The organism is Moraxella porci DSM 25326, from assembly GCF_002014855.1.
Classification (GTDB): Bacteria; Pseudomonadota; Gammaproteobacteria; order Pseudomonadales; family Moraxellaceae; genus Moraxella; species Moraxella porci.
Genome location: NZ_MUYV01000010.1, coordinates 1 through 115,343, shown reverse-complemented (window position 1 = coordinate 115,343; position 115,343 = coordinate 1). Strand labels below are relative to the sequence as shown.

Genomic DNA, 115,343 nt, shown 5'->3' with positions numbered 1-115,343 from the left:
GCAGCAGTACGATCAGTCAGCTGAAGGTTATTCAGATTACCCTCAGCAGACTTGGTCCATGTAACGCCGTTTACTGGGGCGGTGGCTGCTGCCGCAGAGGCTGCAAAGGTGGTTGCAGCGATCGCTGTTGCTAGCGAGAGTTGTTTTATAGATAACATAAAGTACCTTAGAACCAAAGGGTGGCACTCATCATTCCATCGTGCAAACACCCAGACTTAATAAAAAATATCAGAATAGCTCTAACATTCACCACAAGGCAAGTTGACAAACACTGCCGCCAGCTTAACTTTTCTTAGTTGAGCCAAAACCCACCCATACCTAGGATATGGATGAGAGCAGCAATAATTATTGACGCGCTTTATGCCTATGATAACTCACTGATAAAGCCTACGACAAGAATACGATAGATATGATGATAAAAAATTGATTAAATTTTCTTCATTATCTATCATCATAATGCTGCTAAAGCCAAGCTAAATACAGCAATTTGTCAAATTTCTTGCTTTGTGTATTATACTACATTACCCCCTCCCTGTTAAAATGTATAGTAATATTATGATTACAAATAATTACATAATATAAGTCATTGAATATCAATGAAAAATTATCAATATTGTTTATTTTTTAATCAATTTTTTGGATTGTGTTTACAAAACTCATATAAAAATACATCTCAATGGTATGTATTAACATTAGCATAAATTGATAATTTATTGATGGATTGAGTCGTCTTTTTTATGAACATTCTATGAAAATATAACTGATTTTTTTGCGGCTTTCTCTAAGCCTGCCTAAATCTACAAAGCACAAAAAACCGCCCGAAGGCGGTCTGATCTCATCAGCCTAAGGATTAGGCGCTGATCACTGTCGCACCACCCATATACGGCTGTAGCACAGCAGGGATAGTCACTGAGCCATCGGCGTTTTGATGATTTTCAAGAATGGCAAGCAGCGTGCGACCGACCGCCAAGCCTGAGCCATTTAGCGTATGCACCAGCTCAGTTTGTTTACCGTCTTTTAGGCGCGCTGCCATACGGCGTGCCTGAAAATCACCACAGTTTGAGCAGCTTGAGATTTCACGGTAGGTATCCTGCGACGGTAGCCACACTTCGATATCATAGGTCTTGACCGCACTAAAGCCCATATCGCCTGTACATAACTGTACCACACGGTACGGCAGCTCAAGCGATTGCAGGATGTATTCAGCTTGAGCAGTCATGTCCTCAAGTGCTTGCATCGATGTATCCGCTTTGACGATTTGTACCATCTCGACTTTTTCGAATTGATGCTGACGGATCAGACCACGGGTATCACGGCCTGCCGAGCCTGCTTCAGAGCGAAAACATGGTGTATGTGCGGTCAGCTTAATCGGCAAATCGCTTGGTGATAAGATGGTGTCACGCACGCTGTTGGTCAATGGCACTTCTGATGTCGGGATTAGATAATATTCTTTGTCGCCACGCAGTTTGAATAAATCTTCTTCAAACTTCGGTAGCTGACCTGTGCCTTGTAAGCTGTCGGCATTGACCATGTACGGCACATACATCTCAGTGTAGCCATACTTTGTAGTGTGTGTATCTAGCATAAACTGAATCAATGCACGATTTAGGCGAGCGACCGCTCCTTTTAGCACGCTAAAGCGAGCACCTGTCAATTTGGCGGCCATCTCAAAATCCAGCATACCAAGCTGTTCGGCGACATCGGTATGATCTTTGATCTCAAAATCAAAGGCTCTTGGCACGCCCCAGCGACGCACTTCGACATTGTCATTTTCATCATTGCCCACAGGCACGCCATCGGCAGGGATGTTTGGGATTTGTAGGCTTGCATTGGTGATGGTTGCTTGTAGATCACGCAGTTCGTTTTCGGCGGTTTTCATCGCTTCAGAGACTGCTTGCATCTGATTCATCAGCTCAGTGGCATCTTCTCCGTTACGCTTGAGCTCACCGACTTTTTTGGCACCTGCGTTCTTTTGGGCTTGCAGCTCTTCGGTTTTTACTTGAATGGATTTTCGCTGCTCTTCCACTGACTGCCAAAAAGCGATGTCGAGCTCATAGCCACGAGTTGCCAATTTTGCCTTAAGTTCGTCTAAATTACCACGCAAAAATTTTGGGTCTAGCATATCAAAAATCCTATCAAAGCATTTTGGGTGATTGACAAAGCTAGCAGCCCAAAATGTTTTTGTAAAGTTTATACTGTTTTTACTAAGTTTAAAAATTTATGTATGACACATAAATACTTGCCAATGATAGCAAATTTTCCCCAAAATTTCAGCCAATTTCATCATTTCATGCCAATTTGCCCAAAAATTTTTGCAAATTTTAAGTTTTGGTTTATTTTTTGGGGAAAAATGGGTAATATAGTCAGATTGACAATTTGGAAGGATTACGATGACCAAAGCCCTTTATCCATATACGCTAAAGCCTGTAGCATTAAACATGAGCGAGGCAGAGTTTCGCGCAGCACAGTTATCACTATTTGAAAAAAGCGCCAACACCTTTACCCTAAAGTCCATCAAGCCGACCGAGTGGATTGTGATGGCATTGGTGGTAGCAGCGGCGATCGCTGGCCTCGTCTTTGTCAGCGGTTATTCGACCATCATTTTTTGGGTGATGCTTGTGCTGGTGGTGGTGTATCTTTTGGCACGCACCTTGGGCATGAAATGGTACATGCGCCGCGAATACGAAAAACAAGTCGCCAGTACCGAGATGCCCGAGCAGATGCAGACGCTGCAACTGGGCGTGCAGTCACACGGTTTGGTGATGGCGATGCCTGCGCCTCGCGATATGCTACAGTCACCTCAGATGCGCGGTATGCAGATGCGCACCGGTGCCACTCAGTCAGCGAGCATTCCTTGGTCGGCGGTGAGTAGCTGGGATGAGACCGATGAGTTTTTGTTTATGATGTTTGAAATAAAAGGTCAAAAAGGCAGCCAAATCATTCCAAAACGCCTAGACTCTCAAGGTCTGCCAATTGCCACCATCAAAAAACACCTAAGCGAGATTAAGCCGCAGGGACTTGAATCCATGGTAGAGCATCCCTCGACCAAATAACTCAAGCTAATCAGCAGTTTATCATCAGCAGTCAATCGGCTGCTGATTTTTTGTCGATGATGTTGTCAATAATCAATGTCGGCGTAGATCTTGCTTATCATGGACAATCAGCTTAAGGCTTAAAACTCTGCGCGCTTTGGATGCTGGTTTGATCCTTTTGGAGCATGGCGATCAGACTTGTCGCTTCGTGGGATTTGGCCAATTGCTCTGCCTGAGCCAGCGACTGCAATGCGCCTGTATATTGGCCGCGCCACAGCTCGATCTGGCTGCGACTGCGAAGCGCGTATATGGTGGCGATGTCTTTGGCGCGCTGATCATCTGCCTGCTGCGCCATCTGTTCATAAGCCTGATAAGCAATCTGCCAAGCCATCAGATCGTGTGAGCCATCTTTGGTATGCTCGGTGATCAATGCTAATGCACGCGTTGGCTCTTGTAGATGGCCATAAGCCTGCGCCAATGCCAAACGCAGATCGCGCCGCTCAGGATAGATCGCCTGACAACTGGATAATATGCGCTGCGCCTCTTGATAGCGTTTGGCTTTGGTATGGATGTGTGCAGCGGTCAAACACACAGCAGGGTCGTGGCGGTCGCTTTGTATTTGGGTCATCACACGCATCGCCTCTGTGTCGCGTCCACGATCTGCCAAGTGCATCATCAGCGCCAATCGCGCGCCCTCACTGTGCTTGGCATTGGCGACTAGCTCGGTTTCGCTGGTCTGTTTGCTTAAGTATTTGACACGCCAATACAGCTGATCAAACAGCGTCGCCTGCGATTGTAGAGCGGCTTGGGTCGGTCTGGGATGACTACGCGCACGGGCAGCAGCCTCGCTCATGCGTTCGGCAGTGAAGGGATGCGACTGCATAAAGCTGGGCATAAAGGCATTTTTGGCTTGGTTGATGTTGATCTGGCGCTGCAATTTACCAAAAAACCGTGGCATCGCATGCGCATCATAGCCTGATTGCGCCAAAATCTGCATCCCTACTCGATCCGCCTCACGCTCATGCTCACGGCTGTGGCTGGCAGCCGATTCGGCGCTGGCTGTCTGCGCGCCTGCCATCATCGCCACGGCAGCATCACCACCCCCTGCCGCCGATGCTGCAATGGTCGCAAGCAAGCCGCCAAGCTGTAGTGCACGCAGTCGCTTATTATTCTCCATGCGATGCTCATAATGTCGCTGACTGATGTGAGCGATCTCATGCGCCAATACGCTTGCCACCTCATCCATCCCCTCTGCTGATAAGATGGTGCCAGTATGGATGCCGATCAGCCCACCTGGCACGGCAAAGGCATTGATGTTATGATCCAAAATCACAGGCAGCGCATACAGTGGCGTGGTACGCACACTAGCATTCATTTGAGCGGCCATCTGGCTTATCACCTGCACCACCCAAGGATCATCAATCAAAGGCAGACTTTGATGAATCTGGCGCAGCGACCAAGCAGCGATCTGTGTGTTTCTGTGCGTCTCATAAAAGCCTGTCGCACTCGGCGCCTGTGAGAAGTGATAAAAAGCACTGCTTGTGCCGTCATTGGCTTGCGCAGCATGGGCGTCATCAGCGTGAGCATGTACAGAGGCGATGATCCCCAAGCAGGCCAAGCTGACTGCATGCATCGAATGTTTGGCTGTGTTTTTCAAAGTCGTCGGCTCATCAAATTTTCATCAAAAAGTGATTTATGATACCTGATTTATGTTAATTTCACTTGACATCATCGTTACGATTTGTCAATATGCAGTGTCATTATGATGCTTTTAGCAACAATCAAGCAGGATGCTGCCGATTTTCAATGATTTTTATCAGTTTGGATCGATGCCATCAACAGTCGTGGAGACTCATGCTGCTGGTTGGTGCGGTCAGATGATCTTTGTTCATTAATTAAGGATAATTTATGAAAAATTTATTAACACCAGCTCGTTTAGCAGCCACGCTTGGCTTTGGCACTTTATTGGTTGCTTGTGGCGGTGACAATCCCCAAAATACAAACACTCAAAACCCAACCACCCAAACGGCTACAGCCGACACCAGTAATACTGAGCTTGCCGATACCCAAGAAATCACCATCAATAACGGCGCCGAGCCTGAGTCACTGGACTTGCACAAAGTCTCAGGCGTCCCTGAGTCGAATATCCTACGCCAAATGTTCGTGGGTCTAACCAGCACCGATGCCGATGGCAAGACCATCCCAGGCATGGCCGAAAGCTGGGAGACTGCGGATAATAAAGTCTGGACATTTAAGCTGCGTGATGCCAACTGGTCAAATGGTGAGCCGGTTACTGCACAGGATTTCGTGTTTTCACTGCGCCGTCTGGGGGATCCTGCGACCGCATCGCCCTATGCCACTTATTTGGCGGATGCCAAAGTGGTCAATGCCCAAGCCGTCGTCGATGGCAAGGTCAAACCTGAAGAGCTGGGCGTACGCGCCATCGATGATAAGACGCTTGAGATCACCTTATCTGAGCCTGTGCCTTATTTCCCTGACATGCTGATTCATACCTCAGTCAAGCCAGTAAACCAAAAAGCCGTCGAAACCCATGGCGACAGATGGACAGACCCTGCCAATATCGTCGTCAATGGCCCATATAAGCTATCAAACTGGCAGGTCAATGAGCGTATCATCCTTGAGCGCAACCCACAATACTATGACGATGCCAATACCACGATCAATAAAGTCACCCTACTGGCCGTCCCATCAGCCACGACCGATGTGCAACGCTATAAGGCAGGTGAGATTGACATCACTTATGATGTGCCATCTGAGCAGTCGGCGCAGCTCAAAAAAGAGCTGGGCAGCCAAGTCATCGAGCCGCCAAGACTTTGTACTTATTATTATGAATTTAACCACACCAAAGCACCATTTAATGATGTGCGTGTGCGCAAGGCATTGTCATTGACACTTGATCGCGACATCATCGTCGATGGCATCTTAAAACAAGGCCAAAAGGTCGCCTATCAATACACCCCAGAGGCCACCCAAGGCATCAACAATTACACACCTGAATGGAAGTCATGGGACAAAGCCCGCCGCATCGAAGAAGCCAAAAAGCTCTTAACCGAAGCAGGCTATAGCGCGTCAAATCCGCTGAAGTTTGAGCTACTGTACAACACCAATGAGCAGCACAAGACCTTGGCAGTCGCGGCCGCATCGTTCTGGAAAGAGTCGCTGGGCTTTGTGGATGTGACGCTCAATAACCAAGAATGGAAGACTTATCTGGAAACGCGTCGCAACCAAAGACATGAGATGGCGCGCGGCGGCTGGTGTGCCGATTATAATGAAGCATCCACTTTCTTAAATACCCTAAAATCAGACAACTCGAATAACAACGGCAAATACAACAGCCCAGAGTTCGACCGTCTGATGAACGCCAGCCTCGGCGCTGATATCACCCCAGAGGCGCGTGCCGATCTGTATACACAGGCCGAAGCGGTATTGGATAAAGACTCTGCCACCATCTTTGTGTATCAATACACCTCACCGCGTCTGATTCAGCCTTATGTCTCAGGGTTTTCTGTGGTCGATCCGTTGGGTCAGTGGCATGTCAAAAACCTAAAAATTAACAAGCACTGATCCGATCATCACCCGCGCTATTGAGATTTCGTGCAGCGGGTGATGATTTTTTATCAAGGCAAAAGCCCATACCCTTTTGCTTTGATGCCAAGCTTTATCTTATTATGAATCACAAGGAATCGAATATGCAATTTTTTAAGCCCACCGCGCTGGCTCTTAGCCTCATCTTTGCCTTGAGCGCTTGCTCAACCGACCAAAGCACAACCACAGTCGCCGCCAACCCCACCGGCATCACCATCAATAATGCCAGTGAGCCTGAAACACTGGATCCGCATCTGGCTCAAGGCGTCCAAGAAGCCAATATCATCCGCCAATTCTCCGAAGGTCTAGTCAGTACGGACAATGATGGTAATCTAATCCCAGGCATCGCTACCGAATGGACGACGAGCGATAATAAAGTCTGGACATTTAAGCTGCGTGATGCCAACTGGTCAAATGGCGATCCTGTGACAGCCGATGACTTTGTGTATAGCTTTCGCCGTCTGGTCGATCCTGCCACAGGTTCATACTACGCCAGCTACCTAGAAGACGCTAAGCTTGTCAATGCCCAAGCCGTCATCGATGGCAAGGTCAAGCCTGAAGAACTTGGCATCAAGGCAATCGATGACAAGACACTTGAGATTACCCTGTCTGAGCCAGTACCGTATTTTGTGGATATGATGATCCATTCATCGGTGCAGCCTGTACATCGTGCGACGGTTGAGCAATTTGGCGAGAAATGGACTGACCCTGCCAATATCGTCGTCAATGGCGCCTATAAGCCAAGCCAATGGGTCATCAACGAAAAAATCGTCCTAGAAAAGAACCCAAGCTACTACGATGCTGATAAAGTCACGCTTGAGAGCCTAACGGTGCTGCCAATCCCACAAGCCACCACCGATGTACTACGCTATCAAGCCGGTGAGATTGACATTACTGCCAGTGAGCTGCCACCTGAGCAGTTTGAACAGCTCAAAAAAGACCATGGCGATGAGCTAAAAACCGCGCCGACGCTATGTACTTATTATTATGATCTCAACCACGAAAAACCACCGTTCAATGATCCAAAAGTCCGCCAAGCTCTGGCATTGGCACTCGATCGTGAGCAGATCGCCGATAAGGTGATGGGTCAAGGTCAAGTGGTAGCCTATCAATTCACCCCAACGGCCATCAAAGGCAATCTAAAATACACGCCACAGTGGCAAGCATGGGATACGGCTCGCCGCATCGAAACCGCCAAACAGCTACTGGCTGAAGCTGGCTACAGTGAGTCAAATCCGCTGAATTTTGATCTGCTTTATGACACCAATGAGAGCCACAAGAAAATCGCCGTGGCCGCCAGCAGTCTATGGAAACAGTCGCTTGGCTTTGTCAATGTCAATCTCACCAATCAAGAATGGAAATCATATCTGGACAGCCGCCGCAATGGCAACTATCAGATGGCGCGCGCTCGCTGGTGTGGCGACTACAACGAAGCATCAACTTTCCTAAATCTGCGTAAGTCGAACAACACCAACAACTGGACGCGCTACAAGTCAGCTGAATTTGATCAAGTGATGGCACAGACGCTGGCGGCAGGCTTAAGCGATGCCGATCGCATCAAGCTGTACGAACAAGCCGAACGCATCATGGATCAAGACCACAGCCAAATCAACATCTTTTACTATGCCAATGTGCGTTTGGTCAAGCCACGCGTCGGCAACTATGCCAATACCGATCCATTGGATCAATGGCAAGCCAAAAATTGGGTCATCAACCCGTGATGATTTATCAAAGCAGCCTGCGATCGTGCAGGCTGTTTTTTTATACATGATCGGCATACAAATCCTCAAATTTTGCAATATCAGGCATTTTTCGCCAATTTTATACAATTTTTATGATAATACCATCGCAAAATATCTCAAATAAAACATAATCATTTTGCAAACTTTTGATATAATAGCGAAACATTTGTCTTTTTTAGAATTAACATTCATTTGTTTATACAAATTTTGTTATTTGTAACATTTGTGCCACTTGTCTTGTACACAGCTTACTGTGTGGGCAAGCTAGCGCCACCATCACAAGGAAAAGCTCCCATGTGGCAGCCCACAGGTGATGGATATCTGTAGGAGAATTTGCCCAACGGCAAAACAGAGGTTTTTTCATGTTAAAACTCATTATCAGACGCACCTTAGAAGCGATTCCGACGCTACTTTTTCTCATCACCATCTCGTTTTTTATGATGCGGCTGGCACCAGGCAGTCCTTTTACTGGTGAGCGCAACTTGCCGCCAGCTGTCCTTGCCAACATCGAAGCCAAATATAATCTGAATGACCCGCTTTGGCTACAATACTTGAACTATCTTAAGCAGTTATTGCAAGGGGATTTTGGTCCATCTTTTAAATACAAAGATCACACCATCAATGGACTGCTGGCCGATGCGCTGCCTGTATCGATTGAGCTTGGCGTTTATGCCTTTATCATCGCTGTGGTCATCGGAGTGACGATGGGCATCATCGCAGCTTTGAAACAAAACAGTGTTTTTGACTATGGTTTGATGACCTTAGCGATGGCAGGCGTGGCAATTCCAAGCTTTGTCAAAGCACCTTTGATGGTCTTGATTTTTGCGGTGATCCTAAAATGGTTCCCTGCTGGCGGCTGGAATGATGGTGCATTTATGAACCTTGTGCTGCCTGTGACAGCACTGTCATTGAGTTATATCGCCAGTATCGCGCGTATCACTCGTGGCTCAATGATTGAGACGATGAACTCACAGTTTATCCGTACGGCTCGCGCCAAAGGTCTGCCACTTAGACACATCGTCATCAAGCACGCCCTGCGCCCTGCATCACTACCTGTCATCTCGTATCTTGGCCCTGCATTTGTCGGCATCATTACAGGCTCTATCATCATCGAAACCATCTTTGGCTTACCAGGGATTGGTCAGCTATTTGTCAATGGTGCATTGAACCGTGATTATAGTTTGGTACTGTCTTTGACCATTTTGGTTGGCGTATTGACCATTGTATTTAATGCCATCGTGGACATTTTGTACGCCATCATCGACCCAAAAATCAAATACTAAGTGATTGCGATATTTTTATAAGGATTGTTTATGTCTAACATTGCAACGACCACACCAACCGCGACCCAAGCCAAAGAAATCAAAGGTCGTAGCCTGTGGCAAGATGCTTGGCGCCGCTTTTCACGCAACAAAGCCGCCTTGGTCAGTGGCTTGGTATTATTACTCATTGCGTTATTTGTGACATTTGTACCGATGTTTGCACCATTTGGCTATGCCGATACCGACTGGGCGAATATGGCATCAGCACCATCGATGGAGACCAAGCATTATTTTGGTACAGATAACCTAGGCCGTGACCTGCTCGTGCGTACCGCTGTCGGTGGTCGTATCTCATTGATGGTCGGTATCGCCGGTGCTTTTGTCGCGGTATTATTCGGTACCATCTACGGGGCGATTTCAGGTTATCTGGGCGGCAAAGTTGATATGCTGATGATGCGTTTTGTTGAAGTATTAAACGCATTCCCATTCATGTTCTTCGTGATTTTGCTGGTGACTTTATTTGGCCGTAACATCATCTTTATCTTTGTCGCCATTGGCCTAGTGTCATGGCTGGATATCGCGCGTATTGTGCGTGGTCAAACGCTTAGCCTAAAAAACAAAGAATTTATCGAAGCGGCACACGTCGGCGGTGTCTCTGGCTGGAAAATCGTGACTCGCCATATCGTACCGAATGTCTTGGGTGTGGTTGTGGTCTATGCATCACTACTTGTCCCGAATATGATTATGTTCGAATCATTCCTAAGCTTTCTAGGTCTGGGTGTCCAAGAGCCGATGACCAGCTGGGGCGCACTACTTCAAGAAGGCGCACAAACCATGCAGGTATCGCCATGGCAGCTGCTTATACCGTCGATTTTCTTGACCATCACCCTGTTTTGTTTCAACTTCTTAGGCGATGGCCTGCGTGATGCACTGGATCCAAAAGACCGCTAAGAAAACGATGACACAGATTTAAGGATATTAACAAGGTATGGTTCGCCATACCTTAGGAGAATTACATGGCTTTATTAGAAGTATCAGACCTAAAAGTCAAATTTGCCACCGAAGATGGCTTGGTCACTGCCGTCAATGGACTTAATTTCAAACTCAATCAAGGTGAAACGCTCGGCATCGTCGGCGAATCAGGCTCAGGCAAATCCCAAACCGCCTTTTCGATTCTAGGCTTGCTTGCCAAAAATGGTCGCACCGAAGGCTCAATCAAATTCCGTGATAAAGAGCTGGTCGGACTACCAGAGCATGAGCTCAACAAAATCCGCGCCAACGAAATCGCCATCATCTTCCAAGATCCGATGACCAGTCTAAACCCATTTATGAAAGTGGGCGATCAGCTGTCTGAAGTCTTGGTATTGCATAAAGGCATGAGTAAGGCTGAAGCGTGGGAAGAGTCTATCCGTATGCTTGATGCGGTCAAGATCCCCGAAGCTCGCAAGCGTATCGGTATGTATCCGCACGAGTTTTCGGGCGGTATGCGTCAGCGTGTGATGATCGCCATGGCACTGCTATGTCGCCCCAAGCTACTGATTGCCGATGAACCAACCACCGCGCTGGATGTCACCGTACAAGCACAGATCATGGCACTGCTGAACGATCTTAAGCGTGACTTTGACACCACCATCATCATGATTACCCATGACCTAGGTGTCGTCGCAGGGACTTGTGATCGTATCCTTGTGATGTATGCTGGTCGTACGATGGCGTATGGTAAGACCGAAGAGATTTTTTATAATCCAACTCATCCATACACCATCGGTCTGCTTGGTGCCGTGCCACGCTTAGATAATGACAATGAGCGACTCACCACCATTCCAGGCAATCCGCCAAACCTACTGAACCTACCAGTCGGCTGTCCATTTGTTGAGCGTTGCCAATACGCCATGGATATCTGCCACAGCACACCGCCTGAGCTACAATTTTTGCCAAATGAGCGTCAGCGTGCCTGCCACTGGAAGCACCCAAATCTACCTGTAGGAGAATAATGCATGAGTACCCCACTATTACAAGTTCGCGATGTACAAACGCATTTTGATATCCATCAAAAAGGTGCGTTCTTTTGGCAAAAACCTGCAACACTCAAAGCCGTCAACGGCGTGTCATTTGATCTAAAAGCTGGTGAAACCTTGGGTGTCGTTGGTGAGTCAGGCTGTGGCAAATCAACATTGGCTCGCACCATCATCGGCTTGGTCAAAGCCAAATCAGGCAGCATCCTATTTGATGGTGAAGAGCTTGTTGGTTTATCTGAAAAAGGCTGGAAGAAAAAACGCCAAGAAATTCAGATGATTTTCCAAGATCCATTGGCATCCCTAAACCCACGTATGACCGTCGGCGACATCATCGCAGAGCCGCTACGCACTTACCACCCTGAGCTTGGCAAAGAAGAAATCGGCAAGCGCGTGCGTGAGATCATGAAAAAGGTCGGTCTATTGCCCAATGTCATCAACCGCTATCCGCATGAGTTCTCAGGCGGTCAGTGTCAGCGTATCGGCATCGCTCGCGCTTTGATCCTACGCCCAAAGCTGATCATCTGTGATGAGCCAGTGTCGGCACTGGATGTCTCGATTCAAGCACAGGTAATCAACCTACTTCAAGAAGTCCAAGAAGAGATGGGCTTGGCGCTGATTTTCATCGCTCATGACCTATCTGTCGTCAAGCACATCTCAGATCGTGTACTGGTGATGTATCTGGGTAATGCTGTCGAAGTCGGCACGGATGCAGCGGTCTATGACAAGCCAACTCATCCATACACTCAAGCACTGATGTCGGCTGTACCTTTGCCTGATCCAGATCTTGAACGGAGCAAATCAGTACAACTGCTTGAAGGCGATCTACCAAGCCCGATCAATCCACCATCAGGCTGTGTGTTTCGCACTCGCTGCCCAAAAGCCACCGACGCTTGCGCTCAAACCAAGCCAAGCCTAGCCGGCAATGAGTCTCATCAGGTGGCGTGCTTGCATGCACAGGTGTGATTATCCAAATCATCCAAATCCGCTCAGAAATGGGCGGATTTTTTTACTTGCAAAAAACTGTCATCAACCCCATATCTTGTGCAATTTTGTTGGTAATTTGGTGATTTTATTCATGCCACACACCCTATTTGACAGCGTCGATACCGCCGAACAGTCGCTACTTGAGCAAGCACTTACACAAGCTGTTGCCACACATGGTCTGGATATGGCGACGGTGAGTCATTTTTTTGATGCACGCCATCTACCCTGCCCGATGCCACTACTCAAAGCCAAGCTGACGCTGCGTTTAGTTGCTGATGGTCATGCACTGTATCTGATCGCCACGGACAAAAATTCTCAGCATGATTTGGTGGCGTTTTGCCAAAAAAATGGCCATAGCGTCCATGCATGGCAAAGTGGTCAAGACGATGCCATGCTATATCATTTCTTGATCTTCAAGTCTTCATCGAACCAATCCCAACCAAAACATTTCTATAAATTTTATCAAGCGTAAAATTTGGTAGATTTCGCTTGATGGCACTAGCCACAATCAACAATTTGCCGTACAATAAGATCAAGATTTTATAATGATAAGTGGATGATATGGCACCAAAACGCACACCCGATGATTACGATGGTCACTATGATGACTACGATGAGTTTTCAAACGATGATGACAGCTATGACATGGAAGATGTGCTGATTGATGAGCTAGACGGCTTTGAAGCCTTTGATCCTGATGAGATCGAAGAGTTGGACGAGTTTGACGAAGATTTCAAAGCTGCACCGACCTCGCCACGCACCATCATCGATCACGACAAATCAGATCATGAAGTACCGACGCGTGACTTAGTCCCCACGATGCCGACACACCTTACTGCACCTGGTGTCAATCTCGGTGCTTATATCAATACTGTGCATCAGATTCCGATTCTTACCCCCGAACAAGAACAAGAGCTTGCTAAGCGTTACTATAATGATGGTGATGTCGAAGCGGCGCGCCTGCTGGTGATGAGCCATCTACGCTTTGTGATTCATATCGCACGCAGTTACTCAGGCTATGGGCTATCTCAAGCCGATCTCATCCAAGAGGGCAACCTTGGCCTGATGAAAGCCGTCAAGCGATTTGACCCCAATAAAGGCGTGCGACTGGTCAGCTTTGCAGTGCATTGGATCAAAGCAGAGATTCACGAATTTGTCATCAAAAACTGGCGTATCGTCAAAGTCGCCACGACCAAAGCGCATCGCAAGCTGTTTTTTAATTTAAGAAGTCTTAAAAAATCCAGCAATCAGCTGACACTCGAAGAAGCTGAAGCCATCGCCAATGATCTGAATGTCACCGTCAAACAAGTGCTTGAGATGGAATCACGGCTAACCAGCTACGATGCCTCTTTTGAAGCACAAGATTCGGATGATGAAGATGGTCGCTACGCACCGCAGCTATTCTTGGAAGATGCTGCCGACCCTGCTGATATGGTCGAAGAAGCGGACTGGGAAGAAAACACCACCAACGCCCTAAAAGATGCAATGGATAGCCTAGATGATCGTTCACGAGACATCATCACCCAAAGATGGCTTGCCGACCAAAAATCCACCTTGCATGAGCTGGCGGCTGTGTACAATATCTCCGCCGAACGCGTTCGCCAAATCGAAAAAAATGCGATGGATAAAATCAAAGAAGCCATTACGCTTGATCGCATGATTTTGGAGAATGACTAAATAATAACCACCATCCACTGATGACAAGCTATGGCAAGCTATGACAAAATAGCCAAGCCATGAGTGGATAATCACAGATGATATGATGATGAACTGGCTAAAAGTCGCAGCAATCAATTTGGCGATTGGCGTAGGACTGGGTGCATTTGGCGCACATGGACTCAAAAAAATTGCCGACAGCTATGCCATCGACATTTGGCAGACTGCTACCCTATATTTATTTGTGCACGCCTTGGGATTGCTTGCCATTGGTGTATTGCACACAGCCAGCCAATACCGTGCTGATCGCTCAGCATACCTCATGCAAGGCGGGATTCTGATTTTTAGCGGCAGTCTGTATGCGATGGCATTGGGCGCACCCAAGTGGCTAGGTGCGATCACACCGATTGGTGGTACGATGTTTATCATCGCTTGGCTATTGATTGCCTTTGCTCGCAAAACTGTTAAAAATTAATTAACGATAGTTTCTTATCAATTCACCTGATAACAAAACGGATATTTTTATGACACAGTTAATGTTAAATGGACAAGCGGTTGAAACGAGTGCAAGCACAGTGCTTGAACTATTGACAGATCAGGGGTTAACCCAAGGGCGATTTGCTGTTGAGATTGATGGGGGATTAGTGCCAAAATCTCGCCTAGCAAATACCGAGCTCTTTGACGGTATGAGCATCGAAGTCGTGCAAGCGGTGGGCGGTGGCTGATTAAGGTGATAAAATAGCCATAAAAAATACCCAATGATCATCATAGCCTGTTAGTAAAAATGACAATCACTGGGTATGCTTGTACTATCGCATATCATCGGCGGTTTTGCAAGGTATTTTTCATATTCTATCATCCACAAGGACGATCCATGACCACCATCACCATCGCAAGCATTCAGCTCAACAGCCAAACGGATATTGATGCCAATTTACACATCATCAGCACTGCCATCACCGATGCCACCACTCAGGGTGCTCGACTCATCGTACTGCCTGAGAATGCCTGCGTCATGGGTCGGCAAAGCCAGCTTACTGATAGATTTGATGAAATTTGCGAATTTTATCAATCACTTGCAAAAACTCATGGCGTACACATTCTAGCAGGTACACTGCCCTGTCCCACCAGACCTAATGGCACAGCCATCGCCCATGATAAGGTGCGACAGGTCAGCCTACTTATCGATGATACAGGCACCATCAAGGCACGCTATGACAAGATTCATCTGTTTCGTGCGACCGTCGATGACGCCACGGGCAGTTATGATGAAGGCAAGACCTTTGAAGCTGGTGACAGACTCATCGTCGCCGACTGCGTGATCGATGGTATTCATGTCGGTATTGGTATGATGATCTGCTTTGATGTCAGATTCCCTGCTCTGTCTCAGCGACTTCGCCAAATGGGTGCAGACATCATCACCGTCCCTGCGGCATTTACCTATCAGACGGGTAAGGCACATTGGCAACTACTGCTACAGGCTCGTGCCTTGGATTCGCAGTGTATGATCATTGGCTCAGCCCAAGGTGGCAGTCATCAAATCGGCTCTAGCACCCGCGAGACTTGGGGGCATTCAATGATGGTGGATGCCAGTGGCAAAGTCGTGGCAGATAGTGACACAACCGACATCGGCACTGATGGCTATACTGTGGTGTATGGCAAATTTGACCCTGACAAGCAAGCCAAAATCCGCCAAGCGATGCCGATTTTTGACTGTCATCGCTTGGGTGCGTGATGGCAATCAGCCTTTAATGATTGAAGTTTGTTCATGAAAGCTTATCCATTTTATCTGGTCAATGTCTTTGCCGAAAGTCATTTTGGCGGCAACCCTTTGGCAGTCTTTGCCCATGCCGATGGGCTTGATGACGAGCAAATGCAAGCCATCGCCAAGCAGTTCAATCTATCCGAGACGGTGTTTATTTTCCCACCATCAGATCAGCATGGTGTGTCAGCAGTGGCCGATTTACGCATTTTTACGCCCAATTATGAATTGCCACTGGCAGGTCATCCGACACTTGGCAGTGCGTTTATTCTAAGACAACTGACTGATTTACCAAATCATTTTGTCTTAAATACCTTGGCAAAACCTGTTGAAGTCTTTAGTCAAGATGACCGTGTTGAAATAAAAATCAAAGGCCATCATGTCAAGCAAAGTAGTGCTTCAAAAGACGCTATCGCTAGGGCCAGCGGCATTCATGCAGATGATATTGCCGATTGTGGTTATTTTATCAATAGTGGTACACAGCAGTTTTTGATTGAATTAACCAATCGTCAAGCACTACAAAATCTGCAACTTGACATGACAAGCTTGCGTGAATTGAATGCGGATAATCCATTTAAGACCACCGATGAGCCGTCGGTGTATTATTGGTTCGATGATGGTGACATCATCCATTCTCGGATGTTCTTTGAACAAAATCGGATGATGGTCGAAGATAGTGGTACAGGCTCAGCGTGTGCCAATTTGGGCACATATTTTATTTTTCAAAATCAATACCCTATCGCCAAAATCATCCATCAAGGTGATGACATGGGGCGACCCAACCGCCTAACGCTCAACGTCGATGGCGAGCAGACGATTTTTGTCGGTGGGCGTGTGGTGCAAGTGGCCAAAGGTGAGTTTTGGGTGTAAAAGCTGCATGGATTGATAAATGAGCAAGTCTTTTGCTAAGTCAATCACCACTAATTATATGGCACTTCACCTACCAAATTCAGCCATCAATCCGACCATGCCATCTTAAGCACGCTTGCCACCACCCACGGTGTCACCAAGATAGCAATGATACTGCCTGCTGCCATCAGTGCCAGTGTCGGCAAACCGTTAAGCCCTGTGGCGTGCAAATCCACCGCACCGGTGGCAAAAATCAGCACCGGCAGCTGCATCGGTAGTGCAATCAGTGGCACTAAGATAGCGCCATTTTTGAGTGTCAAAGTCAAGCTACTAGCAATCGCCGACAACGCAAGTAATAGCGGTGAGCCGACGATGATGGATAAAGCAAGCACAAGTGCATCACCAGTCGCCATACCAAATAGCACAATCACAAGCAGGGATAACAACGCCACCACACCTGCACTAAACAGCCAATGCACCATCAGCCGAGCCAGTACCCACAGCGTCAGCGGTGCTTTGGCGACGACCATCTGCACAAGCGTGCCATTATCAAACTCACCACGGAACAAATCATCCACCCCAATCACAAGCGCAATCAACGCAGCAATCCACACCGCCGATGGTGCAAGGCGAAGTAGCAAATTTGGCTCACTGCCGATGGCAAGCGGAAACAAAGTAATGATGAGCAAAAACAGCACCAAAGGAAATAGCCACTGCACCGCCCCTTGGCGTTTGATTTGCCATTCACGCTGTAGCATGGTCATAAACGCTTGGTTCATCATAGGGCAAACTCCGCCAAATCCAAAGTGCAGTTGGTTGCGCGCGTCGCCTGATGGCTGGTCATCAGCACCGCACCGCCATCACGAGCAAACTGCCCGATACGAGCCTCAAGCCGTGCAACCATCGCCACATCCAGTGCTGTCAATGGCTCATCAAGTAGCCAAAACGGTGCATCCGACGCATCCAGCACAAACAGCCGAGCCAAGCCCACACGACGCATCTGCCCTGCTGATAGCTGTACGCTTGAGACATCCGCCAAGCCCTGCAAGCCCACTTGCTCAAGTGCGTCTTCAAGCACCTTATCATCCGCCTCTACACCATAGAGCGATAACAAAAACCGCAGATTTTGTCCCACGGTCAAGGCAGGACTAATCCCCAGCTGATGCGACACATACACGCACGCGCCATTGATGGTCGCAGATCCCGTCATCATCGGCAATAAGCCTGCAATCTGTGACATCAAGGTCGTCTTACCCAAACCATTTTCGCCGATCAGATGGCAAATATCCCCTGCAAAAAGCTGCACATCCACCCCTTGGCACAGCAAAAAATCTCCTCGCTGCACATCTACTTGCATCAAGGATAATATCGGTTCGCTTAAGTTTTGCGGATTGGGATGGGCTTGATTTGACGATGATAAAGTCGCTGATGATAAAGTCGCAATAGTCATGAAAATCACCACAAAATTTATCCTGCTATCATACCAAAAAACCACCATAAAAACCGAAAAATCCACATCATCAGCACAGTTTTTGCAAAAATTTTGGCAAATCCACTCATGAATAAGATGTGGATGGCGGTTTGATTGGCACTTTGGCGTAAATTTTGGTATGCTAAGCATCCAAAACACAGTATGATGATGACGATGAAATTATTAAAAAAACTAAAACAGCTGCTTAATATAGATACACCACAGGACGATACAGCCAAACCAATCAGCGAGCCTACACTGACTGATACGGGCAGCCCAATGGCGAATGTCAAGCCAAGCCGAGACACGCTTGAACATCTGCCCATCACATCTGCGATCGCCCACTGGCTGGACTCACACGACTGGCAGTACGAGCACCGTCCATCAGATGCCTATGGTATGATGCCAAGTGGCGTCGCTCAGGTGCATCATCTGATTGTGCCTTTTGGGGATGGTGATGAAGATTGGACCTGCGTGTTTCGGATTAATGAACGCACGCATCTGGTCTCGGTGTTTGGCGTATTAACCGATGTTGTGCCAGTGACCCACTATGCACCGATGATGATGTCACTTGCGATGGCAAATCTTGGCATTCCGTTTGGCAATCTTGAGCTAGACCCCACCGATGGTGAAGTGCGCGCCAAAGCAAGCTTTGATGCAGAATTTACCACCATCAATGATCATACGCTCGACTGTTATTTACAAGGTGTTGCCAGCCTCACCGAACTTGCCCAAAAACTGTATCGGGATGTGATGAGCGAACAAGAGCCTAGCCCGATTGTGCTTGATTATCTCAATCTGCATCACAGTCCTGATGATGAGCAGGATAAGTCGCCATCTGGGTCATTCTTTGAGCCGACACAGCAGTATCAATAAGTTATTCTAAATTATAAAACTCTCACCCATGTTTAAAATCGCCCATTCGCCCATCTTTTGTCATGCTGTGCCCGAAGGTCATCGCTTCCCAATGGCAAAGTATGAGCAACTACCCCTCAAACTGATTACTGATGGCATCGCGACACCCAGTCAGTTTTTTGAGCCACCGATGGCAACAATAGATGAGATTTTGACCACACACACGCCTGACTATTGGCACACCCTAGACACACTGACACTACCTGCCAAAGAATGCCGTAAAATCGGCCTGCCCATGAGCCAAGCACTCATCGACCGTGAACGCTATATCGTCGGTGCAACCATCGCCTGCGCCAACTATGCGCTGACAGACGGCTTTGCTCTATCCACCTCTGGCGGCACACACCATGCCTTTGCCGATAGCGGAGAAGGATTTTGTATCCTCAATGATGTCTGTGTGGCGAGCAATGTCCTACTGAGAGATGGACTTGCCAAGCGCATCCTAATCCTAGACCTAGATGTCCATCAAGGCAATGGTAATGCAGCCATCATGGCGGATAATCCTGATGTCTTTGTCTTTAGTATGCATGGCGAGAAAAATTATCCCTATCACAAGCCAAAATCCGACCTAGACATCGCTCTGGCTGATGGTACAGGTGATGATGAATATTTAGCATTATTAGCCAATCATCTACCAAGGGTGCTGGATGAGTTTTGTCCTGATTTTGTCTTTTATCAAGCGGGGGTAGATGTACTGGCTGATGACAGGCTTGGACGAATTAACCTGTCTATGGACGGACTTATCCAAAGAGAACAATTTGTCATCGAAACGCTCCACAACCACAAGCTACCAACCGTAGTCACAATGGGTGGTGGCTATGCCCCTGATATTGATGTGATTGTACAGGGGCATAGTGTGGTGTTTGGGGTGGCTGCGTACTTATTTAACTAACCCGTTATTCTTACTATAAATTCCTGAGATAGGACAAACTAGGATTGATATTGGTATATTAAATTGATTATTTTTTTTAAAAAACTATAATATCCAATGCCTCCCAACCTAAGTCACCATTGTTATTATAAGACTCTACTGCCAAACATTGCACATTATATGTTTGTCCCTCATTAAAATATTTTGCCCAGCTTGATGGAACATAAATACTGGCATTATTATCTTTAATAAAAGCAAAATTTTTACCAAATCCACGCTCCAGCTTACCCTCAAATTGTTCAAACGAAATGCCCAATTCCTTGCTAGAACATTCTTCGAATGATTCAATATGATAAACTTGATCATTCTCATTAATTTTACAACGTGATTTAATTACCGTTCCCACAGGCAGTTCTTTTATTTCGGGAAATATGTCATGCGGAATTCTAAAAACATCTTTTCTATCGACTGATGTTCTTATATAAGCAAATCCATAATGATGGTTATGAATATAACCAATTTTTTCTACAATTGGATCATCCGTATATTCGCTGCAACTATCAACTGTCATAGTCAACTTTGTTTGAACAACGCCTTGTACATCTTGATTTTTATTTTGTGGCAAGCTACTTTCTTTCAACTGATGGCATTTATTATTATTTTTTCGACTGTACGCAAAATCAAAAAATTCTTTTACATCAAAATAAATAAAATACGCTAAATCAACACCAGCTAATTTAATGGCTGTAATTTTTCTACCTGTACTTGGGCAAATATCATTACACAATCTTTCATCTAGCGTAATACAAACTTTTTTCTTAAAAGATACACCATTGGCATCTTTTGTAATATCTGCCAAGAAGTTAAGGTAAAATTCAGGAAAAACACTCTGCTTTCTATGCTTGTGATCAAAATCCACAAATGACAAATGTTTATCAAAGCCAATGATTTCATAGTCATCAGTTTTGATAATTTGCTCAATGATGTGACTGGCGACGGTGTCGACAAAGTCCTGATAGCACCTTCCCTGCAAACCGAATACAAATTCACTTTGAAAATTCTCAGCCATTTAAATAAATCTCTTGAATTATATTGAAATTCATTTTTACCAAATCAATATTGCAGTCCAAATGACTAATGCTGGCTACAACATTGTGCGTATTATTATCATAATAAGGTACACAAAATTGATTGAAAGTGGGCTTATCCACGACTTTAGATAAGCAAAATTCGTACGCTAAGGACTTAATAATGCTTGCATTTACCCTGTTATTACTTCTATAGTTTTGATTTTCAAGAATGTTATGAGAATAATACTTCCAGTCAATAATATATACAATTTCTTGTTGCTGATCTCCTTTCCATATGCCCAAAATTTCTTTATAAACCTCATCATAAGAATCCTTTGGGATATTTCTTAAGCTAAATGCGTATTTGCCATTTGGTACATATTGATAGCCCTTTAGCGAACTCTGAATAACACCTTTTGCACGATAAAGGTTATAAAATTTTTCTGCGAATGCCCTAAATATCACATCCGAAACCTCAACATTAATTGAGCTATTTAATTTTTGCATATCTTTATTTAAAGAAATATCTACATTTACTCGATTTAGACCAAAAGAAATAGGCGATTTAACAGGCGCTTCTTTTATTGATAAAATCTTCCTAGCGATTACTACATTTAATGGATTTTCTTCAAATTTATTATTAGAAATTGACTTTACGATAATATCAGGTCTGACCCAACGCTTAAATCCGTTGAAATCGATATAAAAAGGATTGTTGGGTAGAGCGCCTTTGTCTATCCATACATAATCTTTGGTTAAATTTGGTTTGTACTGATTTAGAGGCAATTCGCTATCACAATATATGATCTTATATTCTTTTTGTTTAGCAATCATCATATAGTTGCACATCTCTTCCCAAATATAGCTAAAATTATTAATTCCCCAAAATCCCTGCTGGCTATCTTCATCAAAAATTAGACTACCATACAAAAAATGCTCTACCGCCTCATAGATGTCCCAATATTGGTAATTTTTATAAGCAGTCGTTTTGTGAATATTATCCAAACAATCTTTTAGAATGCTGATTGTTGATTCAAAAGAATGTTGAGAAAATAAACTTTGTTCTGGGCTTAGGTATTTATAAGAAAAATTAAAGGAAATTTCTTTGATTTGTTCAGATAATTCTTTCTCTAGCTCACTTGCTAATTCTTTATAGATATAGCAAAATAATTCAATCAATTCGGACGGCACGCCACGCACAATATTACGATAGCCAACCATATTTTCAATAAAAATGGCGTGATTACTTAGAAAAATTCCCTTATCCAAATAATTTTCAATTTTGGAATAATCCACCTCTTCAACCAAGCCTAATTCTTGAATTAAAGATTCAATTTCCAACTCTTGATAAGTTTGGAAAATTTTATCAATCAAATCAATTTTGCTATACAAAACAGTTTCGTTATTGTCTTCATCGGTAAAAATATATGCCCCATTATTATTTTCAATTTGGGCATTATCTTTATTTTGTTCATCTTTATCCAAATACCGTTCTTTGTTTTGACGGAATTTTTCAAAAGTACGATACATTGCAAAAAACAAATTTTTGACATTATCATAATTAACTTTAAAATTTTCAAACCCTTTAGGTAAAGTAAAAGCCATTTTGCCCAAATATTTATCTTTGCGAATGCCAACAAATGAACCACGATAACAATCTGGCTCATTTGGTTGAACAATGGCTAACTCATTAAAATTAAACATTATCTTTCCTGTATGGCTTTAACAAATTCCTTGACCTTTATGGCAAAATCACCGAAAGTAACTAATTCATCTTTATCCATATCCAAAAGTTCATACAAAGGTTTTTTGTCTCGATTAAAGACACTGTCCCAAATAAAAAACATTAATTTACTTTGAATGATGGAATATTCAATTTGATTTTGAGAATTAGCTTTAATGAAATATCTACCAATTTGTTTATCTTCAATACCACGAATATAGCTATGATTGGATTTGATAAATTGATTTAATTTTTCAATAAAATCAATCCATTCACTTTCAGATTTAAAGGCAATACCATCTGTTTTAACCAAATCAGAATTAACATCAATAAATTGCCATTCCCAACGGCGTTTAAAGGCAGTATCCATATGATAAATAGAATTATCCGAAGTGTTCATTGTAGCAATAATATGGAGATTTGGTGGGATTTTGATTGTTTTATTAACTAAATCAAAATTTAAATATGCCAATTTAGGTTGAAAGGTTTCTAGCTTTTTAGCGTTTTCAAAGCCTTTTAATTTATATTCATCAACATTGCCATTGCCATCATAACCAAAACCAAATCCTATTAGTTCTAATAATCTTAGAAAAGCTACACCATTAATACTTGTGTCATAACTTGACCAACCATCATTATCTCTATCCAATAATTGAAATACGGAGCCAAAAATTGCCGATGAATTACCACGGTTAATTTCATCAATTACCAATACGACATTATTTGGTTCTGATAATTTTTGTCCATTTTTATCGTGAACAAGGATCATATTTTTATAGGCTTGTGCTAAGGCTTTTAAAAAATGACCTTCATAAAAGTTGTACTCTACCTTTCCTGCCCTTGTAATGGGTAATAATTTCCCCATAAAATCCCCATAAGTATATTCGGGGTGAAATACGGCTTTAATTACATTTTCAGGGTTTGCTTTTTCATCAATTCCTAATTCATAGGGAATGATTTCTGATTTAATCAAATGGCTTTTACCAGTTCCCGGACTACCAAAAATAATTCTTTGAATGGGTTGTGTCATGTTAAATTCCTATATTTAAATGAATGGTATAATTGAGCAGAATGACCCAATTATACCCAATTGCTTTAATAATTTACAACGCCCTCAACTGCTCCACCTGCTTGGCAATCTCGGCAAGCTGAGTGTTTAGCTCATCAAGTTTGGCTTTTTCGGCGGCGACCACTGCTTCAGGTGCTTTGGCGACAAAGCCTTCGTTTGATAGCTTACGAGCGATGCCATCAGCTTGTGCTTGTAGCTTCTCAGAGACTTTGGCTAGGCGGTTTAGCTCCGCTGTCGGGTCGATGAGTCCTTTCATTGGTACCAGCACCTTGACCTGCCCCACCATACTCGATGATGATAGCGGCACTTCATCACTGTCAGCGACAATGGTCAGCGTCTCAACTTTTGCCAATGCCTTGAACTGATTGGCGATACGGCTTAGCGATGCTTGCTCAGCATCATTCACGCCTTGTAGTAGTACAGGCAGACGCACAGCATTACCCAGCTTCATCTCACCACGGATGTTACGCACTGCACCGATGAGCGCCTGTAGCCATGCCATATCCTGCTCAGTCTCACGACTGATATCATCGGCATTTGCCACAGGGAAATCAGCAATAACGATGCTGTCAGTCGTCTTACGGTCAATCAGCGGCGCAACCGTCTGCCATAGGCTCTCGGTCAAGTACGGCATGATTGGATGGCTAAATCGCATCGCAACCTCAAGCACATGAATCAGCACATAGCGAATCTGTGCTTTTCGATCATCGCTGACACTGTCGTCATTGAGTGCTGATTTGGCAAGTTCGACATACCAGTCGCAGTACTCATTCCAAATAAACTCATAAATCGCTTGGCTCATCAAGTCAAAACGATAAGTCGCCATCGCCTCATGGATGCTTGCAATGGTTGAGCTTAGGCGGCTCATGATCCATTTTTCGGGCAGCTCCCACAGCTGTTTGTTGGCGGCTTTATCAATTGGTAGCTCATTGCCTGCTTTGTCCACGCAGTTCATCAGTACAAAGCGAGTGGCGTTCCAGATCTTGTTACAGAAGTTGCGGTTGCCCTCGATACGCTTGATATCAAAGTTAATATCGCGACCAGTGCTGGCAAGGCTTGTGAAAGTAAAACGCAGTGCATCAGTACCAAATGCTTCGATACCATCAGCAAATTCTTTACGCGTCGCTTTTTCGATTTTGGCAGCATCTTTTGGATTCATCAGACCCGTGGTGCGCTTCGCCACCAAACTCTCTAGGTCGATACCATCGATCAAATCAATCGGATCTAGCACATTGCCTTTAGACTTACTCATCTTTTGACCTTGACCATCACGTACTAGGCCATGCACATAGACGGTCTTGAACGGTACTTGTGGCGTGCCATCAGCATTTTTGACAAAATGCATGGTCAGCATAATCATGCGAGCCACCCAGAAGAAGATGATATCAAAGCCAGTCACCAGTACACTGGTCGGATGGAAAGTCGCCAGTGCCTTGCCATCATCGGCATCATTACCCCAATCCAGCGTGCTAAATGTCCACAGACCTGAGCTAAACCAAGTATCCAGCACATCTTCATCTTGACGCAAGGCGACATCGGCAGACAGATTGTACTTACTGCGTACTTCAGCTTCATCATGTGCCACATAAATACCACCCTTATCGTCATACCACGCAGGGATGCGATGACCCCACCACAGCTGACGGCTGATGCACCAATCTTGGATATCACGCATCCACGCCATGTACATATTCTTGTACTGTGCAGGCACAAACTCGATGCGACCATCTTCGACCGCTTCAATGGCAGGCTTGGCTAGCGCATCGATGGCGACATACCATTGGTCGGTCAAATACGGCTCAACAATCTCGCCACTGCGATCGCCTCGTGGTGCTTTGAGTGCGTGCGGTTCGATTTTTTCAAGCCAGCCTTGAGCTTCGGCATCTGCCACCAGTTTTTTGCGAGCATCAAAACGAGCCAGACCTGCATAGTCAGATGGTGTCACCTCAAGCGTTGGTTCACGCTGAGTTAGGCTCTCATACACCTGCATATCTGCTAGGATATTGGCGTTTTTGTCAAAGATATTAATCAGTGGTAGATTGTGGCGTTTGCCGACTTCATAGTCATTAAAATCATGCGCAGGGGTGATCTTGACACAGCCTGTACCAAAGTCTTTTTCGACATAAGTATCCGCCACGATTGGTACGATACGGCCAGTGATCGGCAGGACGATATTTTGTCCGATCAAGTGTGCATAGCGTTCATCTTCAGGATGCACCGCCACCGCTGCATCACCAAGCAAAGTCTCAGGACGCGTGGTCGCTACGACGAGATAATTTTGACCATCTTTGGTGGTAAGAGATTGATTTTCAAAGAAATATTTAAAGTGCCACAATGAGCCTTGTTCGTCATGGTTTTCAACTTCTAGATCAGACAACGCTGTCTCAAGCTTGATATCCCAGTTCACTAGACGCTTACCACGATAAATCAGCCCATCATCATACAGCTTGACAAATACATCTTGGACAGCTTTTGATAGACCTTCATCCATTGTAAATCGCTCACGGCTCCAGTCCACCGATGAGCCTAGGCGACGGATTTGGCGAGTGATGTTGCCGCCCGATTCGTTTTTCCACTCCCACACTTTGTCTAGGAATTTTTCACGGCCAAGATCATGACGCTTGATACCCTGTAGGCCAAGCTGACGCTCAACGACCATCTGTGTCGCGATGCCTGCATGGTCAGTACCTGCTTGCCATAGCGTGTTGTAGCCCATCATACGATGATAGCGAGTCAGTGTATCCATGATGGCATTATTAAAACCATGTCCCATGTGCAGTGAGCCTGTGACATTCGGTGGTGGCAAGGCGATAGAGAAGGCTTTTGACTTACTATAATCAGGCTTAAAATAACCTGCATCCTCCCAACCTTGATACATCCCTGCTTCGATTTCGGCAGGATTATAGGCGGAAGATAAGCGATCTAGGGCAGTTTGGATGGTGTTATTGGTCATAATCAGCTCTCAAATTTATACATAAAAATAGTACTATTTTAACAAGTTTTGGGGGATTTGTGGGGGATTTTTCTGCTGAAATTTTCAGACTAAATTGGTTGGTATTTTTCATAAAAATACTTTTTGCTGGATGATTTTAAATCCTTACTTTTTTTATGAATTTATTTGGCGTATAATACAGTCACGATCACAATAACATCATTTTAATCCATAGGGACATCGGTTGCGGTGTCCTTTTTTGCTTTTTAGTTATAAAAATGGGTGTATCATGAACAATCCCAAAATCGGCTTTAAGCCCATTCCGATGGCCATTGCTCTGGCTTTGGCTGCCATCATCTATTTCATTCCGACACCTGATGGCGTGACCGATCAAGCATGGAGCTTGTTGGCACTGTTTGTCGGCGTCATCGCTGCCATCATCGGCAAAGCCATGCCCATCGGTGCGATCTCTATCATCGCCATCATGCTCGTGGCGATCACTGGCATCACCACCGAAGATGGCAATGCCAAGCAAGCGATGGAAGATGCGCTGTCGAATTTCTCAAGTTCGCTGATCTGGCTGATCGGTATCTCCATCATGATCTCACGCGGTCTGCTCAAGACTGGTCTGGGGCGACGCATCGGCTATCTGTTCATCGCCGTCTGGGGCAAAAAAACCATCGGCATCGGCTACAGCTTAGCCTTGTCCGAGCTGATCTTGGCACCTGTCACCCCAAGTAACACCGCTCGTGGTGGTGCCATCATGCACCCGATCATGCGTTCGATCGCTGACAGCTATGACTCAACGCCTGACAAAAATACCGAAGGCTTGATGGGTAAATATCTGTCTTTGGTCAATTATCACAGTAATCCGATCAGCTCAGCGATGTTCATCACCGCCACAGCGCCAAACCCATTGGTAGTCAATCTGATCGCCGAAAGTCTGGGCAGTGAATTTCGCTTAAGCTGGAGCCAGTGGGCGATCGCCATGCTGGTACCGGGACTTGTCGCGTTTATCTTAATGCCGATCGTGTTGTATTTTTTGTATCCCCCAAAAATCAAAAACACCCCAAATGCCGTGCAATTTGCCAAAGATGAACTCGTCAAAATGGGCAAAATGAGCCGAGATGAGATCATCATGTTCTTTATCTTTGGGATCTTGCTACTGTGCTGGGCTGGCGTGCCAAATTTCTTATTTGGTTTTAGCATCGATGCCACTGCCACCGCCTTTTTGGGTCTTAGCCTGCTGCTACTAACAGGCGTGCTGACTTGGGAGGATGTCATCAATGAAAAAAGCGCTTGGGATACCATTGTCTGGTTCTCAGCACTCATCATGTTGGCGACTTTTTTGAATAAACTGGGTCTGATCGCATGGTTTAGCCAAAGCCTTGAGGTTGGCATCAGTGGTCTTGGCCTAAATGGTATGACGGCAGGCTTATTGCTGCTTGTGGCTTATATGTACGCGCATTATATGTTCGCTAGTACCACAGCGCACATCACCGCGATGTTTGGGGCGTTTTTGACCGCAGGCATTGCGCTGGGCGCACCACCGATGTTCTTTGCACTATCGATGGCGGCTGCATCTAGCCTGATGATGACCTTGACGCACTATGCCACAGGCACCTCACCTGTCATCTACGGCTCGGGCTATACCACTTTGGGCGAATGGTGGAAAGCTGGCTTTGTGATGAGCGTGGTGAATATTTTGGTATTTTTAATCATTGGCGGCGCTTGGTGGAAAGTACTGGGCTATTGGTAATACCAATTAACCTAAAATGGCTTGCCTCGTGCAGGCCATTTTTTTTGATAATTCACATCACTCATCAGATCACAAAAAGCAGGATAAAACGCGTGATAAAAATTGACAAAAACACTCGATCGCGCAACAAAACACACCAGCGCAGCAGTTATAATAGCGTTATACTAATAACCACATTCACGGATGTATCGATTATCCACAAAAAATCACCAATAACCACATGGAGAGATCATGAACACGCATTCTGACACTCACACCGCCACACGCCCCACCGATGGCCATATCGACACGCACGCACATCTGTGGAGCATGGAGTATTTGGATCAATTAAAATCACTGATGCAACAAGCAGGCGCAAGCGATGCCACTGCCGATGCGCGCGTTGATCACGCCATGGTGGATAGTCGCGATCTGTCAGCACGCATCGAAATGATGGATCAAGCAGGCGTGCAGTATCAAGTGCTGTCCGCCACACCACAAAGTCCGTCATGGGGCAGCGCCGATCAAGCGGCCGCAATGGCGCGCCAAATCAACGATCTGTATGCCGATGTCATCAAGCAATACCCCGATCGCTTCTTGGCATATGGTGCAGTGCCGCTGCCTTATGTGGATGAAGCCATCATTGAGGCGCGTCGCTGCATCGATGAGCTGGGTTTTATGGGCATCGCCATCAACACACTCATCAAAAACGAGATGTCCATCGCCGATCCCAAGTTGTTGCCATTTTATCAAGCGATGGATGAGATGGGTGCGGTGATCTACATTCATCCCACAGGCTGCGGTGCAGCATCACCGATGGTCAATGACTTTGATCTGCATTGGGTGGTGGGCGCGCCCATCGAAGATACGGTGGCGGTGCTACAGCTCTTAAAGGCTAACATCCCCCAAAAGTTTCCCAACATCCAATTTCATGTGGCGCATTTGGGCGGGTTTTTGCCGTTTGTGATGCAGCGCATCGAGGATAACTACAATGACTGGCAGGCGTTTGATCACAGTCCATGGCAAAGCTTGTCGCAGTTTTGGTTTGATACCGCCAATTTTCATCCACAGGCATTGCAGTGCAGCTGTCAGACCTTTGGCAGTGAGCGCATGATGATGGGGTCGGATTTTCCTTATTTTCAATTTGACAAATACACGCGCGCCTGCGACTACATTACGCGCAGCAATCTTGCGCCATCGGTACAGCAAGCCATCTTATCTGATAACGCCAAGCGACTATTTGCCAAGCATTTTAATTGATCGCTCCAAAGATAAAGCCATCTTGCAGATTAAGATGGCTTTGTTTTATCCACATAAAACTTGGTCATTTGTTTAAGCAGTTGATTATTCATCGGTAAATCGCCCCTATTCATCCGCCCTAATCATCAGTCATCATCCCATGCTCGGCGCGGTATTTTGCCATCACCGCCAGATAGCCTGCTCGATAATCAGCAAACTTTAGCCACGCAGGATCGATGTTGCCACAGATTCGCTTGCCGCTTGGGTGGGTCTGAATGGGCTTGGGCGGTGGGTAGCACATCTGTTTGGCGATAAAGCTTAGCACCTCAAGGCTTGTGGCAGGCATGCTGTCTGTGGCCAGATAGATCAGCTTTGGGGATGATAGCAGCATAATCTGTACCAGCACCGTCACCAGATCGCTATCCATGATGCGATTGGTATAATGATGGCTTGGCACGCCTGACTGATGTGCATCAGCTGCCTGATCGATCAGCCGCGTGCTGTCCAGATGATAGATGCCGCTTGGTCGCACGACGACTGCTTTGTCACCAAAAGTCGTTTGCAGTACTACTTCGGCTTGTCTGAGGACTTGGGCGGTCGGGCTTGATGGCACAGCAGGCGTACGCTCATCGATCCACTCGCCATCATTCTCGCCATAGACGGCCGTCGATGACACGAATAATATCTGCTGAAGATGTTGATGCCACGCATCAAAGCTGTCTGCCAGCTGTGACAGATGCTCACAGACCGCCAGATAGCTGTCTTGATAATCCTTCGCGGTCGCGCGCGCACCTGTTGGCGATCTGGGCGTCACGATGATGGCAATATGCGTCACACCTGCCACATCGTCAGCCGTCAGACTTCTGGCGTCTTTTTGTAAAAATCGGATATGATCCTCATCATACTGATGATGACTTCTGGCAACGGTCGTGACAGTGTCGCCTTGATCGACCCCTGTGATGGCTAACTGTTTGGCCAGTGGCTTGCCGATGCGTCCTTGACCGATGATCAGATAATGTGCCATTGGATTTTCCTTATGTCTGTGATTTTTGGATCAAAAATAGCGCTGTAGTGACAGCATGGCTTGAGTGTTATCACTGTCATATAATTTTTCGTGCTTGGCCGTCAAGCGCAGTGCATGCACACGGTCGATGTCCGCTTGCATACCGACACGCACAGATGGCTGCAGATAGCCCGAACGCACACCATCGGCGCGATCAGGATGATAATAATAAGGCAGTGATACCTCCGCCATCGCGCGCAGCCTTGGCGTAGCATAATGCACGCAGCCTGCCACTGCACCCAGCCCAAGTCGATAGCCTTGATTGATGCGGCCAACTTGCACGCCGCCATCAGCCAGCGCATAGCATACCGTGTCCGCGATCTCACCACTGCCCGCTCTTGCCTGACCCAGCGCCCAAGATTTGCCTTTTTGGATGCCCAGATCCATCACCAGATGATCTTCATTGGCGGTGCTTGAGGCATCAAAACTTTGGATAAAGCCCAGTCGCATGCCGGTGGCTTTGCCGATGCCTGTAGGATCGGTGGCGTTATTTTTGGCGGTGTTGGCAGGGTTTAGGCTGCGTGTGGCAAAGATGGTCAGCTCATTGATTTTTGCTTTCTCAGCATCTTTGATGACATCCAACGACAGCAGTCTGACATCGAGCAGCGCTCGCACGCCATTGGGATTATCCAGCAGATCTTGATAAGCGGCATTGATCTGCACGCCATAGACCGCGCGGTCATCGTGCCGATCATCCATCCCTGCCCCTAGCCCAATGCGATGCACGGGTGTGGCATGGATGGGATTGTTGCGACTGGGCAATATGCTATCAGGATCCATCGCTTGGCCGTGATTTAAGGCGGCTTGGCGGATGGTGGCGTTGGATGGGATGAACTTTTGGCTGCGCACAAAACCTTGGTCTGCCAAAATCGATGCGATACGCGAGGGGATGACGATTTTGCCGACATGCGCGCGCAGATTGGCCTGTGGTCGCACCACATCGATCAAACGCACGATCTCGGTGGCACAATTATCATGGGTAAAAAAGTACGGCCGCGCCATGTCCTTGACCTCCCAGATATGACGGATGATCTGCGCCACTTCCTCGCTGGTCAAATCCAGCTCAAACTGCCACAGATCTCGTTCATCTTTCACCAGATAATCTTCAGCCTTTTTGGAAAATGGCATGATCTCCATCACCCCCGGATAGCCGCCAACCAAGGATTTGAGCGTCGAGCGGATCATCGGATCAGGGCTATCAGACTGCACAGTGTAATTGATCGCCATCGCCTGCGCGTCCTGCCTTTGATCATCATCAGCGCGCATCAATACATGCGCAAAAGCCGAAGCGATATTATTAGGATGCTCTTCGGCAAAGACCAATGACAGATGCTTGGCATTTAAGGATTTGGCAAATGCTTGAAAATCTGCGCACTCATCACCTGCCACGCCGCTGTCGATGCCCATCTTCGCCAGCTCATCCTGTAGATAATGCACACGCGCCACGAAACGGCACAGCGCATCAGCATCTCCCGCCTGCATCGCCTCTAGCATCGCGATCAGCTCAGCATGCGCATCCTGATGACCTGTGGGCGCCAAAAAGAATCGTGGGTTATCTAAGCTGCTTTGATCGGCTGATTTTTGATGATCTGAAAACAGCAGCAGCCGTCGCCAGCCGACAGCGTCGCTGATTTGTCGCAGCTTTTTGGCATCAAGTCCATAAGGATAAGCTTGGGCGTGGTTTTGGGTGGGCGTCACAGTATCATCACTGGCCTTGGCAGGCATGGATAGCAGCATGCCAACCCAAGCAGGCAGCATCAGAGCATAAGCAGCGTATCGGGCTTTGGTGCGTAGCATCCTAAAATCGACAGGCATTTGAGATCCTTTTAAATGAGTACAATTTTAAATAAGTATCATAAGCGTCATTGTAGCATAAGCATGCCTAATATCCATGCCCAAATTGTCATCAAAGCTTGGCCAAATCTGTGCTACAATATCATCGCCGCAAGGCTCGTCTCACTCATCGAGCGGCAGATTCATCCGATATTGGCTTCATCAGACACATTGAGAATGCGCATGGCTACCCAATTTAGCATCAAAAACGGCATCTTAATTGGTGCAGAGTTCTTGGCATCACCGAACTTCAATGCTCGGCCCAGTGACGCCACAGGCATCATCAGCGGCATCGTCATTCATAATATCAGCCTGCCGCCTGCCAATTTTGGCCAAACCAATGTCCAAGGTCTGCATCATGTCAAAGCCTTTTTTCAAAATCAACTAAACCCAGACGATCACGCCTATTTTCAAACCATCAAAGATTTACAAGTCTCAGCACATCTGTTCATCGAGCGCGATGGCAGTGTCACACAGTTTGTCAATTTTAATGATCGCGCTTGGCATGCTGGCCGCTCAGCGTATCTGGGGCGCAAAGAATGCAATGACTTTAGCATCGGCATCGAACTTGAGGGCGCTGATCATCTGCCTTATGAGGCAGTGCAATATCAGGTGTTAAGCCAAGTGATCGCCGCCATCCATGCAGCCTATCCTGCCACGCGCCGACATTTGATGGGTCATAGCGACATTGCTCCAGGCCGCAAAACTGACCCTGGCGTGCATTTTGATTGGCAAAAACTGCGTGTCATGGTGGCAGCACTGATGAAATCACCCGACCCAAACGATGCATGAAATTTACAAAATGTATCAATCAATCTTCACAAAGCTAAGCAAAATTGTCAAAAACCTAGTAAAATAGCTCAATTTTTGGCAATTACCGATCATTATGGCAAAATCTCGGCTTTTTCGCTCGACTATGGTCGTCAGCTCCATGACCATGCTATCACGCATTTTAGGCTTGGTGCGCGATATGGTGCTGATGGGTGTTTTTGGTGCTGGCGGCTTGATGGACGCTTTTTTGGTGGCCTTTAAGATCCCAAATTTCTTGCGTCGTTTATTCGCTGAGGGCGCATTTAGCCAAGCTTTTGTGCCGATTTTGACCGAGTATAAAGAAACGCGCAGTTTTAATGAAGTGCAGCTGCTCATCAGTCGCGTCTCAGGCGTGCTGTCATCGATACTGCTCGTGCTGACGGTGGTGGTAATTTTGCTTGCGCCACAGGTGGTGTATGTGTTCGCACCAGGCTTTGCAGGCGATGCCACCAAATTTAATGCTGCAACCGAGCTGCTTCGGCTGACTTTCCCATATCTGCTGTTCATCTCGATGACGGCGTTTTTTGGCAGCATCCTACAAAGCTATGGACGCTTTGCTGCGCCAGCCTTTGCGCCTGTCTTATTGAATCTGTGCATGATTGGTGGTGCGCTGTTGGTGTCTCCGCTTCTTGACAAGCCCATCATGGCGCTAGGGTATGCAGTCGCGCTCTCAGGCCTGCTACAGCTACTACTCCAACTGCCGCAGCTGTGGCAACAAAAGCTACTGGTACCGCCCTCTTTGGGCTTTGGCGATGAAGGCGTTCGGCGCATTCTAAAGCTGATGCTACCTGCCATCTTTGGTGTGTCTGTTACCCAAATCAACTTACTGCTTAGTACCGTGTTTGCCTCCTTGATGATCGCAGGCTCGGTATCGTGGATGTACGCTGCCGAACGCCTAAGCGAGTTGCCATTAGGATTGATCGGCGTGGCCATCGGCACGGTGATTTTGCCAAGTCTGTCCTCTAGCCGCGCGAAGTCCGATCATGACACATTTAAAAAGACCATGGACTGGGCAGCGCGCTTGATCATCGTCATCGGTCTGCCAGCAAGTCTTGCGATGTTTGTGCTGTCGGATGTCTTGATGGATGCTTTATTTGTGCGTGGTCAGTTTACCCATCAAGATGCGCTGATGAGCGGTGTTGCGCTGAAAGCATTATCGGGCGGCATCTTGGGATTTATGCTAATTAAGATTTTTGCGCCTGCGTTTTTTGCAGGTCAAGACACCAAAACGCCCGTGAAGATTGGCATCGTGTCGGTGTTTGCTAATATGATTTTTAGCGTGCTGTTTATCGGGCTGTTTTATTTATTGCAACTGCCGCTGCATGGCGGTCTGGCGCTGGCAACGACCGCGGCAAGTTTTGTCAATGCAGGTCTGCTGTACGCCCTACTGCACCGCCGTGGCATTTTTAGATTTGGCGCTCATTGGAAAAAAATGTCGCTGCAGTTTGTGATCGCATGCATCGCGATGGTGGCGGCACTGTATGCCATTTTGCCATATTATCCGCTGGATGGCGCTCAATGGCTAAAAATTGCCATCTTATTAGGCATCTGCGCACTTGGTGCTGTGGTGTATGGCATTGTGCTGCTGGCCACAGGGTTTCGACCGCGGCAGTTGCGTCATGGTTAGATCTGCCAACACCTGATGGCAGCATACATTTAAGTCAGCGTCACAGTATTGACACAAGCCATACAAAGCGCACACAAAACTCACTTGTAAGTTTCGGTAATACCCGTAAAATATTAAGTAACTTAACTAGATATGGACACTGTTTGGACAGTCTGCAATGTAAACACACAGGATCGGCTTAAATGCAGTTGATGACTCAATAAGATGATTTAATCCGATCACCAAGCGCATCACAGAGCAATTTGTCCAACAGGATTCAAACATTAACAACGAAAAAGGAAATGATTATGCTAACTTCAGTCAGCCAACCCGTCGCCAAAAATATCGACCCAACCTTAAATCTAGAACAGATTCGCGCCCAGTGCCAAGCCTTAGCAAAATCACGCGCCAAGGTCTCTGCTGGCGTTGCGGTGATTCCATTGCCTTTTTTGGATGTGGCGGTCGATGTGGCGATGCTTACCAAGCTATTGCCTGAGATTACTGAGCGCTTTGGCTTGGCAGATGCTGCCGATTTGGATAAATCAACCGAAGAAGCACGCAAGCAAAGCATAAAAGAGCGCATCATGGCCATCGGTGGTCTGGTCGCAGCACGCGGCGTGGTGAATAAGACCGTACAAGGTTTTGGTGGTCGCTTTATCGGCAAGCAAGTCAGCAAATACATTCCGCTGGGTGGCTCAATGGTCGCAGCAAGCTTGGGCTATATGATTTTTAAGAAAATTGCCTTTGATCATATCGAAGAGTGCTATAAGCTTGCCAAGCAAGCACAGCGTGACAGTGTCGCTGGCTAATGACTTTTGATCACTTTGCTTAAGTTTATAGCTTAGCAGACCAACTCTTAAGCTCTAAGTAATTCTTATTTGCGATTACTTAGAGCTTTTGCCATATATTGCGGTCTTTTTTCGCTTTTGGCATAACAAATGTGACGGTTTTGTTTGAGAAAATCGCACAAACAAGCTAAAATACACTGTCTATGGGTGTATGTTGCCCAACTCGTTTATTTGCCAGTAATTACGCAACACTGGCACAATCCCTGTCCGAGCCAATAAGCCAAGGTACTATTATGACTTTTGTTGTAACTGATAACTGCATCCGCTGCAAATACACTGACTGCGTCGAAGTCTGTCCTGTTGATTGTTTTTATGAAGGTCCAAACTTTCTGGTGATCAATCCTGATGAATGTATTGACTGCGCACTGTGCGAGCCTGAATGCCCTGCCAATGCGATCTTCTCTGAAGATGAAATCCCAGCTGGCCAAGAAGAATTTCTTGCCATCAACGAAGAGCTGTCTGGCATCTGGCCGAACATCACCGAGAAAAAAGATCCTCTGCCAGAATACGAGAAATGGGATGGTGTCAGCGGTAAGATTGAGTATCTGGAGCGCTGATTTGATCACGCCATTTGATGGATGCGCCCGTGCCTTGCATGGGCGTCTTGTTTTGGTAAGCGCTACATCATGAGCAAAAAGCCATCCTTTTCGATCGCTCGCTTGATGCGAACTTTGGTCAGCTATCTGCTGATATTTATGGTGATGTACACCGCCATCAACCTCTGGCGCGCACCCTCAGCGCCCGATGCACCCACGCTCGGCCTAGCCAAGACGGGTGTGCCTGATGCACTGGCTGCCAGTCATGAAGCACCTGTTTTGGTATATTTTTGGGGAACTTGGTGCCACATCTGCAGCATCACCAGTCCCTCTGTACAGGCACTAAAAGACAGTGGCTATCAGGTGCTTGGTGTGGCTGTCTCATCAGGTGATGACGAAGTGCTGCATGCCTATATGCGCACACAGGGCTATGATTTTAACACCATTAATGATACTGATGGGCAGATCTTTCGGCAATGGCAGGGGCAAGTCACCCCTTCTTACGCCATCATCAAAGATGGCAAAATCACCCAAAGCTTTACTGGTATCGCGCCATTATGGTCGTTAAAATTAAGAATGTGGTGGTCATAATGACAACCAAAAAGCCCATCGATGGATGAGCTTTTTGAGGCGTGGTCAATTAAGTGCGCTTTAATACTGTCATTTATTGGCATCAACACTCCGATGCAGGTTTACCCACCATCAAATAAAACAGTAGGCCATTAAACCTGCTGTTTTATTTGATTAGCACATTACTTCCAAATATCTGAACGCACCTTTTGGGCAAGTTTTGGATATTTGTTGATGTCAAACACTGGCTTATCCACGCCTGCTTTGAGCTGAGCGTTATAGTCTTTGACCAGTGTAAACACATAGCGTGATAGCAGCACGATGGCGATTAGGTTGATAAATGCCATCACACCCATCGTCAAATCGCCCATATCCCACACCACAGCCACCTTGGTCACCGCACCAAAATACACAAAGCCAAGCACCGCCATGCGGAATAAAGTCAGCAAAAATGCATTATTCTTCAAAAACTGCATATTCGACTCGGCATAAGCATAGTTACCGATGATGGTCGAAAACGCCAACATAAACAGGACAAACGCCAAGAAATATTGACCCCACCAGCCCACATGGCTTTCAAGTGCCATCTGCGTCAGCTGTACACCTGACAAATCAGCAGCATTCTCCGGCATCACCGCAAGCAAAATCACAAACGCCGTGCACGAGCAAACAATCAGCGTATCCACAAATACGCCCAGCATCTGAATGATGCCCTGCTCTACAGGATGCTTGACATTGGCAGCGGCAGCGGCGTTTGGTGCAGAACCTTGGCCAGCTTCGTTTGAGTACAGACCACGCTTGATACCCTGCATCATCGCCACCGATACCATTGAGCCAAACAGACCTCCGCCCGCTGCCTCAAAAGTAAACGCCTTGGTAAAAATCAATGAAATCACGCTTGGGATTTTATCAATATTCACACCGACAATATACAATGCAACCAGTAGATAAAACAGTGCCATCACAGGGACAAAAGTCTCAGCAATCTTCGCCACACGAGTAATACCACCAAAGATAATCGGCGCAGTCATCACCACAAGCACCGCACCCACGACGTGCTTATAAATTTGCCAATCAGCTTGGCAAGCATCATTTTCACTCACACAGCCTGCTGCTGATTGGATCGCAAGCGCGATTGAGTTTGACTGAATCGACTGATACACAAAGCCAAAGCAGACGATCAACGCGATGGCGAACACCAAGCCAAGCCATTTTTGACCCAAACCCTGCTCGATATAATACGCAGGACCACCGCGAAAACGCCCCGTATGCTCATCACGCACCTTGAATAGCTGAGCCAGACTGCTCTCGGCCAATGCCGAGCACATACCAATCAAGGCAATCAGCCACATCCAAAATACCGCACCAGCACCACCGATACCGATAGCAATCGCGACACCTGCGACATTACCAACACCGACACGACTCGCAAGACCCGTTACAAAGGCCTGAAAGCCTGAGATGCCATCAGCATCGTTGTCATTTTTGCGGCTGCCAAGCATCGTTTTGATACTTTGACCAAATAGGCGAAACTGTGCAAATCCTGAGAAAACAGTAAAGAAAAAGCCAATACCGACCAACATCCAAATCAACACATCCCATAAAGGTGCGCTAAAGGCATTGACTGTACAATGTAAAATCTCGACAAAGCTTGGCTTTGCCGTACAAGAAAGTGGATTTTCGTACATAAAACACTCCATCTTGATGGCAACCCATCACCATCCAAGATAAAAAAGCACAAAAAAAGATGATAGCAACTTGCCATCATCTTCCTTAATTCAACAGTTTTTATAATTGACTATACAATATAAAAAGTAATGCGTATTATAACTGATTTTTTAGTAACAATCACGTAATTTTAGAGAAATATCTTAAAATTCATTAAAATTACAAAGCCATCACCATCAGCGTTATTTATGAGCGATTAATGTGCTTGACCTGCCTTTTCTTCTCGTAGGCTTAAGAACCAATGCAGAATAATCGCTGCAAAGGTCGCCGTACCAATACCACCCAGATTAAATTCACCAATCATTAAGCCAAAATCACCAGTGCCAAGGATGATGGTGATGGCAGCAACCATCAGGTTTTTGTTGCTGGCAAAATTCACCTTATTATCAATCCAAATCTTCGCCCCAGCAATGGTAATCAGACCAAACACCACGATCGAGGCACCTGTTAGGACTGGACTTGGAATGGTCTGAATCATCGCACCAAATTTCGGTGAAAAGCCCAGTACCATCGCAAACACACCTGCCACCACAAAGATGATGGTTGAGTACACACGAGTCACCGCCATCACGCCGATATTCTCGCCATATGTGGTCATGCCTGTGCCACCCACACCTGCTGATAAGGCAGTCGCCACACCATCAGCAACGAAGGCTTTGCCAAGCTGTGGAGTTAGGTTTTCGCCAGTCATTGCACCGACCGCCTTGATATGACCCAAGTTCTCCGCCACTAGGATAAATGCCACTGGCGCAATGATCAGCATGGCGTTGGTATCAAAGGTTGGCGAGCTAAAATTCGGCAAACCAAACCAAGCAGCATCACGAATCAAGCCAAAATTAATCGGCTCGCCCAAACCCATCACATTGGTTGCAATCGCATAAATCACATACGCCATCACAAGACCAAGCAGTAGTAGCAAACGCTGCATAAAGCCGCGAGCAAATACCGCAATCATCCCCATGCATAGCACAGTAATCAGCGCCATCCACAGCTCAAATGGCTTGCCTTGTACGCCTTTGACAGTCACTGGTGCTAGGTTTAGACCGATAATCATCACCACCGCACCTGTTACCACAGGCGGCATCAGCTTCTCAATCCAGCGTGTGCCTGTCGCCATCACAATCAGACCAATCACAGCATACAAGATACCACAGGCGATGATACCGCCAAGTGCTACAGATAGATTTGGATTCGCTCCTGAGCCTGTAGCGTGTGCTGTCGCTGCCGCCACAACGCCAATAAATGCAAAGCTTGAGCCCAAATAGCTTGGCACACGCCCACCTGTCATCAAGAAAAATAAAATCGTGCAGACACCCGACATCATGATGGCAAGATTGGCATCAAAGCCCATCAAAAGCGGTGCCAACACCGTCGCACCAAACATCGCCAGCACGTGCTGCAGACCCAGCATGATACTTTGACCTACCGGTAAATATTCATTGGTGGCAACAGGTTGCGTATTGATATCGCCTTGATAAGGCTGCCATTTTGGGAACCAGCTCATAATAACTCCAACGGTATTTGATGCACCAAAAAACGGCGAATGGAATTTTCCAATCACCTTGCATCATCATTTGCTTAATAAAGTGAGATATTTTTATAAAATTTCACTATTGTACTACATTTGGGTGATGAATGTGTAGGATTTATAACTGTCATAACCAAAAAATTGGAATGATGGGTCACACTAAGTCGCTAGCCATGTACTTGTTATTTTGTTACAATGCTTAGTGCCAATTTTAAAAAATCCATTTTTAAAATGCAAATAAGGAAAGCCAGTAAACTTATCAAAAAAGGATTTGTCATGCCAAGTTATTATCAATTCTTAGACCGCCAAGAACAAGCCGATGGCAGTATCATCGCTCGCTACATAAGCACCAACCACGCCCAAGGCGCTTGGAATGAGCACGAACAGCACATGGCGCCTGCCACAGGCATCATCAGCCACGAATTACAACATTTCTCCCCACGCACCGATATGCGTATCGCTCGCATAAGCCTAGATATTTTTGGACTGATTCATGCCGGTGAATTTGAGATCACCACTCGCACCATCCGAGCAGGTCGCACCATTGAGCTGATCGAATCAGTCATGACCGCCAAAGGCAAAGTAAGCATCACCGCTCGAGCATGGCGACTGCAGATGAGTGACACAAGTGCCGTCGCAGGACTCGAAGATACACCAGTCGCCATCTCGGATAATAGATGGCCGATGGATGTGCAGTGGGCAGGTGGATTTATCCGAAGTGTAGAGGCCTGCACCGATGATCGCCGTGCAGGTCGTGGCGTGGTATGGCTGAGCAATGACCTTGAGATGGTCGAAGGCGTGCCGACGACGGACTTTGTACGGTTAATGGGTATGGTCGATGCCGCCAATGGTGTCGTACCACGCATCGAGCAGCAGACGATTGAGTGGCTATTTCCCAATCTAGACCTGCAAATTCATCTATATCGCCTACCCGTCGGCAAACGACTAGGCTTACAGAGCATACAACAAATCGGTGATGATGGTATCGGCCTCACCAGTAGTATCTTGCATGATGAGCTTGGGCCATTTGGTCGCAGTGAGCAAATTTTGACGGTGAGGCAGCTACATGGATGATACTGCCGCACAAGTCAATCACGCCAGCTTTTGGCAAAATCGCTATGACCAAGGTCAGACCAACTGGGATGCTGGTAGCATCACTACACCGCTCAAGACCTATATTGATCAGCTTGATAATCGCCATCAACGCATCTTGATCGCTGGTGCTGGCAATGCTCATGAAGGTGCTTATCTGCACCAGCAGGGTTTTGATCGTGTGTTTTTATTGGATTTTGCCACAGCACCGCTTGAGCGATTTGCCAAAGCTTATCCAGATTTTCCCCGTGATCATTTATTATGCCAAGATTTCTTTGATCTTGATGGACTAACCTTTGATTTGATTTTGGAGCAGACTTTCTTTTGTGCCATTCATCCCAATCGGCGACAGGATTATGTCAAACAAATGCATCACTTATTGGCGACAGAGGGCAAATTGGTCGGCGTGTTGTTTGATTGGCAATTTGAGACATCGCCACCTTTTTCTGGAAGTATTGATGAATATTTGACACTGTTTTCAGAATATTTTTATATTAATACGATGGCACCTTGTTATAATTCCATCCCCGCCCGCCAAGGCAAAGAACTGTTCATTCACTTAACCAAAAAATAGTCATCACCTACCCCAAGTCACCACATTCATCACCATAAGTTGCCGATTATCCTTTGTAACTTACATCATTTTGGCTTATAATAAGGAGTTTATTAAAATTTTCCAGCAGCGAGATACTCATGAGCGAGCCAATCGATTATAAAAACACCCTAAATCTTGCCGATACCGCCTTTGCCATGCGTGGTGACCTTGCCAAGCGTGAACCGCAATGGCTTGAACAATGGCAAAAAGACGATGTCTATGGACAGATTCGTAAGGCTCGTCAAGGTCGCAAAAAATACACCCTACACGATGGCCCGCCGTATGCCAACGGTCAAATCCACCTAGGCCATGTGGTCAATAAAGTCCTAAAAGACATCATCGTCAAATACAAAACTCTAGACGGCTATGATGCACCGTATGTGCCAGGCTGGGACTGTCACGGTCTGCCAATCGAACAAAAAGTCGAAGGCTTACTGGGTAAAGTTGGTCAAGAAAAAGACGGCCGCATCATCTCATCGACCGAATTTCGTGGTGCGTGCCGTGACTACGCCAAAAGCCAAATTGCCCTACAAATGGCGGATTTCAAACGCCTAGGCGTGCTAGGCGACTGGGAAAATCCATATCTGACGATGAATTTTCAAACCGAAGCCGACACTGTACGAGCACTTGCCAAAATCTATGAAAACGGTCATATCGTGCGTGGCATGAAACCTGTCAACTGGTGTCTGGACTGTGGCTCTGCTCTGGCTGAAGCCGAAGTCGAATACGAAGACAAGACTTCTGACGCCATCTATGTCGGCTTTGATATTGTCAATCGTGAAACTCTAGCACAGACTGCCAACATCACAGGCAGCCTGCAAGCAGTGATTTGGACAACGACGCCATGGACACTGCCTGCCAACCAAGCCATCAGTGCGCACAGCGAGCTTGACTATGCCATCATCTCATCGGGTGAGCGTCATTTTATCGTCGCCAAAGATCTGACCGAAGACTTTGCCAAAGCCATCGCTTTGGAAGATTTTGCCATCATCACGACCGTCAAAGGTAGCGAGCTTGACACCCTAAAAGCCCAGCACCCATTGATTGCTGAGCGTCAAGTGCCAATCATCCTAGGCGATCATGTCACAGCTGATAGCGGTACAGGTCTTGTACATACCGCTCCAGCACACGGTGTCGATGACTATAATGTCGGCCGTGCGTACAACCTACCGACCGAAAACCCAGTCGCAGGCAACGGTGTCTATCTACCTGAAGCCAAAGTATTCGTCGGTGAACACATCTATAAAGCTCAGCCAAAAATCATCGATACGCTCAGCCAAACAGGTCATCTACTGGCACACAACAAAATCCGCCACAGCTATCCGCACTGCTGGCGACATAAGACGCCGATTATTTTCCGAGCGACGCCACAGTGGTTTATCAGCATGGAAGCCAAAGGCTTGCGTGAACAAGCTTTAAAAGACATTCCTGAAGTCATCTGGACGCCAGCATGGGGTCAAAACCGCATCGAGTCGATGATGAACGGTCGCCCTGACTGGTGTATCAGCCGTCAGCGTACTTGGGGTGTGCCGATTCCATTCTTTATCCACAAGGACTCAGGCGAGCTGCATCCACGCACTTTTGAGCTGATGGAAGAAGTTGCCAAACTCATCGAACAAGGTGGCGTAGAAGCATGGTTTGACGCCAGTGCCGAAGCGTTTATCGGTGCTGATGCTCAAGAGTACAACAAATGCACCGACACGCTCGATGTGTGGTTTGACTCAGGCTCAACCAACTTTGCCGTATTGGCTTGCCGTGATGAATTATCAAACCCTGCTGATCTATACCTAGAAGGCTCTGATCAGCACCGTGGTTGGTTCCAGTCATCGCTATTGGTCAGCGAATCCATCTATGGTCGTCCGCCATACAAGCAAGTGTTGACGCACGGTTTTACCGTTGATGCCAAAGGTCATAAACTGTCCAAATCCAAAGGCAATACCAAAGGCTTTGAGCCATCTGACATCGCCAATAAGCTGGGTGTGGACATTCTGCGTCTATGGGTCGGCTCATCAGACTATCGCTATGAGATGGCGGTGAGTAAAGAAGGCTTTGACCGTACGACCGATATGTATCGCCGTATCCGTAACACCATCCGATTCTTACTTGCCAATACCGATGACTTTGATCCAGCAAGCGATTTAATCGATGCTGACAAGCTTGTCAGTTTGGATAAATTTATCCTAACTCGCGCCAAAGCTGTCCAAGATGAAATCATCAGCTCATACACCAATATGGACTTCCATCAAGTCTGCCAAGCGGTGATGGGTTTTTGTTCGCAGGATTTGGGTGGATTTTATTTGGACATCATCAAAGACCGCACCTACACCACGCGTGCAGACGGTCATCCACGCCGCTCAGCACAGACCGCTCTTTATCATATCGCACACGCGCTACTACGCTGGATTGCACCGATTTTATCATTCACCGCCCAAGAAGCATGGCAAGTGCTCAAAGGCACGGACGGCTATATCTTCACCGCTGAATGGTATGAGCTGCCAACGCCTGCAATGACTGACATCTCAAGTGATGAATGGCAAGCCATCGTCGATGCCAAAGACATCATCAATAAAGCCATCGAAGATGCACGCACCGACAAGATCATCAGCAGTAACCTGACTGCCAAAGTCGCCATCACTGCACCTGCCCAAACTGCCGAGATTTTGGCAAAATTAGGCGATGAGCTTCGCTTTGTCTTCATCACCAGTGATGCCACTGTCAATACAGGTGATGTGCTGTCTGCTGTCATCACCCCTGCTGATGGTAGCAAATGTGTCCGCTGCTGGCATATCCGCACCGATGTCGGTCAAGACAGTAGCCATCCAGAGCTATGCACCCGCTGTATCGAGAACTTAGACAATGGCGAGGTACGCCACTATGCCTAATACTAACCAAATCCCAAATGGCAGCAAGGCAATGGGATACTATCTTATTGCCATCGTCGTGCTTGTGCTTGATCAGATTAGCAAATACTATTTTAAATTTGCCTTTGAAGAAGGTGATACGGTGAGCGTCATTGAGCCTGTACTCAACTGGACTTTGGCGTACAATCGTGGTGCTGCCTTTAGCTTTTTGGCAGATCAAGCAGGTTGGCAAAAGTGGTTTTTTGCGATCTTGGGTCTTGCCGTATCAGGCTTTATCATCGCCTATCTGCGTAAAGTGCCGAAGTGTGCTGGTGTGCTAAGCCTAGGGCTTGCGATGGTGCTAGGTGGTGCGATGGGCAATGTCATCAACCGCATCATTCACGGTTATGTGATTGATTTTATTCATGTGCATTATGCTGATGTATGGCATTATCCGATTTTTAATATCGCCGATATCGGTATCTGCGTAGGGATGATGCTCGTGGTCTATGATATGCTGTTCTTAGAAAAGAAACGCACGCTTGGGCAAAACTCATAAGACAATCAAAAAGGCTTAATCAGATGGATTAAGCCTTTTTAGCATCCGATACTGCATTAATTCTGCGATGTGCTCTCATTGGATAATTGATCCACGCCCAATCGCCGAAATTCCGCTTCAAGCTTGGCAGGATCGCATTGGCTGATATCATTTGCTTTTTTGCATTCTTCACGCAAGAGTTCAACTTTCCAGGCCGTATCAACTTTGTTGGCACGATACCCCATCTCAACAGAAAAGTTCATAGGAAAATAAATCACATATTCATCTTGAGCATGGTGCGGTGTCAGCCTTGCGCGTTTTAGTGCATGAATAATTACCCGATCTGCATCTGGCGAACCAGTATTTACAAACACCCGCTTAACCCTACCATTACCATTAACAACCATTTTAGCAGTTACATTTATATAACTGCGACCAGAACTGCTACAGTGCTGAAACAGCGGTATATCAATTGCAAAACACAGCTCAGGACCGCTTGAAAAATATGATGCATCTAGCATGGACAGATTGGGCTTTTTCACCCATCGTATTTGATCATCGTCTTGGCTAGGCATTTGGGATGCTTGCACTGATTGTAAGGCGGGACTAGCATCATCCGCCATCGCCACTGTCGCCACGCTAAGTAGTCCCATTGCTATTAATTTATGAATCAATTTCATCACTTATACCCTATCATTAATCCGACACCGCAACTTTTGCACCCATCAACACAAACACCGCACCCGAGCCAATATCCATATAACGCTTAGCTTTTTGACTGGTGAGCAGCTTGGATAATACCGTGCCTGCCAACATCGCCAAAGCCACAAGCCATACCGCCGAGATTATGGCATAAACCACACCAAGTAGCAGATAGGCAGCGGCATTATCCACTTGTGTCGCCACAATAAACTGCGGAAAAAACGCCAAGAAAAACAGTGCCACTTTGGGATTGAGCACATTGGTCATCAAGCCTGAACGATAGGCTTGCCATGCACTGATGGGGATGGTGTTGCTAGAGCTATGGATGGCAAGCTTAGTCGGATTTGTGATGGCATGATAAATTATCATCATACCCAGATACACCAAATATGCCGCACCCAAATATTTAATCATGCTAAACAGCATCGCTGATTTGGCGACAATCGCTGCCAGCCCCACGGCCGCAAGCACCGTATGCACCAGCACGCCGCTTGCCACACCAAGCGCCGCCATCGAGCCGATACGCTTATCATAGCCAATGGCACGATTGAGCACAAACACCGTGTCAATCCCTGGTGTCATCGCAAAAATAATCGTCGCCGTCACAAAGGTGGCAAATTCTTTGATGCCAAAGTGCAAAAGCAGCTCGCCAAACATGGTCAGTCCTTTTTTGGAAACTGATTCAGATTTTGCAAGTTTTGGTGGTGAATGTCAATGGATATTATGCTAAACTAAGGCAATTTTTGAGACATTATTTGACTATGAATACACCAATTTTACCCAATGAAGAAGTGCGTATCGCACATGGCAGCACAGTCAGTCTGCATTTTGAAGTTAGCCTACCAAATGGTACTGTCATCGACTCCACCTTTGACCGCCCTGAGCCTGTCAGCCTAACCATCGGTGACGAAAGCTTGCTTGCCGGTTTTGAAAAGGTACTAATCAACCTAAAAGCTGGCGATACTCGCACCGCCCACTTGCCTGCCGATGAAGCCTTTGGGCAATGGAATAGCGAGAATGTACAGAGCTTTGCCCGTGCACAATTTGCTCTATCTGAGCCAAACCCTGTCGTCGGTATGATGATGGAGTTTGCCGATAAAGGTCAAAATTCACTCGTGGGCGTCATCAGCGAAGTGGGTGATGATACGGTCAAAGTGGATTTTAATCACCCATTGGCAGGCTCTGATGTGCTGTTTAAGGTACAGATTTTTAAGGTCACACCAAAAGGCGAAGTCGGCGTTCAGCTGCGATGACCTCTGCACATCAATAAGTTCGGTACAATATAAAATTGGGAGATAGCGTGCAAAGCAGCGAAACCACCTCAGCACAACTGACAAACTCCGTCGGCATCGTCACACCGCAGACCTTGGTGTTTGATGAGCCATTGACCTTAGAATGCCAACGCGTATTGCCATCGTTTGAGTTGGTCATTGAGACTTATGGCACATTAAACGCCGATAAAACAAACGCCATCTTGATCTGCCATGCCTTATCTGGCAGTCATCATGCCGCAGGCTTTCACAGCATCGACGATGCCAAGCCCGGTTGGTGGGATGCCATGATTGGCCCAAACAAAGCCATTGATACCAATGAGTTTTATGTCGTATGCCTAAATAATATCGGCTCATGCCACGGCTCAACGGGACCGACGACCATCAACCCCGAGACGGGCAAAATCTATGGCGCAGATTTTCCACTGATCACCATCAAAGACTGGGTGAAGACCCAAGTAATGCTCTCAGATCGGCTAGGCATTGACAAATGGCATGCCATCATCGGCGGCTCAATGGGCGGCATGCAAGCGCTACAATGGTCGGTCGATTATCCCGACCGCTTGGCACGAGCAGTCATCATCGCCAGCACGCCAAAGCTGTCCGCTCAGAACATCGCCTTTAACGAAGTGGCACGCCAATCAATCTTATCTGACCCTGATTTTCATGATGGCTGGTATTTGGAGCATGGCACCTATCCGCGTCGTGGCTTGATTTTGGCACGCATGGTCGGGCATATTACTTATATCACCGAAGATGCGATGAAAGCCAAATTTGGCCGCGATCTAAAATCAGGTAAATTCATGTATGGCTATGATGTCGAGTTCCAAGTTGAAAGCTATCTGCGCTATCAAGGCGAGCGATTTAGCCAAAATTTTGATGCCAATACTTATTTACTCATGACCAAGGCGCTCGACTATTTCGACCCGACGCGCGGCTATGTGCCTGATGCTCTGCCTGACGAACAGGCGCTCAAAGAGACTTTGGCACGCACCCAATGCCAATTTTTGGTGGTGTCATTCACGACCGATTGGCGGTTCTCTCCCGAGCGTTCGGTGGAGCTTGTAGATGCCTTGATCGCCAATCAAAAATCCGTCAGCTTCGTCAATATCGATGCGCCGCATGGCCATGACTCGTTCTTATTTGATATCCCTCGCTATGTCAATGCTGTCAAGGGCTTTTTGATGGCGCCAGCGATCCAGACTGCGGTGCGTGCCGATGGCATTTCGCCGACGACGATCTCAAAGCTTGCCAGACAATAGCGCAATGGTCGATCAACCCTCATCCACATCGTCCACATCAAAGGATCACTTATGAATAACATCGATCATCAACTGGCTGAAAAATGGATCAAACCCAAATCGCGCGTGCTTGATCTTGGTTGCGGTGATGGCACTTTATTGTTGCACCTACAAAAAACACTGGGTGTCACAGGTTATGGTCTTGAAATTGATGAAGCCAAAATTAATGAAGCCATCGGCAAAGGGCTGAATATCATCGAACAAGACTTAAACGATGGCTTGGCACGCTTTAGTGATAATAGCTTTGACACCGTGGTGATGGCGCGTGCGCTACAGGCGGTAAAATCCCCCGATCAGCTACTCATCGACATGCTCAGAGTTGCCAAAGAAGGCATCGTCACCTTCCCAAACTTTGCCTATTGGCAAAACCGCGTGTATCTTGGCATCAAAGGCATCATGCCAATGAGCGAGACGCTGCCACACGAATGGTATAACACGCCAAATATCCATCTGTGTACCTTTAAGGATTTTGAGCGGCTGTGCGATGACAATGACATCCGCATCATCGATGCCGTCGCCATCAGTGACAAACCCAGCCCAAAGCTACCGACAGCGCTGATGAATCGCTTGGTTAAGCGCGCACCGAATCTCTTGGCCGATGTCGCCGTCTATCGCATCGCCAAAAACTAACTGTGTGACAATAAATCACGATGACTGACATCGGTTAACTTATGGTTACGGTTTGTTTATTGAGATTGTCATAAAAAAGCGCTATACTTAGTGGTTGTGATGATCTTCATCTTAGATCAGATCGATGGACTGATCTATGGATGAGTCATAAGATAATTTGCCCATGATGGTCGCTTTGGGAGCGCGATAGCATCGTTTAATATCCCACCAAGCGCCATTTTGACTGATTTTGCCACAGGAAATGACCATGAAATTTTTAAAAACCGCCCTTTTCATCGGCGTACTTGGCAGTGCTGTGTTGGCACATGCACAATCCTCAACGAGCAGCACTCGATTTGAGTCGATGGACATCACCGGCCTAACCAACCAAGCCGCCAGTGGCAATCATCATGCGCAATTTTTCTTGGCCAAGCGCCTGCAAAAAGGTGAAGGCGTCGCCAAAAACCCTGCGCAAGCTGTCTATTGGTACACACGCGCCGCCGAAAAAAACATCGCACCAGCACAGCTGAATCTGGGCATCATGTACCTGCGCGGTGAGGGCGTAAAAGCAGACATGGCCACAGGTCGAGCATGGCTTGAGCGCGCTGCCAATTTGGGCGATAATCGCGCAAGCTACGCACTGGCGATGATCGATGAGCAGCAGCAGCGCTTGGTGGATGCTTATAAATGGTACGATCTATCCACCCGCGATGGCATGCTTGATGACAATGTACGCAATCGCGCTAAGGCAAAAGTCAGCCAACTGGCACTAAACCTATCCTCAAGCGAGATCGAATCTGCCAAACGCAGCGCCAATGCTTGGTTCCAAAACCAATAACCTTTACCAAAAACCAAACAAACAGCCAATCGCGACAGATTGGCTTTTTTTGATTTTTAACATTTGCACGCATATAAAAGATGAACGCCCAAGACAAGCTTGAGCGTTCGGTGGAGAAAGTCATCTGTATGGATTAGAAAGTATAATTCACACCCACACGGTATTCACGGCCGACGCCTGGCAAGCCAGAAGTTGCACTGTGCGGTCTGTAATATTCATCAGTGATATTATTCACTGCTAGATTAATATTTACGTTATCATTGTTTAACGGCTTCCAATTTGCATATGCATCAGTGACATTATAGCCGTATTTGACCATATTTAAATCATTGCCTCGACTACCATTAATTTGCGTCATGTATGCACTTTGACCAGTCACATCTTCAACAAGGCGGTGATTTACACCAATTTCTAAATTTGGTTCAGCAAAACGGTAAGCAAGGCCTGCTGTCCAAGTACGACCGATTGTGCTACCAAATTCCCGATTGTCAAAACGGATTGGGGTACCTGTTGCGCTCAAGCTGCTGTAATACTCAGGATCACTTTCTGCAACACCAATTCGGGCAGTTAAGCCATTCCAACGGTAACGTGCATTTAGCTCATAACCTTTGTTTTTAGCATAACCAACATTAAATATTTTGTTGCCGCTATCATTGGCGGTATGGCGAGCACCACTGGTTAAGAGGTTATCAATTTCTTGCCAAAAGTAGGTGCCATCCACTGCCAAATTACCGTTGTTATAGTTAAAGCCGATTTCGGTATTTTTGGCGCGCTCAGCTTTTGTACCTTCAGCAATGTCAGCAGCACGGTTGCCTGCTGATAGTAGCGCATCCACTAAACGCGGGCTACGAGTTGCATGATTATGTACTGCATTCAAGCTTAATGTAGGAGTTGCTTGCCAGATTATGCCAACACTTGGGCTAAGGCTATCGTCAGTAACATTAGTACCCTTGACAGAGGTATAATCAAAGCGGTCGTAACGCACACCACCTGTTAAAGTTAAGCTACCTACAGTGCCAATAACTTCAGCATAGACTCCCAAATCATCTTTTTCGGTAGTTTGCAAAGCGCCGTTATTTTCGCGGTTTGGATCTGTTTCTTGGTGACGATAGTTTACACCATATTTTAGTAGAACATCATCATTGGCATATTTATCAAAACCAATATTAGCGCCAGTCGTTTTAACAGCTGTGTTGTTTTCGCTCGCAACACCACCTGCATAACCATTACCCGTATCACCTACCGATTGGCGTTCATTTTTCATAAAGTAAACATTAGCTTCAGCATCACCCAATGAACCAGCCTTGCCTTTATATTCCAAATTCGTATTTTGCATAGACAATTCACGATACTCACCGACATTACCATCAAATACATCGAACTCTTCACGAATGTTACGCACACCTTTATTGGTGGTATTAAAATGACTTAGGACAAAACGATGGTCGCTACCCAAATTATAACCCACTTTTGCAAGGTAGCTTTCTTTATCCATTGCTTGGAATGCTACTTCATCACTTGGATGCTCTGGATTAATTGCAGTATAAGGACTAACGTATTTAGTAGCTTCAGATTCAGAACTGGTGTGGCGGGTCGCTTTTGAACCAGGCTTATAATCATCTTGATTTACTTGGTTATAACTTACCAAGAAATCAAAATCACCCGACTTACCAAAACCTGTTACACCATAATTGTGCTCAGAATTTGAACTATAGCCTGCATTAACTTTTACACCCCAGTCTTTATCGTTATTTTTTAGCAAATCCTGAGCGTCTACGGTCTTGGCAACAATCGCGCCGTTGGTCGCACCGATACCTGCTGATGCCGATCCTGCACCTTTTTGGACACTAACGATCTTAACAAGGCTAGGATCCAGCATGTGGCGACCTTGATGGTATAGGATTTGGCTATCAGAATAGGCGTTATCCACCTTCACATCAATTGAGTTTTGACCCATACCACGAATTGTTAGATATGATGAAGTACCATTACCACCACTAAAGTCAATAGATGGTTCAGACTGTAAGAACTCTCGCAAGCCAGTTGCAGTACTCTCATCTTTTTCTTGAGCAGTCACCACATTGGTTTTTACCTTGGTGCCTTGACGGTCGATATTGACATATTCTGTCGCCAAAACAACTTCAGATGCCGATTCATCAGCGTGCGCTTGAGTAACAAAAGCAGCGCCCATCGCCAAAGTTAGGGGCAATAATTGAAACTTTTTCATAACAACTCCGATTATGATAGAAATATCAGCCAGTAAAACGACCTGCCAACTCACCAAACTCAACCAAAAAAACCTGAAAATGCGACAATTAAGCAAGCATAGCAAGGTATGGGTAAGGATTGTAGCAGACTATTTTTATTTTGTAAATGATAATTGATACTATTTGATAAAATAAATGGGAATTATTTGTATTTAATTTATTGATAGGATTGTTATTGTTATTTTATTTCATTTTCAGGATGATTAAACGCTCGCCAAACAAAAAAATCGCCCACCATCCGATGAGCGATTCAAGCTTAGGCAGTATTAGTTTTGACGATAGTTCGGTGCTTCTTTGGTGATTTGAACATCGTGGACATGCGATTCTTTCATGCCTGCTGATGTCACTTTGACAAAGGTGGTATTAGCACGCATCTCTTCGATGGTACGGCAGCCTGTGTATCCCATCGATGATTTTAGACCGCCTGCCAGCTGATTGATAATACCTGCCACTGGGCCTTTGTATGGCACACGACCTTCGATACCTTCTGGGACAAGTTTTTCAACACCGTCTTTGGCATCTTGGAAATAGCGGTCTGATGAGCCGTTTTGACCACTCATCGCACCTAGCGAGCCCATGCCGCGATACGCCTTGTAGTAGCGACCTTGGAATAGCTCAACTTCACCTGGCGCTTCTTCAGTACCTGCCAATAGACTACCCACCATGATGCACGATGCACCTGCTGCGATGGCTTTTGCCATATCGCCTGAGAAGCGGATACCGCCATCAGCGATCAATGGGATGCGATCCTTGAGTGCGGTGGCGACATTGTCAATCGCACTGATTTGCGGTACACCAATGCCCGCGATGATACGCGTGGTACAGATAGAGCCAGGGCCGATACCGACTTTGACAGCGTTTGCACCTGCATCCATCAAAGCAAGTGCTGCATCGCCTGTTGCGATATTACCGCCGATGACTTGGATGTTTGGATAGTTTTTCTTGATCCATGCCACGCGGTCGATGACGCCTTTTGAGTGGCCATGTGCTGTATCGACGATGATGACATCGACATTGGCATCAATCAAGGCCTCAACACGCGCTTCGGTATCTGCACCTGTACCGACAGCAGCACCGACACGCAGACGGCCACGGCTGTCTTTGGCGGCATTTGGATTGTTTTCAGCTTTGGTGAAGTCATTGACGGTGATGAGACCTTTTAGACGAAAATCATCATCAATCACCACGACTTTTTCGATACGGTGCTTATGAAGTAGCTCTTTGATACGCTCTTGAGACTCGCCTTCTTTGACGGTCACTAGCTTATCTTTTGGCGTCATGACATTTGACACAGGCTGATTCAGATTGGTCTCAAAGCGTAAATCACGGTGGGTAACGATGCCAACGACCTTATTGCTACCTGCTTCTACGACAGGTACACCGCTGATTTTGTGCTCACGAGTGATGCGTAGCAAATCGCCCACAGTGGCATCAGGATTGACAGTGATTGGGTCAGCAACCGTACCTGCTTCGAATTTTTTGACATGGCGGACACGGCGTGCTTGATGAGCGATGTCCATGTTTTTGTGGATGATACCCAGACCGCCAAGCTGAGCCATTGCAATCGCCATCTTAGATTCGGTGACGGTATCCATTGCCGCTGAGATGATTGGCAGATTTAGGTTGATGTCGGTAGTTAGGCGAGTGCTTAGGTTGGTTTCTTTTGGTAGGACTTCTGAGTAGGCAGGTAGGAGCAAGACATCGTCAAATGTCAAGGCATCGTAGGCAATGCGTAGCATAGGTTATTTCCTTTGTAGTGTGCCAAATTATCCAAAAATCAGATAATTAGGTTGATGAAATAACGCCGTATTGTACCAAAAATTACAGGGTGTTGGCAAGGTTTTTTCAACTTATAAATCACAGCCTGCTTTTATTTGTATCGATTATCGTTAAAAACTGGCATACAACCCAAAACTTTGCCATAATACATGAAACCAATCAATGAGTTATCGTATGAAATTATCTACCAACTCCTTACTAACAAGTATGCTTGTTAGCACCCTATTACTGACCGCCTGTGGCGATAAAACACAAGCCAAAGGCGAAACAGCGACAGCGACGCCTGTAAGCGACAAGGCTGACACCGCTGTTATCAAAGCTTTGCAAGATAATCTGGATAAATCTGGCGTCACCATCAAAGTCACCAATGCCATCGCCACACAGATGCCCGATATGTACTGGGTCAGCTTTGATAACGCCCCATCGATGTTCACTGACAAATCAGGCACCTATCTGATTCAAGGTCAGATAGCCAAGCTCGGTGATGGCGAGCCTGTGGATATCGCCCAAAGCATCCAAGGCAGTATCGCCAAAGATCTACTGTCCCAAGTCCTAGAATCTGAGCAAATTATTTTCACCGCTCAAGGCGATAAAAAAGCCCACATCTATGTCTTCACCGATCCGACCTGTCATTATTGCCAAAAGCTGCACAGCGAGATCGATGCCATCACTGCAGGCGGTGTTGAAGTCCGTTACTTGGCTTGGCCACGCGCCCAAAAAGATGTCCCGCTTGCCAAGGCCATCTGGTGTAGTGGCGACCGTAAAGATGCACTGGCTCAAGCCAAACAAGGCAAAGCCATCAACGCACCTGACTGCGACAACCCTGTCGAGCAGCACATGGCATTGGGGCATACACTCGGTGTCAGTGGCACGCCAGCGATCTTTACCGCATCAGGCATGCAAATCGGCGGCTACATCCCTGCTGATGAGCTAATTCAACTGGCCATCGAGCATCAATAAAGCATGCAATAATCAAGATTAAGCATCATGATCAGATGAGCCGATAGATGAAGCAGCTCTATAAATATTGGTTTGCTACAGCTGTCGAAAAATTCATACAATTTGGTGAGAATTTAGCAAAAATCACTGGCACAAATCCATGACTTATGATAACTTAAGCAATTTACTCATTCTTTAAAAGGCACTGATACTGGCCAACCTCGCAATTGACTGCGTGATGGCTCAGCTCTTGCCTTGCCGTTTTTGCTGTTTTCCGAACTTACGGAGCTTTTTTGTGAACAAAACCATCAACATCGCCGTACTGGGTCTGGGTACTGTCGGTACAGGCGTGCTTAATCTCATCAAAGACAATGTCAATGAGCTGGCGCGCAGAAGCGGCCATCGCTTGGTCGTCACCCACGCAGGCACACGCCGTCAGCGTGATGATATCGATCCGAGCATCCACCAAACTGCTGATCTGATGTCGATCGCCGAAGCGCCAGATGTCGATATCGTCATCGAAGTCATCGGCGGCACCGATGTGGCTTATGATGTCATCACCCACGCCATCCGCCACAAAAAACATGTCGTCACCGCCAATAAAGCCCTACTTGCCAAACACGGTAACGAAATCTTTAAGCTTGCCGAAGAAAATGGCGTACAAGTCCGCTATGAAGCAGCGGTCGCAGGCGGTATCCCGATCATCAAGATCGTGCGTGAAGCCCTAGCCGCCAACAAAATCGACTGGCTAACTGGCATCATCAACGGTACTGGTAACTTTATCATGACCGAGATGCAACAAAAAAACCGCAAATTCAATGATGTCCTTGCCGAGGCTCAGGCACTGGGCTATGCCGAAGCGGATCCGACCTTTGATGTTGAGGGCATTGATGCAGCGCATAAATTATCACTACTGGCATCGATTGCCTTTGGTATTCCTGTGCAGTTTGATAAGGTATATTGCGAAGGCATCACCAAAGTCAGCCTCCAAGATGTCGTCTATGCCAAAGAGCTTGGCTATACCATCAAGCATCTGGGCTTTGCCATCCGCCGTGATAATGGCATCGAGCTGCGCGTGCATCCTGCACTGATCCCAAGCGATACCCTGCTTGCCAATGTCAATGGCGTCAAAAATGCCGTGATGATCGATGCGCACCCATTGGGACAGTCGCTGTACTATGGCGATGGCGCTGGTGCTGGTGCGACCGCATCGGCGGTGATGGCCGATGTGATGGATCTGATCTATGTCATCAAAGATGCCCTGCCAAGCGATGTGCCGCATCTGGCATTCATGCCTGATGAGCTGTCAGATACACGCATCCTACCAAGCGATGAGATGACTTCTGGCTACTATCTGCGCCTGACGGTCAAAGATGAAGTCGGTGTACTGGCTGACACCACGCGTATTCTAAGTGATAATGGCATTAATATCGATGCTATCCTACAGCGTGATGCACACAAATCAGGTCTGGTGCCGATCATCATTCTCACCCTACCTGTGGTCGAAAAACAAATGAACACCGCCATCGAGCAAATCGAAGCCTTGGGTGCGGTGGTTGAGCCTGTGGTGCGCATCCGCCTAGAAAGCTTGGAATAATCGCTTGGCTTGAACTGTCGCGAAAACCAAAAAGACGGCCTGATGGTCGTCTTTTTAATGGTGATAGATTAAATCAGTACGGCATGACACCATCAATCAATTAGTCATTGACCAAAACGCCTTGTTCATCATAAAGATCATAGTTGCCATCAGCCCGTTTGGCAGACAGATAGGTTCTGTTGTCATGATATGAAGATTTTTCGTAGTTAATATCCACAGCGTCATACCTCACAGGCACGACGATCTCACCCTTGGTATTGATCACGCCGTATTTATTGGACTGCTCTACCAGATATAACCCCTGAAAATCCAAGTTTGAGATCAGATCGTAATCATAGCCAGTTAATCGGGTTGAATGAATGTCCATCAAGGCATATCGGTCGCCATCTTTGACAGCGACAAGGTTTGGCTTTAGCAGTTCAAGATGTTGGTGCTTAAAATCGATGACTGTGTGATTATTGACATCGATGACGCCATACAGACCCTGATATTCTACTGCAGCCAAGCCATCAGAAAATCCAAAAGCATAATCATACATCAGAGGAATGACAAGCTCCCCTTTGGTATTAATAAAGCCGTATTTACCATCAACCTCGACTGCTGCCAAGCCATTGTCATAAAACTGATTGATCTTGTCATACATACCGATAGGGATAATAAAATTACCCTTGGTATCCACCAACCCCCAGCCATCACTGACCACACCCAAATTGCCAAACAAACTATCTTGGCTTAAATCTCGAGTCTCAACCAAAATCAGCGCAGCAGACATCGGTAAAGGATTGTCATACTCCCAATCGCTTGGCATATAGATCTGATGATATTGATTGGGTAAGATCGGTTTACCTGATGCATCCACCAAGCCCATCGGATAAGGAAAATCGCCAAAAACCGTTTGTAAATTATCACCGACAATGGCGACGCCTTTTTTATTTAAGCAGCCCACATGATCAAACTGTTGTTCAGTGTTTGGCTTGATGCACGCCATCTCGGTATAAGCTTCATCATCGATAGACGCATGACTGGTATTGAGCGATAAGACCAATATCATTATTAGATTTATCGCATAAGATTTTGGGCTTATCATAACCATCATCCAACCAAAAGAAAGTAAAGAGATCTATCACACCCGACGCCAAGTCGTGCCTGCTCGGCTATCTTCTAGCTCAATGCCCAGTGCTTTTAACGCTTCACGGATGGCATCAGCTTTGGCAAAGTCTTTATTGGCTTTAGCTTCGGCGCGCTCAGCGATTTTGGCGGCGATATCGCGATCACTCATGCCGTCTTTGGCATCACCATCGATTCTGGCCTGTAGAAATTGGCTTGGTGAGGTCTGAACGATATTTAGGACACTGGCCAAGGTTTTGAGGATGCGCGCCTGCGCCACCGCGGTCTGTTGATCGTCTGATTTGATGGCGCGATTCACCTCGCCTGCCACACCGAACAGCACGCTTACGGCCTTGGCAGTATTAAAATCATCATTCATCGCCGCTGCAAATGCCTGCCCTGCCTCGCTTGACCATGCCGCCTCATCGACATCAATATCGCTGTACATCTCAGCAGATTTGAGCGCCTGATACAGACGCGTCAGTGCCGTGTGGCTTTCTTTGAGCGCGGCATCTGAAAAATTGACAGGGCTGCGATAATGGCTGGATAATAAGAAAAACCGCACCGCTTCAGGGTTGAATTTCTTTAGCACATCACGGATGGTGAAGAAATTGCCCAAAGACTTACTCATCTTCTCGCCATCGATATTAATAAAGCCCATGTGCATCCAGTTATTGGCATAGGTTTTGCCACTGGCACCCTCGGATTGAGCGATTTCGTTTTCGTGGTGCGGGAATTGCAAATCATGCCCACCGCCATGAATATCAAAGGTCTCACCAAGACAGCAAGTACTCATCGCACTGCATTCGATGTGCCACCCTGGGCGACCCAAGCCCCACGGCGATGGCCAATGCGGCTCTGATGGCTTGGCAGATTTCCACAGTACAAAGTCAAATGGATGCTGTTTATCATCTGCCGCTGTCACACGCTCTGATGCGCCCGCTTGCATCTCATCAAGCTTGCGCTTAGATAGCTTGCCATAGCCATCAAAACGATCCACGGCATAATACACATCGCCGCCTGCGCCTTGATAAGCCAGATTCTTTACCATCAGTGTGTCGATCAGCTGCTGCATGTCCTCGATATGCTCGGTCGCTCTAGGCTCGCGATCAGGACTGCGGCAGCCCAGCGCCTTTTCATCTTGCCACATCGCAGTGATGAAGCGATCGGTCAACTCGGTGATGCTCTCACCATTTTCATTGGCGCGGTTGATGATCTTATCATCGATGTCGGTGATATTACGCACATAATTGACTTGATAGCCGATGGCGCGCAGCCAACGGGTGATGACATCAAAGCCCACCATGACGCGCGCATGTCCCATGTGACAATAGTCATAGACCGTCATGCCACAAACATAAATGCCCACCTGTCCTGCCTGCATCGGCGTAAATGGTCGCTTGGTGGCGCTTAGAGTGTCATATAAAACCAAATCTGCTTGGGTGCGCGTGAGTGCTGTGGCTGTCATGAAAAATCCATAGTATAGTCAATGAGTGAAATATGGGTGAATTTATGCCGCTTATCATAGCAAAATTCGCCAAACATTTCAGCAAAAACCCATCATATGGATGCAGTTTTTGGCTGATTTGATCAACGACTAGCATTAAATGATGGCGTAAATTTGACAGCGATGTGCAACTGGATGCGCCTATCTTGTTTTTTGGCTTTAAGCCAAAACCATTCACCTGTTGTGCAGATCGACTGCATTTAAGACGCTAGGCTCAAGTCGCAAAGTCAAATCACAAGTGATGCGCTGATGGCGGTTATGGGTGATTTTGCGCCAAAATTCGGCTATAATACGGATATTTTTAACATCTATTAAAATCTTGGAATGCTCGATATGACAACCAATCGCAAAATTCTTGTTACCAGTGCCTTGCCTTATGCCAATGGCCCGATTCACCTAGGGCATTTGGTCGAATACATTCAGACGGACATTTGGGTGCGTGCCATGAAAGCCATGGGGCATACGGTCACTTATGTCTGTGCTGATGATGCACACGGCACCGCCATCATGCTAAAAGCCGAAGCCAATGGCATCACGCCCGAAGAGCAAATCGCTACCGTCAAAGCCTCACACGAAAAAGACTTTGCTGGCTTTCATATCGGTTTTGATAATTATCACTCGACACACAGTCCAGAAAATGAACATTTTTCACAAGCCATCTACACCAAGCTTGAGCAAGGTGGCTATATCTTTACCAAAGATGTCGAGCAATTATTTGACACCGAAAAAGGCTTATTCCTAGCTGACCGCTTCGTCAAAGGCGAATGCCCTGAGTGTGGTGCAAAGGACCAATACGGCGACAACTGCGAAGTTTGCTCAAGCACCTATAATGCCACTGAGCTAAAAAACCCGTATTCGACATTGAGCAACACCGCACCTGTCATCAAATCTTCCAAGCATTATTTCTTTGATTTGCCAAAGTTTGAAGCATTTTTGAAGACTTGGACTAAAGGTGATAACCGCTTGCAATCAGCGATTTATAATAAGCTGTCTGAATGGTTTGAAGCAGGTCTTGCACCGTGGGACATCAGCCGTGATGCACCGTATTTTGGCTTTAAAATCCCTAATACACCCGCTGGTGAGCCAGACAAATATTTTTATGTTTGGCTAGATGCCCCAGTTGGCTATATGGCAAGCTTCAAAAATCTGTGTGATCGCACAGGCATGGATTTTGATGAATACTGGAAAAAGGACAGTACAACCGAACTGTATCATTTCATCGGTAAAGACATCGTTTATTTCCATGCGCTGTTTTGGCCTGCGATGCTCGAAGGTGCTGGACTTCGCACACCGACCGCCATCAATGCACACGGCTTTTTGACCGTCAATGGTGAGAAGATGAGTAAGTCTCGCGGCACATTCATCAAAGCTGAAACTTATCTTGAGAATCTCAACCCTGAATATCTGCGCTATTATTTTGCAAGTAAATTATCGGCAAGTGTCGAAGATCTTAACCTTGACCTTGAAGACTTTATGCAAAAAGTTAACTCAGATTTGGTCGGTAAAGTGGTCAATATCGCTTCTCGTTGCGCAGGTTTTATCCACAAAAATAACGACGGCAAATTGGCGGATACTCTATCAGAACCTGCCTTGGTACAAGAAATCATCGATGCAGGTAGCGACATCATGGCTGCCTATGAAGCGCGTGAATTTGGCCGTGCCACCCGCTTAATCATGGCGTGTGCTGATAAAGCAAACGAATATATTGATACGCATAAACCATGGGCACTAAACAAAGAAGGTAAAACCGAAGAAGTGCAAGCAGTTTGTACTGTAGCTTTGAACATTTTCCATAAGCTTGTGATTTATCTGGCGCCGATTTTGCCTATCTTATCTGAGAATGCCCGCAGCTTCTTGAATGTCGATAGCCTTGCCTTTGATACTCGCCACACGCATTTGGTCAATCACACCATCAACGCCTTTAGCCCACTGATGAGCCGTGTCGAAAAAGACAAAGTCGATGCGATGGTGAATGCATCCAAAGAAAGCCTTGAAAAACCAAACAATCAAGCGAATAACAAAGCGAACAAAGCTAAAACTGCTGAGACATCGACTGGGGCAACTGGTGAATTTATCGGTATTGATGATTTTGCCAAAGTGACAATGAAAGTTGCCCATGTCATTGAGTGTAATCATGTCGAAGGTGCTGATAAGCTTTTACAATTCACCCTAGATGTCGGTGAAGAAACCACCCGCAATGTCTTTAGCGGTATTGCTAAGTTTTATAAACCTGAAGAGCTAACCGGCAAAAAAGTCGTCTGCGTAACCAATCTAGCACCACGCAAGATGAAATTTGGCATCTCTGAAGGCATGATTTTATCCGCCGAAAAAGACGGTCAATTAACCGTCATCACCCTACCTGACACCATGCCAATCGGTGCTACTTTGGCATAATTATTTCCCCAACCTGCCCTATCATCGATGGGGCATCATTTGAGTGTTATTTATGAAAAAAATCGCAATCGCAACCGCACTACTGATCGCAAGCACTGCACAGGCTGACACCCTATACGGTCTGTATGCTGATGCCAACTATTGGCATACTTCTGCCGACATCACCGATAATGGCAGCAAGCAAAGCTTTGATGATGAAGGCAACTATATGCTATCGGCAAGCCTAGAGCACGGCGTGCCACTGATCCCGAATGTGCGCGTGCGTCATGCTGACATCAGCCACAGCCAAAACACCGCCATCGCCCGTGATGAAGTGGCATTTACCAGTACCGATGCCATTGCTTATTATGAAATTCTGGATAATGTGGTGAGCGTCGATCTGGGCCTAGGCGCCAAGCGTATCTCAGGCGATGTCAAATACACAGGCGGCGCGACGCTGGATCTGAATAAGACCTTGCCAATGGCGTATGCATCTGTCGGTGCTAAGCTGCCGTTTACCGGTCTGTCTGCCAAAGCTGAGCTTGGTGTCGGCGTTGGCAGTAATGTCAAAGCCACCGATGCGCAAGCTGAAATCAAATACGACTTTGTTAAGACCGCTGCCATCGATCTTGGCATCAAAGGTGGCTATCGTGTGCTGTCATTGGATTATGATGAGATGGATGTGAAATATCTTGGCAATGTTTTTGGCAGCCAAGTACCATATAAGGCGGACTTTAAAGGCCCTTATGTCGGTGTTGAAGTGCATTTTTAATGGTCAAACTCGATCATCCCAAGCAAAGCGCATCATTTCGGTGATGCGCTTTTTGTTTGGCTCGCTGTAAGGTATAATAAGCCATGCGAAAAATCATTCACATCGACATGGATGCCTTCTTTGCCAGTGTCGAACAACGGGACAATCCTACACTGCGTGGCAAGCCGCTCATCGTCGGTGGCGATCCCAATGGGCGCGGGGTGGTCGCCGCTGCCAGCTATGAAGCCCGTCAATACGGTATCCGCTCAGCGATGAGCTGCTCTGAGGCGCGTCGCCGCTGCCCTCATGCAATTTTTGTGCGGCCGCGTTTTGATGCGTATCGCGCGGTCAGTCAGCAGATCCAAGCACTGATGCACGCCATCACACCACTGGTTGAGCCTTTATCGCTTGATGAAGCCTATCTTGATGTCAGCGATGTCTGGCACATCCATGGTTCGGCAACCGCCATCGCCCAAAAACTGCGCCAAGACATATACACCGCCACAGGACTCACCGCATCCGCTGGCGTCTCAAGCACCAAAATGCTTGCCAAAATCGCCTCTGACATCAACAAGCCCAATGGCATCACCATCATCCCACCCGAACACGCTCAAGCACTGATCGACAGCCTGCCGATTGAACGATTTCACGGGATCGGTCGTGCCAGCAGTCAGCGATTGCATGAAATCGGGGTACACAATGGCAGGCAGCTGCGCTTGACACCGCTTGAGACTTTGGTGGCATTATTCGGTCAAAAGCGCGGCCAATTTTATCATGACATCGCGCATGGCATCGATGAACGCCAAGTTAAACCTGATCGCGTGCGAAAATCTGTCGGCTCTGAGGTGACCTTTGGGCAGAATATTCATCGAGATGAGATCTTATTACAAAAAATCCGAGAACAAGCCGAAGAAGCTTTTGATGATCTCAATAAAAGGCAACTACAAGCCCATACGGTGACGCTAAAAATCAAATACGCTGATTTTAGCCAGATCACTCGCAGCCACTCACTGCCATCGGCTTATACCAGCGCAGATTTGGCCTATCAGTGGCTGGTGCAGCTGTTTCGCGACATTCCACGCACGCAGCCGATTCGCTTGGTAGGCGTCACTTTTTCAAATCTTGATTCATCTCAGCGTGAGGTGCAGCTGGCTCTGTTTTAGTTCAGGCCAAGAGCCATCAACTGGACAGATTTTCATAATCATCGAGCGCTTTGGCGATCAGCGAGGTCAAAGACTGGATGTTTGGCAGCGTTGATTGACAAGCAGTGATACCAAAATCAATCCGATCTTGATAATTGGTGAAGCTGATGTTCAGCGCTTGGCCATCAAACAGCACCGAAACTGGATAAGCAGCTTGTAATTTGGCGCCATTTAGGTACAGCGGCGTATCATCGCCTGGCACATTGGAGATGATGAGATTAAAGGCTTGTTTTTTAGGATATAAACGCGTCGCCAAATTCACTCCTGCCCATGCATAGTGCGCGGCGGTGTAATTGATAAACTGCGACTGCGTCATGCGAGCGATGCGCGCCTTACCTGCTTGCATGCTTTGATGGATTAGCTGCAGGCGATGCTCTGGATCGGGGCTATGCGTCCCTAAGTTGGTTGGAACAAATGAGATTTGGTTGCCGATGGCGGTGTTATTTTTGCGCAGTGAGGTCGGCACAAAGGCGATCAATGGATCCTCAGGCAATGCATGTTGCGACAGCAAATATTCTCTTAACGCCTGAGCGCAGACCGCCAAAATCATGTCATTGGTCGATACCGACAATCGCCGAGCCACACGGACAAAGCGCGCCTTTTCAAGAGCGATGATCGACAGATGGCGGCTGGTGCCGATGCGCTGATTGAACATCGATTCTGGCGCGTTGAGACTGCTGATAAAATCGACAGCATCTGTATTGGATAAGGTTTGTTGAGAGGTTTGATAATCGCGCAAAAGCTCAGAGGACACAGGCCATACGCCATGCAGCTGATCTTTTAGGCGATCGCGCCATCTTCTATGCTCGATGGCAAAGCTGCTTTTTTTATTACGGATATTGCGCAGCCAAAGCGGCTGAGACAGGCGCTCATCCGGCAGATGCGACAGCGAGCGTTGAAACAGGCGCATCGCCGCCACACCATCCATCAGTGTATGATGCACTTTGATATATAAAATAAAGCGCTTAGAGCCACCCTCATATTCAGGCTCCAAATTATCAAACAAATGCAGCTCCCACAGTGGGCGGCTGCGATCAAGCCTGCGTTCGTGCAGCCTTGAGATCTGCGCCAGCGCCTCACTCATCTTGGCGGTTTTTAAATGATGATAGTGACAATGGTGATGGATATGAAATTTGCGGATATTGCGCCACATCACCCCACGGTGCAGCACTTGATTAAAAGGAAAATTAGGCAAAGCATCTGTGTCAATTTGGCTGATCAGCTCATTAAAATAATGCTCATCATGATCATCAGGCAGCTCAAACACACAAACCCCTGCGACATGCATGGGCTGCTTGGCATTTTCTAAGAATAAAAACAGTGAATCGACTATGCCAACCGCGCGCACTTGACCATCCTTAAGATCCAAAAATGCTTCATGATAGCAAAATTTGCCTCACTTGATAAGTGACTTTTTTGAGGATTTTAAAATTTTCTAAGCACCCTTAGCCAAACCAACCCTCAAGATAGATCGCACATCGCCCAAAAGATCAGGCGGTACGATCAGCATGGTGGCTCATGATGTGAAAAAATACCCCGTCTGCGGACTGCTGGCTTGTGCCATATAACGAGCTGGCATACGGCCTGCTAAGAATGCTTCACGGCCTGCAATGACGGCGTGCTTCATCGCAGATGCCATCAAGATAGGCTGCTTGGCATGAGCGATGGCGGTGTTCATCAGTACGCCATCACAGCCAAGCTCCATGGCGATGGCAGCATCTGAGGCAGTGCCGACGCCAGCATCAACAAGAACAGGTACTTGTGTCTGCTCGATGATGAGGCTTAGGGTATGGCGGTTTAGCAGACCAAGTCCTGAGCCGATCAGGCTACCAAGCGGCATGATGGCAACACAGCCCATGCTTTCAAGCTCTTTGGCGACGATCGGGTCGTCTGAGGTATAAACCATCACCTCAAAGCCATCATCAATCAGCACCTTGGCGGCTTTGACAGTTTCGATGACATTGGGGTACAGATTCTGATCATCACCCAGCACTTCTAGCTTGACCAGATTATGGCCATCAAGCAGCTCACGAGCCAGCATACAGGTACGCACAGCACTATCAGCATCAAAGCAGCCAGCGGTATTTGGCAAAATGGTATAACGCTCTGGTGAGATGACATCGAGCAGATTTGGTTCATTTTTATGCTGACCGATATTGGTGCGGCGAATGGCAACCGTGACAATCTCGGCGCCGCTGGCATCGATGGCAGCAGCAGTTTCGTTTAAATCCTTGTACTTGCCTGTACCGACAAGCAGGCGAGAGCTAAAGGTGCGTGACCCGATGGTGAGTAATTCTGCGCTCATGGCAAATCCTTATCTATCATGAATGAGTTGCTCAAATATCGTACAGTATAACGGCAATCCCAGCATTGGTAAAGTATTTTTGGTAAGATAACTAAGCCCAAAAATGGCACAAAAAAATTAAGTTTAAGACAACAAAAAACCCACCGATATCATCGATGGGCTTAGAATATGGGGCGACTAATGGGACTCGAACCCACGACAACCGAGATCACAACCCGGGGCTCTACCAACTGAGCTATAGCCGCCATAATAAACTTTCAGGCATATGGCGCGCCTGGCAGGATTCGAACCTGCGACCACCTGCTTAGAAGGCAGATGCTCTATCCAACTGAGCTACAGGCGCTCGAGTGGCTTAGTATGTCAGTTTTCACCAACAAAAAAAGCCTGTTCGGCTTTAAAAGATGGTCGGAGTGGAGGGATTCGAACCCCCGACCCTCTGGTCCCAAACCAGATGCGCTACCAAGCTGCGCTACACTCCGATCTTTTGGTGACGACCAGCTTTTTATTCATCAGCTCGTCGTTGTGGTGCGTATAATACAACTAAGACCCAAAAGTGTCAACAACTAATTTTCAAAAAATGTGATAAATTTCATAAATTATTGATTTATATATAATTTATTACTAGCATCTTAGACAGAATCATCCTCACGCACGATGGTCATCCCGATGGCGATGGCAGCGCGTGTGCCGCCAGTCAGATGGATGATGCTGCGCGTAGGGTCAAGTTCATTTAATCGCTCGGCTGCTTTTTGCGCCTTAGTACCACCGCCGCACAGCACATACACATCCCCAGTGGTGCGGTCGAGCAGTGACTTATCTAGGGTATCCAAAGGGTGATTGATGGCATGTTCGATGTGGCCTTGTTGATAGTTATCCGCATCTCTGACATCCCAGATGGTTTTGTCACTGCTTGGTTGAAATTCGCTGATGTCTAAAGTGGTAATCATACTTGCTCCTTTACATGATAAGCTTGTCGGCTGCATCGATCGGCTGGCCAAAAGCTGACTTATAATAAGACTTTATAATCATATGCACCAGTCTATCATATGTGCTATGATGATAAAACCTTTTTATATTCGCTAACGATTTTGTACGGTGGTATGCATGGTTCATCACATCCATCCAAGTTCAGCCAAACCCATCCAAAAGCCATCGCCCAATCGCCTAAAGATGCTTGGCATGCAGACAGGCTTGGGTCTATGGACAGCGTGGGGCGCGATGGCGTTGCTGATTCATAAGCCGATGGGTATGGCCACTTATCCTACGATTGCCGCCTTAACACTGATCTATGCGGCCGGTATTTACCAAACCAAAACCGCGCGCACGATGAGCCTTGTGCTGCTGCTCGCTACCATCAGCGTGTGGCTATATGCCCAAAAACCCAGCAATGATCGTGCTTGGCAGGATGAGGTCGCCATGCAGCTTGTGCATGAGATTCAAGGCGATGTGGTGACCATTCAGAATGTTCGCAATTTTGAGTGGATCAGCGAAACTGAGTATGTGCCGCGCTGGCAGACGCGCCAGTATGATTTGGCGCAGCTTGACAGCCTAGATCTTATCTTATCAATTTGGTCAAATGACAACATCGCACACACGCTCATGTCCTTTGGTTTTGCAGATGGCGAGCGCGTGGTGTTTTCCTTTGAAATCAGAAAAGAAATCGGCGAGCAGTTTTCATCCATCGGTGGGTTTTTTCGTCAATATGAAATGACACTCATCGCCGCCGACGAAAAAGACATCATCTACACCCGCAGTAATGTGCGTGGTGAGCGCGTCTATCTGTATCCATTATCAGTGCCAAAAGATGAGATGCGCGCGCTGTTTTTGGCCTATCTACAGGCTGCCGATGCGCTCAGACACACGCCAAGCTGGTATAACACCTTAAGCGATAATTGCACCACCGCGATTTTTGATTTGTGGCGATCAGTACGCGACATCCCAAAAGATTATCGCGTGCTGGCCTCAGGTCGCCTGCCAGAATTTTTGATGGACATTGGCATCATCGATGGCTCAAAAGATCCACAAGCCAACAAAAGCCGAGCTTTTATCAATCCCAAAGTCCAGCAATACCACCACCAAAACCCGATCACAAGCCATGATTTTTCCAAAAAAATCCGTGAAGATCTATGATGTTTGGACACGACACATGAATTTATTTAATTTTATAATTAAAATCAATGACTTATGGATTTTTTATCAAATTGTCATCATTTTTATCAAAAAATGCTTGCCAAAATTTAAAAACCCTATATAATACGCAACATCAAGACGACGCGCTGATGCGCTACTTGATATAACAACTTGGGGTCGTGGCGGAATTGGTAGACGCACTGGATTTAGGTTCCAGCGCCGCGAGGTGTGAGAGTTCGAGTCTCTCCGACCCCACCAAATTTAAAAAGCCAGTGAGTGATCATTGGTTTTTTTATTATCTGCATGCAGCAGTCTGTGGGCAGATTCCCCATACGGGCCTATAGCTCAGTCGGTTAGAGCAGAGGACTCATAATCCTTTGGTCGCAGGTTCGAGCCCTGCTGGGCCTACCATCTCTTCTTTGATTGACACGAAGTTTTTTTGTTGGGCAGTTTTTAGTCATCGCCCTACTTTCTTTGGTTATTTTGTCATGTGCTATAAAAAAGCACGCCCTGCCCATCATTTCATTAACTAAATGTATCCGCTTTATCTTGTCAAAGCCATGCCTTTTGAGTATGGCATTGATAGCCTTCATGACATCCGACTGCCTGTTATCGCACACACAACCAGTCTTATTACACCACCCAAACAGCCATCAAAAAAGCCAAGCAAATGCTTGGCTTTTTTGTAAATTAACGAGCTACAGGGATCGTCACCTCATGCGAGGTTTCGTTTAAGGCTGCAATGGCAGCGGCATCCGTCGGTGCAGGCAGCGCCTGTGTACCCTTTGGAGTATATACCAAGCCCAAAGTTCGGCTGGTTTCAGTGCGAACTTGATCAAGCAATGCTGGATCTTTGGCCAAATCTTTACCGTACGATGGGATGATCTGCTGGATCTTAGCTTGCCATTTGCCAGCGACTTGCTCTGGGAAGGCCTTTTCTAGCAGATTTAGCAAGATGTGCGGTGAAGTCGATGCACCAGGTGATGCGCCCAGCAGTGCTGTGACTGTACCATCTTCTGAACTGAAAATCTCAGTACCGAACTGCAATTTGGCCGCTTCGTTTGGTAGCTGCTTGATAATCTGTACGCGCTGTCCACCTTGGAATGCCTTCCAGTCTTCAAGTTTGGCCTCTGGATAGTACTTTTGCAGCTCTTTTAGACGCTCGGCATCACTAAGCATCACTTGGCTGATCAGGTATTTCACCAAATCGGTATTCTCAAGACCGATTTTCGCCATTGGAAAAGCATTGTCCTTGGTGGCTGAGTTGATCAGATCAAGCTGTGATCCATTTTTAAGAAACTTATTAGAATAAGTAGCAAATGGGCCAAATAACACATACTGCTTGCCATCGATGTAGCGTGTATCGATGTGCGGCACCGACATTGGAGGCGCACCAAGCTCAGCCTTGCCATACACTTTGGCGTTATGCGCCGCGACGATCTCAGGCTTGTCAGTCATCAAGAACAGACCACCGACTGGGAAGCCTGCATAATATTTGCTCTCAGGTAAGCCTGTGTACTGCAAAAGCTTAATCGCTGCGCCGCCTGCACCGACAAAAACAAAGCGTGTTTTGGTGTGCGTGGTTTCGCCAGTTTGCAGATTTTTAACGCTCACTGTCCAAGTCTGATCCTCATTACGACTGATGCCTGTGACTTCGCTATTTGAGGACAGCTTAAAGTTTGGCTTCTTGGTTAGGCCATCGATCAGCTGCGTGGTGATGGCGCCATAGTTGACATCAGTACCGACATCCATGCGGGTGGCAGCGACCTGTTGAGTGGCATCACGGCCTTGCATCACCAAAGGCGCCCACTTGGCGATCTCAGCTTTATCTTCGGTATAAGTCATGTCGCTAAACAGCGGTGATTGAATCATTGCTTGATGGCGGCGCTTTAGGAAGTCCACTTGATCGCCCCACACAAAGGCAATGTGCGGCACAGGGTTGATAAAGCTTGATGGCGTACCCAAGCGGCCTTCTTTGACCTGATGAGACCAAAATTGCTTGGCGACCTCAAACTGAGCGGCAATCTTCTCAGCGCGCTCGATGTCGATGCTGCCATCCTCACCCTCGACGGTGTAGTTCATCTCCATAAAGCCTGAATGGCCCGTGCCGGCATTGTGAAAGCCGTTTGAGCTTTCTTGGCCAACTTTATCCAAGCGCTCATACATATGGATCTGCCAATCTGGCTCAAGCTCATTTAAATAAGTGCCCAAAGTCGCACTCATGATGCCGCCACCGATCAGCACTGCATCGACGACTGGCTCATCACTGGCGCTTTCAACGGGCTTGGTTGCGACATTGCGAAATAAGAAAATCAACACAGCAATCAACACCAAAACGATGAGTACTGCCAAAATGCGTAAAAATTTTTTCATAATTAACAACTAATACTAAGATCTTTGGCCAAATACTGCCAAAAGACAAAAAAATATGCACCCGCCATTCGGCTAAGTGCATCCAAAACTTGGCTATTATAAAGCCATTATCCCAAAAAATCAGCAAATCTCACAATATGTAACAAAACTGTGAACGCGCATCGATTTGGCTTAGGCCACCCAAAACAAACAAACCGCCCAACAAGGACGGTAAGTCTGCTTGAAAAACCGAGAACGGCTTGGAGAAACTTTCAAATTGATTGCGAGTTATCGCGCGGATAAGAATGTGTCTAAGAATAAACCAAGCATCAGATACCGATGACAATATAAAACACTCACACCATCTGTGCTAGATCAATCAATCGCTTAGGCAGTCATCGGCAGTGGTTCAGCATTGCCTTTGGCCAGTTTTTTTAGGACAGCTGCGATCATCTCGCTTGTGATCGGCTGTTCTTTGCCTTTTGATAGGATGTTCATTTCGATGATTTGGCGTTTTGGCTGTGTCATGTGAAACTCCATAATTTTTTTATTTAATCAAGCTGATCGGCTTGAATTTGATCCGTGAGCAACTTGTGAATATCGGTTACTTGATGGATGTAGTATAACCCAAGTTAACAAATGTACACAACGACAAATTGCCATTTTGACCCGATAAAGTGTAAACACTTGTTTCATTTTTGACACACTTTGTCATATTTGGCGAAATATTGAATTTAAGTGAAAATGACTATCAATTTACTTCGGTGAGTCGCCAATCACCCATAAAAAATGCCCGAACTTGTCGAGCATTATGAAGTGATTCACCTTAGCCAATCAGTGCATTTTCCCAGCGTGGTACGACAAGCTGCATCAACGGCTTGAGCAGTTTCATATTACACGCAAATACTGAGCCTGTGGTCATCGCATTTGGTGCACCCTTGTGATCGACGACGACGCCACGCGCTTCGGTGACAATCAGCTCACCTGCCGCCACATCCCATGGCTTTAGTGACATCTCAAAATAGCCATCAAAGCGACCTGCTGCCACATAGCACAGATCAAGTGCTGCCGAACCGAAACGGCGTACCTGACCGCCATTTTCGCAGATGGCTTGCAGGCTGGCAAAATGCTGACGAGCAAAGCTCACACGCTCTTCACCGACCATACGCTCATAAGGATGACCCGTGGTGAATAGACCGCCTTCGATGGTTTTGCGTTCGCTGACTTGTAGGCGACGCTGATTCATCAATGCACCACGGCCACGACTGGCTGAAAATAGCTCATCACGCACTGGATCATAGACCACGCCATGCTCGGTGACGCCATTTTTTTGGACTGCGATTGATACACAAAAATGCGGTACGCCATGCACGAAGTTTTGGGTGCCATCCAAAGGATCAATCACCCAGCACCAATCCGCATCATTGCCCTTACCTTCTTGTAGGCCAAATTCTTCGCCCAGATAAGAGTGATTTGGGTAGCTTTCTTTGAGTGTTGCGATGGTCAGCTCTTCGGCATAACGATCGATTTGTGTCACAAGCCCATCCAGCCCCTTGGACTCAACCGCCAAATCTAGGCGGTGGCGATTTTGATGCGCTCGCAAAATTTCATGACCCACTTTTTTGGCAGCATTTGCCGCCATGACAACCATCGGTTCCATAACTCACCTTTTCAATAAGTAAATGACTAAAGTTTAAATAAAAGTTAAATAATACATTATCATTCGTCATGATAATGGGCAATTTTTTTATAGCCAATCTGCCAAAGACTGATAAATCCCATCCGCATCCAAACTGCAAGCAGCCAACTGCTGTTCATGGCTGGCGTGCTCAATAAAGCGATCGGTGATGCCAAGATTTTTAAGGGTTACTTGATGACCCTTTGCAATCACATATTCATTGACTGCACTGCCTGCACCGCCTGCGATTTGATGCTCTTCGACTGTAGCGATATGAGTTACGCCTGAGCTGATCAACTGATCAATCAGGGCAGTATCTAGCGGTTTCACCCATCGCATATCAACCACAACCACCGCCAAACCATTGTCAGCCAAACGCATGGCAGCAGTTTTGGCATCGGCCAAGCGTGTGCCAAAGCCAAGTACGGCAAGCTTACCACCGTGTGCTGTGTCAACATTATCCGACTGCCAAACGACATTCGCCCGACCAATCTGTACAGGTGCATCTGCCACATCCACCGCTCGCCCAATGCCATTACCCCGTGGATAACGCACCGCTGCCGTGCCTTGGTGCTGATAACACGCATTTAACAACTGATGGCACTCGTGTTCATCGCTTGGTGCAGCGATGATGATATTCGGTACGCATCGCAAATACGCCAAATCAAACACACCGGCGTGTGTCGCACCATCTTCGCCCACGAGTCCCGCTCGGTCGATGGCAAAGGTGACATCGAGATTTTGGAGTGCCACATCATGAATCAGCTGATCATAGCCACGCTGTAGAAATGTCGAATAAATCGCCACCACTGGCTTTAGCACACTTGTCGCCATACCCGCTGCCAGTGTCACAGCGTGCTGCTCAGCGATCGCCACATCAAAAAACCGCTCAGGATAAGCACTGGCATACTCGACCATACCTGAGCCTTCCGCCATCGCAGGGGTGATGGCGACCAGTTTATCATCGGTTTTGGCGGTGTGCATCAGCCAGTCGCCAAAGATTTGCGAGTATTTTTTGGCAGGTGTGCTTGGCTTATTTGGCTGATTTGCAGTCGATGCATCAGCAGTTTTTGGCAATTTACCAATGGCATGATAGCCAATCGGATCAGCTTCTGCCGGCAAAAAGCCTTTGCCTTTGACCGTATGCACATGAACCAGCACCGCCCCTTTGAGCTGGCTTGCTCGCTCAAGCACACTGACAAGCTTTGGCAAATCATGACCATCAAATGGCCCAAGATAAGTAAAACCAATCGCCTTAAACAAATTATCAGCAAATAGCTTATCGCCAATTTTCTCAGCAATCTTATCAGGCAGTGGCGATAATGGCGTACCACTAAACAAACCGCTGATTTTCTCGCCAATCTTACTCGGCAGACGGCTTGATACATCTTCCAAAGCTTCGTTTGCCATGTGTAGATAATGGCGAATACGACGATCATCAGATGAAATATCACGCTTAACCATCAAGATATTGCCATGCTTGTCAATATCCATCGCAAGCCCCCGCTGCCATAGGCGTGCCAAGTGGCGTGAAAATCCACCAATCGCAGCTGAGATAGACATATCGTTATCATTGAGCACGACGAGCAAATCGGCATTTTGCTGCACGGCATCATTCATCGCTTCAAACGCCATACCGCCTGTCATCGCCCCATCACCAATCACAGCTGCCACTTTGCGATTTTCGCCAAGCAGACGAGCAGCCAGACTCATGCCCAGTGCTGCTGAGATGGATGTTGATGAGTGACCCACGCCAAAGGTATCGTATTCGCTCTCATTTCGCTCAGGAAAAGCTGTCAAGCCATCTTTTGAGCGGATGCTTGGCAAGCGGTCACGGCGACCTGTCAGCACCTTGTGCGCATAGGCCTGATGACCGACATCCCAAACGAGCTGATCATAAGGGGTATTTAGCACAGTATGCAGTGCAATCGTCAGCTCAACGACGCCAAGATTGGCACCAAAATGCCCACCGCTTACGCCTGTTGAGTATAGCAAATACGCACGCAACTCATCGGCAAGCTGGATCAGTTCATCGCTGGATAAGTGCTTTAAATCGGCAGGCGACGCCACCCGATCCAAAATCGGCGTAACAGGACGCTCTGCCAAAAGCTCGGTGAACACTTTGGCTTGATACGATTTTTTAGAAGTGGCTACATCAGACATGATTCGCTAAATTCCAAGAGCTTTGATAAATTCGCTTTTCATCGTCAAAAAGAGTATGGCATAATACGGCAGATGCCAAACCATTTTTGGATGATGATACCATCCAAAATCAATCAACGATGATTAGATGGACTATTTTACAAGATAGCCTTTATTTTTGCTAGAAAAACCCCATTTATTCTAACAATTTTCATCAAAAACTGATGTTTGTGCGTTATTTACATCATAATTTTAATAATATTTGACAATTTTTATTGATAATCAGCCAATTTTGCTGATTTAAGGGCAAAATTTTGTATCAATTTATCACCCAAGCCAAACTACCAACCATTCATGGCGACTTTGATATTCATGTATTTGAAAATGAAGACGGACAAGAACACATCGCCTTAAGCTTTGGGCTACCAAGCACCGACCCGACTGCCGTGCCACTGGTGCGGATTCACTCCGAGTGCTTGACTGGGGATGCTTTTGGCTCACTCAAATGCGACTGCGGCCCACAGCTGAACGCCGCCATGCAAGCCATTCAAGCGCATGGTAGTGGCGTGATTTTATATTTACGCCAAGAAGGTCGCGGCATCGGTTTGACCAACAAAATCCGTGCCTATGCCCTACAAGATCAAGGACATGACACCCTAGAAGCCAATCTACTGCTTGGCCTACCTGCCGATGCTCGCACCTATGAGATGTGCCAAGTGATGCTCTCACACCTTGGCATCGCACAGCTTGCATTGATGACAAACAATCCAAATAAAGTCAATGACTTGGTTGAACAAGGCTTTGATGTCGTTGAGCGTCGTCCACTGATTGTCGGTGTGAATAAATACAATCAAGACTATCTGAGCACCAAAGGCGTGAAGATGAATCATTTTATTGATGCCGATGATTTGACAGATCACCAACACCGATAATCATTAAATCGAGATAATTATGGACACACAAATTGCCCGCGTACGCGAATTTTTATTAAATTTACAAGACAACATCATCAAGGCGCTTGAACATCAAGAACAGACAGGCGGTGTCGATGGTGGTAGCGAGACCAAATTTATCGCCGATATTTGGGAGCGTCCCGAAGGCGGCGGTGGCAGATCTTGTGTATTCTCAGGCGGTCAAGTCATCGAAAAAGCTGGCGTGATGTTCAGCCATATTCATATCAACCAAATGCCAGCTTCTGCCACCACTCGCCACCCACAGCTGGCTGGTGCAAAGGCGCAAGCGCTTGGTGTATCACTCGTCATCCACCCAAAGAACCCTTATGTGCCGACCAGTCATGCCAATGTCAGACTGTTTGTTGCTACCCCTACCGATGGTGGTGAGCCAATTTGGTGGTTTGGCGGCGGCTTTGACTTGACGCCATTTTATCCTTCGCTTGATGATGTCAAGCACTGGCACAAGGTGGCTTATGAGCTGTGTCAGCCCTTTGGTGACGATATCTATGACAAATACAAAACATGGTGCGATGAGTATTTTTATCTTAAGCACCGTGGCGAGTGCCGTGGCGTGGGCGGACTGTTTTATGATGATGTCAACACAGCTAGCACAGGTTGGGATTTTGAAACTTGTTTTGCATTCATGCAGGCAGTCGGTCAGGGCTATATCGATGGCATTGTGCCGATTTTTGAAAATAACAAACATCGCGCCTATGGCGAGCGTGAGCGTCATTTTCAACTGTATCGCCGTGGTCGCTATGTCGAGTACAACTTAGTTTATGACCGGGGCACGCTGTTTGGACTACAATCCAATGGCCGTACTGAGTCGATTTTGGTATCGATGCCACCACTGGCTGCATGGGAATACCGCTATGAGCCAACAGCTGGCACCCCTGAATTTGAGCTGACGGATTTTTATCTTAAGCCAAAAGATTGGCTGGCACTGTGATGCGCTGATCAATGATCACCCCTTAACCAAAAAAAGCATCGCTTATGATGGGCGATGCTTTTTGGATTTAAATAGATTCGTCAAGTTTTTTAAAGTCGATTCTGGTTTCGCCCGTCGGTATGCCTCGAGCATAGATTCTTGGGATTTTGCCCATCAGCGTATTGTCCTGCTCGATGATGGTTTCATAGTCACAAATCAGGCATTCATCAACTCGGCGATGGCTCAGATCAGCATTCAGTGCAGGATCGATTTGGCTGTATAATCGCCACACGACGCGATCGCCCTGCTGTAGCGTCGATGAAGTGAGCGTAAAGATGCTACCGCCCTCATCACAGCCGATGTGCGTCTTATCAAAATCAAACCCCACATCCGTGATCGGATGCGCATCCATAAAGCCAAAGATCCGATCGCTGGCATAGACATCTTGGCGCACATACGGCCAAACGCAGTAGCGCAAGAAAAACTGATCGATGTGCTGATGACGCTTGGGATTTTCTGCCAAATAACTCATCATCATGCCAAGCATATTTGGTACACTGCCTGCCTTAGCACCCCACAGACCCGCCAAAATCAGCTCAGTATGCGAGCCTGAATCTCGAATGGTATGAAAGGTTTTGCCGCTATCGATCCACTCGCGCACGCTTGTCGCTTCACGATGCGAGATGACAGAATCCACATCGCGGAACACGACATAACCCAGTGACGCATCATCCATCGCCAAAAACCGCCACATCGTCCCAGGCAAACTTGCTGCATCGCCCTTGACCTGTATCACTTGAGCCTTCTCTGCTGTCAGCCGATCGATGGCCGTCTGCGGCACACTGTCATCAACATAAAATCGACACTGCCAATTTGGATAGACCTCACCGACAATCTGGGCATTAATTACCGCTGTCTCGATGTACTCAGAGCGATCGCCAAATAGCGAAAATGCGATGAGATTTTGCTTACTGTCTTGATCCAGATCCATAAAAGATGGCGCAATCACAGGCGGTGTCGGCGATTTATCCATCACCAGCTCATCACGGATCATCAGCGCCTGCCTGCCATAAACGCCTGCATTTCGCCAATCTCGTTTGGCACCATAGGCATGTGACAGCACATCATAAGCATTGAGATGCTTAGGATCTATCGCAATGATCTTTTTGGCGGTAGCAATGGCATTATCCCACGCCTCTAGGTGAATATAACAAGTCGCCATGTCACTTAATGGCGCTGTTTTATTTGGGATCAGCTGATGCGCCTTTTGAGCCATGATCAAAGCATCATGATGGCAGCCAACGCTGCGCAATTGATGAAATTGATTTAGCAGCACATCCAATTGAGCTTGGATGTTGGATTTGTTTGATTTGGCAGGTTTTCTTTGTTTGACCAAATGGCTTGGCGGCTTAGGCAGGGGTAGTTTCATGATTGAGCTCAAACAGGATTGGTATGGCAGATATGCCAAGCTTAGCAAAGGTGAATTATACCATCGAATCTTCACAACTCAAATCATCCGCCTTTGATCCAGCTTTGTTAATTTTTGGTATTTTGTTTAATTTTTGTTTCATTTTCATCTAAATTAAGGTTTTTTGGAAGCTTTTTCGGTAAAATGCAATTTTCAATTTATTGCAATTACAAATTGCGCATAAATAAATTTAGCCATTGATTTTTTTAGCCACCGATAAAAAGGAAGTGACCATGTTTCACAAAATCGCTCTAGCATCTGTGCTGTCTGCTGTTGTTCTAACTGGCTGCAACAACGCAGCGACGACCACCGCCCAAGACAACACCCTGATCGAAAATCGCACCAAGCTGATGAAAGACTGGCGTCAAGCCAATGAAGGCATGAAAGCCATGATGGAAAATCCAGCCACCTTTGATGCTGCCACCTTTAAAGAACGCGCTGATTTCATCGCCAACAATACCACCACCATGTGGACTTATTTTGATGGTGAAACTGCCAAAGGCGGCGATGCGCAAGACGCCATTTGGGCAGATGCTGCTGGCTTTAAAGCAGAAACTGAAAAATTCACCGCTGCTGCCAACGCCTTGGCTGCGGCAGCCGCGACCGCGACTAGCGCTGCTGATGTTGAGGCACTGTATGGTGAGATGGCAAGCAGCTGCGGCTCATGCCACAAAGTTTATAAAAAATAAGCTTCGCATCACAAAAGCTGCCGACTGTTTGGTTGGCAGCTTTTTTTGTTTGATACATGCGTCATCGAAATTGTCGCTTGATGAATGACACGCTGTCATCTTTGGCTTTTTTGATGGCAAGCTTGCGATTTTTGCCGAGCATCAGGCGGATTTGCCACAGTTTTTCTTGATACAGCGCCAGATAATCAAGGCGGCGATCGGCATACATCACGCGTTTGGCGGCCAGTACTGCATCTGGCGAGCGCGCTTTTATATCCTTGATCAATGACTTGGCATGCGCCTTTGGATCATCCGATATCTGTGTGACAATCCCAGCGGCCAACGCCGCCTCGGCATCGATCATCTGTGCAGTCATCGCAAGCTTTGCCACATGATCACGACGCACATCAGCTGCCGTTTGCGTGATGCCCATATCCGCCACCAGACCCCATTTGGCCTCCAGTACCGAAAATCTCGCCTGATCACTTGCCATGCGTATGTCAGCACCCAAAGCCAACTGCAACCCACCGCCAACACACACGCCATCAATCACCGCGATCACCGGCACAGGCAGCGATCGCCAAATCAGACACACCTGTTGAAACTTACTCGGTGTCGGCTTGATCAGCTGATACGCGGCAAATGCCATGTTTTTGGGATTATTTAAATCTGCCAAATCCAGCCCAGAACAAAAATCCGCGCCTGCACCCTCCAAAATCACCGCCCGCAGATGCCGCTGTTTCTTGATGGACTTGGCAGCATCGATCAGCTCGTCCATCATCAAAAAGCTAAGCGCATTTTTCTTATCAGGACGATTGAGTGTAATGGTGGCAATGTCATCGCTCATCTGAACGAGAATTTGGCGATAATGAGTCATGATAATCCTTAATCAGTCAAATAATAAAGCTTTAGTGTAACAAAAGACAGTCAAATTTTAAGCGATCATTGTCAACTCATCAGTCAAATTCCACCCATCTTAACGATAAGCGCGCAGCACGCTGATGACCTCATGGCGAATCATCTGTGCCGATGGCATTTTTTCGGCATGAAAGCGGATGATGGGAATGCCTGCACTGGCAAGCGCCTTATCTTTTTTGGCGTCTTGCTTTTGGCGAGTTTTACTCTCATGCGTCCAATCATCCAGCTCAATGGCAGCCAGCACCGTTTGTAGATCTTCATCAACCAGCACAAAATCAACACTTTGACGACAGACGCGATTGAACCAAAACTGGCGCTCATCCGCCACCTCTTCGGTCGGCTCAATCATTCGAGATAACTGAACTTGTCCAAACAGATGAAATTCTGGCAATGCCATTTTTAATTTTTTATAAAACAGCACCTCGCTGTCAGTCATCAAAGGCATCGGCTCAAACGGCCAAACTGGCAGATCATCGCCTTTGATTTTTTTGGCTTTTGGGCGAAACAGCACATATAAAACTACGCACACAAGCAGTAGCCCAACGATGAAAATATAATCCAAAATACACTCTTTTTATTGTGACATATCAGCCATTAACAGATGCAAAAAGCACGGCAGAATCCGTGCTTTTGACTGATGGGGCTTTGGTCGGTTTATTGTACTTGATGCACAAAAGCACCTGGCGCACTGACGCGTGAGTCATCAGCGATTTTTTTACGCAAGGCTTTGGCACCCTCTTCGCTTTTTTCATTACCCACCAACACTCGCAGGCCGCGGCTGGTGCTGCTGGTAGTCACACGATAGCCTGCTGCACGATATTGTTTGACAATCTCATCGACTTTTTCTTTGTCTGGTGAGATGGCAACTTGCACCGTGTATCGGCCAGACATCTGCGGATTTTGCGACTTGGTTTCGGTCTTGGTATCCGATTTTTTGGTGTCGGATTTTTCTGTTGATTTATTTTGAGTGGTGTTGCCTGACTTGGATGCCTCTGACTTAGCAGCTTCCTGCTTGGCCTTGGCCTCACGAGCTTTATTATCACGCTCCAAACGCGCCACTTGAGATGCCGATGGGATCTTAATGCTGCGACCTGCGCGCAACAGATCATGGCGCGTCATACCATTGGCCTCAGCCAATGCCGCCACAGAAACACCATGGCGATTGGCGATGCCCTGCCAAGTTTCACCCGCTTGGACTTCATAAGTACCTGCTTTGGCTGGTGCTTTGACTTCTTTGGTATCAGATTTGGTATCAGCCTTGTTGTCGTCAGTTTTTTTAGCTTCTTGTGCCTTGGCTTGCTGACTTTGGGATTTGGCCGCTTGTTCGGCTTTTTTGGCCGCCTCTTCAGCTTTTTTGGCTTCTTCAGCCTTACGCGCAGCTTCGATGGCTTCTGGGCGTGTCTGCACCGTCGGCGCTGCGATCAGCTCACTTTTAGCGGCGCTGTCAGCAGAAACTTCTTGGGTATTGCTTAAAGGACGACCTGTGGCCTCGGCATTGGCCTTATCCAGTGCCTGTTTGCGCGCGTTGTTTTGTTCTTCAAGCAGTGCAGCGGCTTGTTTTTGCATTTGCAGATTATGCGCCTCACGCGCACGCTGTTTTTGGGCAAGTAGGCGCTCTTCTGTGGCGACATCAGCAGTTAAAGGTTGCACCACTGGTTTGGCGACTTTGGTCGTGGTGGTATCTTCGGCGGCCGCCTGTGTAGCAGCATCCGCCGCAGAATCATTTTTTGCCAATGCAAAAAAAGCCACGCTACCACCAATGATGAGCGCCACACCCAACATAACTTGCTTTGATACCATAACCTATCAACCTCATCACCAAGCCTGCTCGATACAGGCTAAGTATTATCATATCCGATCGACTGCACCCATCGCTGATATGATGCAGTCATCTTAAACTGTTAAAAATATAATTTTTTGGGCAAATTGTCAAGCTGTTTCATCAAAAGCATACTTTGCATCACAGCGATCATTGCCATCATCTTGTATTGATCACAATGCTTTAATAAGGCCTGCCCAATAACGCCACCAAACTCTCGCCAATGGTGTGAAATGAGCCAAACGCTACAATCAGATCTTGCGGGTGGCTGGCGTCAATTACCCCAAAAGTCGCCTTATCTAGATTCTCATACACCACCATATCAATATCAGGCACACACGCCTGCATGATGCCTGTCAGCGTATCAATATCCATCGCTCGCTCATGGCTGATGGCCGCCGTATGCCAACTTGCTGATGGCAATGCACCATCAACTATCGCTAGATGGATGTGCTTGAGCACTGCCGATACATCCTTATCCCCAAGCATTGAGAATAAGAAATATAGCTTGGCATCAGGATGCTTAACAAGATGCCTCTGCCATGCGGTCGTCAGCTGTTTTAACAAAAACTTGATGCCATCTTCATTGTGGGCAACATCAAAAATCCACTGACGATCTTGAATCACTCTTTGGTCAAATCGACCTGCCAACTGCACCACAGATAGACCGTGCTTGATGGCATCTAGGCTGATGCCAAGATTACTTGCTTGGGTAGCAGCAACGGCATTGACGGCGTTTTGTAGAGATAATTTTGGCAATGGCAACTGTGCCGTTAGACTTGCCGATGACCAAATCCAACCATCGCCTTTGGCAAGATAATCATAATCCACCCCCAGCTGATAAACCTTGGCGTTGAGCCGCTTTGCGATTTGAGTGACGCTACTTGGTAGATTTTCATCACCCAAAATCACAGGAATACCCTCACGGATAACACCGGCTTTTTCGGCACCGATTTTTTCGATATCATCACCCAGCCAATCCACATGATCGATGCCAATATTGGTAATCACCGCCACATCAGGATCGATGATATTGACCACATCCAATCGTCCGCCTAGCCCAATCTCAAGCACCCAAACATCACAGTCTGCCTGCTTGAACAGCCAAAATGCCGCCAAAGTCGTCATCTCAAAAAACGACAAGGATAAGCCCTCAGCCAGACGAGCCGACTCCACCGCTTCAAATGCCAAAATCAAAGCCTCATCACTCGCCTCGATGCCATCAATCCGCACTCGTTCGGTGAATGACACCAAATGCGGTGATTGATACAAGGCGGTCTTTAGCCCTGCACTTTGGCAGATAGCGGCGATGGTTGCTGTGGTTGAGCCTTTGCCGTTAGTGCCTGCGACAGTAAAGATCGTTGGCTTCTTTTTTAAATCTGCCTTTAACACACCCAGTCGCTCGGCAACTGGCAATACCCGCTCAAGCCCCATATCGATGGCGGATACATGGATGCTGCCCATATAGGTGAGCCATTGGCTTAAGTTTCTATCTGTCATGTGAATTTTTCCAAAAATTTTGGCATATTGTAAACTTATCCTCGCCCAAACACAACAAAACACCCAAAACCATCGGTCTTGGGTGTTGTATTACTAAGCTTATGCAGCAGCTTTGGATAATTTTGCCAAAATGCGATGCGTGGTATCAATCAGCTGATGACGGTGCACCACCATATCTACCGTGCCTTTTTCGAGCAAAAATTCAGCACGCTGGAACGGCTCGTCAAGCACTTCACGCACCGTCTGTTCGATCACTCGCTTACCTGCAAAGCCAATCATCGCCTTAGGTTCAGCGATATGTACATCGCCAAGCATGGCAAGACTTGCCGTCACCCCGCCATAGACTGGATTGGTTAGGATCACCACATAAGGCACACCAGCCAATCTTAGACGCTCAATCGCAGCACTGGTGCGAGCCATCTGCATGAGCGATAATAAGCCCTCTTGCATACGCGCACCACCTGATGCAGCAAAACAGACCAGTGGCTTACGCTCTGCTAAGGCTTTTTCGGCAGCTTGGACAAATCGATCACCCACCACTGAGCCCATCGAACCGCCCATAAAGCGAAAATCAAACGCACAAGCAATGACATCCAGATTCTTAAGTTTACCTGCCATCACCACTAAGCCCTCAGACTCACCTGTCTTGGTCTGCGCTTCTTTCATACGCTCAGGATAAGGCTTGGAATCGACGAAGTTTAGCGGATTGCCTGCGGTGAACTCTTGACCCAGCTCAGCATCCACACTATCAAAGAACCACTCCAAACGCTTACGAGCCGTCATGGTCAGATGATGGTCGCACTCAGGGCAGACATATTGATTCAAAATCAGTGCTGTATTAGTAGTCAGAGAATGGCACTCAGGGCACTCAGTCGATGGCTCAGTCTCTACCGCTGTCAAAGTCGGTACAGTGGTTTGTTTGATACCAGGGACAGCACGCTTTAGCCAGATGGTTGGCTCGGTGGCAGTTTCGCTTTGGCTCATGTGATTTTCCTTTTTACTATAGTGTCAAATTGGGCGTACCCAATGATTGTCATATAGTTTACACTTGTAAATCGATTTTGGCAAAGTGATTTTGCAAAAGATGGTAAATTTTTGGGTAAATTTGCAAAAATCACACAATCAGCCGTCTTTTGATAGCTCAGACAAGCTGAATAAATCAATTACACTTCTGCCAGTGCCGATTTGAGCTCATCCATCTTGGCAAGTAGCTGATCAATGGCAGCAGCGACTGCTTGCTCATCGGATGCATCGATATTGGCAAAGTTTTTAACAAGCTCACTGCCGACAATCACCCCATCTGCCACCGCACCCAACGCCTTGGCAGATGCGCCATCACGAATACCAAAGCCGACACACACAGGGATGTCGGTTTCGGCTTTGATTTTTTGGACTTGTTCAGAGACCGCTGCCACATCTAGACTCGCTGAGCCTGTGACACCTTTTAGCGAGACATAATAGATAAATCCACTACAGTCCTCAATCACTTTGGCACGGCGAGCCGCTTCGGTGGTCGGTGATAGTAAGAAAATTTGATTCATTGGATTATCAGTGCGTGCGGTGAGTTTCTTTGGAAAATCACCTGCTTCTTTTGGTGGCAAATCCACCATCAAAATCGCATCCACACCAGCATCAGCACATAAATCGCTAAAGGCATCATAACCAATAATTTCAACAGGGTTTAGATAGCCCATCACAAGCACAGGTGTGGTGGTGTTGGTCTTACGAAATTCTCGCACCATCTCGATGGCATCACGGGTGCTTGTGCCTGCTGCCAAGGCGCGCTCAGCTGCGTGAGCAATCACAGGGCCATCTGCCATCGGATCGCTAAATGGCAAGCCAACTTCGATGACATCCGCCCCATGCGCCACAAGCTTGTGCATCAAACCCACCGTCACCAAAGGGTGTGGATCACCTGCCATGATATAGGGAATTAGGGCTTTTTTATTTTGGGCTTTGAGATTCTCAAAGGTTGTTTCGATACGGGTTTTCATAATTTTACTCTTTATTTAGACTAATAATTTACCAATTTCTCACCAAAATATAATTTTATACTGGTCATAATTGACGCATAAACTGCTACAATTAATAACACCAACCCTGATAAGTAGTTGATAATTGAAGTAATTTTATGATTGGTGATTTTGGTAAATAAAACAGCATAGATTGACAAAATAAGATAATCAAGCACAATCCAAATGCCTACCAGCATGACTGTTGCAAGCCATTTATTTTGTGAAATATTAAAAAACATAGGAAAGAAAGCAACAAAAAACAGTATATCTTTAGGATTGGACAATCCAACAATCAACCCATCAACAAATCCTTTATTGTAACTACTCGTTGATACATCAAGATGTTTATGCTCGCTCATTTGCTCTTTTAAAATTCGCAAAGCAAAATACAACAAATATAATGAGCCAAACAAAGTTAGCCACAGCATTGCAGATTGACTAATTGCAAGCACGCCTTGAATTACCGCCATTGAGCAAGCGATTAATACCAAAGATGCACAGTTAGTACCTGCAATGGTTTTTAAACCCGCCGATATTCCATGCTTAATACTGGTATTTACCACCATGACAGTGACAGGACCCGGCGTGCCTAGAAATAAGATTATGGTTGTTATGTATGTGATTACCAATATCCAATCTATTGCCATAATACACCTACTTAGTTAATTATCAATCCACATCAATCCCATCAACTTTCATCACCGTGTGCAGATCTTTATCGCCACGGCCTGACATATTGACGATGATGGACTGATCAGGACGCATCGTTGCAGCCAGCTTCATGCCGTATGCTACTGCGTGCGAGCTTTCGAGCGCTGGGATGATGCCTTCTTTGCGGGTGACTTCACGAAATGCGTGCAAGGCTTCTTCATCGGTTGCGCCGACATAGTTCACACGGTTCATATCCTTTAAAAAACTATGTTCAGGGCCAACACCTGGATAGTCCAGCCCTGCTGAAATCGAGTGCGTACCTAGGATTTGTCCTTCGTCATCACACATCAGATAGGTGCGATTGCCATGCAGCACACCGATGCGGCCTGCTTGTAGCGGTGCGGCATGATGCGGTGTATCGATGCCTAGTCCATTGGCTTCGACACCATACATCGCCACTTCAGTGTCATTTAAGAAATCATAAAACAGACCAATGGCATTACTACCGCCACCGACGCACGCCACGAGCGCATCAGGCAGCTTGCCTGTTTTTTCTAGATGCTGGACACGAGCTTCACGACCGATGATCGCCTGAAAATCACGCACCAGTAGCGGATACGGGTGCGGCCCTGCTACTGTGCCGATGATATAATAGGTGCTATCGACATTGGCGACCCAGTCACGCATCGCTTCATTCATCGCATCTTTGAGCGTGCGAGAGCCACTGGTCACAGGCACGACTGTTGCACCCAAAAGACGCATCCGATAGACATTCATCTTTTGGCGTTCGACATCATCAGCACCCATATAGACGATACATTCAAGCCCCAATCGTGCCGCAATCGTCGCCGTCGCCACGCCATGCTGACCTGCGCCGGTCTCGGCGATGATGCGTTTTTTGCCACTCATTTTGGCAAGTAGCGCTTGACCGATGGTGTTATTTACTTTGTGCGCACCTGTGTGGTTCAAATCTTCACGCTTAAAATAAATCTGCGCCCCACCAATCTCATCCGATAGACGGTGAGCATGATACAGCGGTGTCGGACGACCCACATAATCGGTCAAATCCGCCATAAACTGTGCCCAAAATTCAGGATTGGCTTTGGCTTGATGATACAAGACTTCCAGCTCTTCTAAGGCTTTCATCAAGGTCTCAGACACAAAACGGCCACCGTGAACACCAAAATGCCCATCAGCATCAGGATAGTTATTATAATTCACTACATCTGTCATTACATTTGCCTTATCATTAAAAGAAAATTAAATATCTCGAGCCACTGCCAAGCCTGCATAAGTCTGTGCTGTCGGCATCATCTCAATCGAGTTGATATTGACGTGCCATGGCTGAGAGACCACCCATTGTACAGTATTGCTAATATCTTTGGCGGTCAAATATTCCACACCCGTATAGACGGCTGCCGCTTTATCATCATCGCCCTTAAAGCGGACATTGCTAAACTCTGTACCACCGCACATTCCTGGTTCGATGTTGGTCACACGCACTCGAGTGCCAATCAAATCAGCGCGCAGATTATTGCTAAACTGCTTGACAAATGCCTTACTTGCACCATAGACATTGGCACCAAAATACGGATGATTGCCCGCCGTTGAGCCAATATTAATCACTGTACCGGCATTATTTGCCACCATAAACGGTAGCACAATCTGCGTCACTGTCACAAGCCCCTTGATATTGACATCAATCATCGTCTGCCAATCACTCAAATCCGCTCGATGTGCAGGCTCAAGCCCCAAAGCAAGCCCTGCATTATTCACCAATACATCAATGCTCGCCAAATCAATCGCCGATAAGCTTGCCTGCACCGCTTTAGCATCTGACACATCAAAGCATAGTGGCACAAATCGCTCACCAAGCTCAGCACGCAAGGCGTCTAGCTTATCCATGCGTCTGCCAGTGCCATAGACGGTATGTCCTGCTGATACAAAATCACGGGCGATTTGTTCGCCAAATCCTGCCGTCGCCCCTGTGACGATGATGTTCATGATTTATTCCTTTTTATTTGGATAAAATTAATTTAACAAACCAACCTTCATTGTACCGATAAAATGTGCTTTTAGCAATTTTTTGACGCATTTTTATTGGCGGATATACCATTGGCATTCTTAGCAAATTCTGCCATCTTGCGTGCATCCTTGATGCCCTTGGCAGACTCAATACCACCGCTGACATCCAAAGCATACACAGGTAAATCCGCTGTCATCGCGACATTGTCAGGTGTCAATCCCCCTGCCAAAATAATCGGCAAAGGCGAATCGGTAGGAATCAGCGACCAATCAAATCGCTCACCCGTACCGCCAAATTTATCCGCATGATAAGCATCCAGCAAAATCGAACTCGCCCCTGCCATCTGATACTCACGGATGAGTGCCAAGATACTCGTCGGCGTGTGGCGTGTGGCATCGATACGCAGTGCCTTAATCCAGCGTTTATTGACAAGGCTAGCTTGACGCTGACACTCATCAGGCGACTCATCACCATGAAACTGAATGACATCAACCCCTACACCCTTGGCAATCGCCATCAGCTCATCATCACTGATATTCACCACGAGCGCCACAAGACTGGTAAAGGCAGGCACTGCTTGGGCAAGCTGTTTTGCCTGCTCGATACTGACCGCTCTTGGACTTGGTGGATAAAAGACCAAACCGATGGCATCAACGCCGAGTGCCACCGCTTGCTGGATGTCTTCACAGCGAGTCAATCCGCAATATTTAAGTTTTTTCATGATGTTGCTTAGCTTTGTTTTATAAATACAATGAAAAATGCCAAATTAGCCAATCAATTTGGCACAAGCTTGGCTTGTTATGGCTTGACTGCAAGCTTGCACGCCCCTGTGCCTCGGGTGCTGACTTCGACCACGCTACCTGTCAGCATAAATAGACTTTTGATTTGCTCGGCAGCGCTCGTCATCGCAAGGTTTAGCACATCGCCTTGGCAAGCTTTGGCCAGCACTTCGGCTTTGGCATCTGCTTGTACTTGGGCGAATAACTTGGGATCACCTGCCACCGTACCAAATAGCCCCGTCTGCCAGTCATAGACTTCGATATCATCCAAAAACACTTCAAACACCTGCGATGGCGGTAGCGTGATATGCACCCGATTGATGGTTTCGCCTTGCTCATTTTTGGTTTGGCTAATTTGTACCATCTCAGCACTGATACCGCCAAGATCCACGCCAGCCAATACTCGCCCTTTGATGATGAATAAGCCTTTTTGCTTGTCCTGCCACAGATTTTGCCAAGTGCCTGCCTTGTCTGCCGTCACGATGGTATCCACGCTATAAGCCACCGTCTGTAGTCGTGATAGCGTCTGAATTTCAGTGATGATACCGTCTTTGGTGATGGTATTGACATAGTTATCCGACTTATTGATAAGCCAAAATCCTGCCATCGCCAAAATCGCTACCATCACTAAGATGAGTAGTACATAGACGAGTGCATTGCCTGTTTGTTTGCTTTGGGGAATTTTCATCAGTATTCACCTAATCAATCGTTTAGGATTAAAATACCACAAAAGCCTGACAAATTGTGTAAAAATTGCGGAAATTTAGTTGCATAAATGGCGTTTTTTGCCGTAAGATAGACAGGTTATCTTTTGTCAATTTTATTGTTTATCGTATTTGCAAATTATCATTAGATTTTATAAGGTTAGTCATGAAAGCCAGTCAATTTTTATTCGCCACATTAAAAGAAACGCCAAACGATGCCGACATCGTCTCAAGTCAGCTGATGGTGCGTGCCGGTCTGATTCGTAAGCTGGCATCAGGTCTGTATGTCTGGATGCCAATGGGTCTTCGAGTACTCAAGCGTGTCGAACGCATCGTGCGTGAAGAGATGGATGGCATCGGTAGCCAAGAGCTGCTCATGACCGTCACTCAGCCGGGTGAACTGTGGCATGAGTCTGGCCGCTGGGAAGATTATGGTGCAGAACTGCTTCGCTTCAAAGATCGCCATCAGCGTGATTTTGTGCTTGGCCCAACCCACGAAGAAGTCATCACCGACATCGCTCGCAATGAACTAAAAAGCTACAAACAGCTGCCAGTCACTTTTTATCAAGTACAAACCAAATTCCGTGACGAAATCCGCCCACGCTTTGGGGTGATGCGCGCTCGTGAATTTACCATGAAAGATGCCTATTCTTTCCACATTGACAAAGAATCACTGGCCGAGACTTATCAAGATATGTACGATGCCTATAGCCGTGTCTTTAGCCGTCTGGGGCTTAAGTTCCGTGCAGTACAAGCGGACACAGGCTCTATCGGTGGCTTTGCATCGCATGAGTTTCATGTCCTAGCTGACAGCGGTGAAGATGATATCGCCTTCTCAAGCGAATCAGAGTATGCCGCCAATGTCGAGCTTGCCGAAGCCATCTGCACCGATGTCCGCCAAGCGCCAAGCCAAGCACGCCAAGATGTCGATACGCCAAATATGCCAACTTGTGAAGCGGTGGCAGAGCATCTGGGTATCGCCCTGACTCAGACGGTCAAGACCTTGATTGTCAAAGGTGCGTATAGTGAAGAAAATCCTGATGCACCAAAACTTGTGGCGCTCGTATTGCGTGGCGATCACACATTGAACGAAATCAAAGCCGAAAAAATCGCTGCCGTCCATGCGCCACTGACCATGGCAAGCGAAGAAGAAATCAAAGCCGCTGGCCTAATCAAAGGCTATATCAGTGTCGATCTCACCATCCCTGTCTATGTCGATCGTGCCGCTGCTGCACTATCTGACTTCGTCTCAGGTGCCAATGTCGAGCATAAGCACACCACGGGCATGAACTGGGAGCGTGATGCCGCCATCACCGAAATCGTCGATATCCGCAATGTCGTCGATGGCGACCCATCACCAGATGGTAAAGGCGTGCTGTCTATCAAACGCGGTATCGAAGTTGGTCATATCTTCCAATTGGGTGATAAATACTCAAAAGCCCTGAACTGCTCAGTACTTGGCAAAGAAGGTAAGCCTGTGACCTTGATGATGGGTTGTTATGGTATCGGGGTGAGTCGTATCATCGCTGCCGCCATCGAACAAAACCATGATGACAATGGCATCATCTGGGCAGAGCCACAAGACAAAGCCGACAGTATCGCACCGTTTTATGTCGCTATCGTACCGATGAAATCAAAAGACGGTCAAGCCGAACAAAAAGCCGATGAGCTGTACCAAACGCTCAAGGCTCGTGGCGTCAATGTACTGCTGGATGACCGTGATGAGCGTCCAGGCGTGAAGTTCGCTGATCTTGAGCTTATTGGTATCCCACATCGCATCGTCGTCTCTGAACGCAACCTTGCCGAAGGTAAATACGAGTATGTCAATCGTGCCAATGGCGAAAAAGTGATGCTAGATCTTGAAGAAGTCTTGGCGAAGTTCTAATCACCAAGCCAGTTTGGCTAATATAAACCGCACCCCAAAAGTTGGATTCAACTGTCAGCCTTTGGGGTGTTTTTTGGGACAATATCTATTGGTTTTTTATGGTGCGTGGTACGCATCCTATTGGACTATGGAAATTTTTCGTCACCTTGGATTAAATTAGGGGGATAGTTATGAAGATTTATAAAAGTTTGGTAGATATTAATCTATTAAAAGAATATCCAGACTATGACCCATGTTTAACTGATTTTAGTAACTATGTTGCCAACTATGTCAATCTAGAATCTTTAATTGCCTGCGCTGGGCTGTTTGCACCCGAATTTATAGAATACAATGACAGGATTTATCTTGGTGCTAATATTGTTTACGATAAAGAGTTTAAGCCAGATTTTAGTTTAGCTCAAAAGATAGCTGGCTTGAGTGAGTCTGATATTCAAAAATATACCAATATGTTTGAGTTGGGCAGCTTCTATTTACTAGCAAGCTCACAGGCACTTGATAACGATATTTTGTTTGATGAATTTGCTAAAATTATTCATTACTTTTGGGATAGAAGGTTAAAGGAATTGTTCCCAAGCAGGTCTTTTCATTTTATTTTAGAAGAAGATATGTATGGAGAGCAGGGATTATGCCTGACTTTTTATGAAGAGTTTTAATGGTGCGTGGTATGCGCCTATTAAGCTACGCAGGCTGTTGAATATGTTCACATATTCCAAAAGAAAATAGGGTATTTTCATAAAACAAAATATCAATTCTACCATCAATCTTGTAAACTTCACCACCTTCGATGACTGGAGCTTCTTTGAAAAAAGATATATTTTTTTCAAACAAAAAATCATCAATATGTTCTTTTCGAATTGGGCTCATTTTGATGTTATCATAAAAATCCAATTTAGATCCATCAAAAGAAAAACTTGTAATCCTATCGTTAATTAAAAAGAATTGTAAAGCTCCATAACCTAATATCTCAGGATATGATTTATGTTGCTTTGCATAATCTATAGGATTTCCAAATACATAAAGAACATCCTGTTTTTGGCAGTTGGTCCTGATTCCAAATAGACTTTTTGTTTTAATAATATTTTTTATGATATATAAATCAATTATCACTTTTAAAGTCTCTCAACGGCGGTTTTGAGTGCGGTAGGATGCATATAACACACCATCGATTTGATTTTTTGATGGTGTGTTATACACCTGTCTTAGTACGATAAATTATTGGCTTTATTGACGCACCAAACGCCCAATGCTCGGCATCGGATGGTTTAGCACTCGTACAGGATTGATGTCAATGCCACCGCGGCGAGTGTAGTTGGCTTGCACCATCAGACTTGTCGGTGCATAGACCGTCAATAGATCAGCAAAAATCTGCTCAACGCACTGCTCATGAAAGCCATTATGCTTACGAAAACTCAGCACATACGCCAACACCTTGGCATACTCTACCTGCTTGGCGGTTGTGATAGACACCGACAGCGTACCCCAATCTGGCTGATTGGTCACAGGGCAGTTTGAGCGAAGCAGATTGGTATGAAATTGAAAGGTTTGCACCACGCCATCAACTGCTGTGCCAAGTAGCGACGCATCGACATCATCAACGACAGCGACCGCATCACCCCCATCAAGCACAGCATCGATACACTCGCCCACAGGTCGCACCACTGCAAAATCAGCACCATCAAGCGAGCTGATCTGAACTGTGACCGACGCCCCCACACACGCTGTCAAGTCACGCTCAATGGTCTGTTTGACAGCAGATACATCATCAAACTGGGTGAAATTTAGACTATTTAGGTAGAGCTTGAGCGATTTTGACTCAACGATATTTGGTGAGTCAGCAGGGATAGTGATACGAGCGATGGCAACTTTTGAGATGCCTTGTGGGTTTAGCCACGACAGCTCAAATGCCTGCCATACATCAACGCCTGCCATCAGATGCTCTGCCGATACACCTGACTTTGCCAAAATCTCATCTCGACCAATCGTGCGGCTGATGGCAAACAGCACACTGCTGTCATAGCTTTGGGGATAGCTGGTACTCTCACCCAAGACACCGTGAATACTCATAATTTTCTCTTAATAAAACAAATCATCCATCACCATCTGACACGTCGATGGCAAATCATCAATCACAACCGCAATCTTGAACCATTGGCAAGTAAGCGATACGAGATGACATACAATACCACGCAAAAGCCCAAAATCGCCACCAACGACCACCAAACATTAACATCTGAGTAGCCTAGGATGCCGTAGCGAAAGGCATTGACCATATAGACAATCGGGTTTAGCAAAGATAAAGTCTGCCAAAAACCTGATAGATTTTCTAAAGAATAAAACACACCGCCAAGGTAGGTCAATGGCGTCAGCACAAAGCTTGGAATAATCGAAATATCATCAAACGAACGAGCAAAGACCGCATTGATGAGACCTCCCAAACTAAACAGCACAGAAGTACCGACAATGGTCGTCAGCATCACGCCTAGGTGCGTGATACCAAGCTTGGTAAAAAACAATGCCACGATGGTCACAATCAATGCAATCGCAAGCCCACGAAACACCCCGCCTGCCACATAGCCAAACAAAATCGTATGCTTGGACACAGGCGATACCAGCAGCTCTTCGATACTGCCTTGGAATTTCATACTAAAAAAACTCGACACCACATTAGAGTAGCTATTGGTAATCACTGCCATCATAATCAGACCCGGCACGATGAACTGCATATAGCTCACCCCGCCCATCTCACCGACACGACTACCGATCATCTGACCAAAAATCACAAAATACAGCGTCATCGTGATGACAGGTGGCAATAGCGTCTGCGGCCAGATGCGCAATATCCGCTTGATTTCTTTGATTAAAATGGTGGTGAATGCCACCCATTGCTTGCCAAAATTCATAAGATACTCTTGTTGTTATTATTTAGTCATTGGAGAGTTTTTCGGTCAGATTATTCTCAACCAAGCTCATAAACAGCTCTTCTAAGCGATTGGATTTATTTCGCATGCTGGCGATTTGCACTCCTTGGGCGGATAATTGCGCGAAGACATCATTCAAGCTTTCGCCTTTTTTGAGTGTGACTTCAAGGCTTAGCTCATCGACTTGTTGAAATTTGACGACATTGGTTAGATGGATTTGCCCATCAAACACTTTGGCAAAATCCAAAATAAAGCTTTCGATATCAAGACTTGCCAACAGACTTTTCATATCTGTATTGATGCGAATCTCGCCCTTATCCAAGATGGCGATGTGCTTACACAGCTGTTCAGCCTCTTCTAGATAATGGGTAGTCAGAATAATCGTCGTCTGCTCTTCACGGTTGATGTATTCCATAAACTCCCACATCGAACGGCGTAGCTCAATGTCCACACCTGCAGTCGGCTCATCCAAGATGAGCAGTTTTGGCTTATGCATCAATGCACGAGCAATCATCAAGCGACGCTTCATGCCACCTGACAGCATACGTGCCTTGGTATCTTTTTTATCCCACAGACCCAGCGCTTTCAATAGTTTTTCGGCACGGGGGCGAGCATCACGAGCAGTAATGCCAAAATACCCTGCTTGATTAATCAAGATATCTTGGACGTTTTCAAACTGCATAAAGTTAAATTCTTGGGGAACGACACCTAGGAACTCTTTGGCTTTGGCAGGATTTTTGAACAAATCCACCCCAAAAATCTCAACCGTTCCTGCCGATGGTGGAAATAGGGAGCTGACAATGCCAATCGTCGTGGATTTGCCAGCGCCATTTGGCCCAAGCAATGCAAAAAATCCGCCCTGTGGCACAGTCAAATCAATGCCCTTAAGCGCAGTAAAGCCATTATTATAAGTCTTGGTCAGTCCGCTGATCTTAAGTGCAGGAACTTCGGTGGTTGGCGTCATAATTTTCTCGAATCATCATTTGTCATACTAGATGATGGCTTGAGCGGATTTTTCAAGGCAAAGCCATCAACTCTAAGATTTTGACAATAATTTTGACCAATAAAAATCCCAAGCCATCGTATCGACAGCTTAGGATCAGCAGCGATCAGCCATCAATCCATCACTCAATAGATGGATCGGAGGCTAATCGAAGTAAAGTTTTTTACACTGCCCAAATAATTATTGTGCAAGAATGTAATCAACTGCGTTTTGGACTTCTTCATCAGACAGATCAGGGCTGCCACCACGCGCTGGCATGGCGTTAAAGCCATTGATGGCGTGATCATACAAAGTGGGTTTGCCTTTGGCTGCACGAGCTGCCCAGTCGGCAGTGCCAGTTTTTGGTGCGCCAACCAGACCTGCGTCATGACAGGTTGCACAGATAGCCTTATAGATGCTCTCACCATCACGCGCTTGGCCGTCAACAGCTGGTGCCAATACAGTGATATTAATGTCGCACTCTTCACCATCAAAGCATACTTTGCCATATGGTGCGATACGAGCGATCAGATTTGGGTACATGGCGACCAGCTTTTGTACCTGTGGGCTGTCTTGTGGGATGGCTTCTTCAGGTTGGGCAGCAGGTGCAGCAGCTTCGGCAGTCGCTTCGGTCGCGGCTGCATCCGCTGGAGCGGCGGCTGCATCGGCAGCAGGTTCTGGGGTGGTGGCAGCTTCAGCAGTCGCTTCGGCTGTGGCTGCAGGTGTGGTGGCAGCTTCTTGTGCTTGGGTTGCCATCGCTGACGCCGCCAACAATGCAGCAACAGAAAACATAACAGCTTTTTTCATGTCATCATCTCGTTTTATAGCCTTGAGCAAGCGCTCTGGGGGTGTCGGACCGTGTGCAAATCACCATGCAAAACCACCGTCCCAACGATACAAAATTTACCCTACTATTATAAGGGAAAAAGCAGGTAAAATGCCATGTTTTTTATCAAATCTGTTAAAATTTAGCAAGATTTGTCGAAAATTGGCAGTATTTTGCGATTTTTATGATGAAATTTTGGCGAAATGATGGCAATTTTAATCAAAACTTGTTAGAATCTGCCACCTAAATGACCATTTTCATGCACCTATAGCTCAGTTGGATAGAGTGTCAGCCTCCGAAGCTGAAGGCCGTGGGTTCGATTCCCGCTAGGTGCGCCATTTAAAAAAACCCATCTTATCCACTCAACAAGTTATCAGACTTGCTTAAGGCGTGGTATTAAGATGGGTTTTTTATTAGCGGTTATTATTGATCTCAATGATCTCAATCCAATAACCATCTGGATCTTTGATAAAGGCGATGTCTTTCATATTGCCCTCTTCTGGGCGCTTTTTAAATTCGACACCATTGGCATCAAACCATGCCACCGCTTCAGCCAGATTTGGTACACTAAAGCAAATATGCCCAAAACCTCTTGGCTCACTGTTGCCATCATGATAGCTAAAGCTGTCATCATCTTCAGTGCCATAATTGTGCGTCAGCTCAAGGATACTGCGTTGACGTGAGACGAAGTCTTTTAGCTCATCGCCTGCTGGCAGCGTTTTGCGCTCATCCTCAGTCAAACGCGCCAAAAAGTACAGATCAAATTCGGCATCAGGGAAGCTGCGATGCTTAAGCAGTGTCATGCCCAAAACGCCAGTATAAAACTCAAGCGACTTGACAGGGTCTTTGACGCGCAGCATAGTGTGATTAAAAATATATCCCTCAGACTGAACAGGAATGTCTTTGACGCCAGCGGCACTCAGTGAATTGACAGGTTGTTGGATGCTCATCGATGTCCTCTTTTTTTTGATGGTTGATAAAAGACCAAGTGGTCACAGCTTTGATTTTACAGGGTGCTTTGGATGATGTGAATGGCAGTTTTGTTAAGATCTGCAATATTAGTGTCAGATTTGTCAAGCCACTGGCATTCACAAATCAAACCCCTTATTCTTCAAAAAAATCCACTTTGCCAGTTGCCACATCATATTCAGCACCGACGATGAGCAAATCGCCACTGGCAACCATATCCTCCAAGATTCGCGAGCCATGCTTTAATTGGCTGACAGACATGCGCACATTGGCACGAATAGAGCGATCGATCAGCTCATCCATATCAGCATCATTGCCTGAGGCGGTGGCGATCTCATGCAGATTCAGCACGCTTGGGCGGATGCGATCGACGATGGATTGCAGGTTTGGTGAATAATATTGATCAGGATTAATCAAGGCCTCAATGCATGCTGTCACGGCGCCACAGTGCGAATGACCCAGCACGACCACAAGACGAGTATCAAACTTCTCAGCGGCAAATTCCACCGAACCAATCTGGCTTGGGGCGACGACATTGCCCGCTACACGGATTACAAATAGATCACCCAAACCCTGATCAAAAATCAGCTCCACAGGCACACGCGCATCCGAGCAGCCCAAGATGATGGCATTGGGCTTTTGTTCTTTGACCAATGTCGGGGGCGGAATGGGGATCTTTTCGGTCGAAGAAAGATTGGCCACATAGCGCTCATTGCCTGCTTTGAGTTCATTCAGCATTGCTTTGGCATCATGCATCATCATCGTCCTTTTTATTCGGGAGCTGCTGGTGTCTCAGCAGCAGGCTTGGGTTGGGCAGGCTCAGCCTTAGGGGCTTCGGCAGCAGGCTTAGGTGCAGCAGGCTCTGGTCGTGCTGTCGGTGCCATCGGCAAATCGCTTGGTGCGGCTTGACTTGGCTGTGCAGGCTGGCGCGGGTGATCGGCAGGGGCAGTATCCGCTGGTGCGACAGGCTGTACTTGCTCTGATATCTGAGTTTGCACGGCACGCTCTTGACTGGCTCGAGCCAACTCTTCATCCGCCTTGGTCGCTGCACGGACTGGAATCTCGGTGCGAGTGGCCTGCAGACGGACGCGGCGTGGCTGTGAGCTTGCCAAGTCCACCACATTCTGACCCAGCTCATAGCTGTCGATAACGGACAAGAATTCGGAGACTTTGGCGGTTTTTGGGGTAATGCTGCTTGGCAGACCAAAATTCACTTGAGCTAAGCCTGCCTCAGCTTCTGCACTGCTGGCAAATTTACCGTAAGTCAGCACATAGCGCTGCTTATCATTGTCATCAGTGTAGCGAAAATACGCAAACTGATCGCGATCACTGCGGCCATTGAGATAATCTACGATCACCTCATTTTCGGCGACATCCATCAGCTGTATGGCATAGCTACCACTGATGCCGTTAAAATAAATTTTATCTTTAAATTCTGGCGGATAGCTGCGCAAATCACGCACCAACACCGAGTTATCCATCGGTTTGACTTCGTTTTTTAGCTCATTTAAATCGCTGATGGTCGCAGGCAAAGCCAAATCCGAGGACTGCACTTCGTCAGCTTGCTTAGCTTTGATGATCGAAGGCGCTGCACTGGTCAACCAAATGATCAGCCAAAGCGCTGCCACCACAGCAGCAGCCATTAGCCAATACATCGCTTGGCGGCGGTAATATTTCTCACTCATCGCTGAATCGTGCGACATAAAATTGGCTTTTTTATTAAATATCTGCATGGTTGATCTCATTGGTTTGTAACACCGCTGTCAGATCCGACAGCTGAAAATCTGCGGTCACAAAGGCATCGCCGATGGCGCGAAGCAGCACCAAGCGAATCTTGCCTTGTTGGACTTTTTTGTCATGGCCCATCAAATCCAGCGCCTCATCGACGGCGATCACAGGTGGCACGCTCGGCAGATGAAACGCCTTTATCACACGCTCGATGCGTGACACATCGTCATCATTGATCAGTCCAAGCTTGGCTGACATTTTCGCTGCCTGCATCATGCCTGCTGCCACAGCCTCGCCATGTAGCCATGCGCCATAGCCTTGATGCGCCTCGATGACATGCCCAAAGGTATGGCCAAAGTTCAGTAAGGCGCGCTTGCCCGACTCTCGCTCATCGGCAGCGACCACTTGCGCCTTGAAGTCACAGCAGCGATACACCATCTCACCTAAAATCGCTCCATCTTTGGCATTGATGGCCTCAGCATTGTCTTCTAGCCAAGTCAAAAACTTGGCATCCATAATCAAGGCATATTTGATCACCTCTGCCATCCCTGCAGCAAATTCTCGCTCAGGCAAAGTCTTAAAAGTCGCCATATCAGCCAGCACACACTGCGGCTGCCAAAACGCGCCAATCATATTCTTGCCGCGCGGGTGGTTAATGCCTGTCTTGCCACCGACACTCGAATCCACTTGCGCCAATAAAGTCGTCGGCACTTGAATGAAGTCCACGCCACGCATAAAGCTTGCCGCGGCAAAGCCTGTCATATCGCCAATCACTCCGCCGCCAAGTGCAATCAGCGTACAGTCACGAGCAAAGTGATGCTCAAGCAGCTTATCATAGATGGCATTGATGCTGTCTTGATTCTTATAAGCCTCGCCATCAGGCAGTACACAATCCACCACCAAAAACCCCGCCGCCTCTAGCGCCTCATGAAGCGGTGCCAAATACAAGGGTGCGACCACATCATTGGTGACGATCAGTGCCTGCTTGCCTTTGATAAATGGGATAATTTGGCTAGCCAAATCAGGCACGCCTTCGCTTGCGCAAATAAAAATCGGATAATCATGGCTTTGGGCATGCACCATCAAAGCATCGTGTGACATCATAGTTGCATCCGTCATATTTTAAATTTAAATTATTAGTTAAGTAAATCTCGTGTCATTACTGCATCTGACCAAAATCGGTCGCAATGGCATCGACATAGCTCTCAAGCGCCAGCAAGATATCGCCAATCATCTGCTTGGGAAAAGCGCGGCCTGTCGGCATGATGACATCCGCCACCTCGCGATACAGCGGATTGCGCCGTTCATAAAGCAGCTCCAATACCGCGCGCGGATTGTCTGATTGTAATAAGGGGCGGTTTTTGTCTTTTTTGGTGCGTGCCAGCTGCGTATCGACGCTGGCGTCTAGATAAATCACCAAGCCATTTTTAAGCAGTTCGCGATTCTCAAGGCGCTCTACCGCACCGCCACCCGTTGCCATGACGATATCTGGCAGCACCGTCAGCTCAGCCAATGCGCGCGTTTCACGGTCACGAAAACCCGACTCGCCCTCTTTTTCAAAGATCCAAGGAATATCAGCGCCTGTCTGCTGCACGATGTGCCAATCACAATCCACAAACTGCCTGCCCAAATGCTTGGCAAGCAGTTTACCAATCGTGGTCTTGCCTGCACCCATCGGCCCCACCAAAAAAATCGCCGGCAGCTGCTTTGACAGCGCACCACCCATCTTTTCGACCACCGCCTCTTCTACGATGGTCGAATCGTCATCCAGCATGCTCATTTTCCAAATTTAATCGCTAACAGCAGCGCATTTGTCATCTGTATAGACAGTGTCGCACCCATTGACAAAAACGCATGAATAAATTGCTTTATGATACCGTGTTTGGCAATTTGTTGCCAGTATTTTTGCGTATTGTTTTGTTGAATTTACATTTTAGGTTGATCAGTCGCTCACAACTCACCTTAGCTTATCGCACCAACTTAGGCGTGATGAATATCAACAGCTCGGATTTGTCATTGGCTGTGTGATCATGACGAAACAGTCTGCCAAGCACAGGCACATTGCCAAGGCCAGGGACTTTATTGGCACCGTCTTGTTGACTTTGGCGATAGATACCGCCCAACACCACTGTTTGACCATCTTCGACGATGACATTGGTCTCGATGGCGTCTTCTTGGATGGCGATGCTACCCAGCGTGGCAACAGGGTTGCCGTTTTTGATGGTCAGTTTTAGGGAAATTTTACCATCTGGAGTGATCGATGGCGTCGCCTCAAGCAGCAGCATCGCCTCTTTAAAGCTGGTGGTAGTCGCACCTGAATAGGTCGTCTCTTGATAAGGAATCTGTACGCCTGACGAGATGCGCGCAGTTTGTTTGTCGGCGGTGAGGACTTTTGGCGTGGAGATCACCTCGCCTTGATTTTCAGCTTGCATCGCGGATAATTCCAAGTCCAAAATAGCATCAGGCAAATTCAACAACCCAAAAGCCAAGCGACCCATCGCGTTATCCACGCTCAGATTGACATTAGCATTGGACTCAGCATTGCCTGCGATCATGCCATCTTGGCGCATCGACCATAAGCTTGCCTGAGAGCCTGCATATTGTAGATTGCCAATTTGACCGCGCGCACCAAAACTTACTCCGAGCCGTCGCCCGAAATTTTCGTTGGCTGAGACGATGCGCGCTTCGATCATCACTTGCTCAACAGGGACATCGATGCGCTCGATCAGTGCTTTGATGTTATTGATGCTGGCAGCGACATCTTGGATGATGAGCGTATTGGTGCGCTTATCCACCGCCACTGTGCCGCGGTCGGACAATAAGCTGCCGCGCTCGGTAGTGGTGATCGTCTCATCGCTCTGTCTCTCGTGCAGTCTGGATAAGGTCTGTGATGTTGGCAGCTGGGTTTGCTGGCTGCTTTGGTTGATATTACCACGCTGCGTCTTTTCGCCCATGATCAGTGCTGATAAGTCCTCAGCCGATGCATAGTGCAGGCGGATGTATTCGGTGACAATGGGCGCATTAGTTTGGATAGAATTTGAGCTGATGATCCAGACATTGCCCTGTTTATGCGCTGACAAATTGCGCGTGCGTAGGATCACATCAAACGCCTCATCCCACGGCACATGATGCATGCGAATGGTCATATTGCCCGTCACACTGTCATCGGTGATGATATTAATTCCGGTAAATCCTGCCAAAATATCAAACACCGCCCGCACCGGAATATCGGCAAACTGTAAGCTGATCGGTTCGCCGCCATATGTCTGCACCTTGGTCTGTTCAGCCATCGCCTGCGTGCTGATCGTCGAGATTGCGATTCCAAGCGCGATGAGCGCCGTTTTTGTTGCTGTCATGTTCGTTGTCTATTTATGAATAAAAGTAAGCATGCTCTGCCGGTGATAATAATGGCCATCTTCAGCCAGTACCGCCTCGGCAAGTTCAATCCTGTCTGCATTGATATCCACCACGCGCCCGTGATGCCTGCCCAAATATTGCCCGACCATCACCTCATGTATGCGGCCATCAGGACTGGCAATCAGCGCCATGGTGCGTGAATGATCGGATAAAATCCCCTGATACTTAAGCATCTGTAAGTCATAATGCTCCAGCGGCTGACGCACGCGACTGCTGTCAATGCGCACCCGCTTGCCTTTGGGCGCAGGCTGATGAGTTGACGGATGATTGGCGATGGCAGCGCTTGATTCTCGCACAGGGGGTCTGTTACTTTCTTTGGCGACATCGCTATCATTGGATTTGGTTGCGTCAGGATCTGGCTGGCTGCTTGGGCGACTGGCCGTGTGATCGGAGGCAGCGCTCGGTGTATTTGGTGTATCGGCAGACGATGGCGCTGTGCGATAAGGATTGACAAAAGGATCTTTGGCCAATTGATACACCAATGGCGCAACCACGGCCGGCTCGGTCATAGGCTTGTGCGGCGGCGGAATTTGGCTGGTGATGGGTGATAGCTTCTCATCTGCACTGATGGCAGGATCTTGGCCACAGGCTGTCAATACACCAAGTAGCACACAGCATGGCAAGTAGTACAGCCAAGTCAGCTTCATTGCGCCCGCCCTCCATCTGACACCTCAGCTGCACTTTGAGCAGCGGGTTTTGCAGATTTATTGGCTTGATAAGTTTTAAAAACAGCAGTGAAATTCAGCAAATTGCGCTCACTGGCTTGAATATCGACATCATGCACCGTCAACAGATACGGACTGCTTGATAACTCAAACAGCCAGCGACCGATGGCATGATAACTGCCAATGGCACGCACCGCGATCGGGCGCTCGGTATAATACACAGCTTCAGTGCCTGCCTGCACCGATGCACCGACGACCTGCACGCCTGCTTGCTGGGCTTTGGTGTTGATCGTCCCAACGATCTGGGTCATTGGCGCGCTTTTTGGCAGCTGCTCAAGCAACAGCTGCAAGCGCGTATTTTGGGTGATTAGTGACTGGCTAAGCGCTTCAAGCTCATGTGTTTGTGGATATTTATCAGCAAATTCACGGATCAAAGTCTGCTCATGACTTTTGGCAGCGGACAGCTTTTGCAAGCTTGGCGATATCAATAGTAACCAAGCGAACACACCAATCAGCAAGATCATCAATGCCAATGCTGTCAGCTGCACGGCTCTGGGTGCCTGTCCGATGCTATGGATATTGATTTGGTTTAATTGTTCCCAAAACTGCTTGAGCGCATCTGCCCGATCACTCACTTTCATCAGCACTCCTTTGTTCTGACTCATCAGTGGCGATGCTGATGGCTGAATTTTGGCTCACGGCATCGTCAGCTGCGCTAGTCAATGCGCCATTTTCAGCCATCAATAACTGCATATCATGAGGCTGCAATGGCAATTCGGTGGCGCTGATGCTAAAACTCATCACTCGCCCTGCCTGCTGTAGCGACACCACCAAGACATCGCTGTACGCACCAGATAATTCCAAGGCATTGGCAAAAGCCGACACCGCTTGCGCATCCACCGCTTTGCCCGTCCATAACAGCTCAGCGCCAGTTTGCTTGGCGCCATCGAGATACACCCCGTTCGGCACGAGTAGCGGCAGCAGCTGCCAGCGATGGATCATTGATCGATCCGATGCCAAATCATCGATGGCATTGAGCTGATCTTCGGTATTGCTAAGTTCGGTTTTTAGGCGGTGAAGTTGTTGTAATTGATCATCGACGCCATTGATTCTGGTGGTAATCTGTGCATTAATGGCATTTTGATGGCGGATTTGATGGCTTAACAAGCCAAAAATCATCAGTACCACTAAGATCGGCAAGGCGATCGCTGCCTGCAGCATCCGCCGAAAGTGCATCGCTGAGCGACTGCGCTGCTCTTCTCGCCATGGCAACAGATTCACGCCGCTTGTCGCTCGAAGTGCCAACATCGTTGGCATCATCAATAACGGCGCCGACGATGTCGATGTCTCTGCGGTCGAGGCGGATGGCAGCAATAGCTTAGGATGGGCAAATTGACATGCTATGCCACTGAGCGCTGTCACGCTACGATCCAGTCCCGACCAGCGCAGTGAATCCAGACCCATCACAAATACCTGATCAATCTGCTTGGTGTACTGCTGCTGATACAGATCAAGCAGCATCCCAACCTGCCGCGCCATGCGATCGATGGCATCTGAGGGCGCTACTGGCAGCTGATCCACCTCTTTGATAGGCGCTGCCGCCTGATCGGTGATCGACTCATCAAAAGACGGCACCGCATCATCAAAGCTGATCTGATAGCTGCCATGCTGATGCTCATCTTGAATGATTGGCTGCATCGGCGTATCATCACCGCGCCGATTGATAAACGCTGAAAAATCAAGCGCATCTGCCACGGTCGGTGACGGCGCTACAGAGGATGGCGCATCAGTATCCCGATCGATCATCATCGATGACAGCATCGCATCCAAAGGCTGCGTCTGACTCCATGTGAATGACTGCTCGGCAATGTGGCAGCGGATTTGCCAAGCATCTACCTCGATCAGTGCTGCTGTCTGGGTCTCACCAAGCTTTGCTGCGATACTTTGCCGACATAAAGCAGCCACATCGATGGCGCGCGCCTCCAAGCCTGCCATGGCCAGCACCTCGACACAGTCATCAACAAAGGCTCGATGTGCAACTGTCAAAGAGATCACCGTGGCTGCATCCTCACTGCTCAGCACTTGAAAATCAAAATACACTTCCTGCAATGGACGGCCAATGTAACGCTCAGCATCAACCAAGATCTGCGCCTCAATGTCAGCATCACTTAATGCCGCAGGCAGCTCGATGGTAGTGGTCATCACCGCCTCATCCGCCACACACGCGATCGCTTGCATCTGCGGTGCATTGATGGCGTCGCAGGCGTTTTTGATGGCGTAGGCCAGCTTAGTTTTATCGAGTATCTGACCTTGACAGATGGCATCCAAGCAAGGTGTACAAGCCGATGCCAGCAGATGCTGCCGCCCTGCATGACCATCTAGCCACACCACACAGACTGCCGACTCATAAAAATATACGCCCAGCGCCTGCTCCTGCAAGGCACGGCTGCGGCCGATTGTTAGTCGATCACTCAGCACACATCCCCCAAGCAGCGCCCTATCCTCACTCTTTTAAGATTCATAGTCCATCAATTCTTAGGCAGCCTGCGCCCCATAATCACCGTATCCGCCAAAAAGCCATCCATATCACACACCTTTGGCAGTACACCCCACTGCACAAAATCAAACTGTGCAAATAAGGATAAGCTTGGCAAATTATGCTGAAAAATCAGCGCAACGACATTGTTGATGCCATGGCTTGGCGCGACATCCAGCATATGCTGTAATAGATACTTGCCCAGACCTTTACCATGTCGATTCTTGGTGATATATAAGCTAATCTCGGCAGTGATATGATAAGCAGGCAAATGGTATAAGTCACTAAAGCTTGCCCAAGCGACAATCTCGCCTTCATCAACGACGACATAGATAGGGCGTGTGGCGTCATTATGCGAGTCAAACCAAGCCATACGACCTTCTGTTGTATGCGGCACAAGGCTGGCATGAGCGATTTTATCATCGACGGTTTCGTTAAAAATCTCAACCAGTCGTGGTAAATCAGCCTTACTTGCCAGTCGGATTTGTTGCGCCATCACCATTGCACTCCCTTGCTTATTCAAGTTTATTGATTAGCCGATGACTTCAACCAACTCGCCTTCCACCAAGTGCATACTTTTGGCAGCGGTGATTTTGACCATGACAAATTGACCAAGCAATGACTCATCGCCGGCAAATACCACCGAACGGGTATTATCCGCAGAACCGTGCAGATAGCCTTCGTAGCGATTGGCAGGCTCTTCGACCAGTACACGCACCACTTGACCGACCATCGCGCGGGTTTTGGCAAAGGTGGATTCTTTGATGACTTCTTGGAACTCAGCTAGGCGCGCCTTTTTGGTCTCAAAGCTGACATCGTCAGGCAGCTCAGACGCTGGCGTACCAGGGCGTTTTGAATAAATAAAACTGTACGAGTGGTCAAAATCCAAGTCCTTGGCAAGCTGTAGCGTGTCATTAAAATCACGATCAGTCTCACCAGGGAAGCCAATGATAAAATCACTCGATAAGTGCAAATCAGGGCGGATTGCCTTGAGTTTATTGATCTGATTGATATACACATCAATCGTGTGGTTGCGCTTCATCGCAGCTAGGATATTATTTGAACCACTTTGGACAGGTAGGTGCAGGTGCGACACCAGCTTATCGATACTCTTGTACGCATCGATAATGTCATCGGTGAATTCTAGCGGATGGCTTGTGGTGTAGCGAATGCGTTCAATGCCATCGATATGTGCGACATAGTGGAGCAGCTCGCTAAAGCGGCAAATCGTGCCGTCATCTTTTTCGCCACGATAGCCATTGACATTTTGACCAAGCAAATTAATCTCACGCACGCCCTGTTCTGCCAATGATGCAATCTCAGCCAGCACATCATCCAGTGGACGAGACAGCTCTTCGCCACGAGTATAAGGCACAACACAGAATGAGCAGTATTTTGAACAGCCTTCCATGATGGAGACGAACGCCTTGTAGCCTTCGACCTTTGGCTCAGGCAAGAAATCAAATTTTTCGATACTAGGGAAGGACACGTCGACAACACCAATGCGGTTTTTTGGCAACTCACTGTGCTGCCTGGTGGATTGCTCGTACAGCTCAGGCAAGCGGTGCAAGGTCTGCGGCCCAAAGACCATATCCACATACGGCGCGCGTTTTTGGATATTATCGCCTTCTTGGGATGCTACACAGCCACCGACACCGATGACAAGATTTGGGTTTTTTTCTTTGAGTTTACGCCATCTACCAAGTTCGCTAAAGACTTTTTCTTGTGCCTTTTCACGGATGGAACAGGTGTTCATCAGCAGTACATCAGCTTCGTTGATGTCATTGGTGACGACCATACCATGCGATTGACCCAATACATCGCCCATTTTCTCAGAATCGTATTCATTCATCTGACAGCCTTGGGTGACGATATAGACTTTTTTGGTCTTTTTGTCGCTGATGTCGGCGACATTTTGTACAGGCAAATCGTGAATGCTATTGTGGATACTATTAGCGGTGGTGCTTTGGTGGGCTTTTGGGTCAAACGTGGCGACTTTCATGACGGGGTTTTCCAAAATGACAAAATAAACGGGTTATTTTAGCATAATTGGTGCGGGTTGTGGTAGGGTAATTGTAGTCCTACCACAATCACAATACCCCCCTGCCAATTTTTTCAGCCAAATAATCAATCTACGACAGGATAAAACGGTTTACCCCATTCTTGATCTGCGTTCATCATCACAATCTCAATCATCGCTGGCAAAATATCACCAAGAATACGGCACGCATCCTTAAGCTGTGCTCGGTTTACCGAACTGCCATGCGTCGCCCCGCCATGTACGATTTGGTTGCGTAGTGTGTACAGATGTGCAAAGACTGCATTTAAGATAGCAACGGTGTTTTTGTCCGCCAAGGCAGTAAGCGCCTTTTGTTTATTTTGCTCAAAACTCGCCTGCCATTCTGCTTCACTAATCACGCCGTTATGATAATCCCAAAACGGCTGAAAAGTATAGCGATTATCGAGCAAAATACGGATACTGCCCGAATAAGTCTGCCAAACCAAATCATACAGCCGCTGCTCGCCATCTAGCTGACTAATACGGTGTAAAAATTCAGTAAACAAGCCCTTATCGGCACCACGCACACCTGAGAAATCTTTGGCATATATGGCATTAAACGCAATCCATAAAAAGATAAATCGTGTATCCAGATCCGTCGTCTGTTCCGCCTGTTCAAGCCAGCTTAAGGCACGATGCACACGCAGACGCACGGTATCTAGCATGGTGGGTTTTAGGGTTTGGTAGTTATGTACGAGTGTGGTGGTTGCGGTCATGGGATGTCCTTGTTATTTATAAATCAATTTCCAAAGTCGTCCAAAGATTGATTTTGGCGAATAGGGTATCATATTAGCACCGCACTGTGGGCATTGTCTATCCCCTGGTGTGCGAACATCAGATGGATGATGACGATAAACTCGATGGTGACAGATGGTACAAACTAAAAATTGATGAGAAGAAACAGCCATAATCACTCCTTTTGCAGCCGATCGCAAATACTAAGATTAAGTCGAACAAAATCATCCCAATCCATTTTGTCTGACAAATACTCTTTGTAATAATCTTCTACTCGGCACACAAGCGGTCTATCATGATAAATCGTACAAAGATTCGTATCAATATCAAAATGACGACAAATGCCGTCGCCACGATCCAAGTATGCAGTTGCGCTACTTAGATTGACACGACGACAGCATTTACCGCAGGATGTGCATGGGAATGCCTTAAAATTCAATATGTTTACAGTCTGAATCATTAGCTTGCATCATGATTTCTTTAACACCTTGTAATGGTGATGACTTTATTTGATTAATAATACCTGTCATTACCAGATTAGCCAGTTGCATATCACCTGTCTCAATAGCAGTATCCAATCTTGTAAAAAACTCATCAAAGTTTTTGCTTCTCTCCTGAAATACAACTTCAATATATTTTTGAAAATTCTCTTTCTGAACTTGAAGTTTATTTAACTCTATATCTCTATGGGCTCGAATAGCCTCTCTTTTTGTCTGCTCCTGCTCTGTGACTGTTTTACATCTTTCGATTGCCCCTGTTACCATTTCAATAGACTTTAGTATATCAGCAGGCGACCCTGAAGGCATCTGTGGTTTTTTACTCATAACTTTTCCTTAGAAGTCAAGCACCCATTCTTAATTTAAGATGCGTGCTTATTTCTTGCCAGTCTTTAATTAGATATGTTGCGTTGCTTCTAGCAAGCCTGAGCATTTTACGCTAATACCTAATTCAGCTTCACCATCATTCGTAACGAGCGGGGTGTGCAACGCCTCTTTTAATGCCTTGCCAATCATTAACATTTGCTCGAATTTAACTTCATCTGAGTTATCGTAAACTTTTACATTATCAAAGCGTTCAGCCAGCTTGCCAAGTGTATCACTCATCTCTTGTGCGTTCAATTGAATGGCTTCCAATACTGCCATCGCTTGCTCAATTTTAACTATCTCAATATCAACTTTGGCAGCGTACGCTTCAGCCTCCGTAAGTGCCTCCGATGCTTTACTTTCCATAAATACACCTGCTACCAAAATGGCAGGGGCGGCAACGATACTGCCCAATACGACAGCGCCACCTGCCATACCAAAAGCAGCCGCGCCCGAACCCACGGCACCTCCACCCAGCCAAGCAAGTGTTGCATTTGTGGCAGCTGCTCCAGCCAAACTACTAATGGCTGTACCTGTGCTTGCTGCCGCAAACATACCAACTGAGCCGTATGCACCAAATGCCGCCAATGCACCAGCAGCCAACCCTGTCCCAGCTCCCGTTGTCAATTCAAGAGCATCCAATTCTTTTAAATCATGCTGCAACTGTTTTAAATCTTCAGCTGTTAAGGTATTTTCAAAACCCGAAATTTGAGAACTTGATGATTTATTATAAACGCGGCTTAGCACTTCTACAATATGAGCAATCTGGTTATGAAAAATATCAATCTTTATTTGACCAAGATTTTCAAACTCAGATTGCACAGATTCGGCCAACGCCGAAAATCCACTCTTTGCTCTGTCATGTCTGCGCGTTGCTCTATCTGAAATATCTTTAGCTTTCTCCCATTGTTCTTTTGCTGACAAGCCAGCAGCAACGCCCACCGCACCTGCAGCAATAGCTACAGCACCAATGATAAATGGTATTGGCATAACACCCTCCTTTTAATTAAAAAAATTTAGGCGAGAAAATTAGAAACCTGCTGACAGACCTCGCCCAGAGTCCATCTTTGGATTCATTTATCAATCTTTGGATAAATATATCGGCTTATATTTGCTATAAGCTCATCACAAATGCACCGAGGTGTACCAACCCCGGATTACAATAAAAAACCTTTACATTACTCTATAACACAAGCGCAAACATTTGCCTTGATATGAGTTCCTGTTTTTACCAACCAAGATATTGATTTTTTGCATAAATATGCTTATCACTTACCTCACCTTAGTACACTGCAATGTTTTTAACATTTGATATTTTATACCCCCTGCAATCATCGCACAGACCCTTGGTTTTTATACCATTTATTGTTCGAGAGAATAAATCAAATAATGGGGAGGTCATAGAGCCAAAGACTTCCTCTACATAGATCTTTCCACATTTTTCACACTTAAACTTTTTAAAACTGCTTAATGGCTTCATAACCATATTAATCTCCTGATTTTGAGTAAATTAACTTTATTTTTTCTGAAATGAAATATAGTGCTTCAGCTCTTCTTCTAACACATTTTGCCACCCTTCAGGGCTAACAATCTTGATATGCGGTATCCAGTATCGTACAAGTGGCAGGATTTGCTTGGCGCTCACCACATGGCTTGACAGGAGCAGTCCACCATCGTCAAGTTCTTTGATGAGTTGCTGCTCAGGCAGTAGCTGCCTTTGCACGAAGTGCGACGCCACATCATGGCTGACCTTAAGCACAACTTCTACTTTTTCTTGACCATACCAGATGCTCTCATCTTGGTTGATACGATCGATGACTGCCTTATCCATCACAAAGTTTGGCAAACTATCATCCGTACGAAACTCGCTGATACGGCTCATGCGATATGCTTTAAGTTCCTCACCCTGAACTCCTGCCAGATACCAACAGCCGCGGTGATGAATGATTTTATAAGGTGCTACCAGTCGTGATTTATCCTTATACACGAATGCCACCATGCGTCGATTCTTGATGGCTGCTTGCAGGTGTCCCATCATTGATTCAAATTGACTGGCATCTTCAAAGGTGTAGCCCTTGACCGAATACACTTGACTCGCACGATGATCCAAAATCTCACGCAAAAATGCCGTATCAAGATTGGGATATAGTCCTGAGATGCCTGAAATTTGGGCGAAGGTGCGGATATCTTTGTAGCCAAGGCGTCCTAGATAACTTGGCTCAAGCTTATAGCCTTGGGCGGTTTTTTGAAGCGGTAAAAATCCTAGGCGATCTTCGATGTCTCGAAGCATGGTACGGCGACTGACTTGGTATTTTTCGGTCAAGTCAGTGATATTAAGCGTCTCACCGCCATTAAGCATGGTGATCATGTCAGCGAGCCGATACGCCAATTTTTCGTGTGGAGAATCACTCATACAGCGAATATTCCTTGTGATTTCATTCAATTAACTGGTAAACCCAGCAGCATCTTTATCATAGTACAGTAGCCAGCACCTGACCGACTGATAGGAAACTTAGCAATAATCGGCATTATTTTGGGCAAATTGTACTCATTTTGAGTAATTTAGTCAAGATGTAGTAAATAGAGATATGAACAAAAGTATCTATAGCCCTGAAATGATCGCCGTACGCACTTGGCTGCGTAGCGAACGCATCCGACTAGGCCTCACCATGCGTGAGCTTGCCCATCGTCTTGATCGCCCTCATTCATTCGTCCAACGCGTCGAAGAAGGTGATCGTAGGCTTGATGTGGTTGAGTTTGTTTGGTACTGCCAAGCACTTGGGATCGATCCTGCGTTAGGGTTGGAATTGATTTTAAGCCATCATTCATATTCAATAAGCCATAAACCTATTAATTAATATCATTTTATCAGAGGAATTTGACAGGTGGTGTCACATCGCAATTAATAGATTGCCAAGTATTTAATAATCCACTCACATCAACAAACCGCTTTGCAAACTTTTTCAGACAAATCAGTCATATTGAATATTATCCGCTACAAATTACAACTTTTATACATCCAAGCAACCTTGATTTGATACCCTAAGAATCATTTTTTATTCAATTTTACCATCTTGCCAATTTTGCCATCTTATAAGTGAGTCATCCATGAAAATTCATCCAACCAAACTGCGCTTGGCGATTGCACTGTGTACGCTTGGCGCCATCGCTCAAGTCGCCTGCGCTCAGGGCAGTGCCAATGATGGCAGCATCTATCAATTCTTAGAAGCCGACCGCCAAAAATCCAATCCCAATGCCATGTATCAATATGAGCAAAGCATGCAAGGGACACTGTTTGGCATGTATCCAACCTACTGGCGCCTAAATTATAATCTATCCAGCCAAAGCCCCGATGCGGTCAATCAATTTGTGCGCCAATATCCAAGCAATGTCATCAGCGAAAAACTGGCTGCCGACTATGCCGAGACCAAAGCGCGTCAAGGTGATTATGCATCGGTGCGTGCCGTAGCAAACAGTATCGAAAACCCCGACGACTCTGAGGCCTGCGCCATCGCCTTGGGATTTAACCAAAGCCAAGACTCCATGCGCGCTCTATACCAAAAGCCCAATGTCTGGCTCAACACCCAAATCAAGCAATCACTGTGCGATAAACTGGCGACCGAGATGAGTGCCAATCCACGCATCACCGACACCGATAAGCACGAACAACTGATACGCATGATCCGCATCGACAACCGTCAGCTCTCCAGCCGCCAAGCACCGCTGGATAAAACAGGCGACATCCTGTCATTGATGAGTCAGCTGGGCGTGCCGATCAGTTTTCAGACATTAAGCGACATTCGCCGCAATCCCAACGGCTATTTGACACGCTTTCAACAAGAGCCATTTTCGACTGCCAATCAGTACCTGTACATCTATGCCATCAGTTTGCTGGCGCATCGATCTTATACCGAAGCTGCCACTCAGCTTACTTATGACATCGCCCAAGATGATCGCCGTCCACAAAAGCTGATCTCAGACATGGCGCGGCGTTATGCATGGCGCAGTATCGCCGTTAAGCGCATGAACATGAATACCGATGATGGCTTTGGAATGGATGCGGTGCATTGGTTTCGAGCCAGTCAAGGTGAGCCATTCAACTACGAAGAAGCCGAAGACTACGCCCAAGCTGCGATCCACTTTAGCCAATGGCAAGATGTCATCCATGCCATCGGTGCAATGACGGCTGTACAACAACAAGAGCGAGTGTGGCAATATTGGCTAGCGCGCGCTTATGAACAAACCGGCAAACAAGCTGACGCACGCCGTATTTATGGTAATTTGTCATCAGGCATCGACTATTATGGACTACTTGCCAAAGATCGCCTCGGGCAGCGACTGACTTTGTCTGATATCGGCGGCAATAGCCTACCATCAGTCAATGCCACGGACGCAGCACGCGTGATGAATAATCCGTATTTTGCTCGCGCGCTGCTATTAATGCAAAATAACGCAAGCCTTGAGCATATCAACCGCGAGTGGAACTGGGCGGTACGCATGGCGCGAGAATCTGGCGATCATCAGCTTTTATTAGCCGCTGCCAAAAAAGCACACGATTTGGGGTATTATCATCGCAGCATCCAAGCCATCGAAACTACGGATGTCGTGCGTAATGCCGCCTTATCGCATCCGACGCCATATATGGACAGCACCCTCAGACACAGCCGAAATGTCGGGATCGATCCTGCTTGGGCATTTGGCATCATGCGCCAAGAAAGCCGCTTTCAGCCATCGGCACAATCAGGCGCTGGTGCGGGCGGCTTGATGCAAATCATTCCTGGCACCGCCAACCAAATCGCCCGCGGTATGAGTGAGTCGGCAGGCAACATGAGCGATCCTGACACCAATATCCGCTATGGCACATGGTTCTTAAGCGACCTTGCCAATAAAGCTGGCGGCCAGATCGCTGTCGCCACCGCAGGCTATAACGCAGGCCCAGGCGCCGCTCGCCGATGGATCCCGTCGCATGGCCGAATCAGCGCCGATCAATATGTCGAAGCCATTCCTTATGCCGAGACCCGCGCTTATGTTAAGCATGTGATGGAAAATGCCACCATCTATAGCGTGCTACTCGGTCAATCCACACCGATCAGCCAGCGCATGGGCACAGTCAGCCCCCGCTAATCATCCACAAACCACAGCTTAGACTGTGGTTTTTTATTTTTTATCAAAATAACCTACTTTTCAGCAATAATCCTTAAAAGATCAGCATTCCAACTTGTTATGAACACACATCAAAAGCTCATATAAGATTGGTTGCGCTAGGATAAAAAGGTTTGTTTTTAGGTCTATAAAGTGATACACTAATCAAGATTTGACATTTTTAACAATAGGTTTATTGATAAAAATGTATAATCAACCTATTTATTCAGGTAACTAAATTTAAATATTCAAAGAAGGATTTACCATGAAACAACCTGTTCGTGTTGCAGTGACTGGCGCCGCTGGTCAAATCGGCTACAGCCTACTATTCCGTATCGCATCCGGCGAGATGCTAGGCAAGGATCAGCCTGTTATCCTACAGCTACTAGAAATCCCTGTCGAAAAAGCACAACAAGCCCTACAAGGCGTCATCATGGAGCTTGATGACTGTGCATTCCCACTACTGGTTGATGTGATCGGCACCGATGATCCAAATGTCGCATTCAAAGATGCTGACTATGCACTACTTGTTGGCGCCCGTCCTCGTGGCCCAGGCATGGAGCGTGCTGACCTACTACAAGAAAATGCGAAGATTTTCACCGTTCAAGGTAAAGCACTGAACGATGTCGCTAGCCGCGATGTGAAAGTATTGGTTGTTGGCAACCCAGCGAATACCAATGCTTATATTGCTATGAAATCAGCACCAGACCTACCTGCTAAAAACTTCACTGCGATGCTACGCCTAGACCACAACCGTGCCTTGACCCAAGTAGCGAAGAAAACTGGCAAAGCTGTCAAAGACATCAAGAACCTAACTGTTTGGGGCAACCACAGCCCAACCATGTACGCTGACTACCGCTTCGCGACCATCAATGGCGAGTCTGTCAAAGAGATGATCAACGACCAAGAGTGGAATGCCAATGTATTCCTACCAACCGTTGGTAAGCGTGGCGCAGCCATCATCGAAGCTCGTGGTCTGTCATCAGCTGCATCAGCAGCAAACGCAGCGATCGATCATATGCGTGATTGGGCACTAGGCACCAATGGCGAGTGGGTAACGATGGGCATCCCATCAGATGGCTCATACGGCATCCCAGAAGGCGTGATGTTCGGCTTCCCTGTGACCACCGAAAATGGCGAATACAAAATCGTTCAAGGTCTAGAAATTGATGAATTTAGCCAAAAATACATCAACATCACCCTAAACGAGCTTGAAGAAGAGCGTGCAGCGATTGACCATCTATTTGCATAATGGATTGATTGCCAAAAAAATGCCCGATTCTTAAGAATTGGGCATTTTTTGATTTCATAACATCTTATCCAGTTCAAAACATGATCACCAATACCAACTTCATAAAATTACATAGCCAATACAATTTTGTAAAGATTGACTAAGCATAAGCTGTTACAATCAATCCATGGTTTTAGCAACAACACTGGAAATTTTTAACCAAAAGCCACAAAAGGAGTAAATGATGTTAGGCGATATCGAATATACCATGAATGAGCTATTTGCACAATTGGGACTGGATAATAGCGATGAAGCCATTGAGCAATTCATCGCTGACAACCAACTGGATGAAGAAACCAGTCTAAAAGAAGCAACATTCTGGAGCGACTCGCAACGAGCCTTCATTAATGAAGAATGGAAAAAAGATGCTGTATGGGCGATTACTCTGGATGAGTTAAATGCGCGACTGCATGAGCAACTATAGCTCACTTTTAACCTCAACAAATGCTCTATTCTAATAGGGCATTTTTAATTCATAAAATAGATTTCCCACCCCCCAACAAAAAACCCCCTTCATCTCTC

Annotated in this window: 104 protein-coding genes and 6 tRNA genes (1 of these 110 running past the window's edge); 48 read left to right on the top strand and 62 right to left on the bottom strand. The window is 46.8% G+C overall.

Translation table 11 applies throughout. The features are described from left to right. Both B0681_RS07780 and serS read right to left on the bottom strand, forming a co-directional pair. Window positions 1–158, bottom strand: partial view of an OmpA family protein gene (locus tag B0681_RS07780; protein ID WP_078318170.1) — the start only. The gene continues 778 nt to the left of window position 1, outside the view; the window shows 158 of its 936 coding nt (coding positions 1–158); the start codon lies at window positions 156–158; its stop codon lies beyond the left edge, outside the window. A 692-nt stretch (window positions 159–850) separates the two neighbouring features. Next, a complete protein-coding gene (gene serS, locus B0681_RS07775) occupies window positions 851–2,122 on the bottom strand; it encodes a serine--tRNA ligase (protein ID WP_078318169.1) in 1,272 nt (423 codons plus the stop codon). Between the two features lie 268 nt (window positions 2,123–2,390). Between serS and B0681_RS07770 the strand changes: the two genes are divergently transcribed. Further along, window positions 2,391–3,053: a YcxB family protein gene (locus tag B0681_RS07770; protein WP_078318168.1), complete on the top strand. Its 663-nt coding sequence runs from the start codon at window positions 2,391–2,393 to the stop codon at window positions 3,051–3,053. Between the two features lie 112 nt (window positions 3,054–3,165). Here the strand turns inward: B0681_RS07770 and B0681_RS07765 are convergent, their stop codons facing one another. Continuing rightward, window positions 3,166–4,689, bottom strand: coding sequence for a M48 family metalloprotease (locus B0681_RS07765; RefSeq protein ID WP_143821230.1), 1,524 nt, complete (start codon window positions 4,687–4,689; stop codon window positions 3,166–3,168). Window positions 4,690–4,940: 251 nt separating this feature from the next. On the opposite strand from B0681_RS07765, the gene B0681_RS07760 reads away from it, so the two are divergent. The 12 genes from B0681_RS07760 (at window position 4,941) to B0681_RS07705 (ending at window position 16,932) form a co-directional block, all read left to right on the top strand. After that, complete coding sequence (locus B0681_RS07760) at window positions 4,941–6,617, top strand: ABC transporter substrate-binding protein (RefSeq protein ID WP_078318166.1); 1,677 nt, start codon at window positions 4,941–4,943, stop codon at window positions 6,615–6,617. A gap of 125 nt (window positions 6,618–6,742) precedes the next feature. Further along, window positions 6,743–8,359 (top strand): ABC transporter substrate-binding protein, encoded by a 1,617-nt coding sequence (locus B0681_RS07755; RefSeq protein ID WP_078318165.1) that lies wholly within the window; start codon window positions 6,743–6,745, stop codon window positions 8,357–8,359. Between the two features lie 383 nt (window positions 8,360–8,742). Further along, the gene (gene oppB / locus B0681_RS07750; protein ID WP_078318164.1) at window positions 8,743–9,663 is read left to right on the top strand and encodes an oligopeptide ABC transporter permease OppB; all 921 of its coding nucleotides are present in this window, start codon (window positions 8,743–8,745) and stop codon (window positions 9,661–9,663) included. A gap of 30 nt (window positions 9,664–9,693) precedes the next feature. Further along, a complete protein-coding gene (gene oppC, locus B0681_RS07745; RefSeq protein ID WP_078318163.1) occupies window positions 9,694–10,593 on the top strand; it encodes an oligopeptide ABC transporter permease OppC in 900 nt (299 codons plus the stop codon). Window positions 10,594–10,658: 65 nt separating this feature from the next. Next, the gene (oppD, locus tag B0681_RS07740; protein WP_078318162.1) at window positions 10,659–11,636 is read left to right on the top strand and encodes an oligopeptide ABC transporter ATP-binding protein OppD; all 978 of its coding nucleotides are present in this window, start codon (window positions 10,659–10,661) and stop codon (window positions 11,634–11,636) included. Between the two features lie 3 nt (window positions 11,637–11,639). Further along, window positions 11,640–12,623, top strand: coding sequence for a murein tripeptide/oligopeptide ABC transporter ATP binding protein OppF (oppF, locus tag B0681_RS07735; protein WP_078318161.1), 984 nt, complete (start codon window positions 11,640–11,642; stop codon window positions 12,621–12,623). Window positions 12,624–12,735: 112 nt separating this feature from the next. Continuing rightward, a complete protein-coding gene (locus tag B0681_RS07730) occupies window positions 12,736–13,116 on the top strand; it encodes a sulfurtransferase TusA family protein (protein ID WP_078318181.1) in 381 nt (126 codons plus the stop codon). A 347-nt stretch (window positions 13,117–13,463) separates the two neighbouring features. Next, a complete protein-coding gene (rpoH, locus tag B0681_RS07725; RefSeq protein ID WP_211271520.1) occupies window positions 13,464–14,321 on the top strand; it encodes an RNA polymerase sigma factor RpoH in 858 nt (285 codons plus the stop codon). Window positions 14,322–14,406: 85 nt separating this feature from the next. Next, entirely contained in the window at window positions 14,407–14,775 is a 369-nt protein-coding gene (locus B0681_RS07720; protein WP_078318180.1) for a DUF423 domain-containing protein, read from the top strand. A 49-nt stretch (window positions 14,776–14,824) separates the two neighbouring features. Next, window positions 14,825–15,025, top strand: a complete 201-nt coding sequence (gene thiS / locus B0681_RS07715; protein ID WP_078318159.1) for a sulfur carrier protein ThiS — start codon at window positions 14,825–14,827, stop codon at window positions 15,023–15,025. A gap of 149 nt (window positions 15,026–15,174) precedes the next feature. Next, window positions 15,175–16,035, top strand: a complete 861-nt coding sequence (locus B0681_RS07710) for a carbon-nitrogen hydrolase family protein (RefSeq protein ID WP_078318158.1) — start codon at window positions 15,175–15,177, stop codon at window positions 16,033–16,035. A gap of 33 nt (window positions 16,036–16,068) precedes the next feature. Continuing rightward, the gene (locus tag B0681_RS07705) at window positions 16,069–16,932 is read left to right on the top strand and encodes a PhzF family phenazine biosynthesis protein (RefSeq protein ID WP_078318157.1); all 864 of its coding nucleotides are present in this window, start codon (window positions 16,069–16,071) and stop codon (window positions 16,930–16,932) included. An 86-nt stretch (window positions 16,933–17,018) separates the two neighbouring features. On the opposite strand, the gene B0681_RS07700 is transcribed toward B0681_RS07705, so the two are convergent. Then, window positions 17,019–17,693, bottom strand: a complete 675-nt coding sequence (locus B0681_RS07700) for a heme exporter protein CcmB (protein WP_078318156.1) — start codon at window positions 17,691–17,693, stop codon at window positions 17,019–17,021. Then, entirely contained in the window at window positions 17,690–18,268 is a 579-nt protein-coding gene (gene ccmA / locus B0681_RS07695) for a heme ABC exporter ATP-binding protein CcmA (RefSeq protein ID WP_228143887.1), read from the bottom strand. The genes B0681_RS07700 and ccmA overlap by 4 nt, the downstream gene beginning before the upstream one ends. A gap of 288 nt (window positions 18,269–18,556) precedes the next feature. Here ccmA and B0681_RS07690 point away from each other — a divergent pair, with 288 nt between their 5' ends. Together B0681_RS07690 and B0681_RS07685 are read left to right on the top strand one after the other, a co-directional pair. Further along, window positions 18,557–19,258 carry a type III secretion system chaperone family protein gene (locus B0681_RS07690; protein WP_143821229.1) on the top strand — a complete coding sequence of 234 codons (702 nt, stop codon included), beginning with the start codon at window positions 18,557–18,559 and terminating at the stop codon, window positions 19,256–19,258. Between the two features lie 28 nt (window positions 19,259–19,286). Continuing rightward, window positions 19,287–20,189, top strand: a complete 903-nt coding sequence (locus B0681_RS07685; protein WP_078318154.1) for a histone deacetylase family protein — start codon at window positions 19,287–19,289, stop codon at window positions 20,187–20,189. A gap of 76 nt (window positions 20,190–20,265) precedes the next feature. On the opposite strand, the gene B0681_RS07680 is transcribed toward B0681_RS07685, so the two are convergent. The 4 genes from B0681_RS07680 to B0681_RS07665 form a co-directional block, all read right to left on the bottom strand. After that, window positions 20,266–21,237, bottom strand: a complete 972-nt coding sequence (locus B0681_RS07680) for a hypothetical protein (RefSeq protein WP_078318153.1) — start codon at window positions 21,235–21,237, stop codon at window positions 20,266–20,268. Further along, a complete protein-coding gene (locus tag B0681_RS07675; protein ID WP_078318152.1) occupies window positions 21,230–22,942 on the bottom strand; it encodes a hypothetical protein in 1,713 nt (570 codons plus the stop codon). Before B0681_RS07675 ends, B0681_RS07680 begins: the two co-directional genes overlap by 8 nt. Beyond that, window positions 22,942–23,991 (bottom strand): restriction endonuclease, encoded by a 1,050-nt coding sequence (locus tag B0681_RS07670; protein WP_078318151.1) that lies wholly within the window; start codon window positions 23,989–23,991, stop codon window positions 22,942–22,944. The genes B0681_RS07675 and B0681_RS07670 overlap by 1 nt, the downstream gene beginning before the upstream one ends. Window positions 23,992–24,064: 73 nt before the next feature. After that, window positions 24,065–26,983 carry a valine--tRNA ligase gene (locus B0681_RS07665; protein ID WP_078318150.1) on the bottom strand — a complete coding sequence of 973 codons (2,919 nt, stop codon included), beginning with the start codon at window positions 26,981–26,983 and terminating at the stop codon, window positions 24,065–24,067. A gap of 283 nt (window positions 26,984–27,266) precedes the next feature. Between B0681_RS07665 and B0681_RS07660 the strand changes: the two genes are divergently transcribed. Both B0681_RS07660 and B0681_RS07655 read left to right on the top strand, forming a co-directional pair. Then, on the top strand, window positions 27,267–28,721 hold the full coding sequence (locus B0681_RS07660; protein WP_211271519.1) for a DASS family sodium-coupled anion symporter: 1,455 nt from the start codon (window positions 27,267–27,269) through the stop codon (window positions 28,719–28,721). Window positions 28,722–28,952: 231 nt separating this feature from the next. Beyond that, window positions 28,953–29,960 carry an amidohydrolase family protein gene (locus B0681_RS07655; protein WP_078318148.1) on the top strand — a complete coding sequence of 336 codons (1,008 nt, stop codon included), beginning with the start codon at window positions 28,953–28,955 and terminating at the stop codon, window positions 29,958–29,960. Between the two features lie 118 nt (window positions 29,961–30,078). Here the strand turns inward: B0681_RS07655 and B0681_RS07650 are convergent, their stop codons facing one another. Together B0681_RS07650 and B0681_RS07645 are read right to left on the bottom strand one after the other, a co-directional pair. Beyond that, window positions 30,079–30,963, bottom strand: coding sequence for a Rossmann-fold NAD(P)-binding domain-containing protein (locus tag B0681_RS07650; RefSeq protein ID WP_078318147.1), 885 nt, complete (start codon window positions 30,961–30,963; stop codon window positions 30,079–30,081). A gap of 30 nt (window positions 30,964–30,993) precedes the next feature. Then, the gene (locus tag B0681_RS07645) at window positions 30,994–32,817 is read right to left on the bottom strand and encodes an Lnb N-terminal periplasmic domain-containing protein (protein ID WP_078318146.1); all 1,824 of its coding nucleotides are present in this window, start codon (window positions 32,815–32,817) and stop codon (window positions 30,994–30,996) included. 195 nt (window positions 32,818–33,012) lie between these two features. Here B0681_RS07645 and ampD point away from each other — a divergent pair, with 195 nt between their 5' ends. The 5 genes from ampD to B0681_RS07620 all read left to right on the top strand — a co-directional run bounded on the left by ampD (window position 33,013) and on the right by B0681_RS07620 (window position 37,226). Next, window positions 33,013–33,627 carry a 1,6-anhydro-N-acetylmuramyl-L-alanine amidase AmpD gene (ampD, locus tag B0681_RS07640; RefSeq protein WP_407661977.1) on the top strand — a complete coding sequence of 205 codons (615 nt, stop codon included), beginning with the start codon at window positions 33,013–33,015 and terminating at the stop codon, window positions 33,625–33,627. 94 nt (window positions 33,628–33,721) lie between these two features. Further along, window positions 33,722–35,272: a murein biosynthesis integral membrane protein MurJ gene (murJ, locus tag B0681_RS07635; protein ID WP_078318145.1), complete on the top strand. Its 1,551-nt coding sequence runs from the start codon at window positions 33,722–33,724 to the stop codon at window positions 35,270–35,272. A gap of 287 nt (window positions 35,273–35,559) precedes the next feature. Beyond that, window positions 35,560–36,060 (top strand): hypothetical protein, encoded by a 501-nt coding sequence (locus tag B0681_RS07630; RefSeq protein WP_078318144.1) that lies wholly within the window; start codon window positions 35,560–35,562, stop codon window positions 36,058–36,060. A 272-nt stretch (window positions 36,061–36,332) separates the two neighbouring features. Next, window positions 36,333–36,656, top strand: coding sequence for a ferredoxin FdxA (gene fdxA / locus B0681_RS07625; protein WP_078318143.1), 324 nt, complete (start codon window positions 36,333–36,335; stop codon window positions 36,654–36,656). Window positions 36,657–36,725: 69 nt separating this feature from the next. Continuing rightward, on the top strand, window positions 36,726–37,226 hold the full coding sequence (locus B0681_RS07620; protein WP_078318142.1) for a protein disulfide oxidoreductase: 501 nt from the start codon (window positions 36,726–36,728) through the stop codon (window positions 37,224–37,226). A gap of 161 nt (window positions 37,227–37,387) precedes the next feature. Here the strand turns inward: B0681_RS07620 and B0681_RS07615 are convergent, their stop codons facing one another. Both B0681_RS07615 and B0681_RS07610 read right to left on the bottom strand, forming a co-directional pair. Then, window positions 37,388–38,893, bottom strand: coding sequence for an alanine/glycine:cation symporter family protein (locus B0681_RS07615; protein WP_078318141.1), 1,506 nt, complete (start codon window positions 38,891–38,893; stop codon window positions 37,388–37,390). A 236-nt stretch (window positions 38,894–39,129) separates the two neighbouring features. Beyond that, window positions 39,130–40,440, bottom strand: a complete 1,311-nt coding sequence (locus B0681_RS07610) for a solute carrier family 23 protein (RefSeq protein ID WP_103034486.1) — start codon at window positions 40,438–40,440, stop codon at window positions 39,130–39,132. 297 nt (window positions 40,441–40,737) lie between these two features. On the opposite strand from B0681_RS07610, the gene B0681_RS07605 reads away from it, so the two are divergent. The 4 genes from B0681_RS07605 (at window position 40,738) to lspA (ending at window position 45,547) form a co-directional block, all read left to right on the top strand. After that, a complete protein-coding gene (locus B0681_RS07605) occupies window positions 40,738–41,535 on the top strand; it encodes a thioesterase family protein (protein WP_078318139.1) in 798 nt (265 codons plus the stop codon). Next, window positions 41,528–42,127 carry a methyltransferase domain-containing protein gene (locus B0681_RS07600; protein ID WP_078318138.1) on the top strand — a complete coding sequence of 200 codons (600 nt, stop codon included), beginning with the start codon at window positions 41,528–41,530 and terminating at the stop codon, window positions 42,125–42,127. The genes B0681_RS07605 and B0681_RS07600 overlap by 8 nt, the downstream gene beginning before the upstream one ends. A gap of 119 nt (window positions 42,128–42,246) precedes the next feature. Then, window positions 42,247–45,030, top strand: a complete 2,784-nt coding sequence (ileS, locus tag B0681_RS07595; RefSeq protein WP_078318137.1) for an isoleucine--tRNA ligase — start codon at window positions 42,247–42,249, stop codon at window positions 45,028–45,030. Then, complete coding sequence (gene lspA, locus B0681_RS07590) at window positions 45,023–45,547, top strand: signal peptidase II (protein WP_078318136.1); 525 nt, start codon at window positions 45,023–45,025, stop codon at window positions 45,545–45,547. Before ileS ends, lspA begins: the two co-directional genes overlap by 8 nt. Window positions 45,548–45,603: 56 nt before the next feature. On the opposite strand, the gene B0681_RS07585 is transcribed toward lspA, so the two are convergent. Further along, entirely contained in the window at window positions 45,604–46,206 is a 603-nt protein-coding gene (locus B0681_RS07585; protein WP_078318135.1) for an energy transducer TonB, read from the bottom strand. Window positions 46,207–46,222: 16 nt separating this feature from the next. After that, window positions 46,223–46,885: a LysE family translocator gene (locus B0681_RS07580; protein WP_078318134.1), complete on the bottom strand. Its 663-nt coding sequence runs from the start codon at window positions 46,883–46,885 to the stop codon at window positions 46,223–46,225. A gap of 104 nt (window positions 46,886–46,989) precedes the next feature. Between B0681_RS07580 and B0681_RS07575 the strand changes: the two genes are divergently transcribed. The 4 genes from B0681_RS07575 (at window position 46,990) to B0681_RS07560 (ending at window position 50,247) form a co-directional block, all read left to right on the top strand. Next, a complete protein-coding gene (locus B0681_RS07575) occupies window positions 46,990–47,481 on the top strand; it encodes an FKBP-type peptidyl-prolyl cis-trans isomerase (RefSeq protein WP_078318133.1) in 492 nt (163 codons plus the stop codon). 47 nt (window positions 47,482–47,528) lie between these two features. After that, window positions 47,529–48,761 (top strand): homoserine O-succinyltransferase MetX, encoded by a 1,233-nt coding sequence (metX, locus tag B0681_RS07570; RefSeq protein ID WP_078318132.1) that lies wholly within the window; start codon window positions 47,529–47,531, stop codon window positions 48,759–48,761. Between the two features lie 51 nt (window positions 48,762–48,812). Beyond that, on the top strand, window positions 48,813–49,430 hold the full coding sequence (gene metW, locus B0681_RS07565) for a methionine biosynthesis protein MetW (RefSeq protein ID WP_078318131.1): 618 nt from the start codon (window positions 48,813–48,815) through the stop codon (window positions 49,428–49,430). Window positions 49,431–49,677: 247 nt separating this feature from the next. Then, on the top strand, window positions 49,678–50,247 hold the full coding sequence (locus B0681_RS07560; protein WP_078318130.1) for a tetratricopeptide repeat protein: 570 nt from the start codon (window positions 49,678–49,680) through the stop codon (window positions 50,245–50,247). A gap of 133 nt (window positions 50,248–50,380) precedes the next feature. On the opposite strand, the gene B0681_RS07555 is transcribed toward B0681_RS07560, so the two are convergent. Then, complete coding sequence (locus tag B0681_RS07555; RefSeq protein ID WP_078318129.1) at window positions 50,381–52,474, bottom strand: TonB-dependent receptor domain-containing protein; 2,094 nt, start codon at window positions 52,472–52,474, stop codon at window positions 50,381–50,383. 306 nt (window positions 52,475–52,780) lie between these two features. Further along, window positions 52,781–54,253, bottom strand: a complete 1,473-nt coding sequence (gene guaB, locus B0681_RS07550; RefSeq protein ID WP_078318128.1) for an IMP dehydrogenase — start codon at window positions 54,251–54,253, stop codon at window positions 52,781–52,783. 214 nt (window positions 54,254–54,467) lie between these two features. Here guaB and B0681_RS07545 point away from each other — a divergent pair, with 214 nt between their 5' ends. Both B0681_RS07545 and B0681_RS07540 read left to right on the top strand, forming a co-directional pair. Beyond that, a complete protein-coding gene (locus B0681_RS07545; protein ID WP_078318127.1) occupies window positions 54,468–55,253 on the top strand; it encodes a DsbC family protein in 786 nt (261 codons plus the stop codon). A 274-nt stretch (window positions 55,254–55,527) separates the two neighbouring features. Beyond that, entirely contained in the window at window positions 55,528–56,829 is a 1,302-nt protein-coding gene (locus tag B0681_RS07540; protein ID WP_078318126.1) for a homoserine dehydrogenase, read from the top strand. A 100-nt stretch (window positions 56,830–56,929) separates the two neighbouring features. On the opposite strand, the gene B0681_RS07535 is transcribed toward B0681_RS07540, so the two are convergent. Both B0681_RS07535 and cysS read right to left on the bottom strand, forming a co-directional pair. Further along, a complete protein-coding gene (locus B0681_RS07535) occupies window positions 56,930–57,880 on the bottom strand; it encodes a WG repeat-containing protein (protein WP_211271515.1) in 951 nt (316 codons plus the stop codon). A gap of 72 nt (window positions 57,881–57,952) precedes the next feature. Then, window positions 57,953–59,404, bottom strand: coding sequence for a cysteine--tRNA ligase (cysS, locus tag B0681_RS07530; RefSeq protein WP_078318124.1), 1,452 nt, complete (start codon window positions 59,402–59,404; stop codon window positions 57,953–57,955). A 372-nt stretch (window positions 59,405–59,776) separates the two neighbouring features. Here cysS and metG point away from each other — a divergent pair, with 372 nt between their 5' ends. The 3 genes from metG (at window position 59,777) to dinB (ending at window position 63,730) form a co-directional block, all read left to right on the top strand. Continuing rightward, the gene (gene metG / locus B0681_RS07525) at window positions 59,777–61,837 is read left to right on the top strand and encodes a methionine--tRNA ligase (RefSeq protein ID WP_078318123.1); all 2,061 of its coding nucleotides are present in this window, start codon (window positions 59,777–59,779) and stop codon (window positions 61,835–61,837) included. A 52-nt stretch (window positions 61,838–61,889) separates the two neighbouring features. Further along, window positions 61,890–62,588, top strand: a complete 699-nt coding sequence (locus B0681_RS07520) for a TIGR04219 family outer membrane beta-barrel protein (RefSeq protein WP_078318122.1) — start codon at window positions 61,890–61,892, stop codon at window positions 62,586–62,588. Window positions 62,589–62,671: 83 nt separating this feature from the next. Then, a complete protein-coding gene (gene dinB, locus B0681_RS07515; protein WP_078318121.1) occupies window positions 62,672–63,730 on the top strand; it encodes a DNA polymerase IV in 1,059 nt (352 codons plus the stop codon). Between the two features lie 16 nt (window positions 63,731–63,746). Here dinB and B0681_RS07510 read toward each other — a convergent pair whose 3' ends face one another. From B0681_RS07510 to B0681_RS07485, 6 genes are all read right to left on the bottom strand, one after another. Beyond that, window positions 63,747–65,138, bottom strand: a complete 1,392-nt coding sequence (locus B0681_RS07510) for a wax ester/triacylglycerol synthase family O-acyltransferase (protein WP_228143885.1) — start codon at window positions 65,136–65,138, stop codon at window positions 63,747–63,749. Window positions 65,139–65,285: 147 nt separating this feature from the next. After that, complete coding sequence (locus B0681_RS07505; RefSeq protein WP_078318119.1) at window positions 65,286–66,074, bottom strand: thiazole synthase; 789 nt, start codon at window positions 66,072–66,074, stop codon at window positions 65,286–65,288. Between the two features lie 169 nt (window positions 66,075–66,243). After that, window positions 66,244–66,319, bottom strand: a tRNA-His gene (locus B0681_RS07500). A 21-nt stretch (window positions 66,320–66,340) separates the two neighbouring features. Further along, window positions 66,341–66,417: transfer RNA gene (locus B0681_RS07495), tRNA-Arg, on the bottom strand. A 59-nt stretch (window positions 66,418–66,476) separates the two neighbouring features. Beyond that, a tRNA-Pro gene (locus B0681_RS07490) sits at window positions 66,477–66,553 on the bottom strand. A gap of 150 nt (window positions 66,554–66,703) precedes the next feature. Further along, window positions 66,704–67,021, bottom strand: a complete 318-nt coding sequence (locus tag B0681_RS07485) for a rhodanese-like domain-containing protein (protein ID WP_078318118.1) — start codon at window positions 67,019–67,021, stop codon at window positions 66,704–66,706. Window positions 67,022–67,178: 157 nt separating this feature from the next. Here B0681_RS07485 and B0681_RS07480 point away from each other — a divergent pair, with 157 nt between their 5' ends. The 3 genes from B0681_RS07480 (at window position 67,179) to B0681_RS07470 (ending at window position 68,615) form a co-directional block, all read left to right on the top strand. Next, window positions 67,179–68,204 (top strand): Lnb N-terminal periplasmic domain-containing protein, encoded by a 1,026-nt coding sequence (locus tag B0681_RS07480; protein WP_078318117.1) that lies wholly within the window; start codon window positions 67,179–67,181, stop codon window positions 68,202–68,204. Window positions 68,205–68,377: 173 nt separating this feature from the next. Beyond that, window positions 68,378–68,462 (top strand) — tRNA-Leu (locus tag B0681_RS07475). A 76-nt stretch (window positions 68,463–68,538) separates the two neighbouring features. After that, a tRNA-Ile gene (locus B0681_RS07470) sits at window positions 68,539–68,615 on the top strand. A 279-nt stretch (window positions 68,616–68,894) separates the two neighbouring features. On the opposite strand, the gene mqo is transcribed toward B0681_RS07470, so the two are convergent. The 4 genes from mqo to dxs all read right to left on the bottom strand — a co-directional run bounded on the left by mqo (window position 68,895) and on the right by dxs (window position 74,397). Next, a complete protein-coding gene (gene mqo / locus B0681_RS07465; protein ID WP_078318116.1) occupies window positions 68,895–70,577 on the bottom strand; it encodes a malate dehydrogenase (quinone) in 1,683 nt (560 codons plus the stop codon). Window positions 70,578–70,943: 366 nt separating this feature from the next. Next, window positions 70,944–71,084 carry a hypothetical protein gene (locus B0681_RS10445; protein WP_169835689.1) on the bottom strand — a complete coding sequence of 47 codons (141 nt, stop codon included), beginning with the start codon at window positions 71,082–71,084 and terminating at the stop codon, window positions 70,944–70,946. A gap of 298 nt (window positions 71,085–71,382) precedes the next feature. Then, entirely contained in the window at window positions 71,383–72,216 is an 834-nt protein-coding gene (locus tag B0681_RS07460) for an inositol monophosphatase family protein (protein ID WP_078318115.1), read from the bottom strand. An 87-nt stretch (window positions 72,217–72,303) separates the two neighbouring features. After that, window positions 72,304–74,397: a 1-deoxy-D-xylulose-5-phosphate synthase gene (dxs, locus tag B0681_RS07455; protein WP_078318114.1), complete on the bottom strand. Its 2,094-nt coding sequence runs from the start codon at window positions 74,395–74,397 to the stop codon at window positions 72,304–72,306. Between the two features lie 293 nt (window positions 74,398–74,690). Between dxs and ribA the strand changes: the two genes are divergently transcribed. After that, the gene (gene ribA / locus B0681_RS07450; protein ID WP_078318113.1) at window positions 74,691–75,308 is read left to right on the top strand and encodes a GTP cyclohydrolase II; all 618 of its coding nucleotides are present in this window, start codon (window positions 74,691–74,693) and stop codon (window positions 75,306–75,308) included. Window positions 75,309–75,327: 19 nt separating this feature from the next. Next, window positions 75,328–76,278: an oxygen-dependent coproporphyrinogen oxidase gene (gene hemF / locus B0681_RS07445; RefSeq protein WP_078318112.1), complete on the top strand. Its 951-nt coding sequence runs from the start codon at window positions 75,328–75,330 to the stop codon at window positions 76,276–76,278. Window positions 76,279–76,345: 67 nt separating this feature from the next. Here hemF and B0681_RS07440 read toward each other — a convergent pair whose 3' ends face one another. Then, a complete protein-coding gene (locus B0681_RS07440) occupies window positions 76,346–77,686 on the bottom strand; it encodes a tetratricopeptide repeat protein (RefSeq protein WP_078318111.1) in 1,341 nt (446 codons plus the stop codon). 272 nt (window positions 77,687–77,958) lie between these two features. On the opposite strand from B0681_RS07440, the gene B0681_RS07435 reads away from it, so the two are divergent. Next, window positions 77,959–78,414, top strand: coding sequence for a c-type cytochrome (locus B0681_RS07435; RefSeq protein WP_078318110.1), 456 nt, complete (start codon window positions 77,959–77,961; stop codon window positions 78,412–78,414). A 61-nt stretch (window positions 78,415–78,475) separates the two neighbouring features. Here the strand turns inward: B0681_RS07435 and B0681_RS07430 are convergent, their stop codons facing one another. The 11 genes from B0681_RS07430 to B0681_RS07380 all read right to left on the bottom strand — a co-directional run bounded on the left by B0681_RS07430 (window position 78,476) and on the right by B0681_RS07380 (window position 88,789). Continuing rightward, window positions 78,476–79,270 (bottom strand): crotonase/enoyl-CoA hydratase family protein, encoded by a 795-nt coding sequence (locus B0681_RS07430; RefSeq protein WP_078318109.1) that lies wholly within the window; start codon window positions 79,268–79,270, stop codon window positions 78,476–78,478. A gap of 99 nt (window positions 79,271–79,369) precedes the next feature. After that, the gene (locus tag B0681_RS07425) at window positions 79,370–79,873 is read right to left on the bottom strand and encodes a DUF2726 domain-containing protein (protein ID WP_228143884.1); all 504 of its coding nucleotides are present in this window, start codon (window positions 79,871–79,873) and stop codon (window positions 79,370–79,372) included. 92 nt (window positions 79,874–79,965) lie between these two features. Then, window positions 79,966–81,111: an SPOR and LysM peptidoglycan-binding domain-containing protein gene (locus tag B0681_RS07420; RefSeq protein ID WP_078318108.1), complete on the bottom strand. Its 1,146-nt coding sequence runs from the start codon at window positions 81,109–81,111 to the stop codon at window positions 79,966–79,968. A 202-nt stretch (window positions 81,112–81,313) separates the two neighbouring features. Then, window positions 81,314–82,630 (bottom strand): bifunctional tetrahydrofolate synthase/dihydrofolate synthase, encoded by a 1,317-nt coding sequence (gene folC, locus B0681_RS07415; protein ID WP_078318107.1) that lies wholly within the window; start codon window positions 82,628–82,630, stop codon window positions 81,314–81,316. Between the two features lie 99 nt (window positions 82,631–82,729). Further along, window positions 82,730–83,614 carry an acetyl-CoA carboxylase, carboxyltransferase subunit beta gene (gene accD, locus B0681_RS07410; protein WP_078318106.1) on the bottom strand — a complete coding sequence of 295 codons (885 nt, stop codon included), beginning with the start codon at window positions 83,612–83,614 and terminating at the stop codon, window positions 82,730–82,732. A gap of 179 nt (window positions 83,615–83,793) precedes the next feature. Then, window positions 83,794–84,624 carry a tryptophan synthase subunit alpha gene (trpA, locus tag B0681_RS07405; protein WP_078318105.1) on the bottom strand — a complete coding sequence of 277 codons (831 nt, stop codon included), beginning with the start codon at window positions 84,622–84,624 and terminating at the stop codon, window positions 83,794–83,796. Between the two features lie 20 nt (window positions 84,625–84,644). Beyond that, window positions 84,645–85,292 carry a LysE family translocator gene (locus B0681_RS07400; protein WP_078318104.1) on the bottom strand — a complete coding sequence of 216 codons (648 nt, stop codon included), beginning with the start codon at window positions 85,290–85,292 and terminating at the stop codon, window positions 84,645–84,647. Window positions 85,293–85,314: 22 nt separating this feature from the next. Further along, window positions 85,315–86,529, bottom strand: a complete 1,215-nt coding sequence (gene trpB, locus B0681_RS07395; protein WP_078318103.1) for a tryptophan synthase subunit beta — start codon at window positions 86,527–86,529, stop codon at window positions 85,315–85,317. A gap of 27 nt (window positions 86,530–86,556) precedes the next feature. Continuing rightward, window positions 86,557–87,300 carry an SDR family NAD(P)-dependent oxidoreductase gene (locus B0681_RS07390; protein WP_078318102.1) on the bottom strand — a complete coding sequence of 248 codons (744 nt, stop codon included), beginning with the start codon at window positions 87,298–87,300 and terminating at the stop codon, window positions 86,557–86,559. 71 nt (window positions 87,301–87,371) lie between these two features. Next, window positions 87,372–88,043, bottom strand: a complete 672-nt coding sequence (locus tag B0681_RS07385; protein ID WP_078318101.1) for a phosphoribosylanthranilate isomerase — start codon at window positions 88,041–88,043, stop codon at window positions 87,372–87,374. 77 nt (window positions 88,044–88,120) lie between these two features. Then, window positions 88,121–88,789, bottom strand: a complete 669-nt coding sequence (locus B0681_RS07380; protein WP_078318100.1) for a DUF4230 domain-containing protein — start codon at window positions 88,787–88,789, stop codon at window positions 88,121–88,123. Between the two features lie 182 nt (window positions 88,790–88,971). Between B0681_RS07380 and B0681_RS07375 the strand changes: the two genes are divergently transcribed. Both B0681_RS07375 and B0681_RS07370 read left to right on the top strand, forming a co-directional pair. Further along, a complete protein-coding gene (locus B0681_RS07375) occupies window positions 88,972–90,690 on the top strand; it encodes a proline--tRNA ligase (RefSeq protein WP_078318099.1) in 1,719 nt (572 codons plus the stop codon). A gap of 170 nt (window positions 90,691–90,860) precedes the next feature. Then, window positions 90,861–91,343 carry a hypothetical protein gene (locus tag B0681_RS07370; RefSeq protein WP_078318098.1) on the top strand — a complete coding sequence of 161 codons (483 nt, stop codon included), beginning with the start codon at window positions 90,861–90,863 and terminating at the stop codon, window positions 91,341–91,343. Window positions 91,344–91,368: 25 nt separating this feature from the next. On the opposite strand, the gene B0681_RS10365 is transcribed toward B0681_RS07370, so the two are convergent. The 5 genes from B0681_RS10365 to B0681_RS07345 all read right to left on the bottom strand — a co-directional run bounded on the left by B0681_RS10365 (window position 91,369) and on the right by B0681_RS07345 (window position 95,397). Continuing rightward, window positions 91,369–91,797, bottom strand: a complete 429-nt coding sequence (locus tag B0681_RS10365) for a hypothetical protein (protein ID WP_143821228.1) — start codon at window positions 91,795–91,797, stop codon at window positions 91,369–91,371. Between the two features lie 114 nt (window positions 91,798–91,911). Next, window positions 91,912–92,754: an NADPH-dependent 7-cyano-7-deazaguanine reductase QueF gene (queF, locus tag B0681_RS07360; RefSeq protein ID WP_078318096.1), complete on the bottom strand. Its 843-nt coding sequence runs from the start codon at window positions 92,752–92,754 to the stop codon at window positions 91,912–91,914. A 62-nt stretch (window positions 92,755–92,816) separates the two neighbouring features. Continuing rightward, complete coding sequence (locus B0681_RS07355) at window positions 92,817–93,590, bottom strand: ABC transporter permease (RefSeq protein WP_078318095.1); 774 nt, start codon at window positions 93,588–93,590, stop codon at window positions 92,817–92,819. Between the two features lie 22 nt (window positions 93,591–93,612). Then, on the bottom strand, window positions 93,613–94,572 hold the full coding sequence (locus tag B0681_RS07350) for an ABC transporter ATP-binding protein (protein WP_078318094.1): 960 nt from the start codon (window positions 94,570–94,572) through the stop codon (window positions 93,613–93,615). Between the two features lie 219 nt (window positions 94,573–94,791). Next, the gene (locus B0681_RS07345; RefSeq protein WP_078318093.1) at window positions 94,792–95,397 is read right to left on the bottom strand and encodes a c-type cytochrome; all 606 of its coding nucleotides are present in this window, start codon (window positions 95,395–95,397) and stop codon (window positions 94,792–94,794) included. A gap of 280 nt (window positions 95,398–95,677) precedes the next feature. Between B0681_RS07345 and B0681_RS07340 the strand changes: the two genes are divergently transcribed. Continuing rightward, window positions 95,678–95,754 (top strand) — tRNA-Arg (locus B0681_RS07340). Between the two features lie 75 nt (window positions 95,755–95,829). Here the strand turns inward: B0681_RS07340 and gloA are convergent. From gloA to B0681_RS07255, 16 genes are all read right to left on the bottom strand, one after another. Beyond that, window positions 95,830–96,366: a lactoylglutathione lyase gene (gene gloA / locus B0681_RS07335; RefSeq protein ID WP_078318092.1), complete on the bottom strand. Its 537-nt coding sequence runs from the start codon at window positions 96,364–96,366 to the stop codon at window positions 95,830–95,832. Between the two features lie 154 nt (window positions 96,367–96,520). Further along, the gene (locus B0681_RS07330) at window positions 96,521–97,141 is read right to left on the bottom strand and encodes a carbonic anhydrase (protein ID WP_211271518.1); all 621 of its coding nucleotides are present in this window, start codon (window positions 97,139–97,141) and stop codon (window positions 96,521–96,523) included. Between the two features lie 14 nt (window positions 97,142–97,155). After that, a complete protein-coding gene (locus tag B0681_RS07325) occupies window positions 97,156–98,088 on the bottom strand; it encodes a hypothetical protein (protein ID WP_078318177.1) in 933 nt (310 codons plus the stop codon). A gap of 16 nt (window positions 98,089–98,104) precedes the next feature. Beyond that, on the bottom strand, window positions 98,105–99,214 hold the full coding sequence (gene aroB / locus B0681_RS07320; RefSeq protein WP_078318176.1) for a 3-dehydroquinate synthase: 1,110 nt from the start codon (window positions 99,212–99,214) through the stop codon (window positions 98,105–98,107). A 58-nt stretch (window positions 99,215–99,272) separates the two neighbouring features. Beyond that, window positions 99,273–99,839, bottom strand: a complete 567-nt coding sequence (locus tag B0681_RS07315) for a shikimate kinase (protein WP_407661975.1) — start codon at window positions 99,837–99,839, stop codon at window positions 99,273–99,275. Between the two features lie 241 nt (window positions 99,840–100,080). After that, window positions 100,081–101,469 (bottom strand): type IV pilus secretin PilQ, encoded by a 1,389-nt coding sequence (locus B0681_RS07310; protein ID WP_078318089.1) that lies wholly within the window; start codon window positions 101,467–101,469, stop codon window positions 100,081–100,083. A 9-nt stretch (window positions 101,470–101,478) separates the two neighbouring features. After that, the gene (locus tag B0681_RS07305; protein ID WP_078318088.1) at window positions 101,479–102,177 is read right to left on the bottom strand and encodes a pilus assembly protein PilP; all 699 of its coding nucleotides are present in this window, start codon (window positions 102,175–102,177) and stop codon (window positions 101,479–101,481) included. Then, window positions 102,174–102,836 carry a type IV pilus inner membrane component PilO gene (locus tag B0681_RS07300; RefSeq protein WP_114144973.1) on the bottom strand — a complete coding sequence of 221 codons (663 nt, stop codon included), beginning with the start codon at window positions 102,834–102,836 and terminating at the stop codon, window positions 102,174–102,176. The genes B0681_RS07305 and B0681_RS07300 overlap by 4 nt, the downstream gene beginning before the upstream one ends. Continuing rightward, window positions 102,823–104,673 (bottom strand): pilus assembly protein PilM, encoded by a 1,851-nt coding sequence (pilM, locus tag B0681_RS07295; RefSeq protein ID WP_078318087.1) that lies wholly within the window; start codon window positions 104,671–104,673, stop codon window positions 102,823–102,825. Before pilM ends, B0681_RS07300 begins: the two co-directional genes overlap by 14 nt. Window positions 104,674–104,723: 50 nt before the next feature. Continuing rightward, window positions 104,724–105,227 carry a GNAT family N-acetyltransferase gene (locus tag B0681_RS07290; protein WP_078318174.1) on the bottom strand — a complete coding sequence of 168 codons (504 nt, stop codon included), beginning with the start codon at window positions 105,225–105,227 and terminating at the stop codon, window positions 104,724–104,726. A 36-nt stretch (window positions 105,228–105,263) separates the two neighbouring features. Continuing rightward, window positions 105,264–106,733: a tRNA (N6-isopentenyl adenosine(37)-C2)-methylthiotransferase MiaB gene (gene miaB / locus B0681_RS07285; protein WP_078318086.1), complete on the bottom strand. Its 1,470-nt coding sequence runs from the start codon at window positions 106,731–106,733 to the stop codon at window positions 105,264–105,266. Window positions 106,734–106,858: 125 nt separating this feature from the next. Then, the gene (locus B0681_RS07280) at window positions 106,859–107,506 is read right to left on the bottom strand and encodes a HEPN domain-containing protein (protein WP_228143883.1); all 648 of its coding nucleotides are present in this window, start codon (window positions 107,504–107,506) and stop codon (window positions 106,859–106,861) included. Window positions 107,507–107,700: 194 nt separating this feature from the next. Next, entirely contained in the window at window positions 107,701–107,985 is a 285-nt protein-coding gene (locus tag B0681_RS07275) for a YkgJ family cysteine cluster protein (protein ID WP_211271514.1), read from the bottom strand. Then, a complete protein-coding gene (locus B0681_RS07270) occupies window positions 107,954–108,349 on the bottom strand; it encodes a hypothetical protein (protein WP_078318085.1) in 396 nt (131 codons plus the stop codon). Before B0681_RS07270 ends, B0681_RS07275 begins: the two co-directional genes overlap by 32 nt. Before the next feature lie 69 nt (window positions 108,350–108,418). Further along, window positions 108,419–109,378, bottom strand: coding sequence for a hypothetical protein (locus B0681_RS07265; RefSeq protein WP_078318084.1), 960 nt, complete (start codon window positions 109,376–109,378; stop codon window positions 108,419–108,421). A gap of 526 nt (window positions 109,379–109,904) precedes the next feature. Beyond that, a complete protein-coding gene (locus B0681_RS07255; RefSeq protein ID WP_228143882.1) occupies window positions 109,905–110,801 on the bottom strand; it encodes a helix-turn-helix transcriptional regulator in 897 nt (298 codons plus the stop codon). A gap of 175 nt (window positions 110,802–110,976) precedes the next feature. Here B0681_RS07255 and B0681_RS07250 point away from each other — a divergent pair, with 175 nt between their 5' ends. The 4 genes from B0681_RS07250 (at window position 110,977) to B0681_RS07235 (ending at window position 115,245) form a co-directional block, all read left to right on the top strand. Further along, window positions 110,977–111,246, top strand: coding sequence for a helix-turn-helix domain-containing protein (locus B0681_RS07250; RefSeq protein ID WP_078318082.1), 270 nt, complete (start codon window positions 110,977–110,979; stop codon window positions 111,244–111,246). A gap of 250 nt (window positions 111,247–111,496) precedes the next feature. After that, complete coding sequence (locus B0681_RS07245; RefSeq protein ID WP_078318081.1) at window positions 111,497–113,512, top strand: lytic transglycosylase domain-containing protein; 2,016 nt, start codon at window positions 111,497–111,499, stop codon at window positions 113,510–113,512. Between the two features lie 283 nt (window positions 113,513–113,795). Then, on the top strand, window positions 113,796–114,782 hold the full coding sequence (locus B0681_RS07240; RefSeq protein ID WP_078318080.1) for a malate dehydrogenase: 987 nt from the start codon (window positions 113,796–113,798) through the stop codon (window positions 114,780–114,782). A 223-nt stretch (window positions 114,783–115,005) separates the two neighbouring features. Beyond that, window positions 115,006–115,245 (top strand): DUF2789 family protein, encoded by a 240-nt coding sequence (locus tag B0681_RS07235; protein WP_078318079.1) that lies wholly within the window; start codon window positions 115,006–115,008, stop codon window positions 115,243–115,245. Window positions 115,246–115,343 lie beyond the last annotated feature (98 nt).

Excerpts from the sequence above, each read along its gene's own strand:
- B0681_RS07430 (WP_078318109.1), bottom strand. The coding sequence starts at position 79,270 with ATGACTCATTATCGCCAAATTCTCGTTCAGATGAGCGATGACATTGCC.
- oppB (WP_078318164.1), top strand. The coding sequence starts at position 8,743 with ATGTTAAAACTCATTATCAGACGCACCTTAGAAGCGATTCCGACGCTA.
- serS (WP_078318169.1), bottom strand. The coding sequence starts at position 2,122 with ATGCTAGACCCAAAATTTTTGCGTGGTAATTTAGACGAACTTAAGGCA.
- B0681_RS07690 (WP_143821229.1), top strand. The coding sequence starts at position 18,557 with ATGAAATTATTAAAAAAACTAAAACAGCTGCTTAATATAGATACACCA.
- B0681_RS07600 (WP_078318138.1), top strand. The coding sequence starts at position 41,528 with ATGGATGATACTGCCGCACAAGTCAATCACGCCAGCTTTTGGCAAAAT.
- B0681_RS07390 (WP_078318102.1), bottom strand. The coding sequence starts at position 87,300 with ATGAACATCATCGTCACAGGGGCGACGGCAGGATTTGGCGAACAAATC.
- thiS (WP_078318159.1), top strand. The coding sequence starts at position 14,825 with ATGACACAGTTAATGTTAAATGGACAAGCGGTTGAAACGAGTGCAAGC.
- B0681_RS07520 (WP_078318122.1), top strand. The coding sequence starts at position 61,890 with ATGAAAAAAATCGCAATCGCAACCGCACTACTGATCGCAAGCACTGCA.
- B0681_RS07650 (WP_078318147.1), bottom strand. The coding sequence starts at position 30,963 with ATGGCACATTATCTGATCATCGGTCAAGGACGCATCGGCAAGCCACTG.
- B0681_RS07760 (WP_078318166.1), top strand. The coding sequence starts at position 4,941 with ATGAAAAATTTATTAACACCAGCTCGTTTAGCAGCCACGCTTGGCTTT.
- B0681_RS07330 (WP_211271518.1), bottom strand. The coding sequence starts at position 97,141 with ATGCATGATGCCAAAGCAATGCTGAATGAACTCAAAGCAGGCAATGAG.
- B0681_RS07460 (WP_078318115.1), bottom strand. The coding sequence starts at position 72,216 with ATGGAACCGATGGTTGTCATGGCGGCAAATGCTGCCAAAAAAGTGGGT.
- B0681_RS07315 (WP_407661975.1), bottom strand. The coding sequence starts at position 99,839 with ATGGGTGGTGCGCTGTCAAAGCAGCTGCCGGCGATTTTTTTGGTGGGG.
- fdxA (WP_078318143.1), top strand. The coding sequence starts at position 36,333 with ATGACTTTTGTTGTAACTGATAACTGCATCCGCTGCAAATACACTGAC.
- B0681_RS07675 (WP_078318152.1), bottom strand. The coding sequence starts at position 22,942 with ATGTTTAATTTTAATGAGTTAGCCATTGTTCAACCAAATGAGCCAGAT.
- B0681_RS07275 (WP_211271514.1), bottom strand. The coding sequence starts at position 107,985 with ATGATTCAGACTGTAAACATATTGAATTTTAAGGCATTCCCATGCACA.
- ccmA (WP_228143887.1), bottom strand. The coding sequence starts at position 18,268 with ATGCAAGTAGATGTGCAGCGAGGAGATTTTTTGCTGTGCCAAGGGGTG.
- B0681_RS07685 (WP_078318154.1), top strand. The coding sequence starts at position 19,287 with ATGTTTAAAATCGCCCATTCGCCCATCTTTTGTCATGCTGTGCCCGAA.
- B0681_RS07440 (WP_078318111.1), bottom strand. The coding sequence starts at position 77,686 with ATGAAACTACCCCTGCCTAAGCCGCCAAGCCATTTGGTCAAACAAAGA.
- B0681_RS07630 (WP_078318144.1), top strand. The coding sequence starts at position 35,560 with ATGCTAACTTCAGTCAGCCAACCCGTCGCCAAAAATATCGACCCAACC.
- trpB (WP_078318103.1), bottom strand. The coding sequence starts at position 86,529 with ATGACAGATGTAGTGAATTATAATAACTATCCTGATGCTGATGGGCAT.
- B0681_RS07485 (WP_078318118.1), bottom strand. The coding sequence starts at position 67,021 with ATGATTACCACTTTAGACATCAGCGAATTTCAACCAAGCAGTGACAAA.
- dxs (WP_078318114.1), bottom strand. The coding sequence starts at position 74,397 with ATGTCTGATGTAGCCACTTCTAAAAAATCGTATCAAGCCAAAGTGTTC.
- oppC (WP_078318163.1), top strand. The coding sequence starts at position 9,694 with ATGTCTAACATTGCAACGACCACACCAACCGCGACCCAAGCCAAAGAA.
- B0681_RS07420 (WP_078318108.1), bottom strand. The coding sequence starts at position 81,111 with ATGGTATCAAAGCAAGTTATGTTGGGTGTGGCGCTCATCATTGGTGGT.
- B0681_RS07290 (WP_078318174.1), bottom strand. The coding sequence starts at position 105,227 with ATGGCGCAACAAATCCGACTGGCAAGTAAGGCTGATTTACCACGACTG.
- B0681_RS07710 (WP_078318158.1), top strand. The coding sequence starts at position 15,175 with ATGACCACCATCACCATCGCAAGCATTCAGCTCAACAGCCAAACGGAT.
- mqo (WP_078318116.1), bottom strand. The coding sequence starts at position 70,577 with ATGAAAAAATTTTTACGCATTTTGGCAGTACTCATCGTTTTGGTGTTG.
- B0681_RS07585 (WP_078318135.1), bottom strand. The coding sequence starts at position 46,206 with ATGAAATTGATTCATAAATTAATAGCAATGGGACTACTTAGCGTGGCG.
- B0681_RS07270 (WP_078318085.1), bottom strand. The coding sequence starts at position 108,349 with ATGAGTAAAAAACCACAGATGCCTTCAGGGTCGCCTGCTGATATACTA.
- B0681_RS07665 (WP_078318150.1), bottom strand. The coding sequence starts at position 26,983 with ATGACCAATAACACCATCCAAACTGCCCTAGATCGCTTATCTTCCGCC.
- B0681_RS07705 (WP_078318157.1), top strand. The coding sequence starts at position 16,069 with ATGAAAGCTTATCCATTTTATCTGGTCAATGTCTTTGCCGAAAGTCAT.
- B0681_RS07385 (WP_078318101.1), bottom strand. The coding sequence starts at position 88,043 with ATGAAAAAACTTAAATATTGCGGATTGACTCGCTGTGAAGACATCCAG.
- B0681_RS07250 (WP_078318082.1), top strand. The coding sequence starts at position 110,977 with ATGAACAAAAGTATCTATAGCCCTGAAATGATCGCCGTACGCACTTGG.
- metW (WP_078318131.1), top strand. The coding sequence starts at position 48,813 with ATGAATAACATCGATCATCAACTGGCTGAAAAATGGATCAAACCCAAA.
- B0681_RS07265 (WP_078318084.1), bottom strand. The coding sequence starts at position 109,378 with ATGCCAATACCATTTATCATTGGTGCTGTAGCTATTGCTGCAGGTGCG.
- B0681_RS07375 (WP_078318099.1), top strand. The coding sequence starts at position 88,972 with ATGAAAGCCAGTCAATTTTTATTCGCCACATTAAAAGAAACGCCAAAC.
- B0681_RS07310 (WP_078318089.1), bottom strand. The coding sequence starts at position 101,469 with ATGACAGCAACAAAAACGGCGCTCATCGCGCTTGGAATCGCAATCTCG.
- oppD (WP_078318162.1), top strand. The coding sequence starts at position 10,659 with ATGGCTTTATTAGAAGTATCAGACCTAAAAGTCAAATTTGCCACCGAA.
- B0681_RS07615 (WP_078318141.1), bottom strand. The coding sequence starts at position 38,893 with ATGTACGAAAATCCACTTTCTTGTACGGCAAAGCCAAGCTTTGTCGAG.
- dinB (WP_078318121.1), top strand. The coding sequence starts at position 62,672 with ATGCGAAAAATCATTCACATCGACATGGATGCCTTCTTTGCCAGTGTC.
- B0681_RS07700 (WP_078318156.1), bottom strand. The coding sequence starts at position 17,693 with ATGATGAACCAAGCGTTTATGACCATGCTACAGCGTGAATGGCAAATC.
- B0681_RS07345 (WP_078318093.1), bottom strand. The coding sequence starts at position 95,397 with ATGAAAAAAGCTGTTATGTTTTCTGTTGCTGCATTGTTGGCGGCGTCA.
- lspA (WP_078318136.1), top strand. The coding sequence starts at position 45,023 with ATGCCTAATACTAACCAAATCCCAAATGGCAGCAAGGCAATGGGATAC.
- B0681_RS07355 (WP_078318095.1), bottom strand. The coding sequence starts at position 93,590 with ATGAATTTTGGCAAGCAATGGGTGGCATTCACCACCATTTTAATCAAA.
- cysS (WP_078318124.1), bottom strand. The coding sequence starts at position 59,404 with ATGACAGCCACAGCACTCACGCGCACCCAAGCAGATTTGGTTTTATAT.
- B0681_RS07240 (WP_078318080.1), top strand. The coding sequence starts at position 113,796 with ATGAAACAACCTGTTCGTGTTGCAGTGACTGGCGCCGCTGGTCAAATC.
- gloA (WP_078318092.1), bottom strand. The coding sequence starts at position 96,366 with ATGAGCATCCAACAACCTGTCAATTCACTGAGTGCCGCTGGCGTCAAA.
- aroB (WP_078318176.1), bottom strand. The coding sequence starts at position 99,214 with ATGTCACACGATGCTTTGATGGTGCATGCCCAAAGCCATGATTATCCG.
- B0681_RS07580 (WP_078318134.1), bottom strand. The coding sequence starts at position 46,885 with ATGTTTGGCGAGCTGCTTTTGCACTTTGGCATCAAAGAATTTGCCACC.
- B0681_RS07560 (WP_078318130.1), top strand. The coding sequence starts at position 49,678 with ATGAAATTTTTAAAAACCGCCCTTTTCATCGGCGTACTTGGCAGTGCT.
- oppF (WP_078318161.1), top strand. The coding sequence starts at position 11,640 with ATGAGTACCCCACTATTACAAGTTCGCGATGTACAAACGCATTTTGAT.
- B0681_RS07400 (WP_078318104.1), bottom strand. The coding sequence starts at position 85,292 with ATGGCAATAGATTGGATATTGGTAATCACATACATAACAACCATAATC.
- accD (WP_078318106.1), bottom strand. The coding sequence starts at position 83,614 with ATGAGCCAAAGCGAAACTGCCACCGAGCCAACCATCTGGCTAAAGCGT.
- B0681_RS07720 (WP_078318180.1), top strand. The coding sequence starts at position 14,407 with ATGATGAACTGGCTAAAAGTCGCAGCAATCAATTTGGCGATTGGCGTA.
- murJ (WP_078318145.1), top strand. The coding sequence starts at position 33,722 with ATGGCAAAATCTCGGCTTTTTCGCTCGACTATGGTCGTCAGCTCCATG.
- B0681_RS07680 (WP_078318153.1), bottom strand. The coding sequence starts at position 21,237 with ATGGCTGAGAATTTTCAAAGTGAATTTGTATTCGGTTTGCAGGGAAGG.
- B0681_RS07505 (WP_078318119.1), bottom strand. The coding sequence starts at position 66,074 with ATGAGCGCAGAATTACTCACCATCGGGTCACGCACCTTTAGCTCTCGC.
- ampD (WP_407661977.1), top strand. The coding sequence starts at position 33,013 with ATGCGCATGGCTACCCAATTTAGCATCAAAAACGGCATCTTAATTGGT.
- B0681_RS07370 (WP_078318098.1), top strand. The coding sequence starts at position 90,861 with ATGAAGATTTATAAAAGTTTGGTAGATATTAATCTATTAAAAGAATAT.
- trpA (WP_078318105.1), bottom strand. The coding sequence starts at position 84,624 with ATGAAAACCCGTATCGAAACAACCTTTGAGAATCTCAAAGCCCAAAAT.
- B0681_RS07555 (WP_078318129.1), bottom strand. The coding sequence starts at position 52,474 with ATGAAAAAGTTTCAATTATTGCCCCTAACTTTGGCGATGGGCGCTGCT.
- hemF (WP_078318112.1), top strand. The coding sequence starts at position 75,328 with ATGGACACACAAATTGCCCGCGTACGCGAATTTTTATTAAATTTACAA.
- B0681_RS07620 (WP_078318142.1), top strand. The coding sequence starts at position 36,726 with ATGAGCAAAAAGCCATCCTTTTCGATCGCTCGCTTGATGCGAACTTTG.
- B0681_RS07605 (WP_078318139.1), top strand. The coding sequence starts at position 40,738 with ATGCCAAGTTATTATCAATTCTTAGACCGCCAAGAACAAGCCGATGGC.
- B0681_RS07350 (WP_078318094.1), bottom strand. The coding sequence starts at position 94,572 with ATGACGCCAACCACCGAAGTTCCTGCACTTAAGATCAGCGGACTGACC.
- B0681_RS07770 (WP_078318168.1), top strand. The coding sequence starts at position 2,391 with ATGACCAAAGCCCTTTATCCATATACGCTAAAGCCTGTAGCATTAAAC.
- guaB (WP_078318128.1), bottom strand. The coding sequence starts at position 54,253 with ATGCTACGCATTGCCTACGATGCCTTGACATTTGACGATGTCTTGCTC.
- B0681_RS07280 (WP_228143883.1), bottom strand. The coding sequence starts at position 107,506 with ATGACCGCAACCACCACACTCGTACATAACTACCAAACCCTAAAACCC.
- B0681_RS07755 (WP_078318165.1), top strand. The coding sequence starts at position 6,743 with ATGCAATTTTTTAAGCCCACCGCGCTGGCTCTTAGCCTCATCTTTGCC.
- queF (WP_078318096.1), bottom strand. The coding sequence starts at position 92,754 with ATGAGTATTCACGGTGTCTTGGGTGAGAGTACCAGCTATCCCCAAAGC.
- B0681_RS10445 (WP_169835689.1), bottom strand. The coding sequence starts at position 71,084 with ATGACACAGCCAAAACGCCAAATCATCGAAATGAACATCCTATCAAAA.
- B0681_RS07480 (WP_078318117.1), top strand. The coding sequence starts at position 67,179 with ATGGTTCATCACATCCATCCAAGTTCAGCCAAACCCATCCAAAAGCCA.
- B0681_RS07255 (WP_228143882.1), bottom strand. The coding sequence starts at position 110,801 with ATGAGTGATTCTCCACACGAAAAATTGGCGTATCGGCTCGCTGACATG.
- B0681_RS07435 (WP_078318110.1), top strand. The coding sequence starts at position 77,959 with ATGTTTCACAAAATCGCTCTAGCATCTGTGCTGTCTGCTGTTGTTCTA.
- B0681_RS07245 (WP_078318081.1), top strand. The coding sequence starts at position 111,497 with ATGAAAATTCATCCAACCAAACTGCGCTTGGCGATTGCACTGTGTACG.
- ileS (WP_078318137.1), top strand. The coding sequence starts at position 42,247 with ATGAGCGAGCCAATCGATTATAAAAACACCCTAAATCTTGCCGATACC.
- miaB (WP_078318086.1), bottom strand. The coding sequence starts at position 106,733 with ATGAAAGTCGCCACGTTTGACCCAAAAGCCCACCAAAGCACCACCGCT.
- B0681_RS07300 (WP_114144973.1), bottom strand. The coding sequence starts at position 102,836 with ATGAAAGTGAGTGATCGGGCAGATGCGCTCAAGCAGTTTTGGGAACAA.
- B0681_RS07380 (WP_078318100.1), bottom strand. The coding sequence starts at position 88,789 with ATGAAAATTCCCCAAAGCAAACAAACAGGCAATGCACTCGTCTATGTA.
- metG (WP_078318123.1), top strand. The coding sequence starts at position 59,777 with ATGACAACCAATCGCAAAATTCTTGTTACCAGTGCCTTGCCTTATGCC.
- B0681_RS07325 (WP_078318177.1), bottom strand. The coding sequence starts at position 98,088 with ATGTCGCACGATTCAGCGATGAGTGAGAAATATTACCGCCGCCAAGCG.
- B0681_RS07670 (WP_078318151.1), bottom strand. The coding sequence starts at position 23,991 with ATGACACAACCCATTCAAAGAATTATTTTTGGTAGTCCGGGAACTGGT.
- B0681_RS07575 (WP_078318133.1), top strand. The coding sequence starts at position 46,990 with ATGAATACACCAATTTTACCCAATGAAGAAGTGCGTATCGCACATGGC.
- B0681_RS07545 (WP_078318127.1), top strand. The coding sequence starts at position 54,468 with ATGAAATTATCTACCAACTCCTTACTAACAAGTATGCTTGTTAGCACC.
- B0681_RS07655 (WP_078318148.1), top strand. The coding sequence starts at position 28,953 with ATGAACACGCATTCTGACACTCACACCGCCACACGCCCCACCGATGGC.
- B0681_RS07235 (WP_078318079.1), top strand. The coding sequence starts at position 115,006 with ATGTTAGGCGATATCGAATATACCATGAATGAGCTATTTGCACAATTG.
- B0681_RS07305 (WP_078318088.1), bottom strand. The coding sequence starts at position 102,177 with ATGAAGCTGACTTGGCTGTACTACTTGCCATGCTGTGTGCTACTTGGT.
- rpoH (WP_211271520.1), top strand. The coding sequence starts at position 13,464 with ATGCCGACACACCTTACTGCACCTGGTGTCAATCTCGGTGCTTATATC.
- B0681_RS07730 (WP_078318181.1), top strand. The coding sequence starts at position 12,736 with ATGCCACACACCCTATTTGACAGCGTCGATACCGCCGAACAGTCGCTA.
- folC (WP_078318107.1), bottom strand. The coding sequence starts at position 82,630 with ATGACAGATAGAAACTTAAGCCAATGGCTCACCTATATGGGCAGCATC.
- B0681_RS07645 (WP_078318146.1), bottom strand. The coding sequence starts at position 32,817 with ATGCCTGTCGATTTTAGGATGCTACGCACCAAAGCCCGATACGCTGCT.
- B0681_RS07535 (WP_211271515.1), bottom strand. The coding sequence starts at position 57,880 with ATGATATTGGTCTTATCGCTCAATACCAGTCATGCGTCTATCGATGAT.